Source organism: Sulfitobacter brevis (assembly GCF_900112755.1).
GTDB classification, from domain to species: Bacteria; Pseudomonadota; Alphaproteobacteria; order Rhodobacterales; family Rhodobacteraceae; genus Sulfitobacter; species Sulfitobacter brevis.
Genome location: NZ_FOMW01000001.1, coordinates 110,367 through 225,709 on the forward strand (window position 1 = coordinate 110,367; position 115,343 = coordinate 225,709).

General features: G+C 58.5%; 103 protein-coding genes, 1 tRNA gene, 2 pseudogenes and 2 riboswitches (2 of these 108 cut by a window edge). Of the genes and pseudogenes, 56 read left to right on the plus strand and 50 right to left on the minus strand.

Annotation, left to right across the window (positions count from 1 at the left end):
* Both BM174_RS00600 and mdoH read left to right on the plus strand, forming a co-directional pair.
* Window positions 1-1,140, plus strand: partial view of an OpgD/OpgG family glucan biosynthesis protein gene (locus tag BM174_RS00600; RefSeq protein ID WP_093921890.1) — the 3' portion only. It extends 390 nt beyond the left edge of the window; the window shows 1,140 of its 1,530 coding nt (coding positions 391-1,530); its start codon lies off the left edge, out of view; its stop codon occupies window positions 1,138-1,140.
* A complete protein-coding gene (gene mdoH / locus BM174_RS00605; protein ID WP_093921891.1) occupies window positions 1,137-3,050 on the plus strand; it encodes a glucans biosynthesis glucosyltransferase MdoH in 1,914 nt (637 codons plus the stop codon). The genes BM174_RS00600 and mdoH overlap by 4 nt, the downstream gene beginning before the upstream one ends.
* A gap of 5 nt (window positions 3,051-3,055) precedes the next feature.
* On the opposite strand, the gene BM174_RS00610 is transcribed toward mdoH, so the two are convergent.
* The 4 genes from BM174_RS00610 to BM174_RS00625 all read right to left on the minus strand — a co-directional run bounded on the left by BM174_RS00610 (window position 3,056) and on the right by BM174_RS00625 (window position 5,534).
* Window positions 3,056-3,517 carry a rhodanese-like domain-containing protein gene (locus BM174_RS00610; RefSeq protein ID WP_093921892.1) on the minus strand — a complete coding sequence of 154 codons (462 nt, stop codon included), beginning with the start codon at window positions 3,515-3,517 and terminating at the stop codon, window positions 3,056-3,058.
* Window positions 3,518-3,519: 2 nt separating this feature from the next.
* Complete coding sequence (locus tag BM174_RS00615) at window positions 3,520-4,044, minus strand: YHS domain-containing (seleno)protein (protein ID WP_093921893.1); 525 nt, start codon at window positions 4,042-4,044, stop codon at window positions 3,520-3,522.
* 127 nt (window positions 4,045-4,171) lie between these two features.
* On the minus strand, window positions 4,172-4,954 hold the full coding sequence (locus BM174_RS00620) for an SseB family protein (protein WP_093921894.1): 783 nt from the start codon (window positions 4,952-4,954) through the stop codon (window positions 4,172-4,174).
* A complete protein-coding gene (locus tag BM174_RS00625; protein WP_093921895.1) occupies window positions 4,947-5,534 on the minus strand; it encodes a uracil-DNA glycosylase family protein in 588 nt (195 codons plus the stop codon). Before BM174_RS00625 ends, BM174_RS00620 begins: the two co-directional genes overlap by 8 nt.
* A 271-nt stretch (window positions 5,535-5,805) precedes the next feature.
* Here BM174_RS00625 and BM174_RS00630 point away from each other — a divergent pair, with 271 nt between their 5' ends.
* The 4 genes from BM174_RS00630 to BM174_RS00645 are packed head-to-tail and all read left to right on the plus strand — an operon-like array spanning window position 5,806 to window position 10,655.
* A complete protein-coding gene (locus tag BM174_RS00630) occupies window positions 5,806-6,465 on the plus strand; it encodes an ABC transporter ATP-binding protein (protein ID WP_093921896.1) in 660 nt (219 codons plus the stop codon).
* Entirely contained in the window at window positions 6,443-8,302 is a 1,860-nt protein-coding gene (locus BM174_RS00635; RefSeq protein WP_093921897.1) for a KpsE/RkpR family capsule polysaccharide export protein, read from the plus strand. The genes BM174_RS00630 and BM174_RS00635 overlap by 23 nt, the downstream gene beginning before the upstream one ends.
* Window positions 8,299-9,132 carry a 3-deoxy-8-phosphooctulonate synthase gene (kdsA, locus tag BM174_RS00640; RefSeq protein WP_093921898.1) on the plus strand — a complete coding sequence of 278 codons (834 nt, stop codon included), beginning with the start codon at window positions 8,299-8,301 and terminating at the stop codon, window positions 9,130-9,132. Before BM174_RS00635 ends, kdsA begins: the two co-directional genes overlap by 4 nt.
* Window positions 9,133-9,158: 26 nt before the next feature.
* The gene (locus BM174_RS00645; protein WP_093921899.1) at window positions 9,159-10,655 is read left to right on the plus strand and encodes a phosphomannomutase/phosphoglucomutase; all 1,497 of its coding nucleotides are present in this window, start codon (window positions 9,159-9,161) and stop codon (window positions 10,653-10,655) included.
* A 69-nt stretch (window positions 10,656-10,724) separates the two neighbouring features.
* Here the strand turns inward: BM174_RS00645 and BM174_RS00650 are convergent, their stop codons facing one another.
* A complete protein-coding gene (locus tag BM174_RS00650; protein WP_273459321.1) occupies window positions 10,725-11,444 on the minus strand; it encodes a phosphatase PAP2 family protein in 720 nt (239 codons plus the stop codon).
* A 114-nt stretch (window positions 11,445-11,558) separates the two neighbouring features.
* The gene (locus BM174_RS00655; protein WP_093921900.1) at window positions 11,559-14,111 is read right to left on the minus strand and encodes an ATP-binding protein; all 2,553 of its coding nucleotides are present in this window, start codon (window positions 14,109-14,111) and stop codon (window positions 11,559-11,561) included.
* A gap of 289 nt (window positions 14,112-14,400) precedes the next feature.
* Between BM174_RS00655 and BM174_RS00660 the strand changes: the two genes are divergently transcribed.
* From BM174_RS00660 to BM174_RS00670, 3 genes are read left to right on the plus strand one after another with little or no spacing between them, the layout of a single operon-like run.
* Window positions 14,401-14,856: a MarR family winged helix-turn-helix transcriptional regulator gene (locus tag BM174_RS00660; protein ID WP_093921901.1), complete on the plus strand. Its 456-nt coding sequence runs from the start codon at window positions 14,401-14,403 to the stop codon at window positions 14,854-14,856.
* Window positions 14,853-15,896 carry an efflux RND transporter periplasmic adaptor subunit gene (locus BM174_RS00665; protein WP_245766220.1) on the plus strand — a complete coding sequence of 348 codons (1,044 nt, stop codon included), beginning with the start codon at window positions 14,853-14,855 and terminating at the stop codon, window positions 15,894-15,896. Before BM174_RS00660 ends, BM174_RS00665 begins: the two co-directional genes overlap by 4 nt.
* 11 nt (window positions 15,897-15,907) lie before the next feature.
* Window positions 15,908-18,961, plus strand: a complete 3,054-nt coding sequence (locus BM174_RS00670; protein ID WP_093921902.1) for an efflux RND transporter permease subunit — start codon at window positions 15,908-15,910, stop codon at window positions 18,959-18,961.
* Between the two features lie 205 nt (window positions 18,962-19,166).
* On the opposite strand, the gene BM174_RS00675 is transcribed toward BM174_RS00670, so the two are convergent.
* Window positions 19,167-19,241, minus strand: a tRNA-Thr gene (locus BM174_RS00675).
* 83 nt (window positions 19,242-19,324) lie between these two features.
* Between BM174_RS00675 and BM174_RS00680 the strand changes: the two genes are divergently transcribed.
* The 7 genes from BM174_RS00680 to BM174_RS00710 all read left to right on the plus strand — a co-directional run bounded on the left by BM174_RS00680 (window position 19,325) and on the right by BM174_RS00710 (window position 24,061).
* Entirely contained in the window at window positions 19,325-19,513 is a 189-nt protein-coding gene (locus tag BM174_RS00680) for a hypothetical protein (protein WP_093921903.1), read from the plus strand.
* A gap of 5 nt (window positions 19,514-19,518) precedes the next feature.
* A complete protein-coding gene (gene murA / locus BM174_RS00685) occupies window positions 19,519-20,787 on the plus strand; it encodes a UDP-N-acetylglucosamine 1-carboxyvinyltransferase (protein ID WP_093921904.1) in 1,269 nt (422 codons plus the stop codon).
* Window positions 20,787-21,257 carry a DUF2948 family protein gene (locus BM174_RS00690; RefSeq protein ID WP_093921905.1) on the plus strand — a complete coding sequence of 157 codons (471 nt, stop codon included), beginning with the start codon at window positions 20,787-20,789 and terminating at the stop codon, window positions 21,255-21,257. Before murA ends, BM174_RS00690 begins: the two co-directional genes overlap by 1 nt.
* 20 nt (window positions 21,258-21,277) lie before the next feature.
* Window positions 21,278-21,634, plus strand: coding sequence for a hypothetical protein (locus tag BM174_RS00695; RefSeq protein ID WP_093921906.1), 357 nt, complete (start codon window positions 21,278-21,280; stop codon window positions 21,632-21,634).
* A 69-nt stretch (window positions 21,635-21,703) separates the two neighbouring features.
* Complete coding sequence (gene hisD / locus BM174_RS00700) at window positions 21,704-23,005, plus strand: histidinol dehydrogenase (protein WP_093921907.1); 1,302 nt, start codon at window positions 21,704-21,706, stop codon at window positions 23,003-23,005.
* A 108-nt stretch (window positions 23,006-23,113) separates the two neighbouring features.
* A complete protein-coding gene (locus tag BM174_RS00705) occupies window positions 23,114-23,593 on the plus strand; it encodes a UPF0262 family protein (protein ID WP_093921908.1) in 480 nt (159 codons plus the stop codon).
* The gene (locus BM174_RS00710) at window positions 23,594-24,061 is read left to right on the plus strand and encodes an arsenate-mycothiol transferase ArsC (protein ID WP_093921909.1); all 468 of its coding nucleotides are present in this window, start codon (window positions 23,594-23,596) and stop codon (window positions 24,059-24,061) included.
* Between the two features lie 108 nt (window positions 24,062-24,169).
* Here BM174_RS00710 and BM174_RS00715 read toward each other — a convergent pair whose 3' ends face one another.
* Window positions 24,170-24,532 (minus strand): hypothetical protein, encoded by a 363-nt coding sequence (locus BM174_RS00715; RefSeq protein WP_177209378.1) that lies wholly within the window; start codon window positions 24,530-24,532, stop codon window positions 24,170-24,172.
* Window positions 24,533-24,791: 259 nt separating this feature from the next.
* On the opposite strand from BM174_RS00715, the gene lepA reads away from it, so the two are divergent.
* From lepA to BM174_RS00730, 3 genes are all read left to right on the plus strand, one after another.
* Window positions 24,792-26,591: a translation elongation factor 4 gene (gene lepA / locus BM174_RS00720; RefSeq protein WP_093921910.1), complete on the plus strand. Its 1,800-nt coding sequence runs from the start codon at window positions 24,792-24,794 to the stop codon at window positions 26,589-26,591.
* 242 nt (window positions 26,592-26,833) lie between these two features.
* A complete protein-coding gene (locus tag BM174_RS00725; RefSeq protein WP_218152910.1) occupies window positions 26,834-27,295 on the plus strand; it encodes a DUF4145 domain-containing protein in 462 nt (153 codons plus the stop codon).
* Window positions 27,296-27,551: 256 nt separating this feature from the next.
* A complete protein-coding gene (locus BM174_RS00730) occupies window positions 27,552-28,061 on the plus strand; it encodes an alkylphosphonate utilization protein (RefSeq protein WP_093921912.1) in 510 nt (169 codons plus the stop codon).
* A 146-nt stretch (window positions 28,062-28,207) separates the two neighbouring features.
* Here the strand turns inward: BM174_RS00730 and BM174_RS00735 are convergent, their stop codons facing one another.
* Together BM174_RS00735 and BM174_RS00740 are read right to left on the minus strand one after the other, a co-directional pair.
* Window positions 28,208-29,356, minus strand: a complete 1,149-nt coding sequence (locus BM174_RS00735; RefSeq protein ID WP_093922230.1) for a lytic murein transglycosylase — start codon at window positions 29,354-29,356, stop codon at window positions 28,208-28,210.
* 99 nt (window positions 29,357-29,455) lie between these two features.
* Window positions 29,456-29,923 (minus strand): CreA family protein, encoded by a 468-nt coding sequence (locus BM174_RS00740; protein WP_093921913.1) that lies wholly within the window; start codon window positions 29,921-29,923, stop codon window positions 29,456-29,458.
* A gap of 112 nt (window positions 29,924-30,035) precedes the next feature.
* Here BM174_RS00740 and BM174_RS00745 point away from each other — a divergent pair, with 112 nt between their 5' ends.
* The 4 genes from BM174_RS00745 to BM174_RS00760 all read left to right on the plus strand — a co-directional run bounded on the left by BM174_RS00745 (window position 30,036) and on the right by BM174_RS00760 (window position 34,983).
* Complete coding sequence (locus tag BM174_RS00745; protein WP_093921914.1) at window positions 30,036-31,268, plus strand: putative DNA modification/repair radical SAM protein; 1,233 nt, start codon at window positions 30,036-30,038, stop codon at window positions 31,266-31,268.
* On the plus strand, window positions 31,265-32,698 hold the full coding sequence (locus BM174_RS00750; RefSeq protein WP_093921915.1) for a UdgX family uracil-DNA binding protein: 1,434 nt from the start codon (window positions 31,265-31,267) through the stop codon (window positions 32,696-32,698). Before BM174_RS00745 ends, BM174_RS00750 begins: the two co-directional genes overlap by 4 nt.
* Before the next feature lie 178 nt (window positions 32,699-32,876).
* Window positions 32,877-34,112 (plus strand): GAF domain-containing sensor histidine kinase, encoded by a 1,236-nt coding sequence (locus BM174_RS00755; RefSeq protein WP_093921916.1) that lies wholly within the window; start codon window positions 32,877-32,879, stop codon window positions 34,110-34,112.
* Between the two features lie 319 nt (window positions 34,113-34,431).
* On the plus strand, window positions 34,432-34,983 hold the full coding sequence (locus BM174_RS00760; RefSeq protein WP_245766221.1) for a hypothetical protein: 552 nt from the start codon (window positions 34,432-34,434) through the stop codon (window positions 34,981-34,983).
* Window positions 34,984-35,086: 103 nt separating this feature from the next.
* On the opposite strand, the gene BM174_RS00765 is transcribed toward BM174_RS00760, so the two are convergent.
* Window positions 35,087-35,551, minus strand: coding sequence for a GbsR/MarR family transcriptional regulator (locus BM174_RS00765; protein WP_093921917.1), 465 nt, complete (start codon window positions 35,549-35,551; stop codon window positions 35,087-35,089).
* 55 nt (window positions 35,552-35,606) lie between these two features.
* Window positions 35,607-35,816 carry a hypothetical protein gene (locus tag BM174_RS00770; RefSeq protein WP_093921918.1) on the minus strand — a complete coding sequence of 70 codons (210 nt, stop codon included), beginning with the start codon at window positions 35,814-35,816 and terminating at the stop codon, window positions 35,607-35,609.
* 146 nt (window positions 35,817-35,962) lie between these two features.
* On the opposite strand from BM174_RS00770, the gene BM174_RS00775 reads away from it, so the two are divergent.
* The 5 genes from BM174_RS00775 to BM174_RS00795 all read left to right on the plus strand — a co-directional run bounded on the left by BM174_RS00775 (window position 35,963) and on the right by BM174_RS00795 (window position 43,812).
* Complete coding sequence (locus tag BM174_RS00775; RefSeq protein ID WP_093921919.1) at window positions 35,963-37,219, plus strand: efflux RND transporter periplasmic adaptor subunit; 1,257 nt, start codon at window positions 35,963-35,965, stop codon at window positions 37,217-37,219.
* Window positions 37,216-40,269, plus strand: coding sequence for an efflux RND transporter permease subunit (locus BM174_RS00780; RefSeq protein WP_093921920.1), 3,054 nt, complete (start codon window positions 37,216-37,218; stop codon window positions 40,267-40,269). Before BM174_RS00775 ends, BM174_RS00780 begins: the two co-directional genes overlap by 4 nt.
* 205 nt (window positions 40,270-40,474) lie before the next feature.
* Window positions 40,475-41,263, plus strand: a complete 789-nt coding sequence (locus tag BM174_RS00785) for an alpha/beta fold hydrolase (RefSeq protein ID WP_093921921.1) — start codon at window positions 40,475-40,477, stop codon at window positions 41,261-41,263.
* Between the two features lie 26 nt (window positions 41,264-41,289).
* Window positions 41,290-42,366 carry a PAS domain-containing sensor histidine kinase gene (locus BM174_RS00790; protein ID WP_143092404.1) on the plus strand — a complete coding sequence of 359 codons (1,077 nt, stop codon included), beginning with the start codon at window positions 41,290-41,292 and terminating at the stop codon, window positions 42,364-42,366.
* A gap of 306 nt (window positions 42,367-42,672) precedes the next feature.
* Window positions 42,673-43,812 (plus strand): zinc-binding dehydrogenase, encoded by a 1,140-nt coding sequence (locus tag BM174_RS00795; protein WP_245766222.1) that lies wholly within the window; start codon window positions 42,673-42,675, stop codon window positions 43,810-43,812.
* A gap of 363 nt (window positions 43,813-44,175) precedes the next feature.
* On the opposite strand, the gene BM174_RS00800 is transcribed toward BM174_RS00795, so the two are convergent.
* Window positions 44,176-44,529, minus strand: a complete 354-nt coding sequence (locus tag BM174_RS00800) for a hypothetical protein (RefSeq protein WP_245766223.1) — start codon at window positions 44,527-44,529, stop codon at window positions 44,176-44,178.
* A gap of 356 nt (window positions 44,530-44,885) precedes the next feature.
* Between BM174_RS00800 and BM174_RS21305 the strand changes: the two are divergent.
* Both BM174_RS21305 and BM174_RS00815 read left to right on the plus strand, forming a co-directional pair.
* Window positions 44,886-45,540, plus strand: a pseudogene (locus tag BM174_RS21305) (integrase core domain-containing protein); the annotation flags it as partial.
* 385 nt (window positions 45,541-45,925) lie between these two features.
* Entirely contained in the window at window positions 45,926-47,395 is a 1,470-nt protein-coding gene (locus tag BM174_RS00815; RefSeq protein WP_143092405.1) for a hypothetical protein, read from the plus strand.
* Window positions 47,396-48,019: 624 nt separating this feature from the next.
* On the opposite strand, the gene BM174_RS21680 is transcribed toward BM174_RS00815, so the two are convergent.
* The 3 genes from BM174_RS21680 to BM174_RS21645 all read right to left on the minus strand — a co-directional run bounded on the left by BM174_RS21680 (window position 48,020) and on the right by BM174_RS21645 (window position 50,636).
* Window positions 48,020-48,646, minus strand: coding sequence for a DUF6634 family protein (locus BM174_RS21680; protein WP_425442306.1), 627 nt, complete (start codon window positions 48,644-48,646; stop codon window positions 48,020-48,022).
* A gap of 49 nt (window positions 48,647-48,695) precedes the next feature.
* Window positions 48,696-49,586, minus strand: coding sequence for a metallophosphoesterase (locus BM174_RS00820; protein WP_177209380.1), 891 nt, complete (start codon window positions 49,584-49,586; stop codon window positions 48,696-48,698).
* Window positions 49,587-50,141: 555 nt separating this feature from the next.
* Window positions 50,142-50,636 carry a DUF6634 family protein gene (locus BM174_RS21645; RefSeq protein WP_093921927.1) on the minus strand — a complete coding sequence of 165 codons (495 nt, stop codon included), beginning with the start codon at window positions 50,634-50,636 and terminating at the stop codon, window positions 50,142-50,144.
* An 860-nt stretch (window positions 50,637-51,496) separates the two neighbouring features.
* Between BM174_RS21645 and BM174_RS00830 the strand changes: the two genes are divergently transcribed.
* A complete protein-coding gene (locus tag BM174_RS00830; protein ID WP_093921928.1) occupies window positions 51,497-52,531 on the plus strand; it encodes an IS110 family RNA-guided transposase in 1,035 nt (344 codons plus the stop codon).
* Between the two features lie 638 nt (window positions 52,532-53,169).
* On the opposite strand, the pseudogene BM174_RS00835 reads toward BM174_RS00830, so the two are convergent.
* From BM174_RS00835 to BM174_RS00845, 3 genes and pseudogenes are all read right to left on the minus strand, one after another.
* Window positions 53,170-54,455, minus strand: a pseudogene (locus BM174_RS00835) (IS91 family transposase).
* 6 nt (window positions 54,456-54,461) lie between these two features.
* Window positions 54,462-55,376, minus strand: coding sequence for a tyrosine-type recombinase/integrase (locus BM174_RS00840; protein WP_093921929.1), 915 nt, complete (start codon window positions 55,374-55,376; stop codon window positions 54,462-54,464).
* 424 nt (window positions 55,377-55,800) lie between these two features.
* The gene (locus BM174_RS00845) at window positions 55,801-56,112 is read right to left on the minus strand and encodes an ETC complex I subunit (RefSeq protein ID WP_093921930.1); all 312 of its coding nucleotides are present in this window, start codon (window positions 56,110-56,112) and stop codon (window positions 55,801-55,803) included.
* 186 nt (window positions 56,113-56,298) lie between these two features.
* Here BM174_RS00845 and BM174_RS00850 point away from each other — a divergent pair, with 186 nt between their 5' ends.
* From BM174_RS00850 to BM174_RS00860, 3 genes are all read left to right on the plus strand, one after another.
* A complete protein-coding gene (locus tag BM174_RS00850) occupies window positions 56,299-56,583 on the plus strand; it encodes an antifreeze protein (protein ID WP_093921931.1) in 285 nt (94 codons plus the stop codon).
* A gap of 109 nt (window positions 56,584-56,692) precedes the next feature.
* Window positions 56,693-58,900: an excinuclease ABC subunit UvrB gene (gene uvrB, locus BM174_RS00855; protein WP_093921932.1), complete on the plus strand. Its 2,208-nt coding sequence runs from the start codon at window positions 56,693-56,695 to the stop codon at window positions 58,898-58,900.
* 129 nt (window positions 58,901-59,029) lie between these two features.
* Complete coding sequence (locus BM174_RS00860) at window positions 59,030-59,281, plus strand: hypothetical protein (protein ID WP_093921933.1); 252 nt, start codon at window positions 59,030-59,032, stop codon at window positions 59,279-59,281.
* An 85-nt stretch (window positions 59,282-59,366) separates the two neighbouring features.
* Here BM174_RS00860 and BM174_RS00865 read toward each other — a convergent pair whose 3' ends face one another.
* On the minus strand, window positions 59,367-59,720 hold the full coding sequence (locus tag BM174_RS00865; RefSeq protein WP_093921934.1) for a PRC-barrel domain-containing protein: 354 nt from the start codon (window positions 59,718-59,720) through the stop codon (window positions 59,367-59,369).
* A 193-nt stretch (window positions 59,721-59,913) separates the two neighbouring features.
* Here BM174_RS00865 and BM174_RS00870 point away from each other — a divergent pair, with 193 nt between their 5' ends.
* Together BM174_RS00870 and BM174_RS00875 are read left to right on the plus strand one after the other, a co-directional pair.
* Window positions 59,914-60,099: a PLDc N-terminal domain-containing protein gene (locus BM174_RS00870; protein WP_093921935.1), complete on the plus strand. Its 186-nt coding sequence runs from the start codon at window positions 59,914-59,916 to the stop codon at window positions 60,097-60,099.
* Window positions 60,100-60,215: 116 nt separating this feature from the next.
* Window positions 60,216-60,887, plus strand: coding sequence for a hypothetical protein (locus tag BM174_RS00875; protein WP_093921936.1), 672 nt, complete (start codon window positions 60,216-60,218; stop codon window positions 60,885-60,887).
* 44 nt (window positions 60,888-60,931) lie between these two features.
* Here the strand turns inward: BM174_RS00875 and BM174_RS00880 are convergent, their stop codons facing one another.
* The 3 genes from BM174_RS00880 to BM174_RS00890 form a co-directional block, all read right to left on the minus strand.
* The gene (locus BM174_RS00880) at window positions 60,932-63,220 is read right to left on the minus strand and encodes a glycosyl hydrolase family 28-related protein (RefSeq protein WP_093921937.1); all 2,289 of its coding nucleotides are present in this window, start codon (window positions 63,218-63,220) and stop codon (window positions 60,932-60,934) included.
* Window positions 63,221-63,409: 189 nt separating this feature from the next.
* Window positions 63,410-63,808, minus strand: a complete 399-nt coding sequence (locus BM174_RS00885; RefSeq protein WP_425442307.1) for a DUF4864 domain-containing protein — start codon at window positions 63,806-63,808, stop codon at window positions 63,410-63,412.
* A 77-nt stretch (window positions 63,809-63,885) separates the two neighbouring features.
* Window positions 63,886-65,466 (minus strand): lysine--tRNA ligase, encoded by a 1,581-nt coding sequence (locus BM174_RS00890; protein WP_093921939.1) that lies wholly within the window; start codon window positions 65,464-65,466, stop codon window positions 63,886-63,888.
* Between the two features lie 118 nt (window positions 65,467-65,584).
* Here BM174_RS00890 and BM174_RS00895 point away from each other — a divergent pair, with 118 nt between their 5' ends.
* The gene (locus BM174_RS00895) at window positions 65,585-66,007 is read left to right on the plus strand and encodes a tellurite resistance TerB family protein (protein WP_093921940.1); all 423 of its coding nucleotides are present in this window, start codon (window positions 65,585-65,587) and stop codon (window positions 66,005-66,007) included.
* Window positions 66,008-66,053: 46 nt separating this feature from the next.
* Here the strand turns inward: BM174_RS00895 and dacB are convergent, their stop codons facing one another.
* From dacB to BM174_RS00915, 4 genes are all read right to left on the minus strand, one after another.
* Window positions 66,054-67,559 carry a D-alanyl-D-alanine carboxypeptidase/D-alanyl-D-alanine endopeptidase gene (gene dacB, locus BM174_RS00900; protein WP_245766224.1) on the minus strand — a complete coding sequence of 502 codons (1,506 nt, stop codon included), beginning with the start codon at window positions 67,557-67,559 and terminating at the stop codon, window positions 66,054-66,056.
* Between the two features lie 91 nt (window positions 67,560-67,650).
* The gene (locus tag BM174_RS00905) at window positions 67,651-68,265 is read right to left on the minus strand and encodes a nicotinate-nucleotide adenylyltransferase (protein WP_093921941.1); all 615 of its coding nucleotides are present in this window, start codon (window positions 68,263-68,265) and stop codon (window positions 67,651-67,653) included.
* 68 nt (window positions 68,266-68,333) lie between these two features.
* Window positions 68,334-69,881, minus strand: a complete 1,548-nt coding sequence (locus BM174_RS00910) for an alanine/glycine:cation symporter family protein (protein WP_093921942.1) — start codon at window positions 69,879-69,881, stop codon at window positions 68,334-68,336.
* A gap of 15 nt (window positions 69,882-69,896) precedes the next feature.
* The gene (locus tag BM174_RS00915; protein ID WP_093921943.1) at window positions 69,897-70,337 is read right to left on the minus strand and encodes a universal stress protein; all 441 of its coding nucleotides are present in this window, start codon (window positions 70,335-70,337) and stop codon (window positions 69,897-69,899) included.
* A 475-nt stretch (window positions 70,338-70,812) separates the two neighbouring features.
* Between BM174_RS00915 and ettA the strand changes: the two genes are divergently transcribed.
* Window positions 70,813-72,468, plus strand: coding sequence for an energy-dependent translational throttle protein EttA (gene ettA, locus BM174_RS00920; RefSeq protein WP_093921944.1), 1,656 nt, complete (start codon window positions 70,813-70,815; stop codon window positions 72,466-72,468).
* A gap of 76 nt (window positions 72,469-72,544) precedes the next feature.
* On the opposite strand, the gene BM174_RS00925 is transcribed toward ettA, so the two are convergent.
* Entirely contained in the window at window positions 72,545-73,504 is a 960-nt protein-coding gene (locus BM174_RS00925) for a response regulator (RefSeq protein ID WP_245766241.1), read from the minus strand.
* 373 nt (window positions 73,505-73,877) lie between these two features.
* Here BM174_RS00925 and BM174_RS00930 point away from each other — a divergent pair, with 373 nt between their 5' ends.
* Window positions 73,878-74,084: a cold-shock protein gene (locus BM174_RS00930; protein WP_093921946.1), complete on the plus strand. Its 207-nt coding sequence runs from the start codon at window positions 73,878-73,880 to the stop codon at window positions 74,082-74,084.
* Between the two features lie 140 nt (window positions 74,085-74,224).
* Window positions 74,225-74,776 carry a L,D-transpeptidase gene (locus BM174_RS00935; protein WP_093922234.1) on the plus strand — a complete coding sequence of 184 codons (552 nt, stop codon included), beginning with the start codon at window positions 74,225-74,227 and terminating at the stop codon, window positions 74,774-74,776.
* Window positions 74,777-74,870: 94 nt separating this feature from the next.
* On the opposite strand, the gene BM174_RS00940 is transcribed toward BM174_RS00935, so the two are convergent.
* The 7 genes from BM174_RS00940 to BM174_RS00970 form a co-directional block, all read right to left on the minus strand.
* A complete protein-coding gene (locus BM174_RS00940; RefSeq protein ID WP_093921947.1) occupies window positions 74,871-75,860 on the minus strand; it encodes an ABC transporter substrate-binding protein in 990 nt (329 codons plus the stop codon).
* A 34-nt stretch (window positions 75,861-75,894) separates the two neighbouring features.
* A complete protein-coding gene (locus BM174_RS00945; protein ID WP_093921948.1) occupies window positions 75,895-76,734 on the minus strand; it encodes an ABC transporter permease in 840 nt (279 codons plus the stop codon).
* Window positions 76,734-77,597 (minus strand): ABC transporter permease, encoded by an 864-nt coding sequence (locus tag BM174_RS00950; protein ID WP_093921949.1) that lies wholly within the window; start codon window positions 77,595-77,597, stop codon window positions 76,734-76,736. Before BM174_RS00950 ends, BM174_RS00945 begins: the two co-directional genes overlap by 1 nt.
* Before the next feature lie 36 nt (window positions 77,598-77,633).
* On the minus strand, window positions 77,634-78,461 hold the full coding sequence (locus tag BM174_RS00955) for an ABC transporter ATP-binding protein (RefSeq protein WP_093921950.1): 828 nt from the start codon (window positions 78,459-78,461) through the stop codon (window positions 77,634-77,636).
* Window positions 78,462-78,492: 31 nt separating this feature from the next.
* Window positions 78,493-79,953 (minus strand): dihydropyrimidinase, encoded by a 1,461-nt coding sequence (gene hydA / locus BM174_RS00960; protein WP_093921951.1) that lies wholly within the window; start codon window positions 79,951-79,953, stop codon window positions 78,493-78,495.
* 91 nt (window positions 79,954-80,044) lie between these two features.
* Complete coding sequence (locus BM174_RS00965) at window positions 80,045-80,437, minus strand: hypothetical protein (protein WP_093921952.1); 393 nt, start codon at window positions 80,435-80,437, stop codon at window positions 80,045-80,047.
* Complete coding sequence (locus tag BM174_RS00970; RefSeq protein WP_093921953.1) at window positions 80,403-81,653, minus strand: Zn-dependent hydrolase; 1,251 nt, start codon at window positions 81,651-81,653, stop codon at window positions 80,403-80,405. The genes BM174_RS00965 and BM174_RS00970 overlap by 35 nt, the downstream gene beginning before the upstream one ends.
* A gap of 152 nt (window positions 81,654-81,805) precedes the next feature.
* Between BM174_RS00970 and BM174_RS00975 the strand changes: the two genes are divergently transcribed.
* The gene (locus BM174_RS00975) at window positions 81,806-82,423 is read left to right on the plus strand and encodes a TetR family transcriptional regulator C-terminal domain-containing protein (protein ID WP_093921954.1); all 618 of its coding nucleotides are present in this window, start codon (window positions 81,806-81,808) and stop codon (window positions 82,421-82,423) included.
* Between the two features lie 31 nt (window positions 82,424-82,454).
* Here the strand turns inward: BM174_RS00975 and preA are convergent, their stop codons facing one another.
* Both preA and BM174_RS00985 read right to left on the minus strand, forming a co-directional pair.
* A complete protein-coding gene (gene preA / locus BM174_RS00980; RefSeq protein ID WP_093921955.1) occupies window positions 82,455-83,759 on the minus strand; it encodes an NAD-dependent dihydropyrimidine dehydrogenase subunit PreA in 1,305 nt (434 codons plus the stop codon).
* Between the two features lie 25 nt (window positions 83,760-83,784).
* The gene (locus tag BM174_RS00985) at window positions 83,785-85,107 is read right to left on the minus strand and encodes an NAD(P)-dependent oxidoreductase (RefSeq protein WP_093922235.1); all 1,323 of its coding nucleotides are present in this window, start codon (window positions 85,105-85,107) and stop codon (window positions 83,785-83,787) included.
* Between the two features lie 783 nt (window positions 85,108-85,890).
* On the opposite strand from BM174_RS00985, the gene BM174_RS00990 reads away from it, so the two are divergent.
* Window positions 85,891-86,097, plus strand: coding sequence for a cold-shock protein (locus tag BM174_RS00990; RefSeq protein WP_093921956.1), 207 nt, complete (start codon window positions 85,891-85,893; stop codon window positions 86,095-86,097).
* A gap of 82 nt (window positions 86,098-86,179) precedes the next feature.
* Here the strand turns inward: BM174_RS00990 and BM174_RS00995 are convergent, their stop codons facing one another.
* Complete coding sequence (locus BM174_RS00995; RefSeq protein ID WP_177209392.1) at window positions 86,180-86,845, minus strand: arylesterase; 666 nt, start codon at window positions 86,843-86,845, stop codon at window positions 86,180-86,182.
* A gap of 48 nt (window positions 86,846-86,893) precedes the next feature.
* Here BM174_RS00995 and BM174_RS01000 point away from each other — a divergent pair, with 48 nt between their 5' ends.
* From BM174_RS01000 to BM174_RS01015, 4 genes are all read left to right on the plus strand, one after another.
* Window positions 86,894-87,562 (plus strand): ABC transporter ATP-binding protein, encoded by a 669-nt coding sequence (locus tag BM174_RS01000; RefSeq protein ID WP_093921958.1) that lies wholly within the window; start codon window positions 86,894-86,896, stop codon window positions 87,560-87,562.
* The gene (locus BM174_RS01005; RefSeq protein ID WP_093921959.1) at window positions 87,559-90,075 is read left to right on the plus strand and encodes an ABC transporter permease; all 2,517 of its coding nucleotides are present in this window, start codon (window positions 87,559-87,561) and stop codon (window positions 90,073-90,075) included. The genes BM174_RS01000 and BM174_RS01005 overlap by 4 nt, the downstream gene beginning before the upstream one ends.
* A gap of 19 nt (window positions 90,076-90,094) precedes the next feature.
* Window positions 90,095-90,958, plus strand: a complete 864-nt coding sequence (locus tag BM174_RS01010) for an inositol monophosphatase family protein (protein ID WP_093921960.1) — start codon at window positions 90,095-90,097, stop codon at window positions 90,956-90,958.
* 117 nt (window positions 90,959-91,075) lie between these two features.
* Window positions 91,076-91,492: a hypothetical protein gene (locus BM174_RS01015; protein WP_093921961.1), complete on the plus strand. Its 417-nt coding sequence runs from the start codon at window positions 91,076-91,078 to the stop codon at window positions 91,490-91,492.
* A gap of 70 nt (window positions 91,493-91,562) precedes the next feature.
* Here the strand turns inward: BM174_RS01015 and gcvP are convergent, their stop codons facing one another.
* The 3 genes from gcvP to gcvT all read right to left on the minus strand — a co-directional run bounded on the left by gcvP (window position 91,563) and on the right by gcvT (window position 95,991).
* Window positions 91,563-94,409, minus strand: a complete 2,847-nt coding sequence (gene gcvP, locus BM174_RS01020; protein WP_093921962.1) for an aminomethyl-transferring glycine dehydrogenase — start codon at window positions 94,407-94,409, stop codon at window positions 91,563-91,565.
* A 63-nt stretch (window positions 94,410-94,472) separates the two neighbouring features.
* On the minus strand, window positions 94,473-94,832 hold the full coding sequence (gene gcvH / locus BM174_RS01025) for a glycine cleavage system protein GcvH (protein ID WP_093921963.1): 360 nt from the start codon (window positions 94,830-94,832) through the stop codon (window positions 94,473-94,475).
* A gap of 34 nt (window positions 94,833-94,866) precedes the next feature.
* Window positions 94,867-95,991 carry a glycine cleavage system aminomethyltransferase GcvT gene (gene gcvT / locus BM174_RS01030; RefSeq protein ID WP_093921964.1) on the minus strand — a complete coding sequence of 375 codons (1,125 nt, stop codon included), beginning with the start codon at window positions 95,989-95,991 and terminating at the stop codon, window positions 94,867-94,869.
* A 71-nt stretch (window positions 95,992-96,062) separates the two neighbouring features.
* A riboswitch (glycine riboswitch) is annotated at window positions 96,063-96,139 on the minus strand.
* Window positions 96,140-96,226: riboswitch (glycine riboswitch) on the minus strand.
* A gap of 90 nt (window positions 96,227-96,316) precedes the next feature.
* Between gcvT and BM174_RS01035 the strand changes: the two genes are divergently transcribed.
* Window positions 96,317-96,907 (plus strand): gamma-glutamylcyclotransferase family protein, encoded by a 591-nt coding sequence (locus BM174_RS01035; protein WP_093921965.1) that lies wholly within the window; start codon window positions 96,317-96,319, stop codon window positions 96,905-96,907.
* Window positions 96,908-97,044: 137 nt separating this feature from the next.
* Here the strand turns inward: BM174_RS01035 and gltX are convergent, their stop codons facing one another.
* Window positions 97,045-98,382: a glutamate--tRNA ligase gene (gltX, locus tag BM174_RS01040; protein ID WP_093921966.1), complete on the minus strand. Its 1,338-nt coding sequence runs from the start codon at window positions 98,380-98,382 to the stop codon at window positions 97,045-97,047.
* A gap of 261 nt (window positions 98,383-98,643) precedes the next feature.
* On the opposite strand from gltX, the gene carB reads away from it, so the two are divergent.
* Window positions 98,644-102,012 carry a carbamoyl-phosphate synthase large subunit gene (carB, locus tag BM174_RS01045; RefSeq protein WP_093921967.1) on the plus strand — a complete coding sequence of 1,123 codons (3,369 nt, stop codon included), beginning with the start codon at window positions 98,644-98,646 and terminating at the stop codon, window positions 102,010-102,012.
* Between the two features lie 237 nt (window positions 102,013-102,249).
* On the plus strand, window positions 102,250-103,374 hold the full coding sequence (locus tag BM174_RS01050) for a beta-ketoacyl-ACP synthase III (protein ID WP_093921968.1): 1,125 nt from the start codon (window positions 102,250-102,252) through the stop codon (window positions 103,372-103,374).
* A gap of 132 nt (window positions 103,375-103,506) precedes the next feature.
* Here the strand turns inward: BM174_RS01050 and BM174_RS01055 are convergent, their stop codons facing one another.
* From BM174_RS01055 to BM174_RS01080, 6 genes are all read right to left on the minus strand, one after another.
* Window positions 103,507-104,112 carry a thymidine kinase gene (locus BM174_RS01055; RefSeq protein ID WP_093921969.1) on the minus strand — a complete coding sequence of 202 codons (606 nt, stop codon included), beginning with the start codon at window positions 104,110-104,112 and terminating at the stop codon, window positions 103,507-103,509.
* Between the two features lie 127 nt (window positions 104,113-104,239).
* Window positions 104,240-105,190, minus strand: a complete 951-nt coding sequence (locus BM174_RS01060) for a 2-hydroxyacid dehydrogenase (RefSeq protein WP_093921970.1) — start codon at window positions 105,188-105,190, stop codon at window positions 104,240-104,242.
* Entirely contained in the window at window positions 105,187-105,525 is a 339-nt protein-coding gene (locus tag BM174_RS01065) for a tRNA-binding protein (RefSeq protein WP_093921971.1), read from the minus strand. The genes BM174_RS01060 and BM174_RS01065 overlap by 4 nt, the downstream gene beginning before the upstream one ends.
* The gene (gene proC, locus BM174_RS01070) at window positions 105,506-106,333 is read right to left on the minus strand and encodes a pyrroline-5-carboxylate reductase (RefSeq protein WP_093921972.1); all 828 of its coding nucleotides are present in this window, start codon (window positions 106,331-106,333) and stop codon (window positions 105,506-105,508) included. Before proC ends, BM174_RS01065 begins: the two co-directional genes overlap by 20 nt.
* Before the next feature lie 35 nt (window positions 106,334-106,368).
* Window positions 106,369-106,869, minus strand: a complete 501-nt coding sequence (locus tag BM174_RS01075) for a type III secretion system chaperone family protein (protein WP_093921973.1) — start codon at window positions 106,867-106,869, stop codon at window positions 106,369-106,371.
* 318 nt (window positions 106,870-107,187) lie between these two features.
* Complete coding sequence (locus BM174_RS01080) at window positions 107,188-107,433, minus strand: accessory factor UbiK family protein (RefSeq protein WP_093921974.1); 246 nt, start codon at window positions 107,431-107,433, stop codon at window positions 107,188-107,190.
* 96 nt (window positions 107,434-107,529) lie between these two features.
* Here BM174_RS01080 and lgt point away from each other — a divergent pair, with 96 nt between their 5' ends.
* The 3 genes from lgt to pgeF are packed head-to-tail and all read left to right on the plus strand — an operon-like array spanning window position 107,530 to window position 110,224.
* Window positions 107,530-108,411: a prolipoprotein diacylglyceryl transferase gene (gene lgt, locus BM174_RS01085; protein WP_093922236.1), complete on the plus strand. Its 882-nt coding sequence runs from the start codon at window positions 107,530-107,532 to the stop codon at window positions 108,409-108,411.
* On the plus strand, window positions 108,411-109,472 hold the full coding sequence (locus BM174_RS01090; RefSeq protein ID WP_177209381.1) for a class I SAM-dependent methyltransferase: 1,062 nt from the start codon (window positions 108,411-108,413) through the stop codon (window positions 109,470-109,472). The genes lgt and BM174_RS01090 overlap by 1 nt, the downstream gene beginning before the upstream one ends.
* Entirely contained in the window at window positions 109,469-110,224 is a 756-nt protein-coding gene (pgeF, locus tag BM174_RS01095) for a peptidoglycan editing factor PgeF (RefSeq protein WP_093921975.1), read from the plus strand. Before BM174_RS01090 ends, pgeF begins: the two co-directional genes overlap by 4 nt.
* A gap of 39 nt (window positions 110,225-110,263) precedes the next feature.
* Here pgeF and BM174_RS01100 read toward each other — a convergent pair whose 3' ends face one another.
* The gene (locus tag BM174_RS01100; protein ID WP_093921976.1) at window positions 110,264-110,455 is read right to left on the minus strand and encodes a hypothetical protein; all 192 of its coding nucleotides are present in this window, start codon (window positions 110,453-110,455) and stop codon (window positions 110,264-110,266) included.
* A 58-nt stretch (window positions 110,456-110,513) separates the two neighbouring features.
* On the opposite strand from BM174_RS01100, the gene BM174_RS20995 reads away from it, so the two are divergent.
* A complete protein-coding gene (locus tag BM174_RS20995) occupies window positions 110,514-110,657 on the plus strand; it encodes a hypothetical protein (RefSeq protein WP_177209382.1) in 144 nt (47 codons plus the stop codon).
* Window positions 110,658-110,965: 308 nt separating this feature from the next.
* Window positions 110,966-111,754: a Hint domain-containing protein gene (locus BM174_RS01105; RefSeq protein WP_245766225.1), complete on the plus strand. Its 789-nt coding sequence runs from the start codon at window positions 110,966-110,968 to the stop codon at window positions 111,752-111,754.
* Window positions 111,755-111,760: 6 nt separating this feature from the next.
* Here the strand turns inward: BM174_RS01105 and BM174_RS01110 are convergent, their stop codons facing one another.
* Entirely contained in the window at window positions 111,761-112,261 is a 501-nt protein-coding gene (locus BM174_RS01110; protein ID WP_093921977.1) for an Lrp/AsnC family transcriptional regulator, read from the minus strand.
* Window positions 112,262-112,506: 245 nt separating this feature from the next.
* Between BM174_RS01110 and trxB the strand changes: the two genes are divergently transcribed.
* Complete coding sequence (gene trxB, locus BM174_RS01115) at window positions 112,507-113,511, plus strand: thioredoxin-disulfide reductase (RefSeq protein ID WP_093921978.1); 1,005 nt, start codon at window positions 112,507-112,509, stop codon at window positions 113,509-113,511.
* A 144-nt stretch (window positions 113,512-113,655) separates the two neighbouring features.
* A protein-coding gene (locus BM174_RS01120; protein ID WP_093921979.1) for a bifunctional sulfate adenylyltransferase/adenylylsulfate kinase crosses the window boundary here: on the plus strand, window positions 113,656-115,343 show its 5' portion. 25 nt of this gene lie beyond the right edge of the window; 1,688 of the gene's 1,713 nt are visible here — the first part of the coding sequence; it begins with the start codon at window positions 113,656-113,658; the stop codon falls past the right edge of the window.

The following is a 115,343-nucleotide window of genomic DNA, read 5'->3' on the forward strand; positions in this document are numbered from 1 at the left end:
TTCCCCGAAATGCCAATTGGCGATGCGATGGGCTATTCCGGACTGCGCCTGCGGGCCGAGCTTGAAAAACCCGGCATTTTTCAGGAATACGCAGTATTTCAGGGTGCCAGCTATTTCCGCGGCATCGGCACCGGCGAAGTTTATGGCCTGTCGGCGCGCGGTCTGGCGATCAATACCGGCGATGACGCGGGCGAGGAATTTCCCGATTTCGTCGCCTTCTGGCTCGAAACGCCGGACCCGCAAAGCAGTGACATCGTGCTGCATGCGCTGCTCGATTGCCCGTCCTGCTCGGGCGCCTACCGGTTTCACATCCGCCACGGCGCGGTGCTGGAAATGACCGTCAGCGCGCATATTTTTGCCCGACAAGAAATCGCGCATCTGGGCATTGCACCGCTTACGTCGATGTTTTTGTTCGACGATACCATGCGGCAGCGATTTTCCGATTTCCGCCCGGCTGTGCATGACAGTGACGGCTTGCTGATCCACAATGGCGCGGATGAGGTCATCTGGCGGCCACTTGCCAACCCGACCCGCCTACAAATCAGCGCATTTTCTGACGAGAACCCGCGCGGCTTTGGCCTGATGCAGCGCAAGCGTACCTATTCCGACTTCAATGACCTTGAGGCGCTTTATCACAAGCGCCCCGCTGTCTGGATCACACCAGGTGAAAACTGGGGTGCGGGCGCTGTGACCTTGGTTGAAATCCCCGCCGATCTTGAGATTTACGACAACATTGTTTGCTACTGGCGCCCTGCCACACCGCTGCCTGCGGGGGCGGAACACCAGATGAGCTATACCCTGCATTGGGGTGCTGATCCGGTGGCGGCAACGGCGGATGTGCCCGTCAAAGTGCTCAATACCGCGATGGGCGGCAGGCCAGAGGGCGGCCAGATTGTGGCAGTTGATTTTGCCCATAGCGATATGGTGCCCGACGATCTGGCACAGATCGAGGTGGTGTTGCGCAGCAGCGAAGGCACGCTGGTGTCCTCGGTGCTGCAGCGCAACCCCGAGACCAATGGCCCGCGCCTTGCCTTCACCTTCAAACCTGACGACGCCGAGCAGATCGAATTCCGCGCGCAATTGCGCCTGAACGACGAACCGCTGAGCGAAATATGGCTTTACCGATGGACCAAACCATGACCGTCTCTTCCGCCACTCCTTTGGCCTCCTGCGTGGCCATGCCAACACCCGCGCCGCTGCTGATGCAGGCCCAGGACCTGACCCGCGCGCCTGTACGGCGGGCAGGCGGGGGCGCCGAAGGTCGGGCCAAGCGTGCAGGCTCGCCCTGGCGTTTGGCGGTCTTTGGTCCCGCCCTTGTCGGGACCGCAGTGTTGATGTTCGGGCTTTATAGCTGGATGGCCAATGCGGGCATGTCGGGGCTGGAATGGGCCTTGCTTGCGATGATCGGTGCAACCTTCGTTTGGGTCACCCTGTCGGTCAGCACTGTGGGCGTCGCGGTCGCGGGTATTCTTGCCCGCGAAGATGCCGATACCCGCGCCCCTGCCGATGTCACCGGCATCGATGTGGCCCTTCTGGTGCCGGTCTATAATGAAGTACCTTGGGATGTGTTTGGCAATGCCGCCGCGATGCTGGACGATCTGGCACGGCGCCGCAGCCCGCACTGCTATTCGCTGTTCGTGCTGTCTGATACCCGCGACGACGCGATTGCTGCGCAGGAATGGCAGGCCTTCCAGAGTCTGCGCGACACCGCCCCGCAAGGCTTCTCGGTCCACTACCGGCGCCGCGCCGACAATATCGACAAGAAGGTCGGCAACCTGCTCGACTGGATCACCGGATGGGGGGCGGCTTATCAAGGCATGGTGGTTCTTGACGCCGACAGCCTGATGACGGGCCGCGCGATTGACCGGCTGGCTTCTGAATTAAGCGCCGATCCCGATGCGGGGCTGATCCAGACCTTTCCGATGCTGATCGGCGCCGACACGCTGTTTGCCCGCCTGCAACAGTTCTCCAACATTGCTTACGGCTGGCTGCTGGCCGAAGGGCTGGCACTTTGGGCGCAGTATGAGGGCAATTATTGGGGCCATAACGCGATCATCCGCACCCGTGCCTTTGCCGAATGCGCAGGGCTGCCACATCTGCGCGGCCGGGGCGGGCGCGAAGAATTGATCCTCAGCCATGATTTTGTCGAGGCAGGGCTGCTGCGCCGCGCTGGATGGCGGGTGCGGTTTCTGCCCCGCGTGTCAGGCAGTTTCGAAGAAACCCCGAGCACGCTGATCGACTATGTGCTGCGCGACCGCCGTTGGTGTCGCGGCAACCTGCAACACCTGCGTTTGCTGGGCACCGCTGGGCTGCACCCTGTGTCGCGCTTCCATCTGTTTCACGGTGCGGTCAGCTATCTGCTCAGCCCTGCATGGTTTGTGCTTTTGGTATTCTGGTCGCTACTCGGCGTGGATTCCGAGACCAACCTGATCCGCTATTTTAACGAGGCAAACCCCTATTTTCCCGATTGGCCCCCCGCGATGAGCCATATCGATTCCGCCGTGTTCCTGATCATCATGTACGCGATGCTGCTGACCCCCAAGATCGCGGGCGCTGGCATCATCGCCGCCTACCCCAAAGCGACGCGGGTATTTGGTGGGCGCACGGCCTTTCTGACGGCCTTCGTGATCGAGGTGGCCCTGTCGGTCGCCTATGCCCCGATCCTGATGATCCAGCAGACCAAAGCCGTGCTGCGTGCTTTCTTCACAAGGTTCGAGCCTTGGGCCCCGCAGCGCCGTGACGCGCATAGCTATCCGCTGCGCACGCTGATCGCGTTTCACTGGGTCGAAACCGTCTTGGGGCTGGTGCTGTTGAGCGGGCTCTTTGCGGGGTTGCTGTCGCTTTGGCTGGTGCCGATCGTCTTCAGCCTTGTGCTTGCGGTGCCACTCTCGGCGCTATCGGCCTTTAACCTTACCCGCTGGGCGCCAGACGGGCTGCGCATGGACAGCCCGCACACCCTGCGCGAACCGGGAATTGTCACCCGCGCACGCGCCGAGCGGGCTTTGCTGAAAAGTCAGATGACCACCGCTGATAGTATCGCGGCGCAGTAGCGACGTCAGGGCGGGGTAACGGGCAAACCGCGCGCCAACCAGCCCGGCCCAGCACCTGAGCCGAGCATTCCCTCGGGGACATCAAGTATATGGGTAAATCCGTCTTGGCGCAGTTGGTTTGCCATCGCGCGGGACCGGATACCGCGCGCGCAGATCAAGGCAATCGGTGTGTTGGGATCGCCCACAACAGCCTGCAGCGCCTCGCCAAAATCGGCGCGGCGCATATCAAGGGTCAGCGCCCCTTCCGGCACGCCGGTTGCGGCCCATTCATCAGGCCTGCGGATATCGACGAGCACCAATGCGTCGGACCGCACACCTTCCAACGCTTCGGGCGCGGTCAGGTCGCCGGCGGCAACCTCGGCCCCTGTGTTAAACCAGCGCAATGACGCCCAGACGCCACCGCCCACAGCCGCCGCGCCGCCGAACAGAACTGCCCGCCGCCCGATTGGCTGAGACGTGGATAACATGATCAGTTGACCGGCGCCGCGCTTGAGAATTGCGGGATCGTACTGGTTGAGGCGGCTTTGGGCTCGATCGATGCCCAGTTGCCTTCGGCCAGATCAAGGTTGGCAGGAATATCTTCTTCCCAGAAGCCGACGACATTCTTGGTGATATTGAGATAGAGCTTGTCGTCGATGATCCGCCACAGGTTCGGATTCCCCGGCACCTTGCCGCCCTTGCTGACGCCGTAAGCGCAATGGCCATCATACTGCGGCGCAAAGGCATCGGGGTTGGCGGTAAAGCGGGCCAGATTTTCTTGGGAAGAAAAGGCGAAGGTTGCGCCGTTATGCTCGGCGGTGAACTGCTTGGAGCCTTCAATGCCCGAAGGCTGGCTCTGCCCGACCGGATTTTGCGCCAAATCGAAATAGGCCACTACATCATAGCCGGAGGCGGCAAATCCGGTCTCGTCGACGTATTGTGCCCCCGCCCATGCCTGGCTGGCGAGCGTAATTGCGGTGGCGGCAGCGGCAATTGTCAGAGCAAATCGGGTCATCGCAGGAATCCTCCCTTTGGGGCTATTGCGACCACCCTACTGCAGAACCAGCTTCCCGCAGCTAACCTGCGCGTGATCTCGCAGCGATGTGAGTATTGCGTGAGCCTTTCACACGGATTCACCGCTATTATTTCAAAATGGGCGGCTTTGCGGGGTCCATTCCGGGCGGCAAGCGCGGGGTTTGTTGCAATCCTTCACCCTGCGGCAGGTCGAACCGCAGCCCCACTTTGCCGAGTTTCGCCACCGTAGGATCATTCGGCGCGAAAAATCCGATGTCCATCGCACCCGCTTCAATACCTGAAAACGTCAGTGCCTCGGAGGCCGCGCGGACCAAGGCATCCTGCGCACGCGGGATCGCCCCCACGAAGCCCAGCAGATGCCCGCGCCCGCCGCCTGCATATTCGACCCCGACCAGCCAAGCGCCAGCGGCCATCCCTGTAGCGGTGGCAAGTTTTGCATCAATTGCGGCGATCAGGGTTTCAGGCAAACCACGCGGCGGGATCACCCGCTCGATCCGCGCCTCGACCGAGGCAGGCGTATGATCCAGCGTTTCACGCAGCCATTGCATCGCCCCGGCAGGCAGCAGAATTTCAGAGGGTGCCACGTTCAGGTTTACCGCCATGCCCAAGGGCTGATCGGCCAACATGGCGGCAATCGCCCTGCCCGACAGCGCCACATAAGGGGCGGAATCACCAACATATTCCGCCAGCCGTGCGGCGCGGTCAAAAACGATCACATACGCATCATCAAAGAGTTGCGGGTTTATCTGATCATCGTCCGGCTCCGCCTCCAACAGCAAAAACAACTCGACGTCGGCGATCCGTTCGTAAAAGCGCAGCCGCGCGGTGTCATCGTCTGGCGCGGCCATCATTGCGGCGTGGGCTTGGTCCAGCGGGGTTAGTTCAGTCATTCAGTGCCTCCGAAACGGCCAATTTCAGCCGCGGCAGCACCTCGGCTGCGAACCACGGGTTTTTCTTTAACCATCCGGTATTGCGCCACGACGGATGAGGCAAGGCAAAGACGCCCGGCGGATGGTCGCGCCACTCCGCCACGGCCTGCGTCACACTGCGGAAATCCGGCAGGTGATACTTCATCGCATGGCCGCCGATCAGCACGGTCAGGCGCACATCCGGCAATGTGGCCAAGGCAGGGGCCCGCCACGTACGCGCGCAAATCGGGGGCGGGGGCAGGTCGCTGCCTTTGGCGTCATAGCCCGGAAAGCAAAACGCCATCGGCATCACCGCGACCTTGCTGCGGTCGTAGAACACCGCCTCGTCGAGCCCTAACCAGTCGCGCAACCGCGTGCCGGAGGCATCCCAGAACGGTTTGCCTGCCGCATGCACCCGCGCCCCCGGCGCCTGGCCTGCGAGCAATATCCGCGCCTGCGGTTCAAACCACACCACCGGGCGCGGCTGGTGCCGCGTCGCCGTTGCCGCAAACCGCGTGGCGCAGATCCGGCATTTGCTGATGTCACTTTGCACAGTAGCCATGCCGCAAAGATAGGAGATCGTGGCGATAATCCAACAGCACCCTTGACGCTTGCACGGTTTCGGAACGTGCGGGCATTTTTGGCAAGACCAACGAGCGGTTTGATCGGCGCTTGCGCAAGCCGCTACCGCCCGCCCTATCCGCAAACCGCCATTGTACATTTGTTTCCAAATAAGACATATTGTCGTCAAGATCGGGCTATAGACCGACAGCACCTTCGCACCTAACAGCAAGGGGACGAGGCTAGGCCATCAGCGCAGACCGGAGCAGCGAATGCTGGAATTCGAAAATGTATCCAAGTCCTTTTGGACAGGGTCCCAGCACAAGGTCATCCTTGATCGGGTCTCGTTTCGTGTGGAATTGGGACATTCTTTGGGGATTCTGGCGCCAAACGGCACTGGCAAATCGACACTGATCAACATGATGGCAGGGTTGGAAAAACCTGACGAGGGCGAAATCCGGCGCGGGTGTAAAATCTCCTTCCCGCTGGGGTTTATGGGCGGCGTGGTGTCCAAGGTCTCGGCAATGGAAAACGCGCGTTATATTGCGCGGCTCTACGGGCTTGACCCCGACTATGTCGAAAGCTTTTGCCGCTGGCTGTGCAATCTGGGCGAATATTTTGACCAGCCTTTGGGGACCTATTCTTCGGGGATGCGCTCGCGGTTTTCATTTGCGCTGATGCTGGCGCTTGATTTCGACATCTACCTGATCGACGAAGGCATGCCCGCCACAACGGATGTTGAATTCAACCGCAAAGCGGGCGACATCCTGCAAGAGCGTCTGCGCACGACAACGATCATCATCGTCTCGCACCAGCCGCAGACACTTGAGAAATTCGCGCGGTCTGCTGCCGTCCTGATCGACGGCCAACTGCACATGTTCGACACCTTGGAAGAAGCGAAACAGCTCTATGACTACGAAACCCAAGGCTAGAAAATTCCGCATCAAGCGCAGTGCGCCGGTGCCCTACCCTTCGGCGTCTGGCGGCACTGGTGCGGCGGAGCCACGTGCGGCAACGGCGGGTGTGGCACCTGCGCGGCTGACCCCTGCACAGCGCACGGACACTGCCGCGCGACCCGCCGCACCGGAGCAGCGTGATGATATGCCAACGGCCCGCGCCGAGGCCGCAAGCGCCCCGCAAGCGCCCCGCGCCCCGCAGCCACCCCCAACGGCACCCGCAAAGCCACCGCGCGCCGCAGCCGAGGCTGAAATGCCCCAAGCAGCACCTGCGCAGTCCGAACCGCTGCGCGAAGGCGAAGTGTCCTCTGCGCGCGAAGTCAGCGGCGAGACCGACATTGATACGATCCGCCGCGAAGGGCTGACCGGTCGCCAGTTGCGCATGGCGCGGCGCGTGGCCCAAAAGAACGGGCTGGCGCCGACGTCGGATTTCGATGCGGTGCGCCTGCTGCGAACCAATGGCATCGACCCGTTCCAACGCTCGAACATGTTAGAGCTTGTGGTGCCGCAAGCGGGCGGCGAAGCCCGCGATGGCGGTCCCGGCGACGTGCTTGCAGGATTGCCCGCGCAGACCGGCGGCGCCGGGGCCCATGGCCGCGTACAACTGCCACAAACCGTTCCTGCGGGTCGCAACAAGCTGCCCTCGACCGAGCTCAGCCCCTCCGACCGCCGCCAGCGCGAGATCTCGGAAATCCAGCGCGATATCACGCGCCGTCGCCGCCGCAAGGGGGGATTGCTGCTGATCCGGCTGGCGTTTTTCGTGTTTCTGCCAGCCTTCGCGGCGGGCTATTATTTCTATAATATCGCGACCCCGATGTATGCGACCGACAGCCAGTTCATGCTGATCCAGTCGGAAGGCGGCGGCGGGGCCTCGCCCTTCGGGAACATCCTGCCGACGCAGTTCGCCAACTCCCAAGACAGCATCGCGACCCAAGCCTACCTGCAATCCAAAGACGCCATGCTGCGGCTGAATGATGATGAAGGTTTCAAGGACCACTTCTCAAGCGAAGAGATCGATCCGATCCAGCGCCTGACCGATGATCCGACTAATGAAGAGGCCTATAAGGTCTATAAAAAGAACGTTAAAATCGGCTATGATCCGACAGAAGGCGTGATCCGCATGGAGGTGATCGCCGCCGATCCGAAACTGTCGGAGGAATTCTCCCGCTCGCTGCTGACCTATGCCGAGGAACGGGTGAACAACCTGTCCAAGCAAAAGCGCGAAGACGGTATGCGTGACGCCGCGGGTGCCTATGAGACAGCGCAGACCAAGCGACGGGACTCGCAAGAGCGGCTGATCCGCATGCAGGTCGACAATGGTATCGACCCCGAGGCGCAGATCATCGCGCTGCGCAGCCAGATCACCACATACGAAGGATTGCTGATCGAGAAAGAGCTCGAACTGGCAGCTCTGCTCGACAACATCCGCCCCAATAAGGCCAAGGTCGATGGGGCAAGCGGCGATGTGCGGCGGCTCAAGGTGCAGCTGGACAAGCTCAACGACAAGCTCAACTCTGCCACGCAGGGCGAAAACTCGCTGGCGCAACGCGCGGTAGAGATGCAGTTGGCGCAGGCCGATCTGGCCGCCGCCGATATGGTGCTCCAATCAGCGCAGACCGCGATGGACCAAGCCCGCACCGAGGCCAGCCGTCAGGTCCGCTATCTGACTGTCGCGGTAGAACCCGTCGCTCCGCAAGAACCCACCTATCCGCGAAAGTTTGAGAACACGATCTTGGCTTTCCTCGTCTTTGCAGGCATCTACCTCATGCTGTCGCTCACCGCGTCGATCCTAAGGGAACAGGTAACCTCATGATCCAAGTCACCATCGGCGATGTTGTCATCGGCAACGATCGCCCGCTCACCATCATCGCAGGCCCCTGCCAGTTGGAAAGCGCCGATCACGCGCAGATGATTGCCGGCAAAATGCAGGAAGCCTGCAAGGCTGTTGGCGCACAGTTCGTCTTTAAAGGCAGCTACGACAAGGCCAACCGCACCTCGCTTAAGGGCAAGCGCGGCTTGGGCATCGACAAAGGTTTGCAGGTTTTGCAATCGGTCGGAAAGTCGCTGGGCGTCCCGGTTTTGACGGATGTGCATACCGAAGAACAATGCGCCATCGTGGCCGAAGCCGTGGATATTCTTCAAATCCCCGCATTTCTGTGCCGCCAGACCGATATGCTGCTCGCTGCGGGCAATACCGGCAAAGTCGTCAATGTGAAGAAGGGCCAATGGCTCGCCCCTTGGGAGATGGGCAATATCGTTGATAAGATCGAAAGCACGGGCAACAAACGTATCCTGCTGACCGAACGCGGCACCTCATTCGGCTATAACACGCTGGTGGCAGATATGCGCAGCCTGCCGCAGATGGCGCAGACCGGATACCCCGTGGTGATGGATGCGACCCATTCGGTTGCCCAGCCCGGCGGCTTGGGCGGATCGTCCGGCGGCCAGCGCGAATTTGCCCCCGTCATGGCGCGTGCGGCAGCAGCAATCGGCGTTGGCGCAATCTTTATGGAAACCCATGAAGACCCTGATACGGCCCCCAGCGACGGGCCGAATATGATCTATCTCGATCAGATGCCTGCGCTGATCAAGACGCTGATGGCCTTTGACACGCTAGCCAAAGCCAATCCCTTAACGTTCTAACCTATTTTATTTGCGAGATTATTAACGTGACCAAACCGGCCCCTACTGTGACCCAGAATACCTGGGAATTTTTACGTGATGCGATGATCACACCCACAGGTTTCCGCGAATATGACGCGCGTTGGAAATATCCCGACGACATCAACCTGCCGGGCATAACGGCGCTTGGGCTTGGCCTTGGCACGCAGATGCACCGTCGCGGGATCGAGCCGGTGATTGCCGTGGGCAACGACTATCGCGACTATTCCCTCTCGATCAAAAACGCGCTGATGTTGGGGTTGATGCAGGCCGGTATCCACGTCAAGGACATCGGCCCTGCCCTCTCCCCGATGGCCTATTTCGCCCAGTTCCATCTGGATGCCCCAGCGGTGGCGATGGTCACAGCGAGCCACAATCCCAACGGTTGGACCGGCGTAAAGATGGGCTTTGAGCGTCCGCTGACCCACGGCCCGGACGAGATGAACGAGCTGCGCGATATTGTGCTGAACGGCCAAGGCGAGCGCCGCGAGGGTGGCAAATACGAATTTGTCGAAGGCGTGCGCGAGGCTTATCTTGATGATCTGGTCGGCGATTTCCGCATGACCCGCCCGCTCAAGGTGGTTTGCGCCACCGGCAACGGCACCGCGTCGGCTTTTGCGCCGGAGTTGTTTAAGCGGCTCGGCGTCGAAGTCGTCGATAGCCACAACAGGCTCGACTATACCTTCCCGCATTACAATCCGAACCCCGAAGCGATGGAGATGCTGCACGACATGTCGGCCTCGGTCACAGCTTCGGGCGCGGATTTCGCGCTCGGGTTTGATGGCGATGGCGACCGTTGCGGCGTGGTCGATGACGAGGGCGAAGAGATTTTCGCCGATAAAGTTGGCGTTATCATGGCCCGCGATCTGGCGAAGATTTATCCTGGCTGCACCATTGTGGCGGATGTGAAATCCACTGGGCTATATGCCTCGGACCCCGAACTACAGAAATACGGGATCAAAGCCGACTATTGGAAGACCGGCCATAGCCACATGAAGCGCCGCGTTAAAGAGTTGGGCGCGCTGGCGGGCTTTGAGAAATCCGGCCATTATTTCCTCGCTGAGCCCATCGGTCGCGGCTATGACTGCGGCATGCGTGTCGCGGTCGAGATTTGCAAACTGATGGACCGCAATCCTGACATGAGCATGTCGGACCTGCGCCGCGCCCTGCCCCAGACATGGGCGACGCCGACGATGTCCCCCTATGCCTCGGATACCGAAAAATATGACATTCTTGCACGGCTGGTGGATAAACTCGTCGCCAAGGCCGATGCGGGTGAGCAGATCGGGGGGCGGGCCATCAAGGAAGTCGTCACCGTCAACGGTGCGCGGGTCATTCTGGACAATGGCGGCTGGGGTCTGGTGCGGGCATCGTCCAACACGCCCAACCTCGTGGTCGTCTGCGAAAGCCCTGAGTCCGAGGCCGAGATGCGGGCAATTTTCGCTGATATCGATGCAGTGATCCGCACCGAAAGTGCCGTCGGCGATTACGACCAAACGATCTGAGTCTAAACGAACGATTTTTTCATTGGGCGGCGCGTTGGGCTCCAACGTGCCGCCATTTTCTGTCTAAGATCAGCCTTCGCCGCGTTTATCCGGCTCAATCTGGCCGCGCCGCGCCATCGCCCGCGCCAGCAGACCAACCCCCAGCGCCCAAGCCGCGCCAAGGGTCCAACCTGCCAGCACGTCCGACGGCCAATGCACTCCCAAGTAAACGCGACTGATGCCCACCAAGATGGTTAACAACGCGGCACCAGCGATGAAAAACCCGCGAATATGTGGCCGCGTCTCGGCCCGCGCCAGCATCACTGCGAGGGTCAGATAGGTCACAGCGGCCATCATCGAATGCCCAGAGGGGAATGACGCTGTCGCCACCTCAACCCCATGCGGGACCAGATCGGGGCGCGGGCGCGAAAAGCTGAACTTCATCAGATAGGACAGGCCCTGCCCGCCCAAAATCGCAACGCCCAGCAACACAGCCGAGGCACGCTGACGCCGCAGCACCAGAAAAACCAGCACCAGCACCGTGATCAGTGTGAGGACCGTGACGCCACCCAAAGCGGTCAGATCGCGCATCGCAATCTCGACCTGTTTGCCGCCTATCGGGTTTGACATGTCACCCGGCGTGCGCAGCGCCGTCAGCACCGCCTCGTCAAAATCGCGCAGGTCGCCATCGACCATCTCGGTGGCAAGCGCCACAAAGGCCCAAATGGCTGCCGCAATAAACAGCAAGATCACAAGTGTTGCGGTTTCTGCCTTGCGAAACATCGCAGAGACAGCCTGAGGCATGGACATGGGGCGCTCCTGTTAATCGGTCAGCGCACAAACTGGGCCGACTTGGCGCGGCGACAAGGCCTGCGTACCGTCCGCATCCCTTTCAAGGTGGCCAACAGTCGTAGGAGGCGGCCGTTATTTCCCTTTCTTGGCACCTGCCAGTGCGGTGGCGATCGCCTTAAGAATGTCGTGGCGCTGGACCGGTTTCATCAGGCGGATATCCTCGGGCCGCAGGCCATTGCCGTGCACCGTCGCCTCGCGGGCATAACCCGACATAAACACCACCGGCAGATCGGGGTTCAACGCCCGAAGCGCCTTGGCAAGATCGGTGCCCATCAACCCCCCCGGCATCACGATATCGGTGAGTAGCAAATCAAAATCAGGGTCGCGGTGAAACAGCTCTAGGGCTTCGTCGCCCGAAGGCGCGGTGGCGATCTGGTATCCGGCCGCCTCCAGAATTTTGGTCAGAACCTGCAGCACACTGTCCTGATCTTCGGCGATCAGAATACGGGCTGTTTCGACTACTGAAGCGCTCTGGGTTGCAAGCGGCGTGGCCCGCATCTCGACGCTTTCGATGGCTTTGAAGTAAAGCTTGAAGGTCGTGCCGACGCCCGGCTCGGAGTACACCTGCACCGTGCCGCCCGACTGGCGCATAAATCCCTGGACCATCGACAAGCCCAGCCCGGACCCCTTGCCCGGCCCTTTGGTGGTGTAGAACGGCTCAAAAATCTCGGCGACGGTTTCGGGATCAATGCCGTGGCCTGTGTCGGTGACCGCGAGCATCACATAGCGCCCCGGCCGCAGCTCAACCTGACGCGAATCCGTATAGGCCTCGTCAATCCTGATATTGGCGGTTTCAATTGTTAACCTGCCGCCAGCGGCCATGGCGTCGCGCCCGTTAAGCATGAGGTTCAACAATGCGCTCTCGGTGGAACTGGGGTCGGCCTCGATCTGCCATAGCCCCGCGAGCAACGAGGTTTCGACGTGGACGTTTGCCGGAATGGTCCGTGTCATCCAGTTTTTAGCGTTGCCGATCAGCTTGTTCAGGTCGATTACGCGCGGTTCCAGCCGCGCCTTGCGGGCAAATGCCAGCATATTGCGGGTCAGGTCGGCCCCGCGCAGCGTGGCGGCGATGCCCTCATCGATCAGCTCGCGATGGGCCGTGTCGGGCAGCACCTCGCGCAGCAGCTCAAGGTTGCCCATGATCACCGCAAGCAAATTGTTGAAATCATGCGCCACGCCTCCGGTCAGTTGGCCGATGCTTTCCATCTTCTGCGCCTGACTGGAGACCTGAATTTCCGTTGCGAGCCGCGCTTGGGCTTCGACTTCGGCGGAGACATCAAGAAAGATACTGTCGATCTGAATGATGCCACTTTCAAAGCGCGTCGCACTGGCATGCACTTGCAGCCATTTCTTATCTCCCTTCGCGGTCGTAATCTGAAACCGGCGCGAGAAGGGTTGGAGGGTCTTTGCCGCATCGCGCAGCGCGGCCATCATATACGGCCAGTCTTTCGGGTCGTGCAGGCTTCGGTAAAGGTCGGGGTCGGCCATAAAGGCTTCGCGCGGGTGGCCGAAGACCGTCTCGCAAAAGGCGTTGATATAGGTGACCCGAAATTCCCCGTCAGGCGTCATTTGAATGCTGTGCAGAACGCCCGGCAGGTTATCGGTAATCGTGGCGAGGCGAGCTTCGGCGAGATTGCGTTTGCGCGCCATCTCCACATCGACGGTCACATCCTGATAGGCAGCAATGACCTGTTGTACTGTGCCGTTGGGCTCGGCTTCACCGGCCCAGTAAGCGCTAATATGCCTTATTTCACCGGTGCGGCGTCTTATCCGAAAGGCGACAGCTTCGCTGGGCGGATTGCCTTTCCAGACCTGTACCAAAACATCCTCAAGCACAGATAGATCCTCTGGATGGATCATCTTGCGAAATTCGTTTTGCGCTATTCTGGTTTGGGTCGTGGGAATGCCGAATATCCGGTACATGCCTTCATCGAAATGCACCCATTGGCTGCCCGCACTTCGTTTGAAGATGCCGATGTTTGCTGCCCTGACCGCAAGTTTCAGCCGGTCTGCATTGATCTCTGACTGGCGCTCGGTCTCAGAGAGATTGTCGGCGAAATTGACCATCAACCCTGTGACAATGATCGACAAGGTTCCCGACATTGCCAGCGCCAAGGCGACACCCCAGAACAACGCCGGCATATTTTCAGACCCGCTCCACTTGGCAAACGGCAGCGCCGAGGTTTGCAAAACCATGGCACCCATCGCTAAGACGAACATAGCGAGCCCAGAAATTGCGGGGTTTTCTCGCGCGGGTATGAACCTGCCGACCAGCGCCCCGAAAGCCGTGAGCGCCACGACAAAGCCCGATCCCAACAGGGCGTTCGGTCCGCCGATTTCAAGCCGGATTAGCACACCAATCACCGATGCGACTGCCGCACCGACAGGCCCGCCGAGGTAGCCTGCAAAGATCAAAGGCCCGTCTTTTACTGCCAAAGGTGCCAGTAAATCGTTACTGCGATAGGCATCAGCCGCGATGAATGTAACGATAATCCCCATGAGAAGACCGATCAGAGCCTGCCGCAAAAGAGGCTTTTCAGTCAGAAACTTACTAGAATTTACGCCAAAAATGCCAATGCCCACAAAGACCAGAAACACTGCGTTCTTTATGAGAAATATAACCATAGGGGTGTGCCTTGGGATCAAACGCAATTTTGACGATACTAGGCGATAGGACCGCTGTTTCCCAGAAAATAGGCATTAGAATGCAAATAAACCTAAAGTTGAACGTTTTTCGGGCGCGTATCTCAAATGGAGAATTGCGGACCGTACCCGTCCTCGCTGCCACGGCGGCTGTATCGGCAACAGCGCCCTGCAAGAGCATCTGCTTCACTGCGTTCGGTTGCTTTCTGTATTGAATGTTTCAATTTATGAAATATACAGCACGGCAACCTTTTCCGAACGTGAGCCTAGTATGAACGATTCTGAAAATATCGATTCCCTGCACGGCGAAATGACCCTCAGCATCGTGCTGCTCTATTGGTCGCTGCATGACCGTCTGGATTGTGTCAGCCCGCATCTGAGCAAACAGGAGCGCCTGTTTCTGATCCGGCTGGCGAGCCCGTTGCGCATGGGGAATCTTGCCAAAATCATGCAGGCCCTGCCGTCGACCCTGACGACGCTGGCTGACGGGCTGGAAGCGCAGGGCCTCGTGCAGCGCCAGCGCGACCCTGATGACCGGCGGGCCTGGCTGCTGGAGCTGACGCAAACCGGCCATGCTGCACGGCGCGAATTGCTTGAAAGCGCGGGTTTGGCCCTGCGTGAGGCGACCGGTCTGCCCGATGCCGATCTTGAGACATTTTCCGCGCTTCTTTTCCGGATCCGCGACCACATCCTTGCCCAAGGCTTACCCAAAGGAATGCCGTTTTGACCCGTCTCCCACTTTTTGCCCTGCTTTGCGCAGCTCTGGCAAACCCGCTAGCCGCCCAACCGGCCGAGCCTGCGATCCGCCCCGTCAAGCTGATGACCGTCAGCGCCGCACAGGTCGGACTGACCCGCGAATTCTACGGTCAGGTGGTGGCCCGCCAGACCGTAGACATCGCGTTCCAGACCAGCGGCCAGCTTGTTGAGTTTCCGGTGCTCGAAGGCCAGACCATCCCCAAAGGTGATCTGATCGCGCGTCTTGACCCCGAACCGTTCGAGCTGGCGCTGGAGCAAGCCCGCCTGCGCGAATCGCAGTCTGCCCGCGATCTGGACCGGCTTTCGCGTCTGAGCCGTGCAACCGTCAGCCAAGCATCGCTGGATGATGCAACAACAGCAGAAGGTCTCGCCAAAGCCGCGCTGCGCGATGCCGAGCGCGCCCTGTCACTGGCCACGCTCCACGCCCCGTTCGAGGCGCTGGTCGCAGAACGGTTGGTCGCCAACTTCACCACTGTCGCCCCCGGCACCCCAGTGGTGCGGTTGCACGATATGTCCGAATTGCGGGTCGAGATCGAAGTGCCGGAAATCTTGTTTCAGCGCGCAGGGCGCGACAAGGATGTAACAATCTCCGCAAGTTTCCTCGACAGTGACGCGAGCTATCCGCTGGAAATTCGCGAATTTACCTCCGACGCCACCTTGGTCGGCCAAAGCTTCAAGTTCACGCTGGCGTTTGATGCCGATGCCACGCCCGATGTCCTGCCCGGCTCTTCGGTTACGGTGAACGTGCAGCAAAATACCGCGAAAACCAGCTTTCCCCTGCCCGCCTCGGCGCTGGTGCCTGCTCCGGACGGCTCGGTCTCGGTCATGGTATTCGAGCAGGACGGCGACAGCGCCCGCGTGGTGGCACGCCCCGTGAAGATTATCGTCGCCGATGACGGCAGCTTTGAGGTGACCGAGGGGCTCTCGGTCGGGGAAGAGATCGTAGCCGCAGGGGCGACGTCCCTTCGAGACGGACAAAACGCCCGTCGTTTCAACGGCTTCCCACGGTAAGGACCAGACCCATGAACATCGCACGCGCTTCGATTGAGAAGCCGATCCTGACGTGGATCGTTATACTGGGCTGTCTGTTTGGCGGGCTGTGGGGTTTTTCCTCGCTTGGCCGCCTCGAAGATCCGGCCTTCACCATCAAACAGTCGGTCATCACGACCCGCTATCCCGGTGCCTCGGCGGAACAGGTGGCCCGCGAAGTGTCCGAGCCGCTGGAATCAGCGATTCAGAAGATGGGCGAGATCAAGACCATCACCTCCGTCAACCAACCCGGTGTCTCGCTCATCGAGGTCGAGGTGAAATCGACCTTTGACGGGACCGAACTGCCCAATATCTGGACCAAACTGCGCGCCAAGGTGCGCGACGCGGCCCGCGATCTGCCTTCGGGCGTCGGTGAGCCTTTGGTCAATGATGCCTTTGGCGATGTTTTCGGTCTTTATTATGCGGTCACGGCTCCCGGCTATGCCGATGCGGAAATCCACCAGATGGGCACATGGCTGCGCCGCGAATTGCTGGCTGTTGAAGGGGTGGCCGATGTGGAGCTTGCGGGCCTGCCGCAGGAGGCGATCTTTGTGGAGCCGGAGCTGTCTCTGACCGTTGCGCAAAACGTGCCGCCGCAAGCCATCGTTGCGGCATTGGCGACGGCTGATTCCGAAGCACCCGCCGGGTCGGTGAACGGGGACGGACGCCGCACCTTGATCGAAGCGCCCGCAGGGTCCGATAGCGTGTCAGAAATCTCTGGCCTGTCCATCGGAGTGGGTGGCGAATTGCTGAACCTTTACGATGTCGCTTCGGTGCACCGCGGGCGCGTTGATCACCCTTCTCTCATCTTGCGCCACAACGGCACCGAGGCGTTCAGCTTTGGTGTGGCAGGGCTCTCGACCGAGAACATCGTCGAGGTCGGGCACCGCGTTGATGCGCGTCTGGCTGAGCTTTTCACCCAAGTGCCGGAGGGCGTGACCCTCAGCCCGATTTACCAGCAGCACGTTGTTGTCGAAGAAGCCTCAAACGCGTTTCTAGTTAATCTTGCGATGTCGGTCGGCATCGTGGTGGCGGTGCTGGCGCTGTTTATGGGCTGGCGCGCCTCAGTCGTCGTGGGAGTTACGCTCTTGCTTACGGTCGTCGGCACGCTGTTTTTCATGGCGGTTTTCGCGATCGAGATGGAGCGGATTTCGCTGGGCGCGTTGATCATCGCAATGGGGATGCTGGTGGATAACGCCATTGTGGTTGCCGAAGGCATGCAGATCGCAATGCTGGGCGGGCAATCCTCGCGGCAAGCGGCGGGAGAGACAGCGGGCAAAACACAAATCCCGCTGCTCGGGGCTACCGTCATTGGTATTATGGCCTTTGCGGGCATCGGGCTTAGCCCTGATGCGACAGGCGAATTCTTGTTCTCGCTGTTTGCCGTCATCGGCATCTCGCTCCTGCTGAGCTGGGTGCTGGCGATCACGGTAACACCGCTGCTGGGGCACTACTTCTTTAAACGTGGTGTTGCGGGGGGCGCGGGCGCCTATGACGGCCCGCTGTTTCGCGCCTATGCGGCAACCTTGCGCGGCGCAATCAAGGCGCGCTGGCTGGTGATTGCTGCGCTGATCGGCATCACCATTGCCTGCTTTGCGGGCTTTGGCATGATCAAGCAGCAGTTCTTCCCAAACTCCAACACGCCGCTGTTTTTCGTGCATTATAAATTGCCGCAAGGCAGCCCGATCCATGAGACCGCCGAGGACCTTGCTGTCATCGAGGAGTGGCTGGCCGAGCGCGAAGAGGTTGTCTCCTACACCACTTATGCGGGGCAAGGGGCTACGCGCTTCATGCTGACCTACGGCGCAGAAAAGCCCAATGCGAGTTATGGCCATATGATCATCCGCACGGCCGGCATCGCGTCAATTCCGGCGCTGCAGGCCGATCTGGAAGAGTTCGGCCGTGCCGCGCTGCCCCAAGGCGAATTCCGCACCCGGCGTCTGGTATTTGGGCCGGGCGGCGGCGATCCGATCGAGGTGCGTATCTCGGGGCCAGAGCCTGCCGTCTTGCGCGCCTTGAGCCAACAGGTCATCGCGACGTTGGAAGAGGCGTCTCCCTATATTCTGGATGCCCGCACCAATTGGCGCGAACCTGAACTGGTGCTGCGCCCGATTTATGCGACGGACCGCGCCCAGAGTGCAGGGATCAGCCGCGACCATGTGGCCAGCACTCTGCGCTTTGCCACGGACGGCATCGCGGGCGGGGTCTACCGCGAGGGGGACCGGCTTATCCCTATCACCGTGCGGTTGTCCCATGACGCGACCAGCGATCTGCGCGATCAGCCTGTTTGGTCCGACACGGGCCAGCACTTCCTGCCCATCGAACAGGTAATCGACGGTCTGGATTACGAGGTGCAGAATACCCTCGTGCACCGCCGCGACAGGGTAACCACGCTCACCGTCGGGGCCGATATCCCGTCGGAGCGCACCGCAGCCGAGGTTTTTGCCGCCGTCCGCTCTGCGGTGGAGGAGATCGCTGTGCCAGCCGGATATGCGCTCGACTGGGGCGGAGAATTCGAAAGCTCGACGGAGGCACAGGCAAGCCTGAACGGGCAGCTACCGCTGAGCCTTTTGGTGATGGTACTGATCTCGATCTTGCTGTTCAACGCGCTCAAACAGCCGATCATCATCTGGCTCTTGGTGCCGATGTCGGTGAACGGTGTGGCGCTTGGGCTGCTGGGCACCGGCTTGCCCTTCACCTTTACCGCGCTTCTTGGGCTGCTGTCGCTCTCAGGCATGTTGATCAAGAACGGCATCGTTTTGGTGGAGGAAATTGATCTCGTGCGCGCCGAAGGTGTGGCGCTGCGTGAAGCCATCGTGACCGCCTGCGTGTCACGTCTGCGCCCTGTGGTGCTGGCGGCGGCGACGACGATTCTGGGGATGCTGCCTTTGCTCGGTGACGCGTTCTTTGTCTCGATGGCAGTGACGATCATGGGCGGGTTGGCTTTTGCCAGCGTCCTGACCCTGATCGCAGCACCGGTATTTTACTATGTATTCTTCGCCCGTTCGGAGCGCAAAGCCCAGAACGCCGCAGCAGTACCGGCCTAAAACCAAGGCTGTCCGCGGCACCCTGCCCGCGGACAGCCAGGTGTTTTCAAAAAACTTTTGTAATCGGCACCGTTTCCGCAGGGCTTTTCGGGCGGGCGCTGCAAACGCCTCCGCACGCCAAAACTCCTCCGCCCGAGCCCAAGCGGCAGAATCGAGCCATGCACAGGCTCGGCGCGGCATATCATCATATAATCAAGGGGGACGATGGTGCTGTGAGAGAGGATTGAACTCTCGACCTCACCCTTACCAAGGGTGTGCTCTACCACTGAGCTACCACAGCATCGTGGCGGGTGATTAGCTGCAATCGAAATATGGTGCAACCCCAATCTGGACCCTTCTTCGCCCCTGCGCTAGACAAGCCGCATGGCAAGAGATACCGCCCCTCAAAAGCAGCCGACAGAGGCACAATTGCGCGAAGCCCGCTTAAAGGCTGCGCTCAAGACCAATATGGCCCGTCGAAAAGCGCAAACCCGCGCCCGTGACGCCGCCGTGCCCGAGGACGCAGACGACAACAAAGACAGCGGCCCCGGAAGGCCCGAACAGGAAAGTTAAAGCATATGGACACGATTCTTGTCAGGGGCGGCAACACTCTTAAGGGCCAGATCCCGATCACAGGGGCCAAAAACGCCTGTCTTGCCCTGATGCCCGCGACCTTGCTGAGCGAAGAGCCGCTTACGCTGACCAATGCGCCGCGCTTGTCGGACATCCGCACCATGACCCAACTTCTGGGCTCCCTCGGCGCTGAAGTGACCTCCCTGCAAGACGGCAAGGTTCTGGCGATGGCGAGCCACGGCCCGATCAACACCCGCGCCGAATATGACATCGTGCGTAAGATGCGCGCCTCCAATCTCGTGCTCGGCCCGCTGCTGGCGCGCGAAGGCCATGCCGAGGTTTCCCTTCCCGGTGGCTGCGCGATTGGAGCGCGCCCGATGGACATTCATGTCACCGGCCTGACAAAAATGGGCGCCGAGATTGAATTGCGCGATGGTTATCTGCATGCCAAAGCACAGGGCGGCAAGCTAAAAGGCGCGGTCATCGACTTCCCCTTCGCCTCCGTCGGCGCGACCGAAAACATCCTGATGGCGGCAACGCTGGCCAAGGGAACGACCGTCATCAACAACGCCGCACGCGAACCCGAAATTGTCGATCTGGCCGATTGCCTGCGTGCGATGGGCGCGCAAATCGACGGCGACGGCACCTCGACCATTACCATCCAAGGCGTCGACAGCCTGCACGGTGCTACGCACCGCGTCGTCACCGACCGCATCGAACTGGGCACCTATATGCTGGCCCCTGCGATTGCCGGTGGCGAAGTAGAACTGCTCGGTGGGCGCATCGATCTGCTCGAAGCTTTTTGCGAAAGGCTGGATGCGGCGGGTATTTCGGTCAGCGAAACCCCCAACGGCCTCAGCGTCAGCCGCCGGAACGGCCGGATCTCGGCTGTTGACGTGACCACGGCCCCGTTCCCCGGCTTCCCTACAGATCTACAGGCCCAGATGATGGCCCTGCTCTGCACCGCCGAAGGCACCTCGGTGCTGGAAGAGAAGATTTTCGAGAACCGTTTTATGCACGCGCCCGAACTGATCCGCATGGGCGCTGTGATTGATGTGCATGGCGGCCATGCCACGGTGACTGGCGTCAACAAGCTCAAAGGCGCGCCTGTGATGGCGACCGACCTGCGCGCCTCGGTGTCGCTGATCCTCGCCGGCCTTGCAGCCAGCGGCGAAACCAAGGTCTCGCGGGTTTACCATCTCGACCGCGGCTACGAACACGTCGTTGCAAAGCTGTCCGGCGTCGGCGCCGATATTGAACGGGTACAGGAATAATGAGCGAAGATGCACGTTTCGAAGATGGCCGTGAAAAGCCGCTAAACCTCGGGGCTCTGGACACAGACGACCTGACCGTTATCGCCTCGCTCGTACAGGATGCAGTATTTCCTGCCTCTGAAATGCGCTGGCACAGCAAGGACGCTTGCTTTGCGCTGCTGCTCAACCGCGTCCGCTGGGAAGATAACGGCAAAACCCGTCACGCGCCCGAACGCGTTCAATCCGTCTTGATGTTCAACACGGTGCGAAAAGTCGCGAGCCAAGGCGTGCCCCAAGGTGACATTGACACGATCCTGTCCCTGCTCGATATCGCTTTTGACGTTACCGATGCCCCGTCGGGCACTGTTACCCTGACACTGGCAGGCGACGGTGCAATCCGGCTGGATGTAGAAGCGCTGGAAGTTAGCCTCAAGGACGTCACCAAACCCTACGCCGCGCCCTCCAAAAAACTTCCCGATCACAACGCCTAGAGCCTATCAAGGACACCCCGATGTCGACTTCGGAAACCACCTACCTCAAAGGGCGCGCCATCGCGCGCTTGCTGGAACTCTTCGGTTGGCTGTCCTGCGGGACCGGCCTGCTCCTGATCGGCACGGGGCTTTGGTCAACCGTGGCATCACCTGCACAATTTGCAACGTTGGGTTTGCTCGGCAGCATCGCCCTTGTGGCGATTGGGATCGTCATCGCAATGACCGGCCTGATCGCCGCCCAGCAGGCGCAAACTGCCCGCGCCACGTTTCAAACCGCCCAAGACACGCGCGCCTTGCTTAACCAACATCACAAATCCAATACGACACCTGCAAAGACCCTGCGGGCCGAACCGACGCTCACCGCGGTACGCCGGTAACTCATTTTCTCTCTTTTTGGCCCTAAATATCCCCGCCGGAGGCCTGCATTCTTTACTGGAGCAACGCCCATGCCCGTTACCCTCGACGCCACCTCCGCCAACTTCGAGGCCGCCTTCACCACCTTGCTGAATGCCAAGCGCGAAGACAGCCCGGATGTGGACACCGTGGTGGCTGGCATCATCGCTGACGTCCGGTCGCGCGGCGATGCGGCGGTCATCGAACTGACCGAGAAGTTTGACCGTCTCACCCTCACCCCTGCGACCCTGCGGATCACTACCGCCGAAATCGACGCAGCAGTTGCTGCGGTCTCTGATGCAGACCGCAGCGCCATTGAGCTGGCCGCCGAGCGCATCCGTGCCTATCACGTCCGCCAAATGCCGCAGGACGCGGAGTGGACCGACCCGGATGGCGCCACGCTCGGTTGGCGCTGGAGCGCAGTCTCTGCGGCTGGCCTCTATGTCCCTGGCGGGTTGGCGAGCTACCCCTCTTCAGTCCTGATGAACGCCGTGCCAGCCAAAGTGGCGGGCGTTGAACGTCTTGCGATGGTCGTGCCCAGCCCCGATGGCGTGCTCAACCCGCTGGTCTTGCTCGCCGCGCGGATCGCGGGCGTCGATGAAATCTACCGCATCGGGGGCGCCCAGGCCGTCGCCGCACTGGCCTATGGCACCGAAACCATCGCGCCCGTCGATAAAATTACCGGCCCCGGCAATGCATTTGTCGCCGCCGCCAAACGCAGGGTATTCGGCAAGGTCGGCATCGATATGATCGCAGGACCCTCAGAAATTCTCGTCATCGCAGACGGTGACAACGACCCCGACTGGATCGCCCTTGATCTGCTTAGTCAGGCCGAGCACGACGAAAGCGCGCAATCCATCCTCATAACCACCGATCCCGCCTTTGGCAGAGCTGTCGCACAAGCCGTAGAAAAGCGCCTCGAAACACTCGAGCGTCGCGCCATTGCGGGCGCGAGCTGGCGCGACTACGGGGCCATCATTACTGTCCCCGATCTTGCCGCCGCCGCTGCCCTGTCAAACCGGATCGCCCCCGAACACCTCGAGCTTTGCGTCGCTGATCCCGATGCGCTGGCTCAAAACGTTACCCACGCTGGCGCGATTTTCTTGGGTCAGTGGACGCCCGAAGCCATCGGCGACTATGTTGGCGGCCCCAACCACGTGTTGCCCACCGCGCGATCCGCGCGCTTCTCGTCAGGGCTGTCAGTGCTCGACTTTATGAAACGCACCACGCTTGCCCGCATGTCGCCCGAGGCGCTGCGCGCCATCGGCCCCGCCGCCGAACGTCTCGCAGCTTCCGAAGGGCTGGAGGCCCACAAACTTTCTGTCACCGCGCGCCTCGACAAGCTGAACCGGTAAACCGGGCACGCATCGTCCCCACCTCCAACCTCGCGGCACCTGCATTGCCTTGCTGCACGCCCTCGCGTATTCATCACGCCACGCACTGGAACAAAGGATGCGCCTCGCATGTCCCGCATCACTCATATCGTCCTAGACGACAGCAGCCTGCCGCCGCCGACGCCGGAGATCGAGCAGGAGCGCAAGGTTGCCATGTTCGACTTGCTCGAAGATAACACCTTCGTGCTGCCCGCCCGCGACGAACGTCCGGCACCGAACGGTCCCTACCACCTCGGCCTGTCGATTCGTGACAAGCGCCTCGTCTTTGACGTGAACACCGAACAGGCCGAGAAAGCCGCCGAGTTCCACCTCTCGCTTGGGCCGTTCCGGCAGGTTGTTAAAGATTACTTTCAAATATGTGAAAGCTACTTCGAGGCGGTAAAAAAACTTCCCCCCAGCCAGATCGAAACCATCGATATGGCACGGCGCGGCATCCACAACGAGGGTTCACGGGTTTTGCAAGAACGCCTTGAAGGCAAAGCAGAAATTGACAGCGACACCGCGCGACGCCTGTTCACCCTGATCTGCGTCTTGCACTTCGGGGGTTAAGTGTCGGTGCCGCTCCCCCAATCCGTGCTTTTTTGCTGCGATCACAACGCAGTCCGGTCGCCTATGGCCGAAGGCATCATGAAAAAATTCTATGGCACCGACACATACGTGCAATCTGTCGGTGTTAAAAACGACTTAGAAATCAACGGTTTCTCCATCGCAGTCTGCGCCGAGATAGATGTCGAGCTCGCCCGCCACCGTTCGCGCAGCTTCGACGAGATGGAGCAATGGGGCGACGATCTGAGCTCCTTTGATCTGGTCATCGCACTCAGCCCGGCCAGCCAGCGCCGCGCCCTCGAACTGACGCGCTTTTTTCATCTTGAGGTTGAATACTGGCCCGTGCTTGATCCAACCGGCCTTGGCGAGAACCGCGAAGCCAACCTGACCCAATTCCGCTCCGCACGCGATCAGATCGTCAAACGCCTGATTGACCGCTTCGGTCCTCCAATCACACAGAGCGCTCCATAAAAAAGGCCCGCGAATCTCTCGCAGGCCCGCCAATTTCATTTGGCTAAGTAAACTCAATCCACCAGACGCATCACGCAACGCCGCCTGATGCACACAGGCTTCATCACATCAGGTTGCAGCACACAGCGTCGAGGCTGAATTGCCGAACTCTTTCCAGTTCAGCCAAAATGTCTCGTCGCCCGGACGGCTCGATTGCCGCGTTTCCTGAGCTTGATGCGGGTCTTTAAAGAACTTCGCACCGCGCCTCTGTTCGGAATTCGACATTGACCGGTCCGCGACTGCCTGAATACAGCCGCAGCGCGCCCGCGTCGCATCCTTGCGACCGCCAGCCATACAGGCGTTCGAGATCGGCCCCTGCGCAAAAAGCACTGCCGAACTGCCATATTTGCCACTGGGATTATACCCGCGCGACCCGCCACCACAGGCTGCCAACGCCAAAAGCGCAACACACGCCAAACCAATACGCATCATGATAACTGCCCTACTCTGATCGGACCGTGGAGGTTTTCCCCCTTTGCTGGTCCTAACTGCTTCGCCCCCAGTATGCGCCAAACCGTTTCGCAGGGCAATTCACGATCCAGTCCGGCCCGCTAAAACCCCTGTAAATGTTGCAACTGCGCAAGATATCCGCCCGCGCCACCCGCCAAGTCGCGCAAGTGTTGCGTCACTTGGCGCACCGCGTATCAAGCCACCTTGACCAAAGCCGCAAATCTCACCATATCCTGCCCTCATGATACCACTTTCACACATCCGCAATTTCTCCATCGTCGCTCACATCGACCACGGGAAATCCACGCTCGCCGACCGGCTGATCCAATCCACCCACACGGTGGCCGATCGGGACATGAAAGAGCAAATGCTCGACAGCATGGATATCGAACGCGAGCGCGGCATTACGATCAAGGCCCAGACCGTGCGGATCAACTATACCGCCGACAATGGTGAGGATTACGTCCTCAACCTCATCGACACCCCCGGTCACGTCGACTTCGCCTATGAGGTCTCCCGCTCCATGCGCGCGGTCGAAGGCTCTTTGCTGGTTGTCGACAGCACCCAAGGGGTTGAGGCGCAGACCCTCGCCAACGTCTATCACGCGCTTGATGCCGACCATGAAATCGTGCCGGTCCTGAACAAGATCGACCTGCCGGCTTCCGAGTGTGACCGCGTTGCCGAACAAATCGAGGACGTCATCGGCATCGACGCGTCCCAGGCGATCCGCGTCTCTGCCAAAACCGGCGTTGGCATCAAGGAAACGCTTGAGGCCATCGTGCACCGCCTGCCCGCCCCCAAAGGCACGCTCGACGCCCCGCTAAAGGCGATGCTGGTCGATTCGTGGTACGACAGCTACCTCGGCGTCATCGTTCTGGTCCGCATCATCGACGGGCAACTGCGCAAGAACGAGCGCATCCGCTTTATGCAAAACGGCTCGGTCCATCATGTTGACCGGATCGGCGTGTTCCGCCCCGCCATGACAGAGATCGACGTGCTTGGCCCCGGCGAGATCGGCTTCCTGACTGCCTCGATCAAGCAGGTTCGCGATACCCGCGTCGGTGATACCGTCACCCACGAAAAAAAGGGCACCGACAAAGCCCTGCCCGGCTTTAAGCCCGCACAGCCGGTGGTATTCTGTGGCCTGTTCCCCGTGGACGCCGCCGAATTCGAAGACCTGCGCGATTCCATCGAAAAACTCGCCCTCAATGACGCCTCCTTTTCCTATGAGATGGAAACTTCGGCCGCACTTGGTTTTGGCTTCCGCTGTGGTTTCCTTGGCCTGCTGCACCTTGAAGTCATCCGTGACCGGATCGAGCGTGAATACGATATCGACCTGATCACCACAGCGCCGAGCGTTATCTATGACATCCACATGAAGGATGGCTCGGTCACACAATTGCACAACCCCGCCGACATGCCCGACCTCACCTTTGTCGACCACCTCGAAGAGCCGCGCATCAAAGCGACGATTCTTGTGCCTGACGAATATCTCGGGGATGTGTTAAAACTTTGCCAAGACCGCCGTGGTATCCAGATGGACCTCACCTACGCCGGTTCGCGCGCCATGGTCGTCTATGACCTGCCGCTGAACGAGGTGGTCTTTGACTTCTACGACCGCCTGAAATCGGTGACCAAGGGCTATGCCTCATTCGACTATCAGATGATCGGCTACCGCACTGACGCGCTGGTTAAAATGTCGATCCTTGTGAACGACGAGCCTGTGGACGCGCTCTCCACCATGGTGCACCGCGACCGCGCCGAGACCCGTGGCCGCGCGATGGTCGAAAAGCTCAAGGACCTGATCCCGCGCCACATGTTCAAAATCCCGATCCAAGCGGCCATCGGCGGCAAGGTCATCGCGCGCGAGACCCTGTCTGCGATGCGCAAGGACGTGACGGCCAAGTGCTATGGCGGCGACGCCTCGCGAAAGAAGAAGCTGCTGGAGAAGCAGAAGGCCGGTAAGAAGAAGATGCGCCAGTTCGGTAGCGTGAACATTCCGCAGGAAGCGTTTATTTCCGCGCTGAAAATGGATGGGTAATGGCTGAATTTGTTGCGGATTGTCCTCGGTGTGGAGCGATACGATCAACACATGATGTGCATTCTAGCGTAACAACAGGTGTGGAATACAGGTGGAAATATTACGCTGAATTGGCGTGCATATGTCGTACCTGCCACAAGATGAGCATCCAAAGGGTGTCGAGGATTAGTTCATCAGATGAGCACTACAAGTACTTTGGCGGTGTAGGGTCTAAGAATTCAGTGGTCTCTTACGGAGGTTCTTTGAACGATATCGTTAGATTCGAAAACAATATTACTCTTAAGGATCGGGCGGGTAGGAGTGTTCCCGAACATCTGCCGCCGAGCATCGAACAAGTTATTAAAGAGGGCAATGTCGCCCTAGCGAACCGTTGTTATAATGCTGCCGCAGCGATGTATCGACTTGCGTTGGACCTAGCTACCAAGATGCAACTTCCACCGGAAGGTGATCCGAATGCTAAAATTAGGCGCAGTTTAGGGTTTCGTATAGATTGGCTTCTTAAAGAGGGAATACTACCCAAGGATTTGGAACATCTTGCGAGTTGCGTTCGTGAAGATGCGAATGACGGAGCGCATGAGGGCAACCTCGCTCAAGCCGATGCTGAAGATCTGCATGACTTCTGCTATGAGCTGATGCGCCGTCTGTACACTGAGCCAAAGCGATTAGAACTCGCTGAAGAAAGACGGAAACTCAGACGCTCCTAACTTACGCTCGTTTCGTATTTTCAGTCTCTTCCAGCCTAGGTGCGCCCAATGCCAAACCCCCTTGGGGTTTGGCAGCGCCCGAACCGCCCTCACGGGGCGGGCGCTTCGCTTTTTCCCGCCCCTCGGTTCGGGCGCGGCAGTCCTAATCAACCACACCTAATGTATCCCCGGCCCAATTCTCGCGAACTGTGCGTTCGACATTTTAAACAGTCCCCCGGACTGTTCAATCCGGTTGCGCCGGACTATGCCTCACCCCATGACATGCCCCCTCTGCGCCACCGACGCCCCGCTCATCGCCACGCCGGTCTCCGGCGGCCCTGCAGACGCCTCGGCGCCGCTTTGCGTCATTTGCGTCACGCAAATCGCCAGTGACAGCCCCGACCCCGCGCATTTCCGCGCGCTGGCCTCGACCATGTGGTCCGAAGACCCCGCCATTCAGGTGCTCGCCGCCCGCGTCTTGGCCAAGCTGCAAGAGCCTTGGGCGCGCGACCTTGCCGAACAGCTCTACCTCGACGACGAAACCCGTGTGTGGGCGGACAACGTACCGCAGCAAACCAACCATCGCGACAGCAACGGCCAGCCCCTCGTGGCGGGCGACACAGTCGTGTTGATCAAGGATCTGCCAGTCAAGGGCGGTGGCTTTACCGCCAAGCGTGGCACGGCGGTGCATCGCATCAGCCTTGTGGCCGACAACCCCGCCCATATCGAAGGACGGGTGGAGGGCCAGCGCATTGTGATCCTGACCGAGTTTGTGAAGAAACGCTGAGGTTTGGGAGGGCTAGACCGCGTGAGGGCGGTCTAGCGGGTCAGCTTTGCAGGGATGGGGCGGAGTGGTTGCCGCACGGCCCCGGGGCTTCGCCCGTTCGCCCCTCAACCGGTCCGCTGGGCCGTTTGCCGCTACGCGGGTCGGGGTTACCCCAGACGCCGCAGCAACTCCATCGACGGCTCGCCTGTTGCTGCCATCCCCAGCGAGCTTTGGTAGGCGCTGATCGCCTTGCGGCTGGCTGGACCAATCACCCCGTCGGTGCCATCGGTGTCAAACCCGCGCGCGGTCAGCTTGGATTGCAGCGCCACACGGTCCGCCTTGCTCATCCCGTATTTATCGGGTGGAAACGAGCCGCGGATCGGCCCTGCGCCCGCGATACGGTCGGACAGATGGCCCACGCCAATCGCGTAATTGTCGGAGTTGTTGTAGCGCTTGATGACGCGGAAGTTGCTGGTCACATTGAAGGTCGGCCCGCCCGCTTGCGGGGTCAGCGGCGACCCTGCGGGCGCTCCATTACCAACCTCGCCGCCCCATTTTACGCCGCGTGTCCAGCCGTTTTTCGCCAGATAAGCGGCGGTCGAGGCCAGCGCGTCCGACGGATCGTCAGACCAGATATCCCGCCGTCCGTCGCCGGTGAAATCCACTGCAAACGCCTGATAGGATGTAGGAATAAACTGGGTGTGGCCCATCGCGCCTGCCCAGGAACCGGTCATCTTGCTGGCCGAGATATCGCCGTTTTGCAAGATCTTCAGCGCCGCAATCAGCTGCTTTTCAAAGAATACCCCGCGCCGCCCGTCAAAGGCCAGTGTCGAGGTTGAGGAGACGACCGGCACATCGCCGCGCCGCTCTCCGTAATAGCTCTCCAACCCCCAGACCGCGCAGACGACCTCTGCGGCCACGCCGTAGCGGCCTTCGATCGCGTTGAGGGTGCCGCGGTGGCGGGCAAAAGCCGCGCGGCCCTTGGAGACACGCTCGTCCGAGGCGGCGATGTTGAGGTAGTCTTCGAGGGTTCGGGTGAATTCCGTCTGGTTGCGGTCACGGTCAACGACGCCGGGCAGAAAACCCGCGCCCGAAAACCCGCTGCGCAGAGTTGAATCAGAAATCCCTTGTGCTGCCGCACGTCCCTTGAAGGAAGCAACCCAAGCGTCGTAGCCCGCGTTGGCCACAGGGCGCATATCCGCGGCCGGGCCGCTAGCGCTGCCAGAGGCGCCCACGACGCCGGTGCCACCGCCTGCGCAAGCCGAGAGCCCAAGTGCGGCAAATCCTAATGTGAAATGTCGACGTGATACGGTCATGATGCCTGCCCCTGCTGGTAATTTTCTGGCATCATAGCGGAGCATAAACCGCGCGCAAAGCAGCATTAAATGCGCAGCAGACCTTTGCCGACGCGCTCTTTACTCGGCGTTATAAAGCGGCACGTTCGACATCGACATCTTAGCCGACCCATTTTGCACATCGCGGGCATGGCTGATGTAGATCAAGGTGTTGTTTTCTTTGTCAAAGATGCGTTTGACGCGCAGGGTTTTGAAGATTATCGAGCGGCGCTCGCTGAACACATCCTCACCCTCGTCGTCCATGTCGATGTCACCGACTTCGATAGGTCCCGTCTGGCGGCAGGAGATCGAGGAATTTGACGGGTCCTCAAACCAGTTACCCTTTTGCAACCGGTCGATAATGCCGCGCTCGAAATAGGCCAGATGGCAGGTGACGCCTTTTACCTTGGGATCGGCCAGTGCCTCGATCACTATGTCGTTTCCCAGCCAGTCAACATCTACATTGCCGACCACCTCCGCCCGTAGCGGGGCGGCCAGTGACAGGCCGAGGGCGAAAAGGGCGGCGCGGGGGGGAAATGTGTGCTTCATGCCAGCAAACCCGCAAGTCCCCCATCCGGTTCCCGCTTAAAAGTACACGCCCGTATCAACTGTGACATAGGCACCCCTTGTCGCAGCACGCGTGAGAACATACCATGAACGCATGAGTAAATTGAACCTACAGCAAAAACTGGCGCTGCTAAGCGATGCAGCGAAATACGACGCCTCTTGCGCGTCGTCGGGCACCACGCGCCGGAGCAGCGCGGGGGGCAAAGGCATTGGCAGCACCGAGGGGTCGGGAATCTGTCACGCTTATGCGCCGGACGGGCGTTGCATCAGCCTGCTGAAAATCCTGATGACCAATTTCTGCATCTACGACTGCGCCTATTGTATCAATCGCGTGTCCTCCAACGTCGAACGGGCGCGGTTTTCGGTCGAAGAAGTCGTGAGCCTGACCATCGAATTCTATCGGCGCAATTATATTGAAGGGCTGTTCTTGTCCTCCGGCATCATCAAATCGCCTGACCAGACGATGTCAGACATGGTGCGGATCGCGCGTGAACTGCGCGAGACCCATGATTTTCGCGGCTATATCCACCTCAAGACGATCCCCGATGCCTCGCCCGAATTGATCGAAGAGGCCGGCCTTCTGGCGGACCGTCTGTCGATGAATATTGAATTGCCGACCGATGTCGGGATAAAAAATTATGCGCCGGAAAAGAACCCCGATGAGATCCGTCGCGCGATGGGAAATGTCCGGATGCGCAAGGAAAGTGCCACGCCGACCCATCGCGGCCGCCCTGCGCCAAAATTCGCACCCGCCGGACAATCCACCCAGATGATTGTCGGGGCGGACGGGGCCAATGATGCGACCATTTTACAAAGTGCGACACGGCTATATTCATCTTACAAACTCAAGCGGGTCTATTATTCTGCCTTCTCTCCGATCCCTGATAGCGCCGCGAAACTGCCTTTGATCAAACCCCCATTGATGCGTGAACATCGGCTTTATCAGGCCGATTGGTTGATGCGGTTCTACGGCTATAACGCCGATGAAATCGCCCCCGCTGGCGATGCGGGAATGCTGGATCTGGATATTGATCCCAAGCTGGCATGGGCGCTCGCCCACCGCGAGGTCTTTCCGGTCGATGTGAACCGCGCTGGCCGCGATATGCTGCTGCGCGTGCCGGGCTTTGGCACCAAGTCGGTCTCGCGTATTTTGGCGGCGCGGCGCAATGGCACGCTGGGCTATGATGATCTGCGACGCATGGGGGCCTTGGTGAAAAAGGCACAGCCCTTCATTGTCACGCGCGATTGGCGGCCCGGTGCGATGACCGATGCCGCCAACCTGCGCGCACTGTTCGCGCCGCCGCCCGAGCAGTTGACCCTGCTATGACCTACGCTGTGCCCCTGCCCCGTCTGGGCACCTTTGATGCATGGCGCGACGCCGCACGGCGGCTGGCATCGCACGGCGTGAACGGGTCGCAGATCGAATGGCGCATGGCGGGCGACGCACCATCGCTGTTCGACGAGGCTGCCGCTTTGCCGCCGCCCACCGAATTCCCGTTGAACGTACCGCGCGACTTCCCCGCATTGGCACGACAAGTCTGCGCAAGCCGCACGGCGGGGGCGTTTTCGCTACTGTATGATCTGTTAATTCGGGTGGCCGACCGCCCGAAGCTATTGACCAATCGTGCTGATCCAAGCGTTCAGCGCGCCGAAGAGATCGCCAAAAACATCCGCCGCGACATGCACAAGATGAAAGCTTTCCTGCGGTTTCGCGAGGTCGGCAGTGCAGGGTCAGAGCGGCGGCGGTTTGTGTCGTGGTTTGAGCCCGATCACCGCATCGAAGAGAACATCGCCGGTTTTTTCACCCGCCGCTTTGCAGATATGGACTGGGCGATCATCACCCCCGAGGTGACGACCCGATTTGAGAACGGAACTTTAAGCCAGATCGCCCAACATTCCGAGCGCCCCGATCTCAGCGACGAGACCGAAGAGCTTTGGCGCACCTACTATGCAAATATTTTCAATCCGGCGCGGTTGAAGATTAAGGCAATGCAAGCCGAGATGCCCAAGAAATATTGGAAAAACCTGCCCGAAGCAGATCTCATCCCCGGTTTGATTGCCCAAGCAGAAGCCCGCACATTGGCCATGGCCGCCGCCGCACCTAGCATCGCGCCCGTTGGGGCCGCGCGGATTACCCAGCGCCTGCATGATACTCAAGTCGAGACTGCACCGGTGCGCGATGCGCTGCAAAGCTGCACGCGCTGCCCGCTCGCGGCGACAGCCACCCAAGCCGTGGCGGGCGAAGGTCCTGCCCTTGCCGCGCTAATGATTGTCGGCGAACAACCCGGCGATTTTGAAGACCTTGCGGGCCGGCCCTTCGTTGGGCCCGCGGGACAAGCCTTTGACGCGCTAGCCATCGAGGCCGGTCTCGACCGGAGCGCGGCTTACGTGACCAATGCGGTCAAGCACTTCAAATTCCAGCCCCGTGGTAAGCGGCGCATCCACCAAAGCCCGAATGCTTCGGAGGTGCAGCATTGCCGCTGGTGGCTGACCCGTGAGATCGCCGAGGTGCAGCCCGCGTTGATGCTCGCGCTGGGGGCGACAGCGGCGCTGGCGCTCACGGGGGATGGCAGCAAGATTACCGCACGTCGCGGCACGGTTGAACGCGGTCTTGACGGCAGACCAGTGCTTATCACTTACCATCCGGCGTTTTTGCTGCGCCAACAAGGTGATGCCGAGCGTACCAAGCAAACCGCGCTGATGCGCGCCGATCTTGCATTGGCTGCCGAGATGCTGGCGCAGATTGAAAGTATCTGACCCACTTCGCATATTTAGACGCCCCCTCTTTAGGGGGGCTTGGACCTGTGTCAGAAATGGGTGTACCACTCAAATCTGCACACGGTTGCAAATACCGCTTGCCGATCACCGCGCGCGCGCTAGCTAATTCGGAATTGTGGCCTGTGCGAAATGTACCCGCCTAAGAATTGAGTACCAGATGAATCAAAGTCTTCCGGTGGACAAGTCGACGCAAGGAAATGCAGAATTTCTCTTAGGCACCCACGACTTTCAGGCCGACATCGAGATCATCTCGGGCAGCGACTTCATCGGCACCGTGCTCGAAACTATCATGCTGGCAACCGACATGCGCTTTGCCGCTGTGGCGCGGGTGACGGCCGACCGCTGGGTCACCTGCCGCAGTGTCGACGAGGTGAACTTCGGGTTGGTCCAAGGCGACGAGATCGAAATTGAATCGACGTTTTGCGAAACCGTGCGCGTTACCGGCGAGCGGGTGATGTTCAATAATGTCGCCACCGATGATCAGTTCCGTAACCACCCTATTGCTGCGAAATTCGGCATCGTAAGCTATGCCTCGATCCCGATCTATCGCGGCGATGGCAGCTTTTTCGGGACCCTCTGCGCCATTGATACCGAACCACGCGAAGTAAAACATCCGCGCGTGGTTGCGATGCTGGAGATGTTTGCCAATTTGATCGGCCAAAGCCTTGAGACCGAGGAGCAACTTGCTGCACAAGAGCAGCTCGTCCTGCAAGAGCGTGAATTGACGAAAATTCAGGAAGAGTTTGTCGCCGTTTTAGGCCACGACCTGCGCAACCCGGTGGCGGCGATTGGTGCGGGATTGCGGCAGTTGGCCAAAGAACCGCAATCGGAAAAATCGGAACTTATCTTGCCTTTGATGCGGTCATCGCTGCGCCGCGTGAGCGAGCTTGTCGATAACATTATGATGCACGCAAAATCGCGGTTGGGCGGCGGTATCCGCGTGAACATGACCGAAGAAGCGCCTTTGGCAGAAGCCCTGATACAGGTTGTCGATGAAATACGTATCTCTGCCCCACAGCAAGAGATCACCTTGTCGCTCGATATTAACCAACCGGTTCAATGTGACGCCGACAGGCTGGCGCAAGCGATGTCTAACTTGATCTCGAACGCCCTCAACCACGGCACCCCCGGCATGCCGGTTCATGTTCTTGGCACCTGCACAGTGCGAGAGTTGACCATCGCGGTCTCCAACAGCGGCGAGATGCTGCAAGAAGATTTGGAGCGAGATCTTTTCCGGCCCTTCCAACGTGGTCAAACGACCAAGAGCGAAGGCTTGGGATTGGGGTTGTTTATCGCCTCTTCTATCGCGCGGTCGCATAACGGCACGATTGAGGTGTCCTCGCAGAATGGCATGATCACCTTCGCGCTGAAGATACCGCGCATCGCACAGTAAGGGGCGAAAACGGAACCAAGGGTGTCGGATCACATCAGCCGTTAAACGGAGAGTGCCAAAGTAGCTGTGCAAAAGATCCTTCACCGCTGCACTGACGGTTTTGGCATCGGCGTCGGGCCGCTGTTTGATTGGCAATCTAATCATCGGGCGATTTTCGGTCATCGACGTGCGCCTATCGACGCCTTTGGGGGCCGCCTTCAGCATGATATGGCCGCTCTCGCACACTTACGGACCACGCTGATTCAGAATTGCCAGCGAGGCGGCCAGTGCCGCCACCCTAAACCGCCTTTAACCCGCTAATTTGGGCTAGCATGCGGCGATGGCGCCGAGGCGGCAGGCCCTGAACCCCGGAAACTATCAAGGCTTTTTTCACAATTTCAAGTTCATCGATATGGTGCGATTGTTGCGCCGCAAGGCAAAACACAGGGGGTGCAGATATCTTAAATTTCCAGAGCAATACGCCATGAGCATTGCAAGCAATCAAAGTACGAATGGTCACAGCGACCCGTTGTCGTTGCGCGTCCGGATTTACCTTCGCAAAACTGCGGGGTCAGCAACCCCGATCACCTATCAGGCTCTTGCCGCCGCCTTAAGCCTTTCGCCGCCAAATACCATTCAGCAACTTACGGACGCTTTGGAGAAACTGATACATGAGGATGCCGAAGCTTCCCGCCCGCTGATTGCAGCGCTCGTAGTCAGCAAGGCGCGGGGCGGATTGCCAGCACCGGGATTTTTCGACTGCGCTCGGCAGATGGGGCGCTTTGATGGAGATGCCTCAGGGCCTGAGGCATCAATTTTTCATAGCAAAGAGTTTGTGGAAGCCGTCGATTTTTGGCGCATGGCCGAAGCGCAGCACGAAACGGACGGCTAACCCGCACGGCTTCCAATCAAACATTTTGTACGACTAAGCCACACGCCTCTTTTTACAAATTTCCTGCGAGCCCAAATATTGACCCTGTTTCACCCAAACGACCTCAATATTTCTTCCCAAGGTCTTTCGCAGCGGTTTCTGCCAATGCGATGAGAGCGTCATAAAACTGGACGTAGTGTCCGAGGCGCTTGTGCGCTCCCTCATTTTTGGGATCAACCTCGGCGACGCTGTTATCAATTTCAGCTTTGGCCTTTTTCAAGCCGACAGCGACGTTATCCAACATCTCCGGAAACGGCTTATCGACGAGTTGAAAGAAATCTTGCCTCTGTCCGGGACGGCCGATGCGCTTGATAAGGCCACGTTCTTCCAAAATGCGTGTCGCAGAACTGATGCTTGCCTTACTGACCTGCAGCGCCTCGACGATCTCACCAAATGAACGGACCTCGCCGTCGAACAGAAACATTCCGAAAACCCGCCCGGCAATGCGCGGCAAGCCGTCAGACTGCGAGATCAGCCCGACTTTTTCGATAAATTCCTCACGGACCTCTGCTTGGTTTCGAAGTGCCAATTGTTTAACTCCTAGCTGTTAGGTTTTCTTAAACGTTCCTAAATCAGCCGTTAGATTAATTCGAGCCGATCTCCTGCAAACCGGTGCTGACAGTGCCTTTGCTAGTTTCCAGAATTTCGGCCATATTCTGTGCAGAAGGGGCAGTCCCATCCAAAATCAACAACCCCAGAATGCGGCCAAAGATGCGGCGCAGGCCAAAGGCTTGCACCACAAGGTCCACCATTTCGATGAATTCTGAACGCTGTTCGAGGGCTTGGGGTGACATAAAAAACTCCTTCGTTGGCAAACGTATAAGTTAAGACGGTTTGTTCAGTCAATACCGAACAAACGGGTTTACCGATACAATTACGGTGTATAGATGACATCAACCTGCCCTCCGAAAGGGTCGGACCGCTATCTTGGAGAGACGTGATGAACAGTTTTGAGCAGAGCCGGAAACTCGCCCCCCGCGCAAAAGCGGCGCCTTGGCATGTGCCGGTGGCGCTGCTCGTGGCGGCACTGCTTGCTGGCGCGCCAGTCTATTCTGAAACGCCGACGCCGGTTAAGGCTCAGGTGAAAGTGCCGACTGTCACGGTCGCTCCGGTGAAAATGGCCGAGATCATTGGTCAGGTTTTCGTTTCGGGCACATTGGTCGCGCGTGACGAGATACTTGTCTATCCGCAGGTCAGCGGCTTCACCATCGACAGCCTGACCAAAAGAGTTGGAGAGACTGTGGCCGCGGGGGATGTACTGGCGACATTGGCGACGCGAAACCTGACCGTTCTGGTAACGCAGGCGCAAGCCGAGGTTACACGGGTCGAGGCCAGCATTCGTCAAGCGCAAAGCCAGATCAACACTGCACAGGCAGGGCTGACCCAAGCCGAAGCGCAGCTTGCGCGGAATGCCCAGCTGAAGAATCGTGGTGTCGGCACACAGGCAAATCTCGATGACGCAACTGCGGCGGCTGCCACAGCACGCGCTGCGTTCTCGTCAGCGACCGACGGTTTGGCGCTCGCACAGGCGCAACGCGATCAGGTGCAGGCGCAGCTGGATCTTGCCATGCTCAACCTTGACCATGCACAGATCACCGCCCCTGCGGCAGGCATCGTATCGGCGCGCAACGGGCAGCTCGGCGAAATCGCTTCGTCCGGGGGCGAGCCGATCTATCGCATCATCGCTGATGGCGCGGTTGATGTTGAGCTTGAGATTATTGAATCCGCGCTCGGTGCCGTTTCGGTCGGGGACCCCGTCACCTTGGACATTGCAAGTGTTGGCACCGTAACAGGCAGCGTTCTGCGCATTTCACCGACTGTGGACAGGGTGAACCGGCTGGCAATCGTCACGGTAGAAGTCTCCTCCGAAAGCCAACTCAGGCCAGGTCTGTTTGCGAACGGCACGATTGAAACTGCGCGTCGCACCAGCCTCACGGTGCCCACCGAAGCGATCCTGAACGATAGCGGAGACACATATGTGCTGCGTGTGAAGGAGGGTGTGATCGAACGCAGTCCCGTCACTGCTGGATTGATCTGGGAAGACTACCGCGAGATTATCGATGGCCTTTCGGAAAATGACATGGTGATCGCGCGTGCGGGTGCCTTCTTTATCGACGGGGACACGGTGAACACGATCACCGAAGACCAAAAGACTTCATCACCAGCAGTGACCGCCGGGAAGGATGCAGGCCAATGAATATGTCCACTTGGGCAATCCGTAGCCCTGTTCCCTCGCTCGCGCTATTTCTGGTGCTCTGCATCGTCGGTATTGTTAGCTTCTTCTCGCTGCCCGTCACGCAGATGCCCAATATCGACATCCCTATCGTCACAGTCAGCGTCAGCCAGCCCGGGGCCGCGCCATCCGAGGTCTCCACCCAGATCGTACAGCCTATTGAAAGTGCTGTTTCCGATGTTTCGGGGGTGAACCACGTGACGGCAACCGCGCAGGACGGCTATGCCAGCATCACTGTTGAATTTGCCATTGAGACCGACACAGACCGTGCGCTGAACGATATCAAAGATGCCGTCGCCGCCGTGCGGGGCGAGTTGCCAGACAGCGCGCTTGAACCACAGGTGCAGCGGGTTGATGTCACAGGACAATCGATCCTGACCTATGCGGTCAGCGACCCGACCAAATCTATCGAAGAGCTTTCCTATTTCGTCGACGAAGTCGCTGCGCGTGAAATCAGCGGCGTCGAAGGTGTCGGCAAGGTCACCCGCATCGGGGGCGCGGAACGTGCAATCGAGGTCAATCTCGATCCAGTGCTTTTGCTTGCCTTGGGACTGACGGCCTCTGATGTGAACAACCAATTGCGCCAGGTCAATGTAGATATGGGCGGTGGCTCGGGCGATTTGGCGGGTCAGCAGTTTTCCATTCGTGCTTTGGGCTCTGTCTCAACCATTAAGGAACTGGCGGCGATACCAATCACGCTTGCCTCGGGCCGCACGGTGCGGCTGGATGATCTGGGAACAGTGAGTGACGGCGCGGTTGATCCGGCAACATTTGCGATGTTTGACGGCCAGCCGGTCGTGGCATTCGGCGTGTTTCGGGCCAGCGGCAAAAGCGATCTGGTGGCGGGTGATAACGCCAAAGAGGTCATCGCCGAGCTTTCAGAAACCTATCCCGGCGTGACCTTTTCGTTGATCGACGATGCGACGATCTATACCGAAGGCAACTACCACTCGGCGATGGACACGCTCTATGAGGGTGCGGCTCTGGCAATTATCGTGGTCTTTCTTTTTCTAAAAAACTGGCGGGCAACAATCATCACGGCGGTTGCATTGCCACTGTCGATCATTCCGACGTTCATCGTGATGAATTACCTCGGGTTTTCGCTCAACACAGTGTCTTTGCTAGGCATAACATTGGTCACCGGCATTCTGGTTGATGATGCTATTGTCGAGATTGAAAACATCGTCAGACATATCCAGATGGGCAAGCCGGCGTACGAGGCGACCGAGGAGGCCGCCTCCGAAATCGGCATGACCGTTATTGCAATCAGCTTCACCATCGTAGCGGTCTTTGTGCCTGTCAGCTTCATGTCAGGTATCGCTGGGCAGTTCTTCAAGCAATTTGGTTTGACTGTTGCTGTTGCTGTGCTGTTCTCGTTGCTGGTGGCACGCCTGATCACACCGATGATGGCCGCATATTTCCTGCGCGACGGCATTGAACCCGAGGAGGAGCATGACGGCCTCATCATGCGCGGCTATATGTCGATCCTGCGGTGGACCCTGCGCAACCGGACAATCACCCTGCTGCTGGGTGTCGGTATCTTCGCAGCCTCGATCTTTTCGGCTACGCTTTTGCCGACAGAGTTTGTGCCGCCTGCAGATACCGGACGCACAAATATCTCGCTGGAGCTGCCTCCGGGATCAAGCATGGATGACACCCGCGCCGCTGCGCGTGCGGTCACCGAAATCGTGCAGGACATTCCCGAAGTGGCAAATGTTTTCGTCAACGGCAGTTCAGATACTAAAGCCAATATTGTCGTTAATCTGGGGCAAAAGGGGAATCGTGAGCGCAGCTCCTTCGTTATTCAGGACCAGATCGACGACCTGCTGGCCGACTTTCCCGATGTACGGCTGACCGTGCTGAATGACAGCGGCGCCCGCGACATCGCCATGAGCGTTCTGGGGGACACCGAAGAAGATGCCGCAGCAGCGGCGCGCGATCTCGCGGCAGCTATGAATACCCTCCCAGAGGTATCGGGCGCCTCAACATCATCGGCGCTGAGCCGGCCCGAAATCCAGATCACGCCCAAGGCAAAACTGGCTGCTGAAATGGGCGTTACCGCAGCGGCACTGGCCAACACCATCCGCATCGCCACCATCGGCGACAGCGGTGCAAATGTCGCGCAGTTCAACACTGGCACCCGTCAGATCCCTATTCTGGTCCGGCTATCTGAAAACGTCCGAAACGACTTGACCAAAATGGGCGGCCTGCGCATTCCCAGCACCACGGGCGCCCCCGTGCCGCTTGGCGCGGTCGCCGATGTAGCCTTGGCGACCGGGGCGAGCTCCATTGAGCGATATGACCGCCAGTTCCGCACAACTGTAGAAGCCGATTTGGCAGGCGGAGCGCTTTTGGGAGAGGCGACCACTGCAATTAACATGCTCCCGATCGCCCAGAAGATGCCGGAGGGTACGGAAATACAAAGCGCGGGCGATGCCGAAGTGATGGGCGATATCTTTACCCAGTTCGGCCTCGCCATGGGGGCTGGTATCTTGCTGGTCTACGTCGTGCTGGTGCTGTTGTTCTCCAGCTTTGTGACGCCGATCACCATCCTGCTCTCGTTGCCGCTTGCCATTGGCGGGGCGATCTTCGCGCTCTACATCTACGGGTCGGGCATCGGGTTGTCGGTGATCATCGGCTTCCTGATGCTAATGGGAATTGTCACTAAAAACGCCATCATGCTGGTTGAATTTGCACTCGAAGCCATGTCGGGAGGGGTTGATAAAGCATCCGCCATGCTCGACGCTTGCCACAAGCGGGCGCGCCCGATCATCATGACGACAATCGCCATGACCGCGGGAATGGTCCCTTCAGCGCTTGCCGTCGGGACAGGCGGGGAGTTTCGCGCGCCCATGGCCGTGGCTGTGATCGGCGGGTTGCTCTTGTCGACCGTGCTGTCGCTGCTGTTCGTGCCGTCCCTGTTCAGCGTGGTGAACAGCCTCAAAACACGCGCACGCAGCATGTTGGTCAATACCTTCGGAGCCAATCAACCATCGGCAAAGGTAGCGGAATGAGCCTTGCAAAGGGGCAGGCTCTTGCGCAAATTCGCGCTGTGAGTCGACTTCCACACGCCTTTTAACCTTAAAACCAAATCCTTCTGATCAATGACCCTACGCAAACTGACGCGACCCAAGCACCTTAAAGCACCTAAGTGCTTGGGCATTGCGACGCTTTGCTGGTACAGTCGATCAAATTTTTGCTAAGCAGGCTGGACAACCAATGAGCGCGATTGAAAAACACAACGTCCGCACCGCGGGTTCAGGTGAACGCGTAATGCTCTTTGCACATGGATTTGGCTGCGATCAAACCATGTGGCGTCACGTAGCGCCGCGATTTGAAAATACTTTCAAGGTTGCCACGTTTGACTACGTTGGCGCAGGCGGTTCTGACACCAGCGCTTACGACGCGGATAAGTACGCCACACTTGAAGGATATGCCGCAGATATCGTCGAAGTTGGTGACGAGCTTGGCATTCAGGGCGGGATATTCGTCGGACACTCGGTCAGTGCGATGATCGGCGCGCTTGCCGCATTACAAAGACCTGCGATGTTCAGCAAACTTGTGATGGTCGGCCCCTCCCCGCGCTATATCGACGACACGGACTATGTCGGCGGGTTCAGTGGCGACGATATTGAAGACCTTCTGGTCTCGCTAAAGGACAATCCGCTGGCTTGGTCTGCCTCGATGGGTCCTGCGATCGTTGGCAATCCGGACCGGCCAGAGTTCGGCGAAGAGCTGGCGGAAAGTTTCTGCAAGCTTGATCCGGAAATTGCCTACGGCTTTGCCCGCGCAACGTTCACTTCGGACAATCGGGCCGACCTGCCCAAAATTACCGCAAACACCCTCATACTGCAGTGTCGTGATGACATCATCGCATCACAGCAGGTGGGTGAATATGTCCGTGATCACATCCCCAAGAGTAAGATGGTGATGCTGGATGCCTCAGGGCATTGCCCAAATCTCACGGCCCCCGATCAAGTCAGCGCCGCGATCCGCGACTTCGTTTAGTGTCAAACTCGACGGAGTTTTCATTGGTGAGCCAAGGTTTAGACACCGCGCCCTGCGGTTATCTCACGTATGACGAAAAGGGGCGTATCCTTGAAACGAACGGTAGGTTGCGAGACTGGCTGGAAACGACATCCGATGAGCTAAAAGGTTCGCACGTAACACAAATTTTCAGTATGGCCGGTCGAATTGTGTTCGAAACCAGCATCGCGCCCCTATTGACCCTTAAGGGGAGCGTTGATGGCGCCAGCCTTGATCTGCGTGCGACGAACGGCACGAAAATTCCGGTTTTGCTCAGCGCCGAATGCACCGGTTCTGGCTCAGAGCGCGTGACCACGCTCGTCCTTCTGCAGGCGGACGCGCGCCGCCATTTTGAGCGAGAGCTTGCGACCGCGCGCGCCGAAGCCCAAGCCGAATTGTCGATGAAGCAACGCGAGGGTGAGCTGCGCGAGCAGTTCATCGCAATTCTGGGCCATGATCTGCGCAATCCGCTGGCATCGATCTCATCTGCCGCGCGTATGTTATCGAGCGAACCCCTCAGCGATCGTGGCAAAGAAATCATTAGGCTGACACAGGGTAGCGTTCAACGCATGTCGCTGTTGATCTCCAATGTCCTTGATTTCACGCGCAATCGCCTTGGGGCTGGCATCGAATTGGACCTCTCTGATGGCAAGGAGCTGGAGCGCGAGATCAGGCAGGTCGTGGAGGAGCTTCGATCTGCACATCCAGAGCGCGAAATTCAATTGGAGATTTCGAAACAGGAAAGCGTCCGTTGCGATGTGTGGCGTGTTGGGCAACTCTTGTCGAACTTACTAGGGAATGCGCTAACATATGGGGATCGGGCGCAACCGATCCAAGTGGTTTGTAGCACTCTCAACGACGGCGCTCTCGAACTCAGCGTCCGGAATGGCGGCAAACCAATTCCGCCGTCAGCGATGGAGCGGCTCTTCGATCCGTTTGTCCGCAGCACAAATCATGACGACCCGAGGGGCTTGGGCCTTGGGCTTCACATCGCTTCTGAAATCGCCAAAACCCATGGCGGTAGCTTGGATGTCTCATCCAATGCTGAGCGAACGGTGTTTACCTTCCGATTGCCAAATCGCTGACAGAACAATTTCGATTAGCCCGAAATCTCAATGATCCGCGATAAGCTCGGAGCCGTCTTACGGCGATGTCGCGCAAGGCACCCTGACACGCCATTAGCCGCGCAATCTCTCGGAAACTCCACCGTGCAGTGTGTTTCCCTGGTGAACGACTGCAAAGCTAACCATGCGTCAGTCACACCATCGTTGGTTGCGCCGACGACAAGAGGTATGCTCTGTACCATTGGTTACTACTTCGCCTTTTTTTTTGGGACGAGGTGTTTTTCTGCCCAACCCGCCGGGTCCACGACCCACACGCATTTTTGCACTATGAATCATAAGCTTGGAGATATCGACATGAGCACCATTGGCAAACAGCTATTCACGACATTAGAAAGCAATGGCACCCTCACGGTCGCGATCGAGGACGTTACCTTTCCCGATCCTACCGGCAATCAGGTGCTGGTAAAAATGGAAGCGGCGCCGATCAATCCATCGGACCTTGCCATTCTTGCCGGTGCGGCCGATCTTGAAAACGCTGAATATTCACCAGGGAAATATGTCGCTAAGATGCCCGAGCCGTTCAATGCGGCGTCCAAGGCGCGGCATGGCTTGAAACTTACCGCTGGCAATGAAGGCGCGGGCACTGTCATCGCGACAGGTGACGGCGACAAGGCAAAGGCGCTTATGGGGCAGCGCGTCGCTTGTGTGCCGGGCAATGCCTACAGCCAGTATTGTATCGCCGAGGCTGCCATGTGCCTGCCGCTGGGCGATTATTCCGCCGAGGACGGCGCGAGCGGTTTCGTCAACCCCATGACCGCACTGGGGTTTGTGGAAAATGCGAAAATGGACGGTCAAAACGCTATTCTGCACACGGTCGGGGCGTCAAACCTGGGCCAGATGCTGACCCGCATCTGCAACGAAGACGGCATCGGGCTGGTGAATATCGTGCGTAAAGACGATCAGGTCGAACTGCTGAAGCAACTTGGCTCCAGCCATATCGTTAATTCATCTGACGACGACTTCATGCAAAACCTCCGGTCCGCAATCGACGAAACTGACGCCTTCTATGGGTTTGATCCAATCGGCGGCGGCAAAGCGGTCGACAGTGTTTTCAAAGCGATGGAACAGGTCGCTGTGACCAAAATGACCGAATACTCGCGCTATGGTTCCAACCAGCAAAAGCGCATGTTCATCTACGGTCGTCTGGATGTGGGCCAAACCGTTCTGTCGCCAAGCTACGGCTTTGGCTGGACACTGTCAGGCTGGCTGTTGTTCCCATTTATCCAGTCGGTCGGGGCGGAAACCGTGGGGCGGATGCGCAAGCGTGTGCTTGAGAACCTGACAACGACCTTTGCCAGCCACTACAAGAAACGGGTCGATCTAGAAGAGATGCTGACCAAGGAAGCTGTAACCGATTACCGCGCCATGAAGACGGGTGAGAAATACCTCGTTACACCTTGGAAGTAAGGAAAAACGACAGGTTATGCATTGATTGAAAACTAAAGAGGCGGAGCATATGCTCCGCCTCTTTAGTTTTGGCACTGATATTGTTGCGCGGGTCTGCTTAGAACGCGCATTGAATACAGCAGTCCGCTTTGAATTTAATTGGCGCACGCGCCGCCCCATTCGGCGCGGTCGAACGGCGCCGAATGGGGGTAATACTATCTCGATAATTTCTTGAAATCCCAATCGAAAAAAGGCCTTATTTTCCATGAGAATATTCTGGGAGCAAGAATCCCGCTAAACTAGGGGCATAATTCGCGAACCCAACGAAAAGGCAACAGAAAAGCCTGCTTAGGTGGCCTGATTTTCAATTGATCTCGACAAGTATTAGGCGGGTAATTTTGCCTCACAGACGCCATTTATTTCGACAAATATCAAACTAATACCGAACTTATCAGGGTGACGATAAGACGGAATCGCCCCCGCCAAAGATTCTGCGAAAAAAACGGCTTGGCGGACGGAACCGCGACCAGTCCTAGTCACAAGGGGCTGCAAGACCCCTTTCCGCCAAAGAACTTCGATTTGACGTTTGCTGGCACCGAAGTGTTCAGGAATATTATGCAACGGCACGGCTGTCTTGAAAGCATTGATCAAGGTGATAATGTCCGCCGTTTCGAAAACCATATTATCGCCTTCGACTTCGGTTGCATTTGATGGAATCTGACTGAGCTCTATCAGCAATCGAGAAAGGCGAAATCCTGTTGATACCGACCTCGGCCGAAAGGCTATAAAGAGTGTGGAAGCAGCGCTCTTTGATCTCAACGCCAAGGACTGAGGTCCCAGGCTCTACGGTAGAATTCTTCACAATGTGATCACGCAGAATGTCGCGTATCGGACCAGGATCAATGGCATTGCACCTGCGGCACCCAGCGTTTTGGAAAATTTGATGAATTTTGCCGCAAAGAACCTTGCTGCTTTTGTCTTCGTCCGGATGTTGGACAGCTGAAATTCCTGAAACGGGCGGAAGGTCCGGAATGCCCTCAGTGAAGCGGTCCACCAATTGGGATATGATTATCCCATTTTAGGGGGACTAAACGATGGCTGAACAACGAGAAAAGCCAAAAGATATTGAGCTAAAGCTTCGGCAAGTTGAAGTTTTGCAAGGGCAGGGAAAGTCAGTTTCCGAGGCTGTTCCGCAAATTGGCGTAACAATTCATACCTACTATCGATGGCGCAAAGAGTATGGCGGCATGAGCCGCGATCAACTCAAACGGCTGAAAGAGCTTGAGACTGAAAAACCACGTCTCAAGCGCATCGTGGCAGTTCTGTCCTTGGACGAGATGATCCTCACCGAGGCCGCACGGGTAAACTTCTAAGCCCTTCGCGTCGCCGTTTGTGTATTGATCATGTGCGGCAAACTCTCAGCGTATCTGGGCGCAGGGTCTGCCGCACACTCGGCCAACATCGTTCGACGCGGCGCAAGGTGCCATGTGGCTTGCCTGATGAAGAGCTATTGACCGAGGATATTATCGCGCTGACGAAAGAGTTCGGACTCTTCGAGGCCCACCCGAGTTCATAAGATCAGAAAATGGCGTGGAATTTATCGCCAAGAGGGTAAAGGCTTGGATTGGGGCCGTTGGTGCCAAAACCGCATTCATCCCCCCAGGATCACCATGGGAAAACGGCTACTGTGAGAGTTTCAATTCCCGCTTCCGCGACGAACTGCTTAACGGCGAGGTTTATCGAACCATTCCTAAAACGATGACTTTTTGAAAGAACGCGCGTGAATTGGGAGGGGAGGGTCGGTTCGATTTTGGCTGAAATCTACAACTGTATCGGTCTATTAACGCAGAAGTCTCAATAACCTTCAACAAATCCGTGGGTTTCGATCAGGTTTTGTGTTAGCGGAAAAATTTCAGTTTCTCAGGAATTTCTAAATGGAAACGCATGCGCCGCATCCAGCTGCAGGCACGAAAAGACCTGCTGGCCTTACTGGAGTCGGCCTGCAATTGTACTCGCAAAATGAGGGTAGGCGCAGATGCAGGCAATTCAAGCATGCGAAACACGCGGCGCGAATTTCGCCCGCGTATTTCGCTATCAATATGTGATATCCCCCCGCCCGATTGAGGCGCCAGGCATGCGTGCGCATGGTTTCGCCGGCCTGCACGTGCACACCGGAGCCTCTCTGCGCACGGCGCGTCTGCGCGATGTTCATGGTAAGGTCTTTGGCCTTCTGCTCGGGATCGCTGTCGGCCCCGACGGCCTGGTTACGCAAAACCAGCACATCGACAGTATAGACCTGACCCGCTCTGACGCCTTCACCGCAATCGAAAACCTGCTAACTCATTTTGCCGGTCGATTCACCTTGATTGCGGCACAGGGTCGCGACAGGCGTGTCTATGGCGACGCGGTGGGAATGAACGGCATCGTCTATAATCCTACGCTGCAACGGGTGGCCGCCTCGGTGCCGTTGTGCATTGATGACGCGGTGCAAGACCATCCCGACTACAACCACCACCTGTGCGAGACCGAAGGAGGCAAATACACGTTTTTCGATACCCGCGACAGGCGAGTACGACGTATGAACCCGTCGTGCTATTTGGACCTCGCTAACTTTGCAGAGACCCGTTTCTGGCCCCCCTCTAACGGCCTTGGCCCATTGCCCTCGTCGCTGACCGACACTTACGATGAGATCATTAGCATCGCCAGCCACAGCACCCAAACGCTCCTGCAATCGTTTCCCTGTGTCTTGCCTTTGACTGGCGGGCGCGACAGTCGGTTGATCGCGGCCTTTGCAGGCAACGACATGCACCGCGCGGTGCAGATATATACTCATGTCACGAATTACTCTTCGCGCCAGGATGCGGCCATCGCGGCTTTGGTAGCGCAGACACTGGGGGGCAGGCTTTGTGTGCATGACCGCCGCATCACCCATGTGCCGCAGGTGCGGCGGGACCGAATGCGCGACGAATTTCAGCTTGCCCTCGGCTATGATGCAGCTCCGCCGAGCGAACTGCGCACCGGCGTGGTCACGCATCTGCCCTTTGACGCGCTGGTTTTACGCGGGCACCAAACCGACATTCTACGTGCCGTATTTTCTGATTTCCGTGGCCCAACTGGGCGCGCGGCTCTGCGATGGCAGGTCAAGCGGCTAATGCCCGTCCCCTACGCCCGGTTCACCAATGCAGAAGAGCAGCGCTTCACCCATCGCTATGCTGCTTGGCGCGACGCCTTGCCGTACGCTTTACGCGACCATTCGACCGACCTGATGTTCACTGAGTTGTACTATCCGTCATCGGTTGGGGCGACCTTTCCGGCACTGAACCGCAATTTCTACATCTCCCCCTTCAACAGCCGACGATTAATTTCCTTGGCCATGTCTATTGACGAACAGTATCGGCATGAAAGCCTAGCGGTGGACGATCTGGTGTACCGCATGAACCCGGCGCTGCATAACGTCCCTATCGATTATGAAACGGGTGCGTCGCTGGATGATCTGAATGATCCGCACTATTGCGCTGCCGCCGTCCAAGCGCGCGCTTCGCGGACGGAGGCGCGGGCGGGCGGGCTGGCCCAAGTCACCGCTGCCAACCCCTGGCCAGCCTGATTCCCGGGGGGCGTCGCGCGCCATGCTTGGGGGATACGTTACGCTATTATCTGTCAATATGTTACCGCGCGTCACACTGGCCCGAAGCTGCTGAATAGCCGCAACATGACGAGCCGATAATTCCACGCGAAAACATAGTACTGGTGACGATAGAACGGATACCACCGTCGTAGCCGCGTCGAAACGAAGACGCATTTCTTAATGCCGTTGGGACAGTATAGGCCGATCAGAAATTCACTGTTTGTTAAACGCTTTGCCGAACTTGACATTGGCGCACTTGCAGTGAAGGTCTGAAAAGTCCGCTGACCGACGTTTTATCGGCTAAAATGCTGCAGGACGCACAAACGACCGCAAAGCGAAAGCCGTATTGCAGCATTGGATGTGACGGCCAAGGGTCGATATGGGCCGTGCACGTCGGTTTCGCGAGTTCCAAAACAGCAGGCAGATTCTGTTGCCCCCCATACGGCGCATTCGAGAGCAAGTTTGGCAGAACGGAATGTAAAAAATCTTGGCGCTCTTATCACGCCCGTTTTCGCCCTAGTACTAGTCGGTCATTGGCTTTGGTTATAGTTCACCACTGAATTTTGCGGCCTGAGAACGAGACCAGCCGCGAAACGCGAACCGCTACATTTTGAAAGCTACCTGACGTCGCCACAATTCATATAGATCTCGGGAAAATCTTAGATATGCATTACACGATGTAAAACTATACCAAGTTCTTCCGGCGCTGAAAAATTTCTCTTTTTTATATAGGCTTATTCCATGACCTTCAAATAGCGACGCTTTCCCTGAGAGCTCAAAGGTAAAGTCTTTCCGCTCTGCAAGTTTACCCAGTCGATACCAGCGGGTCGCAGAGCGCGCCCAGACACCGTCTACGTCCAAGCCGCAAAGCCTTGAAGTGTTGATCACTTTACCTCGCAAGGTGGGGTGACCAGTCTGAACGCCAATTAGAATTGCGCCCCCATATTGGGTATCCCAGATCGGGAACCAAGGTGAGAGTGTCGGGGCGTGATCGAGGTCGCCAGGCATCGGGCCTCGCGTGCCTAGGTCAAGTGATCGTCGTGTCATACGTGTGATAAGCCTCGAGATCAGCCATTCTTTGCACGACAGCCAGTCAGCAACTGGCAGGCCCGTACCTTGGCTGAGTTCGATGTAAATCATTGACGGGGCCAACCCTTCAATTGCTTTTAGTACCTCCAATGGAATGGACTTCGCCAAAGCATAGCAAACGCCGTCTGAGCCAGTCGTCATCACCGGGGTTGCCCGTCTCAGTGCTTCGATAAGGTGGAGATCTTCTGCATTAGGATCCACGTCGGCTCTCCCAAATGCTCGCGTTGATTAGATATTGGCTCTCTGACACATGAAATTCCCGACAATAGCCGACGCTCACGTTTCGAACATCGGTCCGCCCGACCATGGCACGTAGGCGCCGATGCGAATGCCCAATGAACCAAGCGGCCGGGGCAAACCTTTCTATCAGATCTGTCAAGTCGGAGTGGAAGGCGGGTGTCAGACCATCCACTGATCCTGCCACTGAAAGATGTGGCCCATGATGTGTCACAACAATTGTGCGGCCAGCCTCCCCGTCAGGGTGCGCAGTCATCAACTTGCTTTCGAGCCAACCGCGGTGGTCGCGGTGAACGGCAAGCGTGTCTGCGGGCTCGATTTCACTGGCTGAAGGTTGCCACGTGTCACCAATCCCGGCCGTAGAATCTGCAGTGTGATCGGTCCATATCCGAGAGTAGTCCCGCATAACGCTTCCCGCGATACCCATCGCTGTTTCAGCATCCTCGAGCAGATCGAAGTCCGTCCAGAGCGTGCAACATAGAACCCTGGTATCCCCATGGAGCAGTTCTTCTTTCTGCACAAAATGAGCGCTAACGGACTGCGTGTGTTCAGCAAGCAATTGGTCATCTTGAAGCGTGCCGCCGTAATAATCATGATTTCCGGGCAATATATAGATGCGCTCCGGCGGGATGTGCGGCGTCAGATGAGCGAGCCCCCGGATCCATTTTGCTGCGGGCCCATCAGTTAGATCCCCGGCGATGATGAGCGCATCAAGCGAGTCGTTAACAATGGCATGAAGACCGAGCGACGTAATCGGATCAGCCCCCCTGCGCTGGTACGTATCGGCATGCAGATCGGACAGAATAGCGATCCGACCGCTGTCGTATGGGATTGTCAGTGTCATGTTTGTAGCCTCAGTCATCTGGCGGTACTCGCCCATTGTGACGTCGAGACAGCATTCGATTCAAGCTCCTGAAATAAAAGCAGAATAAATTTGACGGGCACGATTTTAGCAACGCATGAGATTTGGTCGTAACCGCCCCCTGTATGGCCATTTGGTGGTTTCACCACTCTTTTTCGCAACTTGGGCGGTTCACGAAATCCGGGATCAGCAACAAATTCGCAAAAGACGGAAATTGCCATTCCTTTTAATGCGTGGTCCGCCCCCTTCCAGGAAACGTCTGGTTGGAAACCGCTCAGCGGGCGGCTTGATCCGGCTGCTGTGCGACAGCCTTGAGTCTTCAGTGTTGATCTGCTCATTAGGCGGTGTCCGGAAGTTTGGTGCACTTGCAAGTGCAGCAGCCATTGGGGACAGGAGCGGACAACCACATAGCGACTCTGCCAAACCTGGAAGGATTGGCACAAAGCTTCTCAATCCAGAACCTGCAGTTTTCATTCTATCTCTCGATCGCGCGTTCCTGTGGGCCGTCGCTGGATGAAATTTTGAATAGCGCGGATTTTATACCGGCCAAGCTTTGACCACGCGATCCAACCAGGGTAACAGATCAAACTGTTGTAGTAAAAGGCAGTCAGCTAGCAGTGAACGTGGGAAGTCCGCGATCGCGGCGTGCAGCTGATCGACTGTCGCCCCGACAGTATCGTTGCCAATGTTAAGCACCGCATCCGTCATGTCGATATTGGGGAAGGCGTCCGCGGCTTCGCGAAGATAGTCCCTGGGTTCACCCAGTCGGTACCAGCGGTTCATCGTGCGGCTGATGCGGCGTTCAAGATCGATGTAAAGTATGAGTGATGTGATTACTTGCCGTTCTGGCAGACTTGGATGTCCCGAGACCTGCCCAAACAGAGATATGTCACTGTGCACTCTGACGGGTGCCCATAAATTGAGAAATGGAGAGTCCTCCATCTGACGTACGTCTGGCGGCCCGGAAAGTACCTCCTCCAGGGCCAATATGAGCTGGTAAATATGCTGGCGTGCATTTGCTAGTGACCCCAAATTAAACCCTCACTTTCGAGTAAATTCTTTCATGAAATCATCATTCAATATGGAGTACATCAAGGCCGCTCCGCTGCCTGATTCACGATGAAATCTGCGTATGGCGTGTGCTGATCAGCGACTTCAGCAAGAGTCCCGAACAGATTAAAACAGACGAGATCGATTGCAGGAGGGCTGGAAGGCACTTGGTAGCTGTATGTCATCGTAATAACTTCATTTGTGGCTGCATCTAACAAAGATGAAGCGTGCCAACGGTGCTTGCTAGTGGAGGGCTGTGAACTTTCGTCGATTGAGACTAGCGAGGGCTAAACCCTGCTATTTTTCGCAAGTGGTGCCCTGTCTCGATAAATCCAAAGGCACCGGAAACATGGGGCGCTGTTCGGTATTTTTCGCACTGTTTTTCGAAGTCGCGACTGTTACTTTCGCGCAACTCGGCTGCAAAACCCATCATTCGGGCGAAGAAAGTTTGGGGAGTGCTGGATAGGCGCGGTTGCTCTGCCCCCAGAAATTCGGACCGCATGGCCCGCCCTCTCCAATCGCACAGCACGGAACAGCCGCACGCACGACCTGGTTTACCGCCGTTCACGCGCACAGATTTACCGCCGCAGCGCTCGATGCAAGCAACGCCTTTGGACTGCGAGCCGCCATGCGGCAGTGCAGCGAAAGTTTACCTGCCCAACTCGGAAGTGCAGCTTCTTTTGACTTGATATGAATAAAGCGCGCTTGCAGCGAAGGTCAGGAAACTGCCCTTGGTGTCGGCCGAAGCGAACGGCCCGAAGCATGCGTAATTGGGCTACCTCTGTTCTGAGGTTGAGCTCCCGATAAGATCACAGGATGACTGTGAACAAGGGAGAAAGAAGATGGAATATTTTGCTGGAATAGACGTATCGCTTCGATCCTATGCGCTTTGCATTGTTGATAGCAAGGGAACGGTGCTGCTTGAGCGGGAGTTGCCATGCGAGATCAACGACATCGCTGAGTGCCTTGGAACGTTTCCCCATCCGATTGAACGGATAGGCTTTGAAGCGGGCACGATGAGCCAGCACCTTTTCTATGGTCTGAAGGCAGAAGACTTTGATGTCGTTTGCATGGAGGCCCGTCAGGTCAATGCGGCGCTGTCGGCAATGCGTAACAAGACTGACAAGAATGACGCGCGTGGCATCGCTCAAGTTCTGCGTACCGTTTGGTTTAGCCCTGTGCATATGAAGAGCCGAGAGGCGCATGGTGTGCGTGCGTTGCTCAGTACACGAAAGGCGTTGCTGAAGAAGACGATGGATTTGGCAAACGAAGTCCGTGGGCTGTTGAAGATCTTCGGCATTCGTCTGCCCATGACCGTGAAGCACGGCAGCTTTGACGGTGTCGCCCGACCGTTGATTGAGATGGATGACGTTCTGGCGCATGCCATGATCCCGCTCTTAGACGCACGCGTGGTTTTGTATCAGCACTTTCTGGAACTGGATCGGCGCGTCAAACGCGCTGCCAGCCATGATGAAGTTTGTCTGCGGATGATGACCGTTCCAGGTGTCGGGCCGATTGCATCGCTCACCTTCAAAGCCGCTGTGGATGACCCGACGCGCTTCAAACGGTCGCGGACTGTAGGCGCGCATTTTGGGCTGACACCGCGACGATATCAGTCGGGTGAGCACGACAATCCCGGTCGTATATCGAAAGCGGGAGACCGAGATGTCCGGGCAACATTGTACGCCGCCGCCAACGCCTTGCTCATGCGAACGATGGCTGGCTCACAGATAAAATCATGGGGCATGCGGTTGATGCGGGCCAAGGGTCGCCGCCGTGCCGTTGTCGCAGTTGCACGCAAACTCGCCGTATTGCTGCATCGCATGTGGACGGATGGCACTGAATTCCGTCAGGAAAACGTGGGAGGCATGGCATGATCTGAACAGCCGAAACCCAATCCTGACGGGGTCGTCCCTCACCGGACGAGGTTCGTGGATGAAGCCGAAAATGTCTGCTGCGCCAAGTGAAGCGCGTCTCAAAGCAAGGCTCTCCACGTCCGATCCGACATATGCGTGCAGCGGTGCCATCACGGCATCAACCAGACTGCGAAGAGAAGCGTGACCCGGATGAGTGACAAAGACCCGAAACAAAAAAGGAAAACGAGCTTGACCCAAACACCCAATTAGAGAAGCGGACTTCCATGCTTAGTGCCGCGAATGACCGCTCCGATGTAGGTTCCTCGGACGCCGTGCGCGACGTTTGAGTGACGCGGATCGTTGCCTGGCGTCGGAGAAGCGCTCAAGCGGGAAATCGTGGGGTTGGGCTTGGTGGGCCGTTTTTTGTTATGGGGATTTGGGCGGTGGGTTTGCCTCGAACCTGGTCAGACAGACCCGTTGACTGTGGTTTGTTAGGCTAAGCACTGCGCCGGTTTTGCCAGCACTTGGGTTATTTGCGCGGCGTCTCGTCGATATTATCCGCTTTTGCGGCGTTGATAACTTGGCCTGCGCATGACGATTGGTTCGCAGGAGATATAGCCTGCGGCTGAGGGTATCGTCCGTATTGTACGGCGTGTGTGTCATGCTGCGGCCCTCTGTGTTGCTGGCGGTGCTCGGGCGTGCTGCGCTGGTGCGATTGTCTCGGCGATGATCAACTGCCCCCCGCAACATGGGCAAGGCAGGGCGAGGACGCGGGGCGACTTATCCGCATCGTCTGTGCCCGCGTCGTCGATGTACTGAGGATCGGGCGTTTGGCCCTGAGAAGTTGCCTGATCCTGGCGATATTGGCTGCGCGGTTGCCGTTTCCGAAGAAGCCATAGTGGCGGATGCGGTGCTGGCCTCTGGGGAGCACGTGGATCAGAAAGCGGCGGGTGAACTCTGGCGTTGTCAGCGTCATGGTCGTTTGGCGACCCGCGCCTTTGAGGCGGTAATCTTTGACGCGGAAGGTGACGCTGCGCGCATCGAAACGGATCAGGCGGCTGTTGGAAATGGCCACCCTGTGCGTGTAGCGCGACAGATAGGCCAACACGGATTTGGGCCCGGCGAGGGGTTCTTTGGCGTAAATGACCCAGTCGATCTGGCGCAGAGGTTGCAGGAAAGTATCGAATGCCGCGCGATCAACGAGCCCAGCATGTTCTCCAAAGAATTTGTAGCTTTCCGGCTTTGTGTAGTTTGGTTAGCCCTTCCAAAATGAGGCGGCGATACAGACGGGACAGAACCCGCACAGACACAAAGAAGTTCTTGCGGGAGCTGATCCATTTTGAACCATCCGTAGACAGGCCGCCGCCCGGGACGATCATATGGACATGTGGGTGGTGCGTCATCGCCGAGCCCCATGTGTGCAAAACCGATGTGATGCCAACACGCGCACCGAGATGCTTTGGGTCGGCAGCAATCCTGATCACCGTGTCCGCACTCACCCGCATCAGCAGATTATAGATCTCGCGCTTGTTCTGGTGCGCGATGTCCATTGCCCGGCAGGGTATTGCGCAGCAATGTCCCGATAGGGGGCAATTGGCTTTGGCAAGGTGAAGACCAGATGGAAATACCGCACAGGTAGCAGCTCTGCCTCGCGCGCCGCCAACCATGCTTTCGCCGCCCCCGACTGACACTTTGGACATTGGCGGTTGCGACAGGAATTGTAGGCGATGTGCTCATGCGCGCAGTCGGCGCACCGCGCGACATGACCGCCAAGCGCCGCTGTGCGGCAGCGCTCGATGGCGCTCATGACTTTGAACTGATTCAGGTTGATGTGCCCTGCGTTTGCCGCACGCCCCCTCTCACACATGCAAGCATGTGTTGCCGGGCAACGGGCAGCACCATGGTCACGGAAGATATCCGCGACCTCCAATAATGGACCAGACATGGCTGCCTATGACGGTCTGCCCTTGCCCTTCTTGCGCTTGGGCTCGTTCAGGTCATCCAACGGGCTGTCTACCGCTGCGATCATCCCAGTGGCCACGCTGGCATAGCGCGCAGTGGTTGTGAGTTTGGTATGTCCCAAAAGTGCTTGGATCACCCTGATATCCACGCCGCGTTCCAGCAGGTGGGTTGCAAAGGAATGACGCAATGTATGCAGCGTGACCGGCTTGGTGATCCCGGCTTCCCGGGCGGTCTCTTTGAACAGCCGCGAGATCTGTCGCGCGGACAGATGTTTACCCCGATAACCGGGAAAGAGGACCCGCTCGGGTGCGGGCACGTCCTTGTCTTGACCAGAGGGCCGTTCTTTCCACCAGTCGCGCAACAAGTCCAAAATATCCACCGGAAGCATCACGTTGCGGTCCTTGCGCCCCTTTGCCTGAAAAATCCGGATGATCTGCTGAGCGCTGTCGATGTCGCCGACCTTCAGCCGGACGACCTCACCCGCGCGCATCCCGCAGCCATAGGCCAGTGACAACATGACATGAGCTTTTGTGCTTGGGGCCATCGCCAAGATGCGCTTCATCTCCTTTTTGCTAAGAACCAACGGCACCTTGACCGGTTCTTTAAGGCTGAAGATCTCGGCGACCAGATCGTGCCGTCGAAGCGTCACGCGGAGCAAAAATTTGACGCCAGTCATCGTTTGATTGCGGGTGCAGATGCTGACGCCGCTCTCGACCAGATGCTGCTGAAAATACTTCACATCGTCTGGCGTGGCAGTCTCTGGTGAGCGCCCCAGCCAAGCCGCAAATCGCTTACACGCACGCAAGTGGCTGCTCTGAGAAGCAGGGCCAAGATTGCGCCCCGTCATATCCGCGATCATGCGGGCACGAAGTGGCGTCATTGGTGTCGGTTGTTGAATGTACATGGGAAAACCCTCTCTCAATCGAGGCAAAATCACCTCGACCAACAGCACACACCCAACACCTCAAATCGCGAAACAAATCCCTGCTCAGCGCAACAACTGAAACAAGCGCCCTATCGCGGAGCGATTTAGTGCTTGAGCCATTTGCGCAGATGTAGCGCTACCAAATCGGCAGGCTGTTTCGTTTGCCCCTCGAGTCGTGGCTGCACAGAATTTTAGCGTTCGTATGTCGCACGTTTTCGCCCTTATACCGGTGTCATAACTGTTTGTTGTAAGTTCATGACTGAACTGAGCCGCCTAAACATGAAGCCTGCCTAAATACGATAGACACAATATGTTGCCATAAAATGGCTTAACTATACCATATATAGACCTTGGGACAAACTTAGCCTTCCATGGGAAAATCGTAGGTATGTCTTACACAAGATCAATGCGTCCACGCACCTCGACGGCTGGTAGCGAAATTCTCGCCGTAACCGCCTGCGCGGATATTGGGCTTGCGTTTGTTCGGGTCGTGGATCTGCACATCAATCCGCTTTTCGCGCGCGTATTCCACAGCGTCTTCCTTGGTCGCAAACTGCAGCCGCACTTGGCTTTGGGTGTCCGACGACGACGTCCAGCCCATCAACGGATCGACTTCGCGCGCCTCATCCGGTGCGAATTCCAGAACCCAGCCGTTTGTCTTGGCCGTGCCGGAAGACATCGCTGTTCGGGCGGGTTGATAGATACGTGCGCGCATGACGGCTCCTCATGGATGGCGTGGCGCCGTTATCGGACATTCCGCGCAACGGGGCAAGAGCACTCCCTACTCATCCCAGCCCCTAAGGCGCCACCAAGCCAAGTATTTTAACTAAGTTGACTCAATCACCCTTTCTAATGCTGCGATGCAGCACATATGGTAGTCTCCGCATAGGAGCACCAAAACATGAACCCGCAAGACATGATTCGCCTCTCCCTGCAAATGAGCACATTGATGGTGAACACCCAGACCGTCATGGCGCTGCGCCTGATGGGCATGGCCGGAATGGTCCCCGCCTTGAAAGGTGAAAATAATCGCATGGTGTCTGAAAAAGGTCCCGCGATGCTCAAAGCCTATAACGCCGGAGCCGCCGCCGCGATGTCGGGCAAACGGCCTGACCAGATCATGATCGCGGCAATGGATCCGTTGAGCAAAAAGGTTTCAGCCAACCGCAAACGGCTATTGAAGTAACGGCCCGCGATCTGGCCTATAAAAGCGCGCCGGACCCCCGTGCCTTCGCACCCCTTGATAATCTGCGCAAAAACGACACTTATGAGGTTCCCCAGCCAAGGACCCCGTCATGCCATACGCTCAGACTGATAGTTCCGAACGGATGCCGATGATGGCCAATCCGGCGCCGGATATTCGCAACCGCCTCAAGCTTGAGGGCGGGCGCACCTTCAAGCTTTCTACAGAGTTTGAACCGGCAGGCGATCAGCCGACCGCGATCAAGGAAATTGCCCAGGGTGTGCGCGATGGCGAACGCAATCAGGTGCTGCTGGGTGCGACCGGCACCGGCAAGACCTTTACGATGGCCAAAGTGATCGAAGAGACCCAGCGCCCTGCCATCATTCTTGCACCTAATAAGACGTTGGCGGCACAGCTTTATGGGGAATTCAAAGGCTTCTTTCCCGAAAATGCAGTCGAATATTTCGTCTCCTACTACGATTACTACCAACCCGAGGCTTACGTCGCGCGGTCGGATACCTTCATCGAGAAGGAAAGCCAGATCAATGAACAGATTGACCGGATGCGACACTCGGCGACGCGGGCACTGCTGGAGCGCGACGATGTGATCATCGTGGCCTCGGTTTCGTGCATCTACGGCATCGGTTCGGTCGAAACCTATGGCGCAATGACGCAGGATTTGAAGGTCGGAGAAAGCTATGACCAGCGGCAGGTGATCGCCGATCTGGTCGCCCAGCAGTACAAGCGCAACGACGCGGGTTTCCAGCGCGGTGCTTTCCGCGTGCGCGGTGACAGTCTTGAGATTTTCCCCGCGCACCTGGATGATCGCGCATGGCGGCTGTCGTTCTTTGGCGAGGATTTGGAGAGCATCACCGAGTTTGACCCGCTGACAGGCGAAAAGACCGATACTTTCGATCACATCCGCGTCTATGCCAACAGCCACTATGTGACGCCGAAACCGACGATGAGCCAAGCTATCATCGGCATCAAGAAAGAGCTGCGCATGCGGCTCGATCAATTGGTCAACGAGGGGAAACTGCTGGAGGCCCAGCGGCTGGAACAGCGCACCAACTTCGATCTTGAGATGCTGGAGGCCACTGGCGTTTGCAACGGGATCGAGAACTATTCGCGCTATCTCACAGGCCGCGCCCCCGGGGAACCGCCCCCCACCCTGTTCGAATTCATTCCTGACAACGCCATTGTTTTTGCAGACGAATCCCACGTGTCGGTCCCGCAAATCGGTGGCATGTACAAGGGTGACTTTAGACGCAAAATGACGCTGGCCGAGCACGGTTTCCGCCTGCCGTCCTGCATGGACAACCGCCCGCTGAAGTTCGAGGAATGGGACGCGATGCGACCCCAGTCGGTCTTTGTCTCCGCGACCCCTGCCGCGTGGGAAATTGAGCAAACCGGCGGGGTGTTCACCGAACAGATTATTCGCCCTACCGGCCTGATTGATCCGCAAATTGAGATCCGCCCCGTTGAAATGCAGGTCGACGATTTGCTCGACGAAGTGCGCAAGGTCGCCGCTGCGGGCTACCGGACGCTGTGCACGACGCTGACCAAACGCATGGCCGAGGACCTGACCGAATACATGCACGAACAGGGCATTCGCGTGCGCTATATGCACTCTGACATCGATACCATCGAGCGGATAGAGATTCTGCGGGACTTGCGTCTTGGTGCCTTTGACGTGCTGATCGGGATCAACTTGCTGCGCGAAGGTTTGGACATTCCTGAGTGCGGGTTGGTTGCCATTCTCGACGCCGACAAGGAGGGTTTTTTGCGCTCCGAGACATCGCTGATCCAGACCATCGGCCGGGCTGCGCGAAATGCCGAGGGCCGCGTTATCATGTATGCCGACCGCATCACCGGCTCGATGGAGCGGGCGATGGGAGAAACCGAACGCCGCCGCGTCAAACAGCTCGCCTATAACGAAGAACACGGCATCACGCCCACGACCGTTAAGAAGAACGTCGATGACATTCTGGCGGGCCTCTATAAGGGCGACGTGGACATGAACCGCGTTACAGCAAAGATCGACAATCCGCTTGCAGGCGGCAACCTGCAGACCGTGTTGGACGGGCTGCGCACCGATATGCGCAAGGCCGCCGAGAACCTCGAATTCGAGGAAGCAGCACGTTTGCGGGATGAGGTTAAACGCCTTGAGGCGGTGGATCTGGTGGTCGCGGATGATCCGATGGCGCGCCAGTACGCCGTGGAGAAAGCCGTAGGTGACGCGCAAAAAGCATCGGGCCGCAGCACGGGCGGACGCGGGGGCATGCGCGGGGGGAAGAGCCGATACGGCGGCAAGCGCTAGGCCTGCAACTAAGCCCCTCGGGGGCCATATATTGGGGATGATCACGTTTTCGGCAGCGCCTAAAATATTTCACCGCAGATCTCACCAGACCGCTATAATATAGCCTTACCTCTATGGAGATTTCCCGAGATGCGACCAATTGTGGTTCTCGTGCTTCTGACCCTCGCCGCCCCTGCCCTCGCAGATAAAACCAGCGGTTCAATCCTCGCCTATGACCGTTTGGCCAACGTAATTGTGCTGACGGACAAAACCCATTGGCAGCTGAATCCGCAGACACTTGTCCCTGCGGATCTCGCAGCAGGCGACAAAGTTACCATTGATTTTAAGTCAGATGGCGACAACGGTGCTGGCAAGATTTTCTCGCTTACCCGCAAGGAATAATCGGCCAGCCTATCGACGCTGCGAATCAAAAGAGACCACGGCCGCACTGCGCGCCCGTGGTCTCTTTCTTTAAGTTAGCAAAGCATTACAGCCAATAATATGGCACTCCGTAATGGTCGAATGTGCGCTCTTCCCATGAACGGTCGCGGTGCCAGTCGTCGTTACGTTCCGGTGCACCTTGAAGTGTTTTGGCGCTGATGTCCGTCACGAACCCGTCGCGAGAAATGTCATAGCGCAGCGCATTCCACGGCACCGGATGGTGGTCCTCGCCCATGCCTAGAAAGCCGCCGAATCCCATGACTGCATAGGCGACGTTGCCGGATTTCTTGTCGATCATCAGATGATCGATATGGCCGATCTCTGATCCGTCGGCCCCGTAGACGGCTGTTCCATTTACATCGGAAGAAGAAACGAGCGGGTTAGAAGATGTCGTCTGCATGATGTGTTCCTTTGTTCTGTGGATGTCTGCTCGGAAAACGCGAAATTGCGGATTGCGGTTCCCGAGGTGCTGACTGGCCTGCGTGTTTCAGCCGATGGCTGAATGGCACGGTCCAGTTTCTGCTCACGGAACAAAAGTGCGTGTGGAGGGGTTAACCTGTCAAAATCATTCACAACTCTCAAGGAGAGACACAATGGAATATGGACTTCTAGGCCTTATCATCCTGATCGCTGACATCTATGCGATCTATCAGGTTTTCACCTCCGGCGCCTCAACGATGGCAAAGGTTCTATGGATCCTCGGCATCCTGGTCTTCCCGGTTGTCGGCTTCATCGTCTGGCTGATCGCAGGTCCCCGCGGTAGCTCCGTCAGGGTCTAAGCCTCTTCAAATCGACAGAAAGGTCCGGCAAATTTTGCCGGACTTTTTTTATTGCGCACCGCACAGCCCTAACCAATATTTAACTTTCGTTAACCAAGATCACCGCTGGAGGCTCCATGCGGCTTGTTCGGGTAACGCTCATACTTTTAACGTTTCTGCTGGCAGCACCGGCGGTTGGCGGCCCGTGGATGCGCGAGAAGGGCACCGGCTTTTCAGCGACCTCCTCGTCAATCAGTTATTTCCTCGAAACCGCAAACACCACTTATCTTGAGTTCGGCCTACGGGACGACCTGACAATCGGCGCCGATGTTGGCTATTTCACCGACCGTTCCGGTACGCAATCCGGCCACGCTACTGCCTTCCTCAGACGTCCCCTTGGTCGCACAGACGGTTCGCATAAATGGGCGTATGAACTTGGACTCGGTGCTCGCTGGGTTGGCCCGACTGTCCTGCCCCATCTGAAAACGGGGCTAAGCTGGGGGCGCGGTATCAAGCTTCGGCAGAAAGACGGCTGGATGAATGTGGATGCGTCGGTGATGTGGGACCTTAGAGTCAGTCGCCAGCAAACCAAAGTCGACGCGACTCTTGGATTGAACTTCACCAAGCAATTCACCGGTATGGTACAGCTCAACCTCTCCTATGCAGATAACACAGCGACCGCAAAGCTCAGCCCGTCCGTCATCTTCCAACGCAAGAAGGGCAAGATACGGTTTCAGATCGGTGCCGAAGCAGATCTGACCGACGTGACCCGAAGCACCCTTAAGCTTGGGATCTGGCGTGCCTTCTAAAAATCCTCCGGCCACATACGTTCACGTGGCCGGAGGACTGCGATTTAACGGCTGTCCATCCGCACCGTAATGCCCACTGTTCCGCGTACCGCTGTCGGCCAGACCAGCCTTACCTGATCGTAGTTGGCCCCCTGCCGGCTGTCGGAGTAAGGCATGTCATATTGTCGCACATTGCTGTCGTTGCGGATGCCCCCACGCGCAATGACCGCATCGACACTTCGCGTTTCACCGCCAAACGGCAGCACCTCAGAGGCGTCAATCATCCAAGTCTCAGATGCCGTGCTTTGTGTAAAATCAATCAACGCGGGGTTCTCGACCGCATAGTTGATATTATGAAACGAATTGCCAGTCATCACCACATTCTTGCACCGGGACATATCAAGATCCGCAAAGGTCGTATCCACCCGGTCCGCGCGGTCAATCTGCCCGTTAATACTGCGGAACCTGTTGCCGGTGATGTTCACCCCGCTCAGGAAATGCCCTGCGCCATGTGGTTTCACAACAATATAGCTGAACCACGGCGCTACTTCGCCCGACAAAAAGATATTGTCAGTAATGCTGAGCGCGCTGAACGAAAACTCGCTGTTGAAAGCCGGCAAATGGTCCTGTTCGTTGGTCCATTCGATGAAACAGTTGTCGACATAGTTATTGGCAACAATCGAACTGGTATGCGTATTGGCAATGATCAACCCTGCCGAGCGGACGCCGTTGTTAACCGAATCCCCCTGAAAGAAATGATTGCCGGTGACGATGTTGTTGGCCCCCGCCAACAGCGCGAAATGCCGGAATTTAGTGGCCCGACAGTTGCGCAGTTTGATATCGTTGCCATTACAATTTAGCGCCACGGTCTTACGGTCCGGCACATCCAGCGCATCCTCGGCTGACAGGAACTGACAGTGGTCAACAAACATACCCTGGCAACCGGTGCCGATGGAGGTGATTCCACGGTCAGCCGGACGTGAGATAAAGCAGTCCCGCAGATGGAACGTTATTCCGGTGACTGCCAGATTAATACCGCTAGACCGGTCATTGCACTGAAACTCAATATCCGACATCACGAACTTGCTAAGCCCGCTGAACCCGCTGAAATCAATTATATATTTGAACCGCCGGAAGGTGAAGTTCTGGGTGCCTGCAGCATCATACAGCGGTGCGTTCAGGGTGATCTCCTGCGTGCTCACGTTCTTGGAGCGCACATAGATTTCACGCCCAACGCCTGCCCCTTCCACCAGCGCGCCCACGGGCACATTAGCAACGTTGCTCACATTGCTCAGTACCATCGGGTCACTGGTCGAATAGGTCGCCTGCGAAGTTGCAACTTCCGGGTCCCAAGCGGAAGAAATCGCCGCCTCCAGCTGACCGTTCCGGATCACACGCCGCGTCGCATAGGTGTCGCGATCCGGCACCGCCGACTGCATATCAAGCGGCGCGGTCACGTTCACTTTGCGCCCGCCCATATCCAGTGATTCATGGTCCGAGTTATTCAGAAGCGCCTGAAATGCCTTGAGAAATGCGATCTCTTCGTCCTCGAAAGCTTCGATATAATTCGGCAGATCAAAATTGCGTCGCAGCAACAACTGCGCTTCCGCAGGCATGGTTAGTTTGCCCTCGAACTTGATATCCGTGTCGATGGTGACGCTGCTTTGCAGCAGATAATTCCCCGCTGGCACGAAAACCGTGCGCCCGTCAGCCGCGTCATTCGCTGCCTCAAACGCCGCCGTGTCATCCGTCGTGCCGTCGCCCAGTGCGCCATAGTCGCGCACACTCACCAGCGACACCAAATCACGCAAAAATACCGAGGTCACATCCTCGATCTGGATGTCATCGACCCGCACGATCCCGCCATTCTGGCCGGTCAGATCCAGCCCGAAATGGCCGTAAACGGGATCGGTGCCCCAGACCATATCAACCCCGCCGACCGCACCAGTCGCCACAATCGCGCTGACCTCGACAACCTCGCCGTAGCTTTGCAGGCTCGTGGCGGGGCCAAATTCCGGCACACCGCCTACTTTGCTGCCATTGCCCGAGGCCGGATAGCCGGCTATCCGCACAGAAGGCAGGTTACCACTAATCGCCTTCACCTTGGCGCTCACCCGCAAATAGCAGCCCGGCAACATCTGGGTTTGCGCCATATATCTGAGCTTTTGCGTATTCTGCGTTTTGAGCAGTTCAAGCGCCCCGCCAAAATCCTGATCCGCGGCGACAAAAGCAGCATTCGCCGCATTCTCATAGGTATCCGATCCGGCCGTGCCATCCCCGCTCGACCAGACATCAAGCCCTGCTGCAAACGTCGTGGGGTTCAGTACCAAACCGTCGGTAATCGCCTTATTCATCGCAAAATCCCTTTTCTGCGGGTCGCGCGCGCCTAATGGCTGGCCGCAAACCGCTTGATTGCCCTCAAACCCCGGCAAGACCGGCGCGAAGACAGGGAAGTATCAACAAACCCTTAATGGAGGTTGAGCCGAGCGTACGTTGCTTCGGCAACAGGAGGGGTCCGAAGCAACATGTGGATCGCGGTCAGCTCACGCCGTAGCACCGGGCGCATCCAGCAACTGTACGGAGGCAATTCGCCAGCCAGCCTCGGTCTCGACCATTTGATAGAGCAACAAGTGGGTGAAGCCTTTTGCATCGGTGACCTGCACCCGCTGAAAAATTGACCCGCCGATTTCTTTCAATTCTAGATACCGCACTTCACCGGGGCGCCAGACCATCGGATAGCCCGTCGTCACCATGCGTTTGAAATTCTCGGGGCTTTGAAACAGCTGCTGCAAGCTTGGGGTCGCAAAATCAAAAGCACGCTCGAAATCGTCGGCCTTGAAGGCTTCGAACTGGCTGTTGATCGTGCTCTCGATCTCGGTCTGCTGCGCTGCCACAGCAAAGCTCAACAGGGCGGAAAGGACCAGCCCTCCGAGCACCGTCATAATCGCTTTCAGCATCCGACCTCTCCCCTATCTGGCACTGACATATAGCAAGTCACGCGCCGGATAGGGGCAAAGTTTCAAATAGCCACCAAATCGCCTGCAAGTGCGGCGTCAATCAGGGCCACGGTTTCATCAACGCCATAAAGCGCAATGAAGCCCCCAAATCGCGGGCCTTGGCTCGCACCCAGCAGCACCTCATAAAGCGCTGTGAACCAGTTGCGCAGCGGGTCAAACCGCTCCTTGCCCACGGCAAAGACCATGGTTTGCAGGGCTTCGGCGTCCAAGCCACCCTCCCAGACCTTCAAGTTGTCGCGCAATTCGGCCAAAGCCTCGCGCTCCAACTCGCTCGGTGCGCGGAACACTTTCTCGGGCTTCACGAAGTCGTTGTAATAGCGCACCGCATGTTCGGCAGCGGAATCCATGCCTGGATTGCTTTCTGGCGTAGCGTCAGGCGCATAGCGCTGGATAAAGCCCCAAAGCTGAGATTTCTCTTCAGCACTCGACACAGACGCGAGGTTCAGCAGCATCGAATATGGCACCACCATATCGGATTTGGGCACGTCGCCGCCGTGGATGTGCCATACAGGGTTGTTCAAGCGTTGCGCCGCATCCTGCGTCTCATAGGCACGCAGCTGTTGATGATATTCGTCGACAGCCTTCGGGATAACGTCAAAGTACATCCGCTTCGCCGTCTTCGGCTTTTGGTACATGAAGTATGACAGCGATTCCGCGCTGGCATAGGTCAGCCATTCATCTATCGTCAGCCCGTTGCCCGACGATTTGGAGATTTTGTGGCCATCTTGATCTAGAAAAAGCTCATAGGTGAAATGTTCGGGTGCTTTCTCACCTAGAATCCGGCAAATGCTGTCATAAATCGGCGTATTGGTGGAATGATCCTTACCATACATCTCAAAGTCGACACCCAAGGCGGCCCAACGCGCACCGAAGTCCGGCTTCCACTGTAGCTTAACGTTCCCGCCGGTCACCGGGAGAGTCATTTCCTCGCCCTCTTCGGTGTCAAAAGTGATTGTACCTTCCTTGGCGTTCACTTCCTTCATCGGCACATAGAGCACGCGCCCCGTTTCAGGGTGGATCGGCAGGAAGATCGAATAAGTCTGCCGCCGCTCTTCACGCAGAGATTTCAGCATCACTGCCATGATTTCATCGTACTTTTCACAAGCCCGCAGCAGGATTTTGTCAAACTGGCCGGAGCCGTAAAACTCGGTGGCCGAATAAAATTCATACTCGAACCCGAAAGTATCCAAAAACCGCCGCAGCATCGCGTTGTTATGCGCGCCAAAGCTGTCGTGCGTGCCAAACGGATCCGGCACCGAGGTCAAAGGCCGCTGCAAATGCTCGGCTAGCGCCTCTGGGTTGGGCACATTGCCCGGCACCTTGCGCATGCCATCCAGATCGTCAGAGAAGCATATCAACCGTGTCGGGATATCGCTGATCAACTGAAATGCCCGGCGGATCATCGTGGTCCGCGCCACCTCGCCAAAGGTCCCGATATGCGGCAGACCTGACGGGCCATAGCCAGTCTCGAACAGCACAAAGCCCTTTTCCGGCGGCGATTTCTCGAACCGTTTGAGCACCCGACGCGCCTCTTCAAAAGGCCATGCCTTGCTGGTCATTGCCGCGTCGCGCATCTCTGACATTGCTCTATCCATCACATAAATCTGTCCGCCCAATGCGCACAGGTCTGGGCGTACCTATTGCGTCCCTGCTAGGGCGTCAATATTCTGCACTCCAACGCATACCTGCAAAGGACACCCGATGTCTCAAAACGACCCCCACTCTCTCAGCGCCCAAGATTGCCTTGTTGCCCTGATGATTGCCGTGTCCGCTTCCGATGAAAACATCCGTACGACCGAGTTGATCAAGATCCAGTCAGCCGTGAACACGCTGCCGGTTTTCGGTGACTATGACGAAGACCGTCTGAGCGTCATGAGCGAGACTGTATTTGATCTTTTCGAACAGGAAGACGGGCTTGATGCCCTCTTTGGCCTGATCCGCGAAAGCCTGCCTGAACGCCTCTATGAGACAGCTTATGCACTTGCTTGCGACGTCGCCGCGGCGGATGGCAAACTCGACGAAGCCGAACTGCGGTTGCTCGAAGAAATCCGCTACGAGCTTGATCTCGACCGCCTGCACGCTGCAGCGATCGAGCGCGGCGCGCGCGCGCGTCACTTGACCTAGTTTAAAAACAGCGACGGAGCGGGGCACTTTGCCCCGCCGCCAAAGCTCAGGCGCTATAAATCGCGCCCCAACGTTCCAGCAATCCCTGCTGCGCCCGTTTGGCCCGCCCGTTCCACGCCCGAGCGCCCGGAGGGCCTTCACGTTCCTCGCGCGAAATCGTCGCGCGAATTTTCGGGTCTGCCGCCAAAATCGCAAAGGCCAACACCGTGCCGTCCAAGGCCGTCACATAGCCCGCCAGCCCCGAAACGAAATTCAACGTTCCTGTCTTCGCATCCACGCGGATCGGGTGATTGTTCACCGGCCGCCCCTTGGAATCGCGCAGCACAAACTGCTTGAGGATCGGGCGCAGGTCACTGTCGCGCATTTTGACCATCGCCGTCGCCATATCAAGCGTCGTCATCCGGCTGTCGTCGCCTAACCCCGAATGGTCGACCAGCTGCGGTGTCTGCATACCCAGTTCCGCGATCGCCCAGCGGTTCATTTCTTCCGCCGAGGCCCGCAAGCTGTCGACCATCCCGACACGCTTGACCGTCGCCGACATGCCGATCATCTCGGCAGTCAGGTTGGTGGAATAGGTTAACATATCCTTGAGCATCGTGCGCAGCACATCGCTGGTCTGTGTCACGATCACCTCGCCCTGCGACAAGGTGTCGACCACATCGGGCTTTTGCAGCCGGATGCCATGCGATCCCGCTAATGTCACAAAGATGTCGCCCGCATAAAGCCCCGGCTTGCGCACAGGCAACCAGCGCGCCCCGCCACTGCCCAAAGCGGCCTTTGCGACGGTCCACTCATCCCTGCCCGCGCGGCTTTCATAAGTATAAACTGGCGTCGATCTGTCACGCACCTGCATGGCGGCCATCGCGACGGCAGGGCGGAACCGGTCGGACCGACCCTCCATCGTTACATCATAGCCGTCTGCACCGCGCTTCCATTCAAAATGCACACGATTGTAGTTCAGAGCGATCCCCGAAACCCCGGGGTTATAGCCGACATGATCAGGCTGCTCGGGGTCGATGCTCGGCTGCACGGGCAAGGCCGCTTCGAATACCTTAAAGCCGCCTTTGACACTGCGCACGCCAGCCGCTTTCAGCTTAGCCGCCATATCACCCAACGTGTCGGTATCCAGCGTCGGATCGCCGCCGCCGATCAACACCAGATCACCCTGCACCACACCGTCAACGATGCCGCCCGTCACGCTCAACCGTGTTTCAAAGCGGTGGTCTGCGCCCAAGGTGCCCAAGGCATAAAGTGCAGTGATTGCCTTGGCCGTGCTCGCGGGTGGCGTGCCGACTGTCTCATTCTCGCATTCCAGCCACTCGCCGGTATCAGCGCGGGCCACTGCGTAGGAAACCCGTCCCGTCAAATCCTGCTTGCGGATGATGTCGGCGGCTTCGGGAATGTTGAGCTTGTGCAGGTCGTCGCCGCGCGCCACCGGTCGTAGCGAAGCTGCCGGCGGCTCGGCAGCAACCCCGCGGCCTGTCAGGGCAAAGCCCGCCGCCGTCCCCAGAAAGAACCGTCTTGAGATGTGTTTAGAGATAATGCGTTCCATAAATCGGAGTTAAACCTCAGCGCGCTAAAGTCCACAACCATCTGCTAATCTGTTTAATCGGCTTTGGCGGAATTTCACCGCTCGTGTGGTTTCATGCCTCTGGCTTGCTGCGCCACTGCCCCGCCGCACGGATCGCGGAAGAAGAGATATCCAGCATCGGCACATTCACAAAGCACCATGCCGGCGCAGCCGCATGGGAGAGTAGCTGGCTGTAGCGCCCCGGAATCCGGTACGGCGCATAAACCGTCGCGGCGCGGCTCATCCGGGCCGAGATACGCTGGCCCGGCCGGGCCAATACGCCCATCGCCACGGTTTGGATGATGTTTTCCCAATCCTGCCAGCGGTGCAACTGCGCCAGATTATCGGCCCCCATCAGCCAGACAAATCGCACCTGCGGATACATTGCGCCCAGCTTGGCAAGCGTCTGCGCCGTATACCGTGTGCCCAGATGCACCTCAATGTCGGTGACCTCGACTCGCGGATGCTGCATCACTTCACGCGCTTTTGCCATCCGCTTGGCCAGCGGCTCCGGCCCCTGCTCTTTTAGCGGGTTGCCCGGCGACACCAGCCACCACACACGGTCCAGCCCGAACCGCTTAAGCGCCTCTCGGGTGATATGGGCGTGGCCCGCATGTGCAGGATCAAACGACCCGCCCAACAACCCCACGACCTGACCGGGCGCCGCGTATGGAAACTTATAGCGCATGCAAAACGGCCCCCGATTTCTCAGGGGCCGAAAAAAGAGCCATTACCGGCCTTTGTCAATCGCTTGCGTCAGACGTGCTTTTTAATCTCGCCTGATTTCAGGCGGGCAAAATAGCTGTTCATCTCGCGTTTCACGATCGGCATTAGCAGATACAACGCCGTGATGTTCACCACGGCCATGGCAAAGATCATCGCATCAGAGAAGTCGATGACCGCGCCCAGTTGCGCCGCCGCCCCCACAACGATGAAGAAGCAGAAGATCAACTTGAAGATCAGCTCCTTGGTTTTGCCTTCGCCAAACAGATAAGTCCAAGCCTTCAGCCCGTAGTAGGACCAGCTGATCATGGTGGAGAAAGCAAACAGAACCACCGCCACGGCCAACACATAGGGGAACCAGCTAAATCCGGTGGCAAATGCCGCCGAGGTCAGGCCGACACCGCTTGAACCGTCAATGGTCTGGATCGCTGTGCCCGCTTCGTTCAGCACAAAACGGCCCGTGTCTGGGTCCATCACCAGTACGCCGGAAATGGTGATCACCAAGGCTGTCATCGTACAGATCACGACCGTGTCGATGAACGGCTCCAGCAACGAAACCACGCCTTCGGTAATCGGCTCGTTGGTCCGCACCGCCGAGTGGGCAATCGCCGCAGAGCCAACGCCAGCTTCGTTGGAGAACGCCGCCCGCTTGAAGCCCTGAATCAACGCGCCGACAAGACCGCCAGCCACACCGAGACCGGTAAAGGCACCCTGAAAGATCTGGCCGAATGCCCAACCGATCTGATCGAAGTTCATCAGCAGAATGACCAAAGCCACCCCGACATAAAGAACCCCCATAAACGGCACGACCTTTTCAGTGACCTGCGCGATCGACTTGATCCCGCCGACAATCACCGCAAACACCACTGCAGCAAAGATGACGCCGGTGATCACGCCAGAGAAGTCGCCCAGAATGCCGGAGATTTGCGCATGGGCCTGATTGGCCTGAAACATATTACCGCCACCCAGTGCGCCACCGATGGTGAAGATCGCAAAGATCACCGCCAACACGCGGCCACCGGGCAGACCACGCTCCTTGAAACCCTTGGTCATATAATAGAACGGACCACCCGAAACGGATCCATCGGGGTATTCGTTGCGATACTTGACGCCCAAGGTACACTCGGTGAACTTTGATGCCATGCCCAGAAGGCCCGCTAGGATCATCCAGAACGTCGCCCCCGGACCACCGATACCCACGGCCACCGCCACACCCGCGATGTTGCCAAGCCCGACAGTCCCCGACAGCGCTGTGGTCAAAGCCTGAAAATGGCTCACTTCGCCCGCATCATCGGGATCGGAATAGTCGCCCCTTACAAGCTCAATCGCATGGCCAAAGGCGCGAAACTGGATGAAGCCGAAGTAGATGGTAAAGACCGACGCGGCGACAACGAGCCACAGAACGATCCATGGAAATGCCGTGCCCGGCAAGGGCGCGAAGATCAGGTTGACGAACCAACCTGTCGATCCGGCAAAGATGTCATTGACGCGCTGGTCGATACCGACCGCCTCCTGCGCCACTGCAAAATTCGGGATGCTTGCGCAAGCAGCGGCAAATCCCGTTTTGACGAAAGTATTCATTGTGCTCACCTCAAATCAGGGAATGATTGTCACAGGAACGCTGGACACGGCGACCAAACGGCCGGTTACGCCGCCAAACAGCCGGTCCTTCAGCCCGCGCGCGCCTACCCGCCCGACGACGATCTGCATCGCACCGCGCTTTTTGGCGACCGAGTTCAGGATGTCCGCCGCATCGCCATGCTTGACCACGCCTTCGACCTCCGCGCCGCTGCCTTGTGTTTCTTTGACGGCTGGGTCCAGAACCCGTTCGCGGGCCAATGCCAGCTCTTCCTCGCGGCGTTTGTGACGCTGCTCGTTTTCCTCAGGTGTTTGAAACGAGAACGGCGACCATTCGATCACATAGCAGATTACAATTGCGCAATCTCCGATCTGTCGTGCCTGCGTCTTGGCGAATTCCAGCGCCCGCGCGCCCGCCTCCGACCCGTCCAACCCCACAACTATAGTGTTTTTTGACATGTGTTGTTCCCTGTTGCTTTACGCCCCCGCGCCATCCCAAACGATGTGCGCATCAGGGCGCCCTTAAGTCCCGACGCGCAGGCCTACAAGACGTCTGCGGTGTCAGATGAACTCATGGTAACAAGGTTGTGAGCGACAAGTCGCCTGTTTTTTATGCAAAATTATTATTTCTTGGTCCGCACCGCTCAACTGGAAGGATAGTTACCGGTCAAATTGCGTGTGTGAAATATTATTTCGTGGGACCTACCGAACCTGCCGAAACGTGTGTGATGCCTACGGCGCATGACACCCTACCACCCGATTATCCGGACATATCCGGCGCCCGACAAATCACATGTTTTCGAATGCGATCAAGTTCGGCCATCTGTGCAGATTCACGCCGCCACCACGCTGCGTACAGGTCCACGTTGATCTTGTCCCCTCACCACGATAATGCAGTGCGCAAATCCCTTTTGACCAGACAGGAAACCGCCAAATGGCCGCCTATCAGTTCGTCTATCACATGTCCGGCGTCTCCAAGACCTATCCGGCCGGCAAGAAGACCTTTGAAAACATCCACCTGAACTTCCTGCCCGGTGTCAAAATCGGCGTGGTCGGCGTCAATGGTTCAGGGAAGTCCACCCTGCTCAAGATCATGGCGGGCATTGATAAGGACTTCACGGGCGAGGCATGGGCCGCGGAGGGCGCGAAAGTCGGCTATCTGCCGCAGGAGCCCAAGCTCGACCCAACCAAATCCGTGCGTGAAAACGTGATGGACGGCGTTGCCGCAAAAAAGGCGATCCTTGATCGCTATAACGAGCTGGCAATGAACTATTCCGATGAGACCGCCGACGAAATGTCCAACTTGCAAGACGTCATCGACGCGCAGGACCTCTGGGACCTCGACAGCCAGATTGACGTCAGCATGGAGGCCCTGCGCTGCCCGCCCGATGATGCCGATGTGGCTTCGCTCTCGGGCGGTGAAGCCCGCCGCGTTGCCCTGTGCAAACTGCTGCTCGAAGCGCCAGACATGCTGCTGCTTGATGAACCGACCAACCACCTCGATGCCGAAACCATCGCTTGGCTGCAGCAGCATCTGATCGCTTACAAAGGCACGATCCTGATCGTCACCCACGACCGCTACTTCCTTGATTCCATCACCAGCTGGATTTTGGAACTCGACCGTGGTCGCGGCATCCCCAATGAGGGCAACTACTCCGACTGGCTGGAGCAGAAGGCAAAGCGTCTCAAGCAGGAAGCCCGCGAAGACAAATCCAAGCAAAACACGCTGGAGCGCGAACTTGAGTGGATGCGTCAGGGTGCCAAGGCCCGTCAGGCTAAATCCAAGGCGCGGATCAAGTCCTATAACGAGCTGGCCGAAACCTCGGAGCGCGAAAAGCTGGCGAATGCGCAGATCGTCATTCCCAACGGCCCGCGTCTGGGCAACAGAGTAATCGAAGTTACCGGCCTCAAGAAACACATGGGCGACAAGCAGTTGATCGACGGCTTGGACTTCTCGCTGCCGCCCGGTGGCATTGTCGGTGTGATCGGCCCGAACGGTGCGGGTAAATCCACTCTGTTCAAGATGCTGACAGGTCAGGAAAAGCCCGACGAAGGCACCATCGAATACGGCGACACAGTTGATCTCAGCTATGTCGACCAGTCGCGCGATGATTTGTCACCTGATGACAACGTCTGGCAGGCGATTACCGGCGGCGCCGAGATCATCCAGCTTGGCGATGCCGAGGTGAACTCCCGCGCTTATTGTTCGTCGTTCAACTTCAAAGGCAGCGACCAGCAAAAGAAGGTCGGCCTGCTGTCTGGCGGTGAGCGTAACCGTGTGCACATGGCGCGGCTGCTCAAAGACGGCGGCAACGTGCTGCTGCTCGATGAACCGACCAACGACCTTGACGTTGAAACCCTGCGCGCCCTCGAAGATGCGCTGGTGGATTTCGCGGGCTGCGCGGTTGTTATCTCGCACGACCGCTTCTTCCTCGACCGGATTTGCACTCACATGCTCGCCTTTGAAGGCGAAGCGCATGTGGAATGGTTCGAGGGCGGCTTTACCGACTACGAAGAAGACAAGAAACGCCGTCTAGGTGCAGATGCGCTTGAGCCCAAACGCCTCAAGCACAAGAAGTTCGTGCGCTAAGCCGACTGCATGCACCAGTCTTACAACGCAAAACGGGGGCCCTCATGGCCCCCGTTTTTATGCGTACTGCGCTAAATTATTGGCCGATAATCTCGCCCAACCGATCAAACAAGACATCGGCCTGAGATTTCCCAAGCGTTAATTCCTTGGATGGCGGCACCGAGTTGTCGCGCAAATGGTTGCTGGCCGAGAGGCCGGACCACAATCGTTGATCCGACAGCGTGCCCATCACCAGTTGCGGTGGCATTGGTCGGGCGCTGGCCGCAACATCCCAATCATTCGACAGGCGGGCGTTCATCTTCATCAGGGCATTCTCGCGGTCAAAGCGTTTGCGCCCGATCACCGCACCGACAAACCGACCGTGGCCGCTATAGGCCACCATCGTGTTGAGACCTTCCATCGCCGCACATGCGGCACGGCCGACCTCCATCAGGTGATACCGGAACTGTGGTCCGGTCAGATCACGGTGAATGCCCCGGATGCCGGAAATATCAATATTGAACAGTGTCATCGAATAGCAGCCAGCGGGCATCCGCAGCAGCATGTTCTCCAACTCGGGCGGCGTCATCACGCCCGACCCTTCCAGATCGACGTCCTCTTCCAGCCGCAGCTTCATCTTCTCCGTCAACTCTTCAAGCGTATGCCGGATCTCGCGCTCGCGGTGCAGACTGTCATTGAGCATGCTGGCACTATTGATACGCGCGCCCAGTTCGATCCCGTCCAGCGGCTTGTTAATATAATCGGTGGCACCGGCATAAAACGCCCGCTCCATCAAATTGGCTTCGCGGCTGGCAGTGATCATCAAGATCGGGGTCGTCCGGTAGCGGCTGCTTTGACGCAGCATGTCGCACAGCTCGATCCCGTCTACGCCGGGCAACATGATATCCAGCAGGAAACAATCGAACGGCAGCGTCTCTTCTTCCATGAGCTGCAATGCGTCTTCGGCAGTCTCGCAACAAGTAAGGTCATAACCTCCTTGCTTTGTGAGGCACTCTCTTAGAAGATCGAGGATAAGCAGATCATCGTCCACGGCCATGATACGCACTGGCAAGTCCTTTCTGAAACACTGGGTAACGCCGGAAACACGCCGGCTAAAACATCTAGTCCCCAGAAACACCTCCAGAACGGGCAGTATTACGCCCAGATTGCGTCAATTTTTAGAAAATTGGCTTTAAACGCGTATCAGAGGGCAATTTTTCGAGCTGGCAACATTTTGCCAGCCAAATTGCCTTGGATATGGGTGTCCCCATACCCCCTTGAACGAATCTCTCATCGGTGCCATATGTCAGTTCGCATACGTTATTCTATTTCGACCCACTGTCTCCCTAATACGGCGCTCAGTTCGATCCAGACCGACAAAGCCGGGCCATCGCACCTACGCGGATGGCATTTAGATGGAGACTACGGATATGGCCACTGGCACCGTAAAATGGTTCAACACAACAAAAGGCTTCGGCTTTATCGCACCCGATGGCGGCAGCAAGGACGTTTTCGTTCACATCTCTGCTGTTGAGCGCGCTGGCCTTACAGGTCTTGCCGACAACCAGAAAGTGACTTTTGACATCGAAGCAGGCCGTGACGGCCGTGAGAGCGCGACAAACATCGCCCTTTCATAAGCTTTGAGGGCTTCGGCCCGATACGCTAAATGAGCCGACCGTTGTGCAACAACGGTCGGCTTTTTCTTGTGTACGGGGTTGCCAAAACGCCCCTGCAGGGGAAAATACCCCATCTGCAAATCTATTTGATGGAGCATCTGATGCACCGCCGTACATTTTTAACCACGGCTCTGGCCGCCACTGCCCTGCCGCAACTGACTTCCGCGCGTACCGCCGCATTTGATGCGACCCCGCAGGAGGTTCTGGTCAAAAGCCAATACCAGCCCGGCCAGTTGCTGGTTCTGCCGCGCAGCCACTACCTTTATTTCGTGACGGCACCGGGCAAAGCGCTGCGCTACGGCGTTGGCGTCGGCAAAGCAGGCCTGGAGTTTACCGGCACCGCGACCATCAGCGTCAAGAAAGAGTGGCCGACATGGCGTCCGACCAACGAGATGATTGAGCGTGAGCCACAGAATTACCAACGTTTCATCGGCAATACCGAAGCTCAACCCGGTGGCCCGAACAATCCGCTGGGTGCCCGCGCACTCTATCTGTTCCAGAACGGCCGCGACACTTACTTCCGCATTCACGGCACCACCCAACCTAACACCATCGGGCGGTCAGTCTCCAACGGCTGTATCCGGATGCTGAACGAGCACGTGATTGATCTTTATAACCGCGTACCAATCGGCACGACTGTCACGGTTCTTTAACTTCCCCACCTCACGTAAAAGGGCCGGTGCATGCACCGGCCCTTTGCTATTTTTCGGGGGCAAACCAACCGGTCGACCCGCATTTTCCTTGCGTTTAGTTCAACGCTTTGTCGGTGATCGCATGGGTCCATGCTCCTTCGGGCGCTTTTGAAATCACCGGATCGGAGCCGCCAGACAACAGCGATTCCACGGTGCGCTCATAGTCGGCCTCGTCCAACGCGCCGTTCGATCCGGCTGTCAGTTTCGCGATCTCGCCCATCATCCGCTTTTGATGCTCTTCTGTCTGGGCACCGGACGCATCGTTCTCCAACACGATGTCAGCAGCTTCGTCAGGGTTGGACTCGGCATACTTCCAGCCCTTCATCGAGGCGCGCACGAAACGCACCATTTTGTCTTCGAACGCGGGATCGCTTAACTTGTCTTCGAGCACGTAAAGCCCGTCTTCCAACGTCGCGACGCCCTGATCTTCGTATTTGAAGACCTGCAAGTCCTCCGGTGTCAGCCCCGCATCAATGACCTGCCAGTACTCGTTATAGGTCATGGTCGACACGCAGGCCGCTTGATTTTGCAAAAGCGGATCCACGTTGAAGCCCTGCTTCAGCACAGTCACGCCATCCTCGCCGCCCTCGGTCCCGAGACCCAGCTTGTTCATCCAGCTCAGGAACGGGAATTCGTTGCCACCGAACCATACGCCCAAGGTTTTGCCCTTGAAGTCGTCGGTGGATTCGACCCCTGCATCCTTGCGGCAGGTCAGCATCATGCCAGACGACTTGAACGGCTGCGCGATGTTTACCATCGCCAGACCTTTTTCGCGCGCCGACAGCGCCGACGGCATCCAGTCCACGGTCACATCCGCGCCGCCGCCCGCCAAAACCTGCGTTGGTGCCACATCAGGGCCGCCCGGTTTGATGGTGACATTCAGCCCTTCTTCTTCATAGAAGCCTTTATCTTGCGCCACGTAGTATCCGGCGAACTGTGCCTGCGTGACCCACTTTAGCTGAAGTGTTACATCGTCAGCCGCAGCGGCCAACGACCCCCACATGCCCAGTGCAGCCGTGGCGGCGAGTGTGGTGATATTTTTCATTATATTTTCTCCCTCTTGGTTGGTTGTCGTGTTTTTATTTGCGCTGGCTTGGATGCCAGAATGTGACTGTCCGTTCGACCATGGCCATCAGCCCATAGAAGGCCGACCCCGCGATTGCAGCAACAACAATCTCGGCCCAGACCAGATCAAGCGCAAGCTGTCCAATCGACGTCGAGATGCGAAACCCCATGCCCCGCACCGGAGAGCCGAAAAATTCAGCAACAATCGCCCCGATCAGGGCAAGCGTTGTACCGATCTTTAATCCGTTGAAAATAAACGGCATCGCCGCAGGCAGGCGCAGTTTGGCCAGCGTGCGCCAGTACCCTGCTCCATAGGTGCGCATCAAATCGCGTTGCATACTATCGCTGGCTTGCAGGCCTTGCACGGTGTTCACCAGCATCGGGAAGAATACCATCACCACGACCACCGCCGCCTTTGATTGCCAGTCAAACCCGAACCACATCACCAGAATCGGTGCCATGCCAATCACCGGCAAGGCCGCGACAAAGTTCCCGACCGGCAATAGACCGCGTTGCAAAAACGGAAACCGATCCACCGCGATAGCGATCAAAAACGCCGCACCACAGCCGATGATATAACCCGACAGTGCGCCTTTAAATACGGTCTGCACGAAATCGACCCAAAGGATCTCGGTCGAGGTCACAAACCGCGCGGCAATCACCGTCGGCGCTGGCAATAACACCTGATTGATCTCAAAGCCGCGCACCACGCCTTCCCAAACCGCAATCAAGGTGATCCCGAAAACGATCGGTGCCGCGAGGGACGCCCACCGCGACGGTGGCCTGCGCGACAGCCAAACGTTGAAGCTATACCCCGCAATCCACGCCGCAACAGCAAATACCAACCACGCCATTATGACATCCCCATACGTTTGAGGGTCACGCGCTGCACAATACCGATGATCCCGACCAGCGCCGCCGCCAAGGCAGCCGCCACCAAGAGTGCCGACCAGATTTGAATGGTTTGCCCGTAGTAGCTCCCCGCCAACAACCGTGCGCCCAAGCCCGCCACCGCCCCTGTCGGCAATTCGCCAACAATCGCCCCGACCAGCGATGCCGCCATGCCGATCTTGAGCGAGGTAAACAGATAGGGCATCGAAGCCGGCAGCCGCAGTTTCCAGAACGATTGCGCCGCGCTGGCATGCCAGGTTCGCATCTGGTCTAGCTGCATTGCATCAGGGCTGCGCAGCCCTTTGACCATGCCCACCACCACCGGAAAGAAAGATAGGTACATGCTGATCATCGCTTTGGGCAGCAGACCGGAAACCCCGACCGCGTTCAAAACGACGATAATCATTGGCGCAATCGCCAAAATCGGAATGGTTTGGCTGGCAATAACCCAAGGCATTACCGACATGTCCATCACCCGGTTGTAAACAATCCCGATGGCCAGCAGTACGCCCAGCCCCGTGCCCAGTACAAATCCCAGCAAGGTCGCGCTCAGCGTTACCCAAGCGTGATACACCAGCGACCGTTTCGAGGTGATGTTCTTCTCCACAGTGGTCTGCCAGATTTCCGTCGCCACTTGGTGCGGTGCAGGCAACTTGGGTTTATCTTGTGACCATGTATCGGCGATCAGCGTCTGCGTCGTTAAAACCTCGCCCGAACGTGTCGCGCGGTCGTGCGCCCACGGCGCGTTCAGCCAGACCGCAGCCGCATACCATAACACCACAAGGAAGGTTAAAACCGTCAAAACCGGCACAAAAGACTGCCTCATACTGCCCCCATGCCGCCCGTTGCCCCCGCTTGCAGATCACACATCGGCGTGCCCCGCCCGCAGCCCTTCGCGCACACGGTGCGCCACCTCCAGAAACTCCGGCGTCTCGCGTATTTCCAAGGGGCGATCATGCGGCAGCGGGCTATCGATCACATCGGTGATCCGCCCAGGCCGCGGGCTCATCACCACGATCTTGGTCGATAGATACACCGCCTCGGGGATCGAATGGGTCACAAATGCAACCGTCTTGCGCGTCCGTGCCCACAGCTTGAGCAACTGCTCGTTCAGATGGTCGCGCACGATCTCGTCCAAGGCTCCAAACGGCTCATCCATGAGCAAAATGTCGGCATCAAACGACAACGCTCGCGCAATCGAGGCCCGCTGCTGCATCCCGCCCGACAATTGCCAAGGGAATTTCTTTTCGAAACCCGCAAGCTCGACCAGTTCCAGCACCCGCGCCACCCGCTCGGCCTGCTCTGCCTTCGAGATGCCCATGATCTCAAGCGGTAGCCGGATATTGCCGCCAATCGTGCGCCAAGGATAAAGCCCCGCCGCCTGAAAAACATAGCCATAGGCCCGCGACCGCCGCGCCTCCTGCGGGCTGACGCCATTGACCGTCACCGTCCCGCCAGTTGGCTGCTCCAGATCGGCCATCACCCTCAAAAACGTGGTCTTGCCACAGCCCGAGGGCCCGATAAAGCTGACAAACTCGCCTTTGTTGATATCTAGATTGACGTCCTTCAACGCATGGATCGGGCCGTCGTTGGTCTGAAACGTCAGATCAAGGTTGCGCGCCGAAATAACAGCCTCTGTTGCGGCATCGCGGCCGCCAATTGGCGTCGCGCCATCCGTCTTTGATGCCATCACGTCTGCGGAGTTCCCAAATGCCACGCGTTTAAATCCCCGCCGGAATGTTAAGCGGATCGCGTTTGATCATCTTCGGACTGTTAAGCTCTTTCCATTTCGACAGCGCCACATTGGCACTGGGAAAGGCAGGCCGCGGAATAAATCTGCCACGCCCTGGATTGGGCTGGCTGTTCTGCCCCCAAGCCCAGATTACCTCGCCCCGGTTCAACGTATAACGCGCCTGTGCCTTTACCTCAAAACCTTCGAACACGTTGTAATCCAATACGGAATGATGGTTCGCCGTGCTTATCGTCTTGGAGATCTTCGGATCCCAAACCACGATATCCGCATCCGCTCCCTCAACAATCGCGCCCTTGCGCGGATAGATATTGAGGATTTTGGCCACATTGGTGCTGGTCGCCGCGACAAACTCATTTGGCGTTAACCGCCCCGTCTCGACCCCTTCGGTCCAAAGCACAGCCAGACGTTCCTCCAGCCCGTTCGAGCCGTTGGGGATGATCCGGAAATCGTTGCGACCAGCGCGTTTTTGCGCGGTGCTGAACGCCGCATGATCGGTCGCCACCACCTGCAACGAGCCTGACTGCAAGCCCGCCCAGAGACTGTCCTGATGATCCTTCGAGCGGAACGGCGGCGACATAACCCGCCGCGCGGCATGGTCCCAATCGGTGTTGAAATACTCGCTCTCGTCCAGCGTCAGGAACTGGATCAGCGGCTCGCCATAAACCCGCATACCCTTCTGGCGTGCGCGCCGGATGGCCTCGTGAGTCTGCTCGCAAGACACATGGACAATGTACAAAGGCACACCCGCCGTATCGGCGATGGTGATTGCACGGTTCGCGGCCTCACCCTCCAACTCTGGCGGGCGCGAATAGGCATGGCCCTCCGGCCCGGTGATGCCTTGATCAAAATACTTCTGCTGCAACTCGGCAACCAGATCACCGTTCTCCGCATGCACCATCGGCAAGGCACCCAACTCGGCACAGCGCTTGAACGAGGCGAACATCTCGTCATCCTCAATCATCAAGGCCCCCTTATAGGCCATGAAGTGTTTGAAGGAGTTCACGCCCATATCAACGGCGTCTTTCATCTCGTTGAAAACGTTCTCGTTCCAACCGGTGATCGCCATGTGGTAGCCGACGTCAGAACAGATTTGCGGCGCTGACTTGCGATGCCACTCGTTGATCGCATTCTTGATCGATCCATCCGCCCCGGGCAGGCAAAAATCGACGATCATCGTCGTCCCGCCCGCCGCAGCAGCCCAAGTCCCGCTCTCGAAGGTCTCTGCCGCCGTAGTCCCCATAAAGGGCATTTCCAGATGCGTATGTGGGTCAATCCCGCCGGGGATGACGTAAGCGCCCTCGGCATCGATGTATTCGTCGCCGGTCAGGTTCTCGCCGATCCGCGCGATGGTCTCGCCCTCGATCAGCACATCCGCTTTCCACGTCCGGTCCGCCGTACAAACCGTTCCGCCCTTGATCACCTTGCTCATCAGATCACTCCCCTCATCTTCTCTTTTTGGCCCCAAATCTCCCGGGGTCCGGGGCAACGCCCCGAAATCTTAACTCTTACAACAACCGCGTTCACACCGACCCGTAACACCCCAAGGCAGGCCCGTGCACGCCAATATCCAACGGCCCGAAATCACTCTCCACACAGAGCGAGAAATATCCCGCAGTCGGCAAGTACACCACACGGTAGGTACCATCCCCACGGCTGACCGACCAACACCGCTGGGTCATTGCGCCGGAAAAGTTCACCGTCACCTCACGCGGCGGCCTGCGGCTGGCGATAAAATCCCGCGCTGTCCTGCGGGTCACCCTGTCCGTACTCGCAAGCGCCTCTGCCACTTCGGCGTCAATCATCGCGTCAATGCGCTCGGGCACAGATAACGCAGGTGCGATCATCTCGCGCCCACAGATATCATGCGCGGCGCGAACATCACCCCACAACCTGTGCGGTTTCGACCACCGCATGCATCAGCACATCTGCCCCCGCCTGCGCCCATTCGCGGGAAATCTCCTCGGCTTCATTGTGGCTCAACCCACCCACACAGGGGCACATGATCATCGCCGTTGGCGCCACACGGTTGATCCAGCAGGCATCATGCCCCGCGCCAGAGATCAGGTCCATGTGCGAATACCCCAGACGTTCTGCGGCTGACCGCACCGCCGCCACACAGCTCTCGTCAAAGGCCACCGGATCAAACCCGCCGACCTTCTCAAAGGCCACTTCCAAGCCCATCTCGTCGGCAATCCGCTGCCCCTCGACGCGCAAGCGCGCCTCCATATCCTCGATCACCGCAAGGTCGGGCGAGCGGAAATCGACGGTGAACACCACCTTACCCGGTATCACGTTGCGCGAATTGGGGTAGACGTCGATATGCCCTGCCGCTCCCACTGCATGTGGCGCGTGGCTCAAGGCGATGGCATTCACCTGCTCCAATATCCGCGCCATGCCTAGACCGGCGTCATAGCGCATTGGCATCGGCGTGCTGCCAGTGTGGCTGTCTCTGCCCGTCACGGTCACCTGCGTCCAAGACAGGCCCTGCCCGTGGGTCACAACGCCAATGGCCTTGCCCTCGATCTCCAGAATTGGCCCCTGCTCGATGTGCAACTCAAAGAAGGCCTTCATCTTGCGCGCGCCGACTTCTTCTTCGCCGCGCCAGCCGATCCGCTGCAACTCGTCGCCAAAACTCTTGCCCTCGGCATCCACGCGACCGTATGCCCAGTCTTGCGTGTGAATACCAGCAAACACCCCAGACGACAGCATCGCGGGCGCATAGCGCGTGCCCTCTTCGTTGGTAAAATTGGTCACCACAATGGGGTGCTTGGTGCGAATACCCAGATCATTCAGCGTGCGGATAATTTCCAACCCGCCGAGCACGCCCAGAACACCATCATACTTGCCCCCCGTCGGCTGGGTATCCAGATGGCTGCCAACATAAACCGGCAGCGCGTCAGGGTCTTCGCCCTCACGGCGGGCAAACATATTGCCCATCTGGTCCAGCCCCATCGTACAGCCCGCATCCTCGCACCATTTCTGGAACAGCGCGCGGCCTTCGGCATCGGCATCGGTCAAAGTCTGTCGGTTGTTGCCCCCCGCAATGCCGGGACCGATCTTGGCCATGTCCGCCAAACTGTCCCACAGCCGGTCCGCGTTGATCTTGAGGTTCTCGCCGGGTGCGGACATGAATAGCTCCTTGGTCGGGATGGTTAGAATTTTTACCATTTGGTAAAGTCACGATTGCGATTAGGGTGGCTTGTGTCAAGAACTGCTTTGAAACACCTGTTGCGTTGATTGGCCGATGCCTGTTTTCCCAGCACTCGAACCGGAGAGAGCCTGTGCCCGACGGCAATGCCAAGAAACCCAGCCGCATCCAGAAACGCAACCGGCGGGTGATCCTCGATGCCGCGCTCGAGGTTTTCTCCAGCTACGGGTACCGCGGCTCGACCCTTGACCAGATCGCCGCCGAGGCGGGGCTGAGCAAGCCCAACATCCTCTATTACTTTGATGGCAAGGAGGCGATCCACGTCACGCTTCTCAGCCGCCTGATGCAAACCTGGCTTGATCCGCTTGTGGCGATGGACCCGCTTGGCGACCCCCGCGAGGAGATCCTTGCCTATGTGCAGCGCAAGCTCGATATGGCGCGGGACCTGCCGCGCGAAAGCCGTTTGTTTGCGGGTGAAATTCTGATGGGGGCGCCGCGTATGATGCCACATCTGCAAACTGACCTCCGGTCTCTTTTCGATGAAAAATGCGCCCTGATCCAACATTGGATCGACGCGGGCCGCCTGCCCGATCTTGACCCCCAGCACCTGATCTTCTCGATCTGGTCAACGACCCAGCATTACGCCGATTTCGATGTGCAGGTCCGTGTCCTGCAACCGGATGATCCCGACCCCCATGCCCGCGCCTCGCTTCATCTGCGCGCCATGTTTGGCCGGATGCTGACCCTCTGAGCAGACAGACGCCTGCCCAAAGGGGACCACATTATTCCGCCGCCGTGGCCGATGGGTTGTTCGGGTGGGTGGTCCAGTTGGCGTAGTCCCCATCAACCACCAATCCTGTGCGCGGATCGGTCTGGCCCGGCGTCATGGCTTCCAGCGTGATACAATCCTCGACAGGGCAGACGTTGACACACAGGTTGCACGCCACGCATTCTTCCTCGATCACCGTAAAGGTGCGATCTTCGGACATCGCGATCGCCTGATGCGAGGTATCCTCACAGGCCGCAAAGCAACGCCCGCACGAGATGCACAGGTCCTGATCAATCTTCGCCTTGGCGACATAGTTGAGGTTAAGCTGGTTCCAGTCGGTGACGTTCGGGACAGCGCGGCCCACGACCTCATCGACCGATGTCATGCCCTTGCTGTCCATATAATCGCTTAGACCGCTGATCATCTCTTGTACGATCTTGAAGCCATAGGTCATCGCCGCCGTGCAGACCTGCACATTGCCCGCACCCAAAGTCATAAATTCGGCTGCATCGCGCCAAGTGGTGATGCCGCCAATGCCGCTGATCGGGATGCCACGGGTATCGGCATGGCGGGCAATCTCAGCCACCATATTTAGGGCAATCGGTTTGACCGCAGGGCCGCAATAGCCGCCATGGGTGCCTTTGCCGTCAATCATCGGCTCGGGCGAAAACGCATCCAGATCGACCGAGGTGATCGAGTTGATGGTGTTGATCAGGGACACCGCATCCGCGCCACCGCGCTTTGCCGCTGCGGCGGGATAGATTACATTGGTGATGTTGGGCGTCAGCTTCACGATTACCGGCATCCGCGTGTATTGCTTGCACCAGCGGGTAACCATTTCGATATATTCCGGCACCTGCCCCACGGCGCTGCCCATGCCACGTTCGGCCATGCCATGCGGACAGCCGAAGTTCAGCTCGATCCCGTCTGCGCCAGTATCCTCCACATGCGGCAGGATCGCGCGCCATGCTTCCTCCTCACAAGGCACCATGATCGAGGCGATCAGCGCTCGGTCAGGATAGTCACGCTTGACCGCTTTCATCTCGCGCAGGTTCACCTCAAGCGGCCGGTCGGTGATCAGCTCGATGTTGTTGAGCCCCAGCAGACGACGGTCCGCGCCCCAGATCGCGCCGTAGCGCGGGCCGTTGACGTTGACGACGGGCGGCCCCTCCATGCCGAGGGTTTTCCACACCACCCCGCCCCAGCCCGCCTCATAGGCGCGGCGTACGTTGTATTCTTTGTCCGTCGGCGGCGCCGAGGCCAGCCAGAACGGGTTGGGAGATTTGATCCCGATGAAATTGCTTGTCAGATCAGCCATTTAATGTCCTCCGGATGGATGGGCTTCAGCCCACCAGCGCCTTATGAATGTCCATCGCCGCATCGCGTCCCTGCGCGACCGCCGTCACTGTCAGGTCTTCGCCGCCGCCGGTGCAGTCACCGCCCGCCCAGACTCCGCTGACCGAGGTGCGCCCCGCCGCATCGACGCGAATTTTCCGCCCGTCGAGCGCTGGCAATCCGTCGCCTTCCAGCGTTTGCCCGATGGCACGAAACACTTGATCGGCAGGCAGGCGCAACATCTGCCCTGTGCCTTTCATGGCATCATCGACATATTCAAACTCGATTTCGCGCACCGCACCATTTCCGTGCACGGCCACTGGCACCACATGGGTGACAATCCGCACCCCCTGCGAGGCTGCAAGATCCTGTTCGAACCGGCTGGCGTTCATCCGGTCGCGTCCACGCCGGTAGGCCAAGGTGACGTTCAAAGCGCCCAAAAGCTTGGCCTGTACGGCAGCATCCACCGCCGTCATGCCGCCACCAATCACCACAACATCGCGGCCAATCGGCACCTGCGCCAAGTCATCGGCTTGCCGCAGATCGGCGATAAAATCCACCGCATCCACAACACCTTGCTTATCCGCCCCCGGCGCGTCCAACGCATTGACGCCGCCCAGCCCCATGCCAAGAAACACCGCGTCGAAATCTTTTTGCAATCCTTCCAGCGTCACATCACGGCCCAAGGCCACGCCGTGCCGTATCACGATGCCGCCAATTTGCATCAGCCAGTCGACCTCCGCCTGCGCAAAACCGTCCGTGGTTTTGTAGGTCGCGATCCCGTATTCATTCAGCCCGCCCGGCTTGGGGCGTGCGTCCAGTACCACCACGTCATGCCCGAGCATCGCCAAACGGTGCGCACAAGACAGCCCAGCAGGCCCCGCCCCGACAATGGCCACGGTCTTTTCTGTCCTTGCGGCGCGCACAAACGGATGTTTGCCCTGCGCCTGCAAATGATCGGTGGCATAGCGTTGCAGCTGGCCGATTAGCACCGGCTTGCCCTCTGCAACCTCCCGCACACAAACCTCTTCGCAGAGCGTTTCGGTCGGGCAGACCCGCGCGCACATTCCGCCCAGAATGTTCTGGCTCAGGATCGTTTTGGCCGCCGCATCTGGTGTTCCGGTAGCGATCTGGCGAATGAACAACGGTATGTCGATGTCCGTAGGGCAAGCCGTCATGCACGGCGCGTCGTGACAAAAGTAACAGCGGTCCGCCGCTACCAGCGCCTCGTGGCTGTCGAGCGGCGGATGCAGGTCCGAAAACTCTGCCTCATAGGTGCCAGCCGCCAAGCGCCCGGCCCTGATCCCCGGTTCAAAGACATCTGTGGTCATACGGTTCATCCCTGAAATCTTATTGATTATGTGAAAATGCTGGCACGGAAGTATTTTTTTATCAACTGGTAAATTTTTTACTTTTCAAGAGTCCCCAACGGGTCCCGAAAAGTGCTTAAAAATCAGGGCTTCGAGGATGATTCTTGACCATCTCGAGAACTTCCGAGAGTGACATAGCTGCCAACAAACGCATTGCGCCGCCCTCCTCATGGCAGATGACAGGCAGCATCTTGTCGCCTATAAGTTGATCCAACATTTATCAAAGAATTGGTCATCGAATGTGGGAACCCCCCTCGCGCCTGCCGGACAAACCGAAAAAGCAGAGCTGTAACCGGTGCCGCACCGCAGGCCGCGTGCCATGTGAATTTTGCGCCGGCAGGGGCGAGACAATCGCGGGCCGCGACGCCAAGGGCTATCCGAAATACGCCCGCTGCAGCGCTTGTTTCGGCAATAAATCCATGCGCTGCAGAAATTGCAGTGGCGAGGGGTTTGTCTGACCTAAGGGTCCAACCGCTGAGGCTGGCTGAGGCGGTTCAGGCCCTAAAAGGCGAGTATTTCTCGCCCTTAAGGTGCCAATTTGCGCGACGGGCTCAGTCGGCGGGGTACCGCCGGAACAAGCAAAGCCTATAAAAATGCTTGATTTTTAACCGCGCCTTTCCAATATCTACCACGCGACGCGAATGAATATCGACCACTGCTCCTCAAGAGGCTCAGGACGATTCACTTTCGACAGAGCCACGCTGCCACATTCTGTGGGCAGGACAAACGACAGGAGACACGGTCATGGCAACTGGCACCGTAAAATGGTTCAACACTACTAAAGGCTTCGGCTTTATTGCGCCTGATGGCGGCGGCAAAGACATCTTTGTGCACATTTCAGCAGTCGAGCGCGCAGGCCTCACCGGCCTTGCTGACAACCAAAAGGTGACTTTCGACATCGAATCAGGCCGTGATGGCCGCGAAAGCGCCGCCAACCTCGCGTTGGCCTAACGCACGCGCAGAAGCATCAGATGGGCGATTGTGTTATTGCCCATCTTTCCAATCGCCCGAACCTCTCAGGAAATCGTGGCGATCAATTGCCAGATACTGATGACGCGCCGTCCTGCAATTTCTCGACAAGCGTCAGCACCTGCGGCCCAACTTCCGTCACAACGAGTGCGACCCCTTCTGCATTGGGGTGGATGCCGTCAGGCTGGAAGAACGCACGCAGGCTGGCCATATCCGTGGCCTCGTGCCCTTGCCTGATCCCCGCAAAGAAATCGGGCATGAAAACCGCGCCATAGTCTTCTGCCAGATCGGAATAGAGCGCGTCGAAACGGCTCTTATACTCTGCACCAAAGTTCTGTGGCGCTTCCATACCAATCAATAGAACATCAACCTGTTTGGCGGCGGCGGCCTTCAATATCCCCTCCAGATTGATGCGGGCCTGATCGGGGTCCAACCCGCGCAACAGATCATTCCCGCCCAGCGCCACGATCATCCCGTCCACATCCGGCGTCAGCGTCCAATCGACGCGCGACAGCCCGCCCGCAGTAGTATCGCCCGACACGCCTGCGTTTATCAGCGTCACCTCGGCTCCTTCGGCGGTCAGCCAATCTTGCAGTTGCGGGACGAAACCCTCCTCCTGCGGCAGACCATAGCCCTGCGTCAGACTGTCGCCCAAGGCGGCAATAACCAGTTCTTTTGCCTGTGCCGAGCCGGCCAGACACAAAACAATCGCGATCATGAACTTGCGCATCACGCTCAAACCTCCATATGCAACAGGACCCTAACAGAAGGCCCGCCCGTGACCGACCCTGTATTCCAACTCCAAGATGTGACTTTAAAACTCAAGGGCAATGCCGGACCGATAGATATTCTGCGCGGTGTATCGCTTGAGGTAACCAAGGGCGAGACCGTGGCGTTGACCGGCCCATCGGGATCCGGGAAATCCTCGCTCTTGATGGTGATGGGCGGGCTGGAGCAAGCCACGGGCGGCTCTGTCCTCGCCTTGGGCCAGAACCTTAGCACCATGAACGAAGACGCCCTGTCGCGGTTCCGTCAGGGGCGCATGGGCATTGTGTTTCAATCGTTTCATCTGATCCCGACGATGACGGCGCTGGAAAACGTCGCCACCCCGCTGGAGTTGGCAGGCGTATCGAACGCTTTTGAGCAGGCCGAAGCAGCCCTCTCCGCTGTGGGCCTTGCCGCGCGTATCAACCACTATCCAACCCAGATGTCGGGCGGCGAGCAGCAACGTGTCGCGCTGGCCCGCGCCTGCGCGCCCCGCCCCGCGATCCTGCTTGCAGATGAGCCGACCGGCAATCTCGACAGTGTCACGGGCGCAACGATCATGGATTTGCTCTTCGAGATGCGCGACAGCTACGGCGCGACCCTCGTGTTGGTTACCCATGACCCGGCCCTAGCGGTGCGCTGCGACCGTGCCATATCCCTCGCCGACGGGCGCGTCGCATGAGCCTTGCCCACGCGGCCCGCTTTGCCCGCCGTGAAATGCGCGGCGGTCTGCGCGGTTTTCGCCTGTTCATCGCTTGCCTGGCCTTGGGCGTTGCCGCGATTGCGGCGGTCGGCTCGGTTCGGGCTGCCATCGAAGGCGGATTAAAGCGCGAGGGAGCCGCCTTGCTTGGCGGTGCCGCAGAGCTTGATTTCACCTATCGTTTTGCCTCACCTGAGGAGCGTGACTGGATCGAGAGCCGCGCCACTGCAGTCTCCGAAATTGCTGAATTCCGATCTATGGCCGTGGTCGCTGACGAGCGGACCCTGACGCAGGTCAAAGCTGTCGACGCCGCCTACCCCTTGCTGGGCACCGTCGCGCTGGAGCCCCCGATGCCGCTTGCCGAGGCGCTCGGCGATTACCCCGCTGGGCCCGGTGCGGTGATGGAACGCGCCTTGGTCGACCGGCTTGGTCTGAGTGCAGGCGATAATTTCAAACTGGGCGACAAGACCTTCCACCTGTCTGCGGTGCTGACCCGCGAACCTGATAGCGCGGCGGGCGGCTTTGCCCTCGGGCCGCGCACCTTGCTGCGCCGCGCAGCGCTCGACGGGTCGGGGTTGCTAGCGCAAGGCACCTTATTCAACAGCAAATACCGCCTGACCTTGGCCGAGGGCACCGATCTCGACACCCTGAAGTCACAGGCGCAGACCGAGTTCGCCAATAGCGGCATGCGCTGGACCGATGCCCGCAATGGCGCGCCCGGCGTCGCGCGTTTCGTCGAACGGATGAGCGCGTTTTTGATCCTTGTCGGCCTGTCGGGGCTGGCGGTTGGCGGGGTCGGCGTTTCTGCTGCGGTGCGCAACTATCTGCAGAGCAAGACGCAGGTGATCGCGATCCTGCGGGCCTTGGGCGCGGACCGTGCGACAATCTTCCAGACCTATCTGATCCAGATTGGGGCGTTGTCACTTTTGGGCGTCGCCATAGGCGTGGTACTCGGTGCGCTGGTGCCGCTGTTGCTGGCCCCGCTGATCGAGGCGCGACTGCCGATTCCTGCGGCCTTTGCGATCTATCCCGCACCATTGGCCGAAGCGGCGATTTACGGCATTCTGACCGCACTTGCCTTTACCCTATGGCCGCTGGCCCGCACCGAACAGGTCCGCCCTGCAACGCTGTTTCGCGATGCGTGGCAAGGGGCACAGCGCTGGCCAGCACCGCGGTACATCATCATCACCATCCTGCTCGTAGCCGCGCTGGTTGGGTTGGCAGGACTGTTCAACGGCTCATGGTGGCTCACGCTGACGACATTGGGCGGCATCGCAGTTGCGTTGGTGTTGCTGAGCCTTGCGGCCCTCGCAGTGCGGTATCTAGCACGTAAGGGCGCGCGCATGGCACGCGGTCACCCGCGCCTGCGATGGGCGCTGGCCGCGATCAGCGGGCCGGGCGAAGGGGCGGGCGCCGTTGTGCTGTCTTTGGGGCTGGGCCTGTCCGTACTCGCCGCTGTCGGGCAAATCGACGGTAACCTGCGCATGACGATTTCGGGCAACCTGCCAGATATCGCGCCCTCCTATTTCTTCGTCGACATCCAGAAAGACCAGATGGCGGGCTATACCGAACGGCTGGAAAATGACCCCGCCGTCAGCCGCATCGATACCGCGCCAATGCTGCGAGGCGTGGTGACCCGCATCAATGGCAAGCCTGCCAAGGATGTTGCGGGCGATCATTGGGTCGTGCGCGGTGATCGGGGCCTGACCTATGCCGCCAGCCCGCAAGAGCATGACACCCTCACCCAAGGCGCATGGTGGGCTGCCGATTATGACGGACCACCGCTGATCAGCTTTGCCGCCGAGGAGGCCGAGGAGATTGGCCTCAAACTTGGCGATACCCTCACCGTGAACGTGTTGGGCCGCGACATCACCGGCACCATCGCCAACTTCCGCGAAGTAGAATTCTCCGGCGCAGCGCTGGGGTTCGTTATAACCATGAATCCCAAAGCGCTGCAGGGTGCGCCGCATACCTTCATCTCTACGGTCTATTCCTCCCCCGAGGCCGAAGCCGCGATCCTGCGGGATCTGGCCAACGCCTATCCCAATATCACCGCGATCCGTGTGCGCGACGCCATCGACCGCGTGGCCGAGGTACTCACGGGCCTTGCCGCCGCCACGTCCTACGGGGCGCTGGCGACGCTGTTGACCGGTTTTCTGGTGTTGATCGGCGCGGCCGCAGCGGGTGCTGACGCCCGCACCTTCGAGGCGGCAATGCTGAAAACCTTCGGCGCCTCGCGCCGCGCCATAGCCGCCAGCTTTGTCCTGCGCGCCGCCCTTTTGGGGCTGTTTGCAGGAACCGTCGCCCTGCTCGCGGGTATCTTAGGGGGCTGGGCCGTTAGCCGCTTTGTGATGGAAACCGATTTCAGCATCATCTGGTCCTCGGCCCTGATGATCGTGGCAGGGGGCGTTATGGCGACAATTCTAGCGGGCCTCGGCTTTGCCTTGGCATCGCTCAATGCGCGCCCTGCCCAAGTGTTGCGCGCCCGCGAATAACCTATTTTGAGGAACCGAAATGACCGACAACCTGCCCGCCGCCCCAAAGCCTGCGCTGACGACTGCACAGCAACAGCATGTGCTAAATATCATCCGGCGTGCAGCAAAGGCCGAGATCATGCCACGATTCCGCAGCCTCGCCAGCTCTGACATCGCCAGCAAATCGCGCCCCGATGATCTGGTGACCGCTGCCGACACCGCCGCCGAAACCATGATCACCCGCGCCTTGCAAACCGCCTTCCCTAGCGCGCTGGTGGTCGGCGAAGAGGCCGTCGCTGCTGATCCGACATTACTCACTAAGATCGCGGAAGCCCCGCTGGCGTTTATCATCGATCCCGTCGACGGCACGTGGAACTTCGCCCACGAGCTTGCCGTTTTCGGCGTCATCCTTGCCGCCACACAGTTCGGTCGTCCGGTCTTTGGCCTGATCTATGATCCGGTTGCGGATGACTGGGCAATCGCCGACAGCGACAGTTCTGCACGGCTGGAACGCGCGACAGGCACCTCACGCACCCTGCACGCTGCGATCGGTAAGCCGGTCGAAAAACTTGCAGGCTACATCCCTCTCAACCTTTTCGCCCACCACCTGCGCCCCAAAGTAGCAGCGGCTCTGCCCAGCTTTGCGCGCAGCCACACCCTGCGCTGTTCGGCGCACGAATACCGGATGATCGCGCAGGGCCACACAGATTTCCTGCTCACCGCCACATTGCACCCATGGGACCATGCCGCCGGTGCGCTGATCTGCGCCCGCGCAGGGGCGCATGTGGAGATGCTGGAAGGCGGCGAATACTCCGCCGGGCGGCACGAAGGTCATCTGCTGGTCGCTCCCGACAAGGCCACGTGGAACCGCCTGCAGAAAATATTCTCATTTTTGCTAGAATGAGCATTTATTCGCCTAAAGGTAGGCCAAATACGGAACTCCTCCCGCCTCATAAAGGTTAATCCTGCAGCAAAAGAGGGCCATGACGATCCGGCCCGCCTCAAAAACAGGAGTTTCGTTATGCTTAGCTATCTTAAGAAAGGCACGATCACGCTCGCCACGCTTGCCGTTGTTGGCATGCCACTCGCCGCAACCGCACAAACTGCGACAATCTCGGGCCGCGTACAGGAGTTGCCATCCCCTGACACTAACGTAGCTGTACAAGCTGCGACCCCGACCACGGCGGCCACAGCGGTAAAAGTCCGTACGGCACCCCAGCGTAATTTGGTTCCTATCAGGCAGGTGAAAAAAGTGTCGAAGCCGATCATGGCGATCCGCAACGACAATTCAACCGCGCCGCTCCAGATCCCTGCGGAATTTAATCCGCCAGCCGGCACTTGCCGTCTGTGGTATCCAACACGCCCAGTTGCACAGCAACCCGGCCTCACAGATTGCAGCGCTACGATCCCGCGCGGTGCGATCAAATTGTTGGGCTAATCAGTCTCTACAGAGAGCCGTTCTTAAAGAACCACCCCGCAATTTGTGCGGGGTGGTTTTCTTTTTAAACCTACTCCGCCGCTTCGGCATAGTCTTCCATCGGCGGGCAGGTACAGATCAAGTTGCGGTCGCCATGCACGTTATCTACACGGTTGACCGGCGGCCAGTACTTGTCGACGCGGAATGCACCCGGAGGGAAGCAGCCCTGCTCGCGGCTGTAAGGCCGGTCGCCCCATTCCAGCACCAGATCCTCGACCGTATGTGGCGCGTTTTTCAGCGGGTTGTTCTCCGCATCCATCCGGCCTTCTTCGATCTCACGGATCTCTTCGCGGATCGCCAGCATCGCGTCGCAGAACCGGTCCAGCTCGGCTTTGGTTTCGCTCTCCGTTGGCTCAACCATCAAAGTGCCCGCAACTGGAAAGCTCATTGTCGGCGCGTGGAAACCACAGTCGATCAAGCGTTTGGCCACATCGTCAACGGTAACCCCCGCGGTCTTTTCAAACGGGCGCACATCAAAGATACATTCATGCGCCACGCGGCCGGACGGGCCTTTGTAGAGTACGTCATACGCGCCTTCCAACCGCTTGGCGATGTAGTTGGCGTTCAGGATGGCTACGCGCGTCGCCTGCGTCAGCCCCTCGCCGCCCATCATCAAGCAATAGGACCACGAGATCGGCAGCAGCGAAGGTGAGCCAAAGGGAGCCGCTGAAACCGCAGTCCCCCCCGCGTTCGGATGGCCCGGCAGATGCGGCACCAGATGCGATTTCACGCCAATCGGTCCCATGCCCGGCCCGCCGCCGCCATGCGGAATGCAAAAGGTCTTGTGCAGGTTGAGGTGGCTCACATCGCCGCCCAGATCGCCCGGACGGCTGAGCCCGACCATCGCGTTCATATTGGCCCCGTCGATATAGACCTGTCCGCCGTGCTCATGGGTGATGCGGGTCACGTCCGTCACGGTTTCCTCGAACACACCATGCGTCGAAGGATAGGTGATCATGCAACCGGCAAGGTTTGCCGAATGCTGCTCGGCCTTGGCGCGGAAATCATCGAGATCAATATCGCCGTTCTCCGCCGTTTTGATCACCACGACCTTCCAGCCGACCATCTGCGCCGAGGCAGGGTTGGTGCCATGCGCGCTCATCGGGATCAAACAGATATTGCGATGCCCCTCGCCCTGCGCCCGGTGATAGGCCGCAATGGTCAGAAGCCCTGCATACTCGCCCTGCGCACCCGAATTAGGCTGCATCGAAATCTCGTCATAGCCGGTAATATCGCACAGCTTGGAGGACAGATCGTCGATCAACTCCTTATAGCCCAACGCCTGATCGGCTGGCACATAGGGGTGGATCAGCGAAAATTCCCGCCAGCTTACCGGCATCATCTCGGCGGCCGAGTTCAGCTTCATCGTGCAGGACCCCAGCGGGATCATCGCGCGGTCCAGCGCCAGATCGCGGTCCGCCAGACGCCGCATATAGCGCATCATTTCGGTCTCGGCGCGGTTCATGTGAAAGATCGGATGCGTCAGGTAAGTCGAGGTGCGTAGCATCTCGCTTGGCACACGGTATTCAGGCGTGAAATCATCATCGGCCTGCGTCAGCCCGAAGGCCCGCCAAACCGCTTCGATGGTGTCCGGACGGGTGCGCTCATCAAGGCTGATACCGACGCGGGTTTCACCGACACGGCGCAGGTTGATGCCCTCATCCACGGCGGATTTCATCACCGCCGACTGCAGCGGGCCGACATCCACGGTGATCGTGTCAAAGTAATCTTTCGGGTCGACCTTGAAACCCGCGCTTTCCAACCCTTTGGCCAGACGCACAGTCTTGCGGTGGATCCGCTGGGCGATCGCCTTCAGCCCCTCCGGCCCGTGGAACACCGCATACATCGACGCCATAACCGCCAGAAGCGCCTGCGCCGTACAGACGTTCGATGTCGCCTTCTCGCGGCGGATATGCTGCTCGCGGGTTTGCAAGGACAGACGGTAGGCACGGTTGCCATGTGCGTCGATTGACACACCAACAATCCGCCCTGGCATCGCGCGCTTCATCGCATCACGGCAAGCCATATAGGCCGCATGTGGCCCGCCATATCCTTCAGGCACGCCAAACCGCTGGGTCGAGCCGACGGCGATATCCGCCCCCATCTCACCCGGTTCTTTCAACAGCGTCAGTGACAGCGGGTCTGCCGAAACGATCCCGATCGCGCTCGCCTCATGCAAAGCCGCGATATGGCTGGTATAGTCCCGCACGTGGCCGTACGTGCCCGGATACTGGAAAATCGCTCCAAAAACCGCGCTCGCATCCATCTTCTCAGGATCGCCGATTATTAGCTCGATCCCCAAAGGTGCCGCCCGCGTCTGCATCACCGCGATGTTCTGCGGGTGACAATCCCGATCGACAAAGAATGCCGTTTTCTTCGACTTCGACACCCGCTGCGCCATGGTCATCGCCTCGGCGCAGGCTGTTGCCTCATCCAGCAAGGACGCATTCGCCACTTCCAGCCCCGTCAAGTCGCTAATCATGGTCTGGAAGTTCAAAAGGGCCTCAAGCCGCCCCTGACTGATTTCGGGCTGGTAGGGCGTGTAGGCCGTGTACCACGCAGGGTTTTCCAGAATGTTTCGCTGGATTGCCGGCGGCGTCACCGTGCCGTGATATCCCTGCCCGATCAGCGAGGTCAGAACCTTGTTCTTTCCCGCCACCACGCGCATATGCTCCAGCACCTCTCGCTCGGACATCGCCTTGCCAAAATCCAGCGGCTGCTTGGCGCGGATGGCCTTCGGCAGCGTGTCGTCAATCAATGCCTCCAGGGACGCGGCACCCACGACCTTGAGCATGTCTGACATCTCGGCCGGAGACGGCCCGATATGCCGACGGTTGGCGAAGTCATATGGCAAGTAATCTGTCGGCTTGAATGTCATGACACTTTGTCTCTTCTTGACTAAAAATATCCCCGCCGGAGGCTCCGACGGGGGCAGCGCATATTACGCGATGAATTTCTGATAGGCAGCTTCATCCATCAGATCGTCCATCTGCGACGGATCGCTGAGCTTCATTTTAAAGAACCACGCTTCGCCCTGTGGATCATCATTCACCATACTGGGGTTATCGGTCAGAGGCGTGTTCACTTCGGTAATTTCGCCGTCCACCGGCGCCAGAATATCCGACGCGGCCTTGACGCTCTCGATCACCACAACCTCGTCGTCTTTGCTGACGACCGTACCCTCGTCGGGCAGTTCCACGAATACAACATCGCCCAGCTGCTCTGCGGCATGGATGGTGATGCCGACAACCACTTCGTCACCCTCGACGCGCAGCCATTCATGCTCTTCGGTAAATTTCATCTCTGTGTTCCCCTGTTGGAATCGTCTGTTCGGTTTAACGTTTAAAGTTTGCGGCAACGAACGGCAGTTTGGCAACGTGCAACGGCATCCTTTTGCCGCGCACCTCGCCCCAAAGCGCCGTGCCGACGGCGGCATGTTCGGTGCCGACATAGCCCATGGCAACCGGCCCGCCCACGGTCGGCCCAAAGCCGCCGCTGGTCACGGTGCCGACCTGCTGGCCGCCTTCGGCCGCATCAAAGACCGCCACGCCCTCGCGCATCGGGGCACGCCCTTCGGGCAAAAGCCCCACGCGCTTGCGGCTCACACCAGACGCAAAGGCATCCAGTACAGCCCCCGCCCCGACATAGCCGCCGGCACGGTCGCCATCCTTGCGGCGTACCTTCTGGATCGCCCAAAGCAATGAGGCCTCCACCGGATTGGTCTCCGCATCAATGTCATGACCGTAAAGGCACAATCCTGCCTCCAGCCGCAATGAATCCCGCGCGCCAAGCCCGATCATCTCGACCCAGTCGTGGGCCAACAACGCCTGCGTCATAGCAGCAGCCTGCGCGGCAGGCACCGAAATCTCATAGCCGTCCTCGCCGGTATACCCCGAACGCGACGCCCAAACCGCAACGTCGCCTAACTGCAAATCCCGCACATCCATAAACCGCATCGCCCCCGTTGCAGGGTCGAGCGCGGCAACAGCAGCCTCGGCCTTTGGGCCCTGCACGGCAATCAACGCGCGGTCGGTCAATTCGGTGACAGTCACTTGCGGCTCCAGCGCCGACTTCATCCGCGCGATATCCGCATCCTTGCAAGCAGCATTCACCACCACAAACAAATCATCGCCGCGTCGCGCAAACATCAGATCATCGTCGATCCCGCCCGCTTCATTGGTAAAAAATCCATAGCGCTGGCGCCGGTCTTCCAAGCCCAGCACGTCCATCGGTACCAGCGTCTCGAACGCCAAGGCAACCGACTCCCAGGATCCAGCTGACAAGATCACCTGCCCCATATGGCTGACATCAAATATGCCTGCGGCCTCGCGGGTCTGCTGATGTTCTTTCATCACGCCCAGCGGATATTGCACCGGCATCTCATAGCCCGCGAACGGCACCATCTTGGCGCGCAGTTCTACATGCAAATCGTAAAGCGGCGTGCGTTTCAAATCGGTCATTCCGGTCCCCTGCCCAATACCGGAAGTCATCGACCAAACCGGCACATGCGTGCCGCATGATGCGACCCACCCGTGCCCCCTCTGTCCTGTCGCCTGAGATCGTTATCCCTTCGGCGGATGCACTTGGCATCACTCTCCAGAGTGTTCGTGTTGCGTCGCGGTCCTTGGGCCTGAGAGTTTCCGGGGCGGTTGCTCCTTCGGCATCAACTTGCGTCGATTCTCCCGTGACGTTGGCGCAGTGGTAGTGTGCCGCTGCCCCTGTCGTCAAGCGTGCTCATGCAGGTGGTTGAACAGATTGCAGCCGCGTGATTTAACCCAGCACGTTATGATCCCATATTTTTTCGGCTACGGTAGCCTCGTCAACCGCAACACACATGCCTACCCCGACGCCCAACCGGCGCGCCTGCAAGGCTGGCGTCGCAGCTGGGTGCGCACAGGTGGCCGCGACACCGTATTTCTCAGCGTAAAACCGGACCCAGACAGCACCATTGAAGGGCTGATTGCCGCAGTGCCCGGTGCCGATTGGGTTGCGCTTGATACCCGCGAGGGAGGGTATCAGCGGATTGCCTCGGGCGGTGCCGTGGTCCACGGTCTGGCGCCAGCCCCTGATATCTCGCACTACCGCGTGCCTGATGAAAGCGCTTTGGCTCAGGGCCATCATGTGATCCTGCTCAGCTATCTGGATGTCGTCGTCCAAGGGTTTCTGCGCGAATTCGGGGAAACCGGCGTGGATAATTTCTTTGCCACCACCGACGGCTGGGACACACCGGTCCTGAACGACCGCGCCGAGCCGCGCTATCCGCGCGCCCAAGCGCTGACCAGCGCAGAAACCGCATCGGTCGATGATCACCTGACCCGCCTATCGGCGCGCGTGAAACACCGCAGTCAAACGGTCACTGAAACTGAAAAACCCTAGGCCCCGACGCCTCAACTCACCGCTGTGGCCAAAATTCGGCCCGCGCTTCATCAACTAGCGTGCGCCGAATTTCATTTGGCCAAAAAACTCCCTGCGAAGCGATCCTATGGCCCGCAACAAGCCGAGCGGCCTGCGGATCAGGCCCGCGCTTTCACAACCTGCATCAAGGGCATCACACCCGCCATCTCTGGCCCGTGCTCCTGCCCGGTCAGCGCCAGCCGCAAAGGCCGGAACAACCCGCGCCCCTTGCGCCCGGTGGCCTCTTTCACAGCAGAGGTCCAACTGCCCCAAGTGGTCTCATCAAATGGCATCTCTGGCAACAAAGCCATCGCCTCGACGATAAACGCCTCGTCGCCATCCTCAATCACCGGATCGGCCCCATCGCGGAACATTTCCCACCATGCCTTCAGATCATGCAAGGTCTCGATATTCTCGCGCGTTGCCTCCCAAAAAGCCGGTACCTTATCCGCAGGGACACCAAGTGCGGCAATCTCGTCCGCCACCTCATCGTAAGTCAGGCCAGCCAAATACCGCCCGGTCAGCGGAAACAAATCTGCCACATCAAACTTGGTCGGCGCCGAGCCGAAATGCCCGATGTCAAACCCGTCAATCAGGCTCGCCATTTCGCTGCGCAACTCGACCGGATCAGACGACCCCAACCGTGCCATCAGGCTCAGCAAGGCAAATGGCTGCACCCCTTGTGCACGCAAATCGCGCAACGCCAAAGTGCCCAAACGCTTGCTCAAGGCTTCGCCCTGCGGCCCGGTCAACAACGAGTGGTGCGCAAAAGACGGCAATGTGCCATTGCCCAAAGCCTGCATGATCTGGATTTGCGTCGCGGTGTTGGTCACATGGTCCGACCCGCGCACAACATGGGTAACGCCCATCTCGGTATCATCAACAACCGACGCCAGCGTATACAAAATCAACCCGTCACCGCGGATCAACACAGGGTCCGAGACACTGGCCGCATCAATCGAGATATCGCCCAGAATGCCGTCTTTCCACTCGATCCGCTGCTGGTCGAGCTTGAAGCGCCACACACCGGCACCGCGCTCGCCGCGCAATTTGTCCTTCTCGGCATCGCTCAATGCAAGCGCCGCGCGGTCATAGACCGGCGGCTTGCCCATGTTCAGCTGCTTCTTGCGCTTCAGGTCCAACTCGGTCGGTGTTTCGAATGCTTCGTAAAACCGGCCCTTTTCGCGCAACTCGTCTGCTGCGGCACGGTACTTGTCCATGCGCTCAGACTGCCGCTCGATCCGGTCCCACTCGATCCCGAGCCATGTCAGGTCTTCTTTAATTCCGTCGACATACTCTTCTTTGGAGCGCTCCGGATCGGTGTCATCAATCCGCAAAATGAACGTCCCGCCCGCCTTGCGTGCGATCAAAAAGTTCATCAGCGCCGTGCGCAGGTTTCCGACGTGGATGTAACCGGTCGGCGAAGGGGCAAATCTGGTGACGATGGGGCTGGACATAGCTGATCTCCTGTTGCGCGCCGGAGTGTCACAGCAAGCCGGATTTGTCCAGTTATCACGCACAGCCCCCACAGCCGCCGCGCGCCGCCTATAACTCCATTTGACCATAAATTTCCCGAGGCTTTGGCGGCTGCCCCCCAATCCTCCCTTGCACCCTGCCCCTTCTTCCCTATAAGGCGGAGCAATTTTGTCGCGCCCGGACCTCTCTGCCACTTCCGCGCGCCGGCACGACCTGAAATAGCTGCACAAAGGGGCCAACCGATGCCAAAAAGAACCGACATCAAGTCGATTATGATTATTGGCGCGGGTCCTATCGTGATCGGACAGGCCTGCGAATTTGACTATTCCGGCGCACAGGCCTGCAAAGCCCTCAAAGAAGAAGGCTACCGTGTCATTCTCGTCAACTCCAACCCTGCGACGATCATGACCGATCCAGGGTTGGCAGACGCGACCTATATCGAGCCAATCACCCCCGAAATCGTCGCCAAGATCATTGAAAAGGAGCGCCCCGACGCGCTGCTGCCGACCATGGGCGGCCAAACCGGCCTCAACACCTCGCTGGCCCTCGAAGAAATGGGCGTGTTGAAGAAATTCAACGTCGAGATGATCGGCGCCAAGCGCGAAGCGATTGAGATGGCCGAAGACCGCAAGCTCTTCCGCGACGCGATGGACCGTCTGGGTATCGAAAACCCCAAAGCCACCATCGTCACCGCCCCCAAGGGCGCCAACGGTAAAAAAGACCTCGCCGCGGGCGTGGCCATTGCTGTCGAAGCACTCGATTATGTCGGCCTGCCTGCCATTATCCGCCCCGCCTTCACGATGGGCGGCACCGGTGGCGGCGTGGCGTATAACCGCGAAGATTACGAGTTTTTCTGCCGTTCGGGCATGGACGCTTCGCCAATGGGCCAGATCCTGATCGACGAATCCCTGCTCGGCTGGAAAGAGTTTGAGATGGAGGTGGTGCGCGACACCGCTGACAACGCGATCATCGTCTGCGCGATTGAAAACATCGATCCGATGGGCGTGCACACCGGCGACAGCATCACCGTGGCGCCTGCGCTGACCCTGACCGACAAAGAATACCAGATCATGCGCAACCGCTCGATCGCGGTATTGCGCGAAATCGGCGTGGAAACCGGCGGCTCCAACGTGCAATGGGCCGTTAACCCCGCCGATGGCCGCATGGTGGTCATTGAGATGAACCCCCGCGTGTCCCGCTCTTCGGCGCTGGCCTCCAAAGCCACCGGCTTCCCGATCGCCAAGATCGCCGCAAAGCTCGCCGTCGGCTTCACGTTGGACGAACTCGACAACGATATCACCGGCGTCACGCCAGCCAGCTTTGAGCCGACAATCGACTATGTCGTCACCAAGATCCCGAAGTTCGCCTTCGAGAAGTTCGCCGGGTCAGAGCCAAACCTAACCACCGCGATGAAATCGGTGGGCGAAGCCATGGCCATCGGCCGCACCTTCCACGAGTCGATGCAAAAAGCGCTGGCCTCGATGGAATCGGGCCTGACAGGCTTTGACGAAATCGCCATCCCCGGCGTTTCGGCGGACCATGCGAAACTGGGCGAACTCACGCCCGAAGCCCATGCCGCCGTCACCCGCGAACTGGCCCGTCAAACCCCTGACCGCATTCGGGTGATTGCCCAAGCGATGCGCGTCGGACTGTCGGACGACGACATCAACCACATCACCAAATACGATCCTTGGTTCCTTGCGCGCATCCGCGAGATCATCGACGCCGAGGCCGTGGTTCGCGCCGAAGGCTTGCCGCTGACCGAAACCGGCCTGCGCCACCTCAAGATGATGGGCTTCACCGATGCCCGCCTCGCAATCCTGACTGGCCGCAACGAAGACAACGTGCGCCGCGCCCGCTTGAACCTCGGCGTCAAAGCCGTGTTCAAACGCATCGACACCTGCGCCGCCGAGTTCGAGGCCCAGACCCCCTATATGTACTCGACCTACGAAGCGCCGATGATGGGCGATGTAGAATGCGAAGCCCGTCCGAGCGACCGCAAAAAGGTCGTTATTCTCGGCGGCGGCCCCAACCGGATCGGTCAGGGGATCGAGTTTGACTATTGCTGCTGCCACGCCTGCTATGCGCTGACGGATGCAGGCTATGAAACCATCATGGTCAATTGTAACCCCGAGACGGTCTCGACCGACTATGACACCTCAGACCGTTTGTACTTCGAGCCGCTGACCTTCGAGCATGTGATGGAAATCATGCGTGTCGAGCAGGAAAACGGCACCCTGCACGGGGTGATCGTGCAATTCGGTGGGCAAACCCCGCTCAAGCTTGCCAATGCCCTGCAAGAGGCCGGAATTCCAATCCTCGGCACCACGCCCGATATGATCGACTTGGCCGAAGACCGTGAGCGTTTCCAGCAGCTTGTGCAGCGGCTTGGCCTCAAGCAGCCCAACAACGGTATCGCCCATTCCGACGCTGAGGCGCTGGAAATTGCCGCCGACATCGGCTTCCCGCTGGTGATCCGGCCGTCTTACGTATTGGGAGGCCGCGCGATGGAGATCGTGCGCGACCAAGCCAGCCTAGAGCGCTATATCCGCGAAGCCGTCGTGGTCTCGGGCAAAAGCCCTGTTTTGCTAGATAATTACCTTTCGGGCGCGGTCGAGCTAGACGTTGACGCGCTTTGCGACGGCAAGGACGTGCATGTCGCTGGCATTATGCAGCATATCGAAGAGGCGGGCGTCCACTCCGGTGACAGCGCCTGTTCGCTGCCGCCCTACTCGCTGAGCCGCGAGATTATTGACGAGGTCGAGGTCCAGACCCGCAAGCTGGCGCTGGCACTAAATGTGGTTGGCCTGATGAACATCCAGTTTGCGGTCAAGGACGGTGAAATCTACCTCATCGAAGTTAACCCCCGCGCCTCGCGGACAGTACCATTTGTCGCCAAGGCGACCGACAGTGCCATTGCTTCCATCGCCGCGCGGATCATGGCGGGCGAGCCGCTCTCCAACTTTCCGCTGCGCGCCCCCTATGATGCACAAGCCGCCTATGAAGACGTGCTGCCGCTGGGCGATCCGATGACCTTGGCGGACCCGAACATGCCTTGGTTCTCGGTTAAGGAAGCCGTGCTCCCCTTCGCTCGCTTCCCGGGTGTGGATACGGTCCTTGGCCCCGAAATGCGCTCTACCGGCGAGGTTATGGGTTGGGATCGCGATTTCCCCCGCGCTTTCCTGAAGGCGCAGATCGGTGCGGGCAACCCACTGCCGCGCGACGGCTGTGCCTTCTTGTCGATCAAGGACAGTGACAAAGGCGACGACATGCTCACCGCCGCACGCATCCTGCTGGAGCAGGATTTTTCCATTGTCGCTACCCGTGGCACAGCAGCTTGGCTGACAGAAAACAGCATTGCCTGCGAGACCGTGAACAAGGTTTATGAAGGCCGTCCCGATATCACCGACATGATGAAAGACGGGCGCATCAATCTGGTCATGAACTCCACGGAAGGCACGCAGGCTGTGGAGGATTCTAAGTCGATCCGCAGCATCGCGCTTTATGATAAGATCCCTTACTTCACGACCGCCGCAGGCAGCTATGCCGCAGCGCTCGCGATCAAGGCTCAAGCCGAAGACGAAATCGGCGTTAAAAGCCTGCAAGGGTAACCATTAAGGCTGCGGGCAGACCTCTTTTGCCCGTGGCCAATCCTTTCTCCCCCCTTTGAGTTTTTTGCGTTGCTCTCTTGGCAAATATACCGGCCAACCGCTAACTTGGGCTTAACATGCGCAGGTGATCTCTCCCGAGCGACCCTCAAGCCGTTTAACCATTGGTGCTTCGTTAACCTAGCAAGGCTTTATATGCCCACCGAAGCAGGCTAACCTGCCGCAATTAAGAGGTTTACCATGTACACACCAGCGATCACCGGAACCGGCGTTTTCACCCCTGAACAGGTCATCACCAACGCCGAGTTGGTCGCGTCCTTCAACGCGTATGTCGACCTCTACAATGCGGAAAACCAAACAGCGATCGAGGCCGGTGACCTGTCTGCCAAAGCGCATTCGTCCGAAGAATTTATCGTCAAAGCCTCCGGCATTGAACAACGCTATGTCATGGATAAAACAGGCATTCTTGATCCGACCGTGATGCACCCCCTATTGCGGCAGCGCACGGACGACGAGCCGAGTATTATGGCCGAAATGGCGTTGGATGCGGCGACCAAAGCGCTAGCCGCCGCGGGCAAAACAGCCGCTGATGTGGATGCCGTCATTTGTGCCGCGTCCAACCTGGAGCGCGCCTATCCAGCGGTGGCCATCGAAATACAGGACCTGCTGAAAATCAACGGCTTCGCCTTTGACATGAATGTCGCCTGCTCTTCGGCGACCTTTGGCATTCAGGCCGCTGCCGATATGGTCCGCTCTGGCTCGATCCGCTCGGCGTTGGTCGTCAATCCAGAGATTTGCTCCGCCCATCTGGAATGGCGCGACCGTGATTGCCACTTTATCTTTGGAGACGTGGCAACGGCGGTTCTGATCGAGCGGGCCGAGGATGCAACTGGTCCCTATTTCGAAATTAAATCAACGCGCTGCGCCACCGAGTTCAGCAATAATATTCGCAACAATAACGGCTATTTGCGCCGCTCCCGCCCAGATGGTGTAGCGGATCGGCGCGACATGCAATTCATGCAAAATGGCCGAAAGGTTTTTAAAGAAGTTCTGCCGATGGTTGCGGATCACATCGGCAATCATATGTCTGCCGAGGGCGTTCAAGCCTCTGATCTCAAACGCATATGGCTGCATCAGGCCAACAAGTCGATGAACGATTTTATTGGCAAAAAAGTTCTCGGTCGTGAACCAGAAGCGGGCGAACAGCCCAATATCCTTCAGGATTACGCGAATACCTCTTCTGCCGGATCAATCATCGCTTTTTCAAAGTATTCCGACGACTTGAGTGATGGCGATGTCGGGCTGATCTGCTCGTTTGGCGCAGGATATTCAGTGGGATCTGTGCTGGTACAACGGCACGGCTAACGCTGTGAAGACTCTGTTAACCCGTTGTGTATAACGTGAAGCACTTCGCGCGGCTTCATCAAAATTTTCTGACAGTGAACCGCACAATCGCTGTCTCAGTCTAATCGCTTGCTGGGTCTTGCAAGGCGATGCTCAGTGCACGGGCGCCTCTTGCTCTTCATGTTCACGAAGTGCCTCAAACCAGTGTTTGCGGCAGACGGATTTGTAGGTCGAATTGCCGCCGATCTGCACCTGCGGGCCGGTGAAAACCGGGTTACCCGTCTCATCAAATCGCAACACAGCCGTCGCCGCCCGACCGCAGTCGCAGATTGAGCGCATTTCGCGGATGACATCTGCCACAGCCAGCAAGGCCGCTGAGCCCGGAAAAGCCTGCAGCCGAAAATCCGTGCGCAATCCATATGCCAGGACCGGCACCTTCAATTCGTCCACGCCACGGGCCAGCTGCATTACCTGCTGGGGCGACAAGAAATGTGCCTCATCGCACAGCACAGCGGCCACTTTCGCCTGCGCCGCTGGCACCATGATCTTCTCAAATAGGTCTTCGTCGGGGGCAAAAGTTTCGGCGACGGATTCCAAACCCAGACGGCTGGCAATCCGGCCCTCACCGGACCGTGTGTCCAGCGCGGCGGTCAGCAAGAGGCACTCCATGCCCTTCACGCGATAGTTATGCTGGGTTTGCAGCAGCAACGTCGATTTGCCCGCGTCCATTGATCCCCAGTGAAAGAACAGTTTTGCCATGACGTTTCCCTTGCCGATTTGCGACATCAGATAGTGGCTATTGCACGGGGGCGAAACTGGAAATGTTCCATTTCGGCCCGCGCGATTGCCGTCGCCGAAAAGGGGCAATCGCGCATCGAACAGATTTTTACACGCGGTTAGGCGGTTCCTTCATCGCAAAGAACGCTTGCAAATTTTTGACGGCAAGCTGCCCCATATCCACACGCACCTCCCGCGCAGCAGTACCTAAATGCGGCAATAGCACCACGTTATCCAGATCCCGCAATGCCTGTGGGACATGCGGCTCGCCCTCATAGACATCAAGCCCTGCGCCGCCGATTGTTCCACGTTGCAGAGCATCAATCAGCGCCGCCTCATCGACCACGTCTCCGCGCGAAATGTTGACCAGATGGGCATGTGGACGCATCGCCGCAATGATGTCGGCATCAATCAGGTGGCGCGTCTCGGCACCGCCTGGAACGGCGAGGACCAGCACATCGACCTGCCCCGCCAGCAACCCAAGTTCACGCAGATTTTCGGCGGGAAAATCCAGCTCCTTTGGGCTGCGGCTGACATATTTCACCGACATTCCGAACCCGAAATGGCAACGCTTCGCGATCGCCTGCCCGATGCGCCCCATCCCCACAATCCCGACCGTTTTGCCGGTCAGATGCAGGCCAAGCATCTGGGTCGGATGCCAACCCGCCCAATTCCCCGAGCGGACCAAGCGCTCGCCCTCGCCCGCGCGCCGCGCACTCATCAGCATCAGCGTCATAGCTGTGTCGGCGGTCGCATCCGTCACAGCGCCCGGTGTATTGGTGACGACCACGCCCGCCCCCGCTGCGGCTTTGACGTCGATGTGGTTAAAGCCGACGCCGAAGTTCGCCAGTATTCTGCAACGCGGAGCCGGGACTTCGGCAAACACATCCGCCGAAAAGGCATCGCCCAATGTCGGCAGTACGCCGTCGAATTCCCGCAAGGCATTACGCAACTCATCATTGCCAAGCGGTGTGTTTTCCTGCCGCACGACAAGGTCGAAACCGCTCAGAAGGTCAAGCACCTCATCCGGCAAAGGTCTTGTGATCAATATTTTTTTCAATGCATCCGTCCGCCACGTTTCACAGCCTGATCCGGCCCGATTAACACAATCTCTCCGCTCTCGTCGGGCAGCCCTAAAACAAGGACCTCCGACATAAACGGCCCAATCTGGCGCGGCGGGAAGTTGACCACCGCCATCACCTGCCGACCTACCAGCGCCTCGGGCGTGTAATGCGCAGTGATCTGCGCCGAGGTTTTGCGCAGCCCGATTTCGTCGCCAAAATCGATCCAAAGTTTGATCGCTGGCTTGCGGGCCTCGGGGAAAATCTCCGCCCGTGTCACGGTGCCGACGCGCACATCGACCTTGAGAAAATCGTCAAAGTTGATCTCCGCCATTCGCCAGCTCCCGTGCACGGTCAGCAGCCGCTTTCACGGCCTTTTTCAGCAAGGCCGGGAAGCCGTCAGTCTCATTCATCAAAACCTCGAGAGCCGCCTGCGTAGTGCCATTCGGGCTGGTCACGTTCACCCGCAATTGCGCCGGCGTTTCTTCGGCTTGCATCGCCAAGGCTCCTGCCCCGGCGACGGTGGCTTTTGCCAATGTCATTGCCATGTCCGCAGGCAAGCCCTGCGCCTCGCCTGCCGCAGCCATCGTTTCAATCATGTGGAAAACATAGGCGGGGCCGGAGCCGCTAACCCCTGTGACCGCGTCGATCTGGCCTTCGGTTTCAAGCCGGACGACCTGACCGACTGCACTCAGCAACATCTCGGCTTCGTCCAGCGCTTGCGCGCCCGCAGGGCCATTGGCTACGATCGCAGTGATGCCTTGGGAGATTGCCGCAGGTGTGTTGGGCATGGCGCGGATAATAGGGGTTTGATCGCCCAGAATGCTTTCGAAAGTGCCGATGGTGACGCCCGCTGCGACGCTGATAAACAGGGTCTCGCCATTGCCCATCGCCTGCAACGTCGGCAGCGCATCGGCCATCATCTGCGGTTTGACCGCGACAAGTACAATCGCGGGCGACGCAGGCAGATCAGCGTTCAGGTGAACCCCCTGCGCGCGCAGCCAGTCGGAGGGATGCGGGTCCATCACCCAGACGGAGGTGGCGGGAAGGCCACGGGCCAACCAGCCTGCCAGCATCGCCGACCCCATTTTGCCACAGCCCAGCAAAACCAGACCTTGCTCTGCGATACGACCGTTTTCCATATAATCTTCCCCCGAAATGCGTGTTCGGGAGAGTGTTACGCGCGCCCGTAAGCCTCTGCAATGGCGACTTGGATCGCTTCGGTGGGGGTTCTGTCGCCCCAAATCAGCAATTGCAGTGCCGGATAATAGCGCTCTGCATTCATCACGGCGGCGCTGATCATCGTGTCGATCTGCTCGGGCGAGGCAACCTGCCCGCCCGTCAGCACCAGCCCGTAGCGATAGACCATCAGCTTTTGTTCTGCCCAGAACGTGAAACCACCCGCCCAGCACTGGTCGTTCACTTCGTTCAGCAAAGCGTAAAGATCAGGCAGCTTCTCAGCCGGCGGTTCCATCTCGAATGTGGCGATCAGGCGCAGCGTTTCGTCATAGGCCGACCATGCCAGTGTGATGGAATAGGTGCGCCACTGGCCTTGCACAGCCATGGCGATTTGTTCGTCTGAAATGCGGTCAAAGTCCCAGTCGTGGTGCGCTGCGATGTTTTCCACAATGTCGATGGGGTGAATGTCGTCCTCAAGGTACTGCTCGCTCAGGGCCATTTTCGCCACCTCTTGTTGTCTGTCCGGATCTGGCGCTCGCGCGCTTGACCTAGATGCCTGCACAATAAGCCGTGGGGCGACCCACCGCCTATACAAGATATGGTGATACCTAAGGGTGCCGTCTGGCAACCCCTTTTCTGGGGATAACATCAATTGGTGGGGGATAACTGCAATATCTTGTGGGTAAATCCACAAATCACTCAAAGTCTTGAGCGTTTAACCCGCCGATATGCGGGCGGACCGATAAAATGTCCAATGTTGAACGGGGGGCCTACCGAAAGCAGGCACCCCCAAAAGTTTGTCTCAGATCGGCTGCATTCAGCTCTTCTTGGCGTCCAGGGCGTCTAGTCGCGCTTTGAGCGCTTCGTTCTCTTCGCGGGCCTTCTGGGCCATGGCGCGCACGGCGTCAAATTCCTCGCGGGTGACAAAGTCGCGGTCGGCCAGCCAACGGTCCAGCATGCCTTTAAAGGCGGTTTCGGCCTCGCCCTTGGCGCCCTGCGCCACACCCATGGCATTGGTCATCATCTGGCTGATATCGTCGAAAAACTTGTTGCGCGTCTGCATGGCGAACCTCTCGTTTATGTGATTGTCCCCTATATGGGGAGTGTACACCCTGCCCGCAAGGTTGACATCGGCTGCGCGACACGCTCAATCGGGGCCATGATAGCCATGCTCCCATTCCCCGATATCGCCCCCGAGATTTTCACCATCTCGCTTTTTGGTTTGTCGTTTTCGCTGCGCTGGTATGCGCTGGCCTATATCGTCGGCATCTTGCTGGGCTGGCGCCTTGTGGTGCAAGCCACGCGCACCCCGCGTTTGTGGAAAAACGATACGCCTGTGATGACACCTGCGCGTGTCGAGGACTTGCTGTTCTGGGTGATCCTCGGCGTCATTCTGGGTGGAAGGCTTGGCTATGTCCTGTTTTACCAAACCGCATTTTATCTCGAAAACCCCGCCCGTATCCTGCAAATTTGGGAAGGCGGGATGTCGTTCCACGGGGGCGCTTTAGGTGTGATCATCGCGGGCATCGCCTTTACGCGCCGCCATAAGATCCCGATGATCTCGACCGGTGACATGGTCTGTTTGGGCCTTGCGCCGGGGTTGTTTCTGGGGCGGCTGGCCAACTTCATTAACGCCGAGCTTTGGGGCCGGCCAACTGACCTGCCTTGGGGCGTCGCCTTCCCGACCGAGGCCGCGCAGTTCTGCCCTGAAATCGCAGGCATTTGCGCACGTCACCCCTCGCAGCTCTATGAGGCGCTGCTCGAAGGTTTGGTGCTGGGTGGGCTGTTGGTTTGGATGGCGTGGCAGCGCGGGGCGCTGAAACACGAAGGTTTGATCGGTGGCACGTTCCTAGCCGGATATGGGCTTGCTCGCTTTGTTGTCGAGTTTGTGCGCCAGCCTGACGCCCAGTTTGTCAGCGATGGCAATCCGCTGGGTCTGGCATGGCATATCGGCGGCTACGGCCTGACCATGGGGCAGATGTTAAGCCTGCCAATGATCGCGGTCGGGTTGTTTCTCATCATTCGGTCACGTCGCCACTGATGCGTCTGCGCGACCACTTGATTGCCCGAATTGCTGCCGACGGCCCAATGCGGCTGGATGAATATATGTCGGTTTGCTTGCTGCACCCCGAGTACGGCTACTATACGACGCGCCAGCCCTTTGGCCGCGCGGGCGATTTTACGACCGCCCCCGAGATCAGCCAGATGTTCGGCGAATTGATCGGGCTTTGCCTGGCGCAAGACTGGCTGTCTAAAGGCGCCCCTGCGCCCTTCACCTTGGCCGAGCTTGGCCCGGGCCGTGGCACTCTGATGGCCGATGCGTTGCGCGCCTGTACCGCCGTCCCCGGCTTTCTTGATGCTGCCCAGATCGTGCTCGTGGAAGCCTCCCCCGCGTTGCGAGCCGAACAACGCGCAACGCTGGCAGGCCATGCGGTGTCGTGGGTCGACACCACGGACGCCCTGCCCGACCAACCGCTCTTTGCCATCGCCAATGAGTTCTTCGACGCATTGCCGATCCGCCAGTTTATCCGGGACGGGGCACAGTGGCGCGAACGGCAGGTTGGCCTGCAAGAGGACAGGCTGGCTTTCGGCCTTGGGCCCTCTTTGCCGCAGCCAAGCTTTGAGGCGCGGTTGGCGGATACCAAAGACGGCGACATGATCGAGGTCAGCAGTGCGCTTGGCCCCGCGGTGAGCGGGCTTGCGGACCGCATTGCCGGTTTCGGTGGCGCAGCCCTGATCATCGATTACGGCAGCTGGCGCAGCTTGGGGAATACGTTTCAGGCGATTGAACAGCATGAGAAGGTCGATCCGCTTGCCGCTCCCGGACGCGCCGATCTGACCGCCCATGTGGACTTTGAAGCACTGGCGCAGGCCGCCGAACCTTGCGCACACAGCGCACTTACTCCGCAAGGGGTCTTTCTCGAACGCTTGGGCATCACCCAACGTGCGCGCAAACTTGCCGCAACACTCAACGAAGATGCTTTAACCAACCACATTTCTGCACATCGACGGTTGACGCACCCCGAAGAAATGGGAACGCTGTTCAAAGTAATTGCGCTGTACCAAAATGGCGCCTTGCCCCCACCCGGATTAGAGCCATGACGCTTGAAATTTTGACATCTGACGCGCTGACCCCTTTGCGCCACGGCTTTTTTACCCGCAGGGGGGGCGCCTCGTCGGGGGTCTTTGCAGGGCTGAACTGTGGGCAGGGCAGCTCGGACCAGAGCGAGATCGTGACAATCAACCGCGGCCGCGTGGCTGAAGCGATGGGCGTGCCCGCCGATCACCTGATCGGGGTGCATCAAATACACTCGACCAATGTGATCACCGTCGACGCGCCGCTGCCGAAAAAGCCGCGTGCCGATGCGATGGTGACAAAGACAGAAGGGCTGGCGCTGTCTGTGCTGACAGCCGATTGCCAGCCTGTCCTGTTTGCCGATGCCAAGGCGGGCGTGATCGGCGCGGCCCATGCCGGATGGCGCGGCGCGCTCGATGGCGTGCTTGAGGCCACCATCGACGCGATGGAGGCGTTGGGTGCAGCGCGTGTCGATATCGCCGCCGTTATCGGCCCGTCGATCAGTCAGCGCGTCTATGAGGTCGGCCCCGAGTTTCTCGATGCCTTCTTGGCCGAAGATGCGGCTAATTCGCGCTTCTTTGCGCAAGGCCGTGGCGACAAGCTGCAATTTGACTTGCCCAGCTTTGGCCTGAGCAGATTGCGTGCAGCAGGCGTAGGCTTTGCCGAGTGGACCGGTCACTGCACCTATTCCGATGCGGCGCGATTCTATTCCTACCGCCGTACCACCCACGCCAAGGAAGCGGACTACGGTCGGCTGATTGCAACGATCACCCTTTGATCGCGGCGAGATTGGGGCAAGCTTCGCCGTGAGGTCGCCTTAAATCTGCGGTGCTGGATTGGAAACAATCCCCTCAAAACCCCACAATTGGATACGCTGAACGGCACGTTGCCCAATAAAATAGGGACTTTGCGCAATTGTGGCAGGGTCACCACAAATTGCCTCAAATTCACCGACGATTTTCTTCTCTTTTCTGTCAAATGCCAGAAACCGGCCCGATTGCTCCGTCATATTCAGTCTCAAGCAAGGGCAGCGGCCCAACAACAAACAGCAAACTGAGGACAGAGACATGAAAACCAACAAGCGCTTCATCAAGAGCATCGTAGACACCGCCGCCAAGGACACCACAGTGATGCCTTGGGCCCGTGGGAGCCGCCGCGCCGCGTTCATCGCGAAACGCAACGCAGCGCCGGTAGTTCGCAAGTCCGCCTAAGCTGGACCAGCCGACAACGCGACACTCCCAAGATTTTCCCCGCCTTGGCCCCCCGCACGTTGATTCGCGCGGGGGGCCATTTTTTCTTGCGGGAATGTGGCGGTAATCCGCGAATTGCGGAAACAAAAAGGCAAATTTCGATCAAATTGACGCGAACAAGGCAGTTAATGTTCAGGATACTTTGACAATTCACCTGAGACGTGGCGATTTAGGGTCAGATCACAACACGTAAATGACCAACCAGCGTTATTTCCGATGTTGTCGGTGGGGGCCGACACGGATGTGACAAACCAGTTAAAGGTTATCGCATGACTTCAATTGCTGCTCAGGCGCCCCGAGGCGCCACATCTGGCGCCAATAGCGGGCGGGGCTTCAGCCTCACTGCGTCCGGCACATCCCCGGAACCCGTCCGCGCCGCCGCGCCGGTGCCGATGCGGAGCTACGAGGTCGTCGCCCTGCGCAAGGACGGCTCGCTTTATATCGGGCAGGACCGTGCGCCCGCTGTGCCGCTGCTGGAAAAGGCGTTTTCGGCCTTTGCCCGCGGCACGCTGATCCAGACCGTGGACGGCCCCGTAGCTGTCGAAGACCTGCAGCCCGGCGATATGATCAATACCTCGACGGGCGAGCCTGCTAAGTTAATTTGGGTCGGGTCCAGCAGCTTTGTGCCCGCCGATGTGGGCCGCACCACGCCACTGCTGCGCATTATGACCGATAGTTTCGGCCAAGGCCGCCCCAGCACTTTCCTCACCGTTGGGCCAAGCGCGCGCATCCTGCACACCCCGCACCATCTGCGCGGCGACAATGACGGGACCAAACTGCTGACACCGGTGCGCGAATTTATCGACGGCGTGAATGTGATCGAGGTGACGCCCCCGACTCCGGTGCGCCTGTTCCACATCTGCCTGACCCGCCACGCAGCCATCAATGCGGGCGGCGTCGAAATGGAGACCTTCCATCCCGGCGCCAACGCCACCCGCGATGTGCCCCACAGCATCCGCGACCGTTTCCTGTCGCTGTTTCCACAGATCGGCCATGTCACGGACTTCGGGCCACTGGCCCATCCGCGCGCGCCCGAGCAGGAGCAAGACGCTTTTTAAAGTCTGTTAAGGCGCTGTTTCCAGACGCTTTTCCAGCACATCAAATGGCACGCCCGGCTCATCCTTCGCGCCACGGATCACGAGGCTGGTCTTGACGCTGGCCACATTGGGGGTGGTCAACAGCTCGCCGGTTAGAAAGCTTTGAAAGCTCGACAGATCAGGCGCCACGCATTTCAGCACGAAATCCACCTCGCCGTTGAGCATGTGGCATTCGCGAACCAAGGACCAGGCACGGCATTTCTGCTCGAAGGCGCTCAGATCGACCTCGGCCTGACTGGCCAGACCGACCATCGCAAACACCTGCACCTCGAACCCCAATTCGCGCGGGTCGACGTCGGCGTGATAGCCACGGATATAGCCTTGCTCTTCGAGCGTGCGAACCCGGCGCAGGCAGGGTGGTGCTGAAATTCCCACCCGCTTTGCAAGCTCGACGTTGGTCATCCGACCGTCTGCCTGCAATTCGGCCAGAATTTTCCGATCAATCGGATCAAGCCGTGTACCCGCCATAATGCCCCCTTGGAATTTGCGATTGTTATAACAGCGACGGTGGCGGGCGCAATAATCTTTCGCCACACAGCAAGAATTCGGCGCCCAGCCTGATCGGTCCGCGATTGCAGCCGCCTTTGTCCCGCATAATCCGCAGGGCCGCGCCGCAATAGCCTTGTTGGCGATCAATGGGAAGTAGGGGTTTAAGGTCGCGAAAGGAGGGGCTATATCGTGCGGGCTTATAATTTGATCATCAGGGGGCTGACATGGCCGAGACGCGAAAGACCAAGGTTCTGATCATTGGCTCCGGCCCTGCAGGATATACCGCTGGTGTCTATGCCAGCCGTGCGATGCTAGAGCCGATCCTCGTGCAGGGCATCGAGCCCGGCGGCCAGTTGACCACCACCACGGAGGTCGAAAACTGGCCCGGCGATACCGAGGTGCAAGGCCCCGATCTGATGGTGCGGATGCAAGACCACGCCAAAGCGATGGGCACCGAAATCATTGGTGACATTATCACCGATCTCGACCTGTCGAGCCGACCGTTTCACGCCAAGGGCGACAGTGGCACGACTTATATCGCTGATGCGGTCATCCTTGCGACAGGGGCGCGGGCAAAGTGGCTCGGACTAGAGAGCGAAGAAAAGTTCAAAGGCTTCGGCGTTTCGGCCTGTGCCACCTGCGATGGTTTCTTTTATCGCAACCAAGAGATTGTGGTTGTGGGGGGTGGCAATACCGCTGTGGAAGAAGCGCTGTTCCTGACTAATTTTGCCTCCAAAGTGACGCTGGTGCACCGCCGTGGTGAATTGCGCGCCGAGAAAATCCTCATTGACCGCCTTATGAAGAACCCCAAAATCACGCCGCTGTGGTTCCATGCCCTTGAAGAGGTTTACGGCACCGATGCACCGCTTGGCGTCGAAGGCATCAAGGTCAAGCATGTTGAGACCGGCGAGATTACCGATATCCCCGCCAAGGGCGTGTTTGTCGCCATCGGCCATGCGCCTGCCAACGAATTGGTGAAGGACGTGCTCGAAACCCATATGGGCGGCTATGTCGTCACCAAACCAGACAGCACCGAAACATCGATCCCCGGCGTATTTGCGGCCGGTGACCTGACGGACCACAAATACCGACAAGCTGTGACCTCTGCGGGCATGGGTTGCATGGCCGCGCTGGAGGCAGAGCGGTTTTTGGCCGAAGTTGGTGACGACGCAGGTAATGACACCTCATTGCCTTTGGGCTATGGTGCCGAAATTAAAGAAACTGTTTAATACAAAGCGGCCCTTCGGGGCCGTTTTCGCTTCAAACGACCCCATTACTCCGTGCCAGACGCGGAAAAGCTTGATTTCCATCGGTTGCAAGGGTTAGGACCCGCGCAGCCACCCAATTGATTTATAAAAGATGTGAGTTGCTCAATGCAGACGCCCAACCTTGCTCCTATTCCAGAACTTTATGTTTCCCACGACTCCGCGCAAAAGCTGCGGGTCGAGGCCGGCAACTTGGTAAGCCACGATCTGACACCGCGCCAGATCTGCGACCTTGAGTTGCTGATGAACGGCGGGTTTAACCCTCTCAAAGGGTTCCTGAGCGAAGCAGATTACAACGGCGTCGTTGAGAACATGCGTCTGGCCGATGGCGCACTGTGGCCAATGCCGATCAACCTCGATGTCAGCCCGGAGTTCGCTGAAAAGCTGGAGCTGGGTCAGGACATCGCTTTGCGTGACCAAGAGGGCGTGATCCTCGCCACCATGACGGTCACCGACCGTTGGACGCCAAACAAGGCTCTGGAGGCCGAGAAGGTCTTTGGCGCAGATGACGATGCCCATCCGGCGGTCAATTACCTGCACAATCAGGCCGGTTCTATCTATCTTGGTGGTCCCGTCACCGGCATCCAGCAACCCGTGCACTATGATTTCCGCGCCCGCCGCGACACGCCCAACGAATTGCGTGCCTATTTCCGCAAGATGGGCTGGCGCAAGGTTGTAGCTTTCCAGACCCGCAACCCGCTGCACCGCGCACACCAAGAGCTTACCTTCCGCGCCGCGCGCGAAGCACAAGCCAACCTGCTGATCCATCCGGTTGTCGGCCTGACCAAACCCGGCGATGTCGATCACTTCACCCGCGTGCGTTGCTATGAGGCGGTTCTGGACAAGTATCCGGCAGCCACCACCGCGATGTCCCTGCTGAACCTTGCCATGCGCATGGCAGGCCCCCGCGAAGCAGTTTGGCACGGTCTGATCCGCAAAAACCACGGCTGCACACACTTTATCGTTGGCCGCGACCACGCAGGCCCCGGCAATAACTCCAAAGGCGAAGATTTTTACGGCCCCTATGATGCGCAGGACCTGTTCCGCACGCATCAAGAAGAAATGGGCATCGAAATGGTCGACTTCAAACACATGGTCTGGGTGCAGGAACGCGCCCAATACGAAGCCATGGACGAGATCAAAGACAAAGACGATGTCACGATTCTCAACATCTCGGGCACCGAACTGCGTCGTCGTCTGCAAGAAGGCTTGGAGATCCCCGAATGGTTCTCCTTCCCCGAGGTCGTCAAGGAACTGCGCCGCACCAAGCCGCCGCGCTCCAATCAGGGTTTCACTGTTTTCTTCACCGGCTTTTCGGGTTCGGGCAAGTCGACCATCGCCAATGCTTTGATGGTCAAATTGATGGAGATGGGCGGCCGTCCTGTGACGCTGCTTGATGGCGATATCGTGCGCAAAAACCTGTCGTCCGAGCTTGGCTTCTCCAAGGAGCACCGCGATCTGAACATCCGTCGTATCGGTTATGTGGCCTCCGAGATCACCAAGAACGGCGGCATCGCAATTTGTGCGCCTATCGCGCCTTATGCAACCACCCGTCGTGCCGTGCGCGAGGATGTTGAAGCCTTTGGTGCCTTCGTGGAAGTGCACGTCGCCACAAGCTTGGAAGAATGCGAGCGGCGCGACCGCAAGGGTCTCTACAAGCTCGCGCGCGAAGGCAAAATCAAGGAATTCACTGGCATTTCTGACCCTTACGATGTGCCCGCCAACCCCGAACTGTCGATTGAGACGGAAAGCGTCGATGTCGACAACTGCGCGCATCAGGTGTTGCTAAAGCTGGA

Coding starts and splice junctions, on each gene's coding strand:
- mdoH (WP_093921891.1), top strand. CDS start 1,137: ATGACCGTCTCTTCCGCCACTCCTTTGGCCTCCTGCGTGGCCATGCCA.
- BM174_RS00610 (WP_093921892.1), bottom strand. CDS start 3,517: ATGTTATCCACGTCTCAGCCAATCGGGCGGCGGGCAGTTCTGTTCGGC.
- BM174_RS00615 (WP_093921893.1), bottom strand. CDS start 4,044: ATGACCCGATTTGCTCTGACAATTGCCGCTGCCGCCACCGCAATTACG.
- BM174_RS00620 (WP_093921894.1), bottom strand. CDS start 4,954: ATGACTGAACTAACCCCGCTGGACCAAGCCCACGCCGCAATGATGGCC.
- BM174_RS00625 (WP_093921895.1), bottom strand. CDS start 5,534: ATGGCTACTGTGCAAAGTGACATCAGCAAATGCCGGATCTGCGCCACG.
- BM174_RS00630 (WP_093921896.1), top strand. CDS start 5,806: ATGCTGGAATTCGAAAATGTATCCAAGTCCTTTTGGACAGGGTCCCAG.
- BM174_RS00635 (WP_093921897.1), top strand. CDS start 6,443: ATGACTACGAAACCCAAGGCTAGAAAATTCCGCATCAAGCGCAGTGCG.
- kdsA (WP_093921898.1), top strand. CDS start 8,299: ATGATCCAAGTCACCATCGGCGATGTTGTCATCGGCAACGATCGCCCG.
- BM174_RS00650 (WP_273459321.1), bottom strand. CDS start 11,444: ATGTCCATGCCTCAGGCTGTCTCTGCGATGTTTCGCAAGGCAGAAACC.
- BM174_RS00655 (WP_093921900.1), bottom strand. CDS start 14,111: ATGGTTATATTTCTCATAAAGAACGCAGTGTTTCTGGTCTTTGTGGGC.
- BM174_RS00660 (WP_093921901.1), top strand. CDS start 14,401: ATGAACGATTCTGAAAATATCGATTCCCTGCACGGCGAAATGACCCTC.
- BM174_RS00670 (WP_093921902.1), top strand. CDS start 15,908: ATGAACATCGCACGCGCTTCGATTGAGAAGCCGATCCTGACGTGGATC.
- BM174_RS00680 (WP_093921903.1), top strand. CDS start 19,325: ATGGCAAGAGATACCGCCCCTCAAAAGCAGCCGACAGAGGCACAATTG.
- murA (WP_093921904.1), top strand. CDS start 19,519: ATGGACACGATTCTTGTCAGGGGCGGCAACACTCTTAAGGGCCAGATC.
- BM174_RS00690 (WP_093921905.1), top strand. CDS start 20,787: ATGAGCGAAGATGCACGTTTCGAAGATGGCCGTGAAAAGCCGCTAAAC.
- BM174_RS00695 (WP_093921906.1), top strand. CDS start 21,278: ATGTCGACTTCGGAAACCACCTACCTCAAAGGGCGCGCCATCGCGCGC.
- hisD (WP_093921907.1), top strand. CDS start 21,704: ATGCCCGTTACCCTCGACGCCACCTCCGCCAACTTCGAGGCCGCCTTC.
- BM174_RS00705 (WP_093921908.1), top strand. CDS start 23,114: ATGTCCCGCATCACTCATATCGTCCTAGACGACAGCAGCCTGCCGCCG.
- BM174_RS00715 (WP_177209378.1), bottom strand. CDS start 24,532: ATGATGCGTATTGGTTTGGCGTGTGTTGCGCTTTTGGCGTTGGCAGCC.
- lepA (WP_093921910.1), top strand. CDS start 24,792: ATGATACCACTTTCACACATCCGCAATTTCTCCATCGTCGCTCACATC.
- BM174_RS00730 (WP_093921912.1), top strand. CDS start 27,552: ATGACATGCCCCCTCTGCGCCACCGACGCCCCGCTCATCGCCACGCCG.
- BM174_RS00735 (WP_093922230.1), bottom strand. CDS start 29,356: ATGACCGTATCACGTCGACATTTCACATTAGGATTTGCCGCACTTGGG.
- BM174_RS00740 (WP_093921913.1), bottom strand. CDS start 29,923: ATGAAGCACACATTTCCCCCCCGCGCCGCCCTTTTCGCCCTCGGCCTG.
- BM174_RS00745 (WP_093921914.1), top strand. CDS start 30,036: ATGAGTAAATTGAACCTACAGCAAAAACTGGCGCTGCTAAGCGATGCA.
- BM174_RS00750 (WP_093921915.1), top strand. CDS start 31,265: ATGACCTACGCTGTGCCCCTGCCCCGTCTGGGCACCTTTGATGCATGG.
- BM174_RS00755 (WP_093921916.1), top strand. CDS start 32,877: ATGAATCAAAGTCTTCCGGTGGACAAGTCGACGCAAGGAAATGCAGAA.
- BM174_RS00760 (WP_245766221.1), top strand. CDS start 34,432: ATGGCGCCGAGGCGGCAGGCCCTGAACCCCGGAAACTATCAAGGCTTT.
- BM174_RS00770 (WP_093921918.1), bottom strand. CDS start 35,816: ATGTCACCCCAAGCCCTCGAACAGCGTTCAGAATTCATCGAAATGGTG.
- BM174_RS00775 (WP_093921919.1), top strand. CDS start 35,963: ATGAACAGTTTTGAGCAGAGCCGGAAACTCGCCCCCCGCGCAAAAGCG.
- BM174_RS00780 (WP_093921920.1), top strand. CDS start 37,216: ATGAATATGTCCACTTGGGCAATCCGTAGCCCTGTTCCCTCGCTCGCG.
- BM174_RS00785 (WP_093921921.1), top strand. CDS start 40,475: ATGAGCGCGATTGAAAAACACAACGTCCGCACCGCGGGTTCAGGTGAA.
- BM174_RS00795 (WP_245766222.1), top strand. CDS start 42,673: ATGAATCATAAGCTTGGAGATATCGACATGAGCACCATTGGCAAACAG.
- BM174_RS00815 (WP_143092405.1), top strand. CDS start 45,926: ATGCGTGCGCATGGTTTCGCCGGCCTGCACGTGCACACCGGAGCCTCT.
- BM174_RS21680 (WP_425442306.1), bottom strand. CDS start 48,646: ATGACGACTGGCTCAGACGGCGTTTGCTATGCTTTGGCGAAGTCCATT.
- BM174_RS00820 (WP_177209380.1), bottom strand. CDS start 49,586: ATGACACTGACAATCCCATACGACAGCGGTCGGATCGCTATTCTGTCC.
- BM174_RS00830 (WP_093921928.1), top strand. CDS start 51,497: ATGGAATATTTTGCTGGAATAGACGTATCGCTTCGATCCTATGCGCTT.
- BM174_RS00840 (WP_093921929.1), bottom strand. CDS start 55,376: ATGTACATTCAACAACCGACACCAATGACGCCACTTCGTGCCCGCATG.
- BM174_RS00845 (WP_093921930.1), bottom strand. CDS start 56,112: ATGCGCGCACGTATCTATCAACCCGCCCGAACAGCGATGTCTTCCGGC.
- BM174_RS00850 (WP_093921931.1), top strand. CDS start 56,299: ATGAACCCGCAAGACATGATTCGCCTCTCCCTGCAAATGAGCACATTG.
- uvrB (WP_093921932.1), top strand. CDS start 56,693: ATGCCATACGCTCAGACTGATAGTTCCGAACGGATGCCGATGATGGCC.
- BM174_RS00860 (WP_093921933.1), top strand. CDS start 59,030: ATGCGACCAATTGTGGTTCTCGTGCTTCTGACCCTCGCCGCCCCTGCC.
- BM174_RS00865 (WP_093921934.1), bottom strand. CDS start 59,720: ATGCAGACGACATCTTCTAACCCGCTCGTTTCTTCTTCCGATGTAAAT.
- BM174_RS00870 (WP_093921935.1), top strand. CDS start 59,914: ATGGAATATGGACTTCTAGGCCTTATCATCCTGATCGCTGACATCTAT.
- BM174_RS00875 (WP_093921936.1), top strand. CDS start 60,216: ATGCGGCTTGTTCGGGTAACGCTCATACTTTTAACGTTTCTGCTGGCA.
- BM174_RS00880 (WP_093921937.1), bottom strand. CDS start 63,220: ATGAATAAGGCGATTACCGACGGTTTGGTACTGAACCCCACGACGTTT.
- BM174_RS00885 (WP_425442307.1), bottom strand. CDS start 63,808: ATGACGGTGCTCGGAGGGCTGGTCCTTTCCGCCCTGTTGAGCTTTGCT.
- BM174_RS00890 (WP_093921939.1), bottom strand. CDS start 65,466: ATGTCAGAGATGCGCGACGCGGCAATGACCAGCAAGGCATGGCCTTTT.
- BM174_RS00895 (WP_093921940.1), top strand. CDS start 65,585: ATGTCTCAAAACGACCCCCACTCTCTCAGCGCCCAAGATTGCCTTGTT.
- dacB (WP_245766224.1), bottom strand. CDS start 67,559: ATGGAACGCATTATCTCTAAACACATCTCAAGACGGTTCTTTCTGGGG.
- BM174_RS00905 (WP_093921941.1), bottom strand. CDS start 68,265: ATGCGCTATAAGTTTCCATACGCGGCGCCCGGTCAGGTCGTGGGGTTG.
- BM174_RS00910 (WP_093921942.1), bottom strand. CDS start 69,881: ATGAATACTTTCGTCAAAACGGGATTTGCCGCTGCTTGCGCAAGCATC.
- BM174_RS00915 (WP_093921943.1), bottom strand. CDS start 70,337: ATGTCAAAAAACACTATAGTTGTGGGGTTGGACGGGTCGGAGGCGGGC.
- ettA (WP_093921944.1), top strand. CDS start 70,813: ATGGCCGCCTATCAGTTCGTCTATCACATGTCCGGCGTCTCCAAGACC.
- BM174_RS00925 (WP_245766241.1), bottom strand. CDS start 73,504: ATGGCCGTGGACGATGATCTGCTTATCCTCGATCTTCTAAGAGAGTGC.
- BM174_RS00930 (WP_093921946.1), top strand. CDS start 73,878: ATGGCCACTGGCACCGTAAAATGGTTCAACACAACAAAAGGCTTCGGC.
- BM174_RS00935 (WP_093922234.1), top strand. CDS start 74,225: ATGCACCGCCGTACATTTTTAACCACGGCTCTGGCCGCCACTGCCCTG.
- BM174_RS00940 (WP_093921947.1), bottom strand. CDS start 75,860: ATGAAAAATATCACCACACTCGCCGCCACGGCTGCACTGGGCATGTGG.
- BM174_RS00945 (WP_093921948.1), bottom strand. CDS start 76,734: ATGGCGTGGTTGGTATTTGCTGTTGCGGCGTGGATTGCGGGGTATAGC.
- BM174_RS00950 (WP_093921949.1), bottom strand. CDS start 77,597: ATGAGGCAGTCTTTTGTGCCGGTTTTGACGGTTTTAACCTTCCTTGTG.
- BM174_RS00955 (WP_093921950.1), bottom strand. CDS start 78,461: ATGGCATCAAAGACGGATGGCGCGACGCCAATTGGCGGCCGCGATGCC.
- hydA (WP_093921951.1), bottom strand. CDS start 79,953: ATGAGCAAGGTGATCAAGGGCGGAACGGTTTGTACGGCGGACCGGACG.
- BM174_RS00965 (WP_093921952.1), bottom strand. CDS start 80,437: ATGCGGTGGTCGAAACCGCACAGGTTGTGGGGTGATGTTCGCGCCGCG.
- BM174_RS00970 (WP_093921953.1), bottom strand. CDS start 81,653: ATGTCCGCACCCGGCGAGAACCTCAAGATCAACGCGGACCGGCTGTGG.
- preA (WP_093921955.1), bottom strand. CDS start 83,759: ATGGCTGATCTGACAAGCAATTTCATCGGGATCAAATCTCCCAACCCG.
- BM174_RS00985 (WP_093922235.1), bottom strand. CDS start 85,107: ATGACCACAGATGTCTTTGAACCGGGGATCAGGGCCGGGCGCTTGGCG.
- BM174_RS00990 (WP_093921956.1), top strand. CDS start 85,891: ATGGCAACTGGCACCGTAAAATGGTTCAACACTACTAAAGGCTTCGGC.
- BM174_RS00995 (WP_177209392.1), bottom strand. CDS start 86,845: ATGCGCAAGTTCATGATCGCGATTGTTTTGTGTCTGGCCGGCTCGGCA.
- BM174_RS01005 (WP_093921959.1), top strand. CDS start 87,559: ATGAGCCTTGCCCACGCGGCCCGCTTTGCCCGCCGTGAAATGCGCGGC.
- BM174_RS01010 (WP_093921960.1), top strand. CDS start 90,095: ATGACCGACAACCTGCCCGCCGCCCCAAAGCCTGCGCTGACGACTGCA.
- BM174_RS01015 (WP_093921961.1), top strand. CDS start 91,076: ATGCTTAGCTATCTTAAGAAAGGCACGATCACGCTCGCCACGCTTGCC.
- gcvP (WP_093921962.1), bottom strand. CDS start 94,409: ATGACATTCAAGCCGACAGATTACTTGCCATATGACTTCGCCAACCGT.
- gcvH (WP_093921963.1), bottom strand. CDS start 94,832: ATGAAATTTACCGAAGAGCATGAATGGCTGCGCGTCGAGGGTGACGAA.
- gcvT (WP_093921964.1), bottom strand. CDS start 95,991: ATGACCGATTTGAAACGCACGCCGCTTTACGATTTGCATGTAGAACTG.
- BM174_RS01035 (WP_093921965.1), top strand. CDS start 96,317: ATGATCCCATATTTTTTCGGCTACGGTAGCCTCGTCAACCGCAACACA.
- gltX (WP_093921966.1), bottom strand. CDS start 98,382: ATGTCCAGCCCCATCGTCACCAGATTTGCCCCTTCGCCGACCGGTTAC.
- carB (WP_093921967.1), top strand. CDS start 98,644: ATGCCAAAAAGAACCGACATCAAGTCGATTATGATTATTGGCGCGGGT.
- BM174_RS01050 (WP_093921968.1), top strand. CDS start 102,250: ATGTACACACCAGCGATCACCGGAACCGGCGTTTTCACCCCTGAACAG.
- BM174_RS01055 (WP_093921969.1), bottom strand. CDS start 104,112: ATGGCAAAACTGTTCTTTCACTGGGGATCAATGGACGCGGGCAAATCG.
- BM174_RS01065 (WP_093921971.1), bottom strand. CDS start 105,525: ATGGCGGAGATCAACTTTGACGATTTTCTCAAGGTCGATGTGCGCGTC.
- proC (WP_093921972.1), bottom strand. CDS start 106,333: ATGGAAAACGGTCGTATCGCAGAGCAAGGTCTGGTTTTGCTGGGCTGT.
- BM174_RS01075 (WP_093921973.1), bottom strand. CDS start 106,869: ATGGCCCTGAGCGAGCAGTACCTTGAGGACGACATTCACCCCATCGAC.
- BM174_RS01080 (WP_093921974.1), bottom strand. CDS start 107,433: ATGCAGACGCGCAACAAGTTTTTCGACGATATCAGCCAGATGATGACC.
- lgt (WP_093922236.1), top strand. CDS start 107,530: ATGATAGCCATGCTCCCATTCCCCGATATCGCCCCCGAGATTTTCACC.
- BM174_RS01090 (WP_177209381.1), top strand. CDS start 108,411: ATGCGTCTGCGCGACCACTTGATTGCCCGAATTGCTGCCGACGGCCCA.
- pgeF (WP_093921975.1), top strand. CDS start 109,469: ATGACGCTTGAAATTTTGACATCTGACGCGCTGACCCCTTTGCGCCAC.
- BM174_RS01100 (WP_093921976.1), bottom strand. CDS start 110,455: ATGACGGAGCAATCGGGCCGGTTTCTGGCATTTGACAGAAAAGAGAAG.
- BM174_RS20995 (WP_177209382.1), top strand. CDS start 110,514: ATGAAAACCAACAAGCGCTTCATCAAGAGCATCGTAGACACCGCCGCC.
- BM174_RS01105 (WP_245766225.1), top strand. CDS start 110,966: ATGACTTCAATTGCTGCTCAGGCGCCCCGAGGCGCCACATCTGGCGCC.
- BM174_RS01110 (WP_093921977.1), bottom strand. CDS start 112,261: ATGGCGGGTACACGGCTTGATCCGATTGATCGGAAAATTCTGGCCGAA.
- trxB (WP_093921978.1), top strand. CDS start 112,507: ATGGCCGAGACGCGAAAGACCAAGGTTCTGATCATTGGCTCCGGCCCT.